The organism is Streptomyces sp. NPDC006624, assembly GCF_040611555.1.
Lineage (GTDB): Bacteria > Actinomycetota > Actinomycetes > Streptomycetales > Streptomycetaceae > Streptomyces.
On record NZ_JBEXOM010000024.1, the window covers coordinates 1 to 113,273 of the forward strand.

Consider the following 113,273-nt stretch of genomic DNA (forward strand, 5'->3'; position numbering starts at 1 on the left):
CGCCCGGTTACATTCCGAACCCGGAAGCTAAGCCTTACAGCGCCGATGGTACTGCAGGGGGGACCCTGTGGGAGAGTAGGACGCCGCCGAACAATCTTTGGAAGGACCCATGGTCACCAGCGTTCAGCTGGGACCAGGGGTCCTTTTTTATTTTGCGATGCGCACCGGGTGGCCGGCTGCGCGAGAATGACTTGCGGTACCGAAGACAGGAGTCACCATGTCCACCAACTCTCCCGACGACCGACCGGAGCGCGACCAGCGGCGACGGGAGGCGGACCGGAACGACCGCGGGGGTCAGCGCGGGGACCGGAGTGACCGTGGTGACCGTGGCGGCTTCCGCCGTGACGATCGTGGTGACCGTCCCGCCTTCCGTCGTGACGAACGTGGCGAGCGCAGGGACGACCGACGGGACGACCGTGGTCAGCGCGGCGGGTTCCGGCGTGACGACAACCGTGGTGGTGGCTTCGGCCGGCGCGACGACCGCGACCGTGGCCCGCGCCGGGACGACCGCGACCGGGGCGGCTTCCGCCGCGACGACCGTGGTGACCGTCCCGCCTTCCGTCGTGACGACCGGGGTGAGCGCAGGGACGATCGTGGTGACCGTCCCGCCTTCCGCCGCGACGAGCGCCGTGACGACCGTGGTGACCGTCCCGCCTTCCGGCGCGACGACCGAGGCGACCGTCCCGCTTTCCGTCGCGATGACCGCCGAGACGATCGTCGCGATGACCGCCGGGATGACCGTGGTGACCGCGGTGGCTTCCGCCGTGATGACAACCGCCGTGATGACAGCCGTGGGGGCGGTTACGGTCGGCGTGACGATCGCGGTGGATTCCCGCGCCGCGACGACCGTGGATCGCACGGGGGCTTCCGTCGTGACGACCGCCGGGACGACAGGCGTGATGACCGTCGCGATGACCGCCGTGACGATCGGCGTGACGGCGACCGGGGTGGGTTCCCGCGTCGTGACGACCGCGGCGAGCGCCGCGACCATCGGGACCGGGGTTTCCGTGGCGATGACCGGGACCGCGGATACCGCGGTGACGACCGTGACCGCGACCGTGGCTTCCGGCGGGACGGCGGCGGTGACCGCGGAGGGTTCCGTGGCCGCGACGAGCGTCGTGGTGACGACCGCCGCGACGACCGCAGGGACGACCGTGGTGACCGCGGCGGCTTCCGCCGTGACGATCGCGGTGACCGTCCCGCCTTCCGTCGCGATGACAGCCCGCGCGGTGACCGTGGCGGCTTCCGCCGCGACGACAACCGCGGCGATCGCGGCGAGCGCAGCGACCGCGGAGACCGCGGTGGTTTCCGTGGTGGCCGGGACGACCGTGGCGGACGTGGGCCGCGTCGCGACGACCGCGGTGGGCGGCCCGGAGGGTTCCGGGGCGGCCGTGACGACCGGCGGGGCGGCGACCGGTTCCGTGACGAGCGGGAGCGTGACAGGGAGCCGATCAAGCGGCTGCCGATCCCCGAGGACGTCACGGGCGAGGAGATCGACAAGGACGTACGGCAGGAGCTGCAGAGTCTGCCGAAGACGCTCGCGGACGACGTCGCCCGGAACCTGGTGATGGTCGCGCGGCTCCTCGACGAGGACCCCGAGGGCGCGTACGGCTACTCGCGGGTCGCGCTGCGGCTGGCGTCGCGAGTGGCTGCCGTGCGGGAGGCCGCCGGGTTCGCCGCGTACGCCAACCAGAAGTACGGCGAGGCGCTGGCCGAGTTCCGGGCCGCCAAGCGGATGACCGGGAACATCGACCTGTGGCCCGTCATGGCCGACTGCGAGCGCGGGCTCGGGCGGCCGGAGAAGGCGATGGACATGGCCGGGGCGCCCGAGGTGCAGAAGCTCGACAAGGCCGGGCAGGTCGAGATGCGTCTCGTCGCGGCCGGTGCCCGGCGGGACATGGGGCAGCTCGACGCCGCGATCGTGACGCTGCAGAGCCCGGAGCTCGCCGCCAACTCGGTGCAGCCCTGGACCGCGCGGCTGCGGTACGCCTACGCCGACGCGCTGCTCGCCGCCGGGCGGGAGGGCGAGGCCCGGGAGTGGTTCGCCAAGGCCGTCGAGGCCGACCGGGACGGCAGCACGGACGCCTCGGACCGGCTCGCCGAGCTGGACGGCGTGGAGTTCGTCGACGCCTTCGTCGAGGACGAGGATGAGGACGACACCGAGGACGAGACCGGGGTCGAGGACGGCAGTGACGCCGAGACCGAGACCGAGACCGCGGCGGAACTCGACGCCGCGGACGACACGGATGACGAGGCCGACAAGAAGGACTGACGTCGGCTGACATGTGAAGGGGGGCGGATCCCGGCCGGGATCCGCCCCCCTTCACATGTGCCCCTCCACCGGTGTCAGAGGTCCAGCGCGCGCAGCACCAGCCCCGTCGCCGGCTTCGGGCCGAACGACGTCGACTTGCGGGGCATGGTCACGCCCTGCCGGGCCAGGTCGCGGACGACGTCCTCGCGGACCGGGTGCATCAGGACGGCCGTACCGCCGTCGCGCTCCGCCTTCTCGACCGTGGCGGCCGTGTCGTGGATGTAGGCGATGCGGTCGGGGACGTCGTCGGGGATGCCCCAGACGTGGTCGAGGAGCGTGGCGTGCAGGACCGTCGCGTCGAGGGTGCGCCAGGCGGCCGGGCGGTCGGCGGGGACCGTCCGGGCCAGCAGGCCGGGGTCCGGCCGGTCGACGAGGTGGAAGAACCCGTCGCCGGCGAGGAGGAAGGCGTTGCCCGCGCAGGCCGCGTCCGCCAGGACCTCCAGGGCCTCAGCCAGCGGGAGGTCGAAGCGACTCACCCGGAACAGGCCCTCCAGGGCGGCCACGGCCTCCTCGACCGGCAGGGTGGGCAGGAGGCGGTGGATGGCGCGGACCCGGAGGGGGTAGCGGGCGGTGTCCACCAGGAGCACCAGGCCGTGGTCCCAGGGGCTGGGGGAGGGGTGTTCCGCGCGCAGCCGGCGGTAGGTCGCCCAGCGGTGGTGGCCGTCGGCGATGAGGGCCTGGTGGCGGGCCAGGTCGGTCCGGATCGCGGCCAGGTCCCCGCGGTCGGTCACCGACCACAGGCGGTGGCGGAAGCCGTCCTCCGTGGTGGTCGTCAGGAGGGGAGGCCGGTCGGCGGTGCGCTCGATCAGGTCGGCCGTGGCGTCCGCCGGGCCGTCGCCGCGGTAGGTCAGCAGAAGGGGTTCGAGGTTCGCCGAGGTGGCCCGCATCAGGTCCGCGCGGTCGGCGACGACATGCGGCATGACGTCCTCGTGCGGCAGCACCACCTGCTCCGCCGGGTCCGACACGCGCAGGGCGCCGATGATGCCGCGCTGCAGCATGCCGTCGCCGTCGCGCTGTTCGTAGACGTACAGGCAGGGGTCCGGGTCGGTGGTCAGGACGCCCTCGGCGAGCCAGCGGCGCAGGGTCTCGGCGGCCTGTTCGTTGCGGGCGCGCGGGGTGGCGGCCTGGGGGAGGATCAGGCGGACGATGTTGTACGGGTCGGAGGACTCGAGGTGGTGCAGGCCGTCGGGGCGCACCACGACGTCGTACGGCGGACTTGTGACGGCGGCAAGGCTGCCGACCCGGTCGGGGTCGTAACGGAGGCCTCGGAACGGGGTGAGTTCCAGGCCTCGGTGCGCCGTTGCCTCCGAGTGACCTGCTGTCTTCATCCCGGCATCGTACGGGTGTCGGTGGCATGGGGGATGATCGGGGGAAAGCCGTCGAACGAGGAGCGATGCGGGATGAGCCGGAGCGTCAGGACGAGGCCCGAGGCCAGTGGGCAGGCCCTGAGCGAGGCGTACGACACGGCGTTGCTCGACCTGGACGGTGTCGTGTACGCGGGCGGGAGCGCGATCGCTCACGCCGTGGAGTCGCTGGAGGCGGCCCGGTCGGGCGGGATGCACCTGGCGTACGTGACGAACAACGCGCTGCGCACGCCGGACACGGTGGCGGCGCATCTGACCGAGCTCGGGATACCGACGGGCGCGCAGGACGTCATCACCTCGGCGCAGGCGGTCGCGCGGCTGATCAGTGAGCAGGTCCCGCAGGGCGCACGGGTGCTGGTGATCGGCGGGGAGGGGCTGCGGGTGGCGCTGCGCGAGCGCGGGCTCGTGCCGGTCGAGTCGGCGGACGACGATCCGGTGGCGGTGGTGCAGGGGTACGGCGGGCCCGAGCTGCCGTGGGGCCGTTTCGCCGAGGCGTCCTACGCGGTCGCCCGCGGGGTGCCGTGGTTCGCCTCCAACACCGACCTGACGATCCCGAGCGGGCGGGGGATCGCGCCGGGCAACGGGGCGGCGGTGGAGGTGGTCCGGATCGCCACGGGCGCCGAGCCGCAGGTCGCGGGCAAGCCGCTGCCGCCGATGCACCGGGAGACGATCCTGCGGACCGGGGCGAAGCGGCCGCTGGTGGTCGGGGACCGCCTGGACACGGACATCGAGGGCGCGTTCAACGGGGAGGTCGACTCGCTGCTCGTGCTGACGGGTGTGACCGACGGTGCCCGGCTGCTGGCGGCGCCGCCGCAGCACCGGCCGACGTATGTGGACGCCGACCTGCGGGGGATGCTCACCGGCCAGCCGGGCGTCGAGGAGGCGGACGGCGGTGGTTTCCGGTGCGGTGGCTGGACGGCGACGGCCGGTGCGGACCGGCTGGAGCTGGACGGGGACGGCGAACCGCTGGACGGGCTGCGCGCGTTGTGCGCCGCGGCGTGGACGGCCGCCGGGGACGGGACGTGCGAGCGGGACGCGGACAAGGCGCTGGCGCGACTGGGGGTGTGAGGACCCGGGAGCGCGCCGACTGAGCGGTGCCGGCGCCGGAATCCGGTCTTGATCCAATGCGAGGGTAGGCTAACCTAACTGCGTGTTGGTCGAGAGTCCTCCCGAACCGCGCGCGGAGACCGCCCCCGCGCCCTCAACCCGACGGGCGGTACGGGCATTCGGCCTGCTCCTGTCCGTCGCGCTCCTGGTGCTCGTCGCCCTGGCGAGTATCGCGATCGGGGCGAAGGAGCTGTCCCTCGGGCAGGTCTGGCACGGGCTGTTCGAGGACTCGGGGACGTACGGGGACGTGGTCGTCGCGGAGCGGCTCTCGCGGACCCTGCTCGGGCTGCTCGCCGGTGCCGCCCTGGGCCTGGCGGGGGCGGTCCTGCAGGCGCTCACGCGCAATCCGCTGGCCGACCCCGGGCTGCTCGGCATCAACGCGGGCGCGTCCGCCGCGGTCGTCACGGCCATCACGTTCCTGGGCGTCACCTCGCTCACCGGTTACGTCTGGTTCGCGTTCCTCGGGGCCGCCGCGGTCGGGGCGCTGGTGTGGTTCCTCGGCGGCAGCCGGGGCGCGACCCCGGTGCGGCTCGCGCTCGCCGGTACGGCGATCAGTGCCGCGCTGTACGGCTACCTCCAGGCCCTGATGATCATGGACGACGCGGCGCTGGGCAAGATGCGCTTCTGGACGGTCGGCTCGCTGTCCGCGGCGACCGACTCGACCATCGAGCAGGTCCTGCCGTTCCTGCTGACCGGCACGGTCCTGGCGCTGACACTGGCCCGGCCGCTGAACGCCATGGCCATGGGCGACGACACCGCCAAGGCGCTGGGCGCCAACCTGAACCGGACCAGGGCGCTGTCGATGCTGGCCGCGACCGTGCTGTGCGGAGCGGCCACCGCCGCCTGTGGGCCGATCGTGTTCGTGGGGCTGATGGTGCCGCACGTGGTGCGTTCCTTCACCGGGCCCGACCTGCGCTGGATCCTGCCGTACGCGGCGGTCCTGTCGCCCGTGCTGCTGCTCGGCGCCGACGTCCTCGGCCGGATCGTGGCCCGGCCCGCGGAACTGCAGGTGGGCATCGTCACCGCGATCCTCGGCGGACCGGTGTTCATCTTTCTCGTACGACGGCGGAGGACGGCGCAGCTGTGAGGACCACCAACCGTTCCCTGCGGACGGGCGGGCTGTCGGTACGCCTGGACGTGCGGGCCGTCACCGTCGTCGTGGCGCTGCTGGCCGTGGCGCTGGCGGGGAGTGTCGTGCTCATCGGCACCGGCGACTTCCCGATCCCGGCCGGCGACGTGCTCAGGACGCTGCTCGGCGAGGGCGACGCCGGTCAGGAGTTCATCGTCACCGAGCTGCGGCTGCCGCGGGTCCTGGTCGGGCTGCTGGTCGGCGCCTCGCTCGGACTCGGCGGCGCGCTGTTCCAGTCCATCTCGCGCAATCCGCTGGGCAGTCCGGACGTGCTCGGTCTCGGCCAGGGGGCGACGGCCGGCGCGCTGGTGGTCATCGTGCTGTTCTCCGGCACCGCCGGACAGGTCGCCGCCGGAGCGCTCGTGGGCGGTCTGGCGACCGGCTTCGCCATCTATGTGCTCGCCTGGAAGCGGGGCGTGCACGGATACCGGCTGGTCCTGGTCGGCATCGGCGTCTCCGCGATCGTGACGGCGGTCAACGGCTATCTGCTCACCAAGTCCGACATCGTGGACGCAGCCCGTGCGCTGGTGTGGATGACCGGGTCGCTCGACGGGCGTGACTGGGAGCAGGTGTGGCCGCTGCTGGGGCTGTGCGCGGTGCTGGTGCCGCTCGTGCTGGCCAACGGGCGGGGGCTGCGGATGATGGAGATGGGCGACGACGTGTCGTACGCCCTGGGCGTGCGGGTGGAGCGCGTACGGCTGCTGCTCATGGTCGCGGCGGTGCTGCTCACCGCGTCCGCGACCGCCGCGGCCGGTCCCGTCGGTTTCGTCGCGCTCACCGCGCCGCAGCTGGCCCGGCGTCTGACCCGCTCGCCCGGCCCGAACCTGCTCGCCTCCCTGTGCATGGGGGCCGCCCTGCTGATCGTCGCCGACTGGGCGTCGCAGCGGGCGTTCGGCAGTGAGCAGCTGCCCGTGGGCGTGGTGACCGGTGTGCTCGGCGGTGTCTACCTGCTGTGGCTGCTGGTCACCGAGCGCCGGGCGGGCCGCATATGAGCACCGGCCACGGCGCGGGCCGGCGCGCCGCCGGCAGTACCAGCGGACTGAACAACCAAGGGAGCCCCGTGAACCGCCTGTCCGCCGAGAACGTCACCCTCGCCTACGACCAGCGGGTCATCGCCGAGCGGTTGTCGGTGGAGATACCCGACCACTCCTTCACCGTGATCGTCGGTCCCAACGCGTGCGGCAAGTCGACGCTGCTGCGGGCGCTGTCACGGATGCTCAAGCCGAGCGAGGGCCGGGTGCTGCTCGACGGGCAGGTCATCCAGTCGATGCCGGCGAAGAAGGTGGCCCGGACCCTCGGCCTGCTGCCCCAGTCGTCCATCGCGCCCGACGGCATCACCGTCGGGGACCTGGTGGGCCGCGGCCGCTACCCGCACCAGGGCATCCTGCGCCAGTGGTCCACCGAGGACGAGCGGGTCGTGCAGGAGTCCATGCGGCAGACCGGCGTCGCCGAGCTCGCCGAGCGCTACGTCGACGAGCTGTCCGGCGGGCAGCGCCAGCGCGTGTGGATCGCCATGGCCCTGGCCCAGCAGACGCCGCTGCTGCTCCTCGACGAGCCGACGACGTACCTGGACATCCAGCACCAGATCGACGTGCTGGACCTGTGCGCGGAACTGCACGAGGAGCAGGGGCGCACCCTCGTCGCCGTGCTGCACGACCTGAACCACGCCGCGCGCTACGCCACCCACCTCATCGCCCTGCGCGAGGGCAGGGTCGTCGCCGAGGGCGCGCCGAAGGACGTCGTCACGGCCGGGCTGGTCGAGGAGGTCTTCGGGCTGCGCTGCCAGGTCATCGACGACCCGGAGACGGGCACGCCCCTGGTGGTGCCGGCGGCGCGGAAGGCGCGCGGCCGGGGCACGTCCGGGAAGGTCGCCGCTACAGAAGCTTCCTGAGGCGCAGCAGGTCCCGCAGCCCGGCGTGCAGCTTCACCCGGCCCGAACCCCAGGCCGAGGCGAAGCTCAGCCGGCCGTCGACCAGGGTCACCAGGTCGTCGCCGGTCATGGCCAGCCGGATGTCGGCCTTGTCGGGCGGCGGTCCGGGGACGGTGTCGCGCACCTCGATCCGGCCGGCCCGCATCCGGCCGACGAAGCTGACGTCCAGGTCCGTGATGTGGCAGCTCACCGACCGGTCGAGCGCCGCGGCCTCGCGGACGTTCCCATCGGCGCGCTGCATGTTGTCCGAGAGCTTGTCGAGTGCGCTGCGGCACTCCTCGATCGTGGCCATCGCGATCGACGGTACCGCAACGGTTCGCGGTAGCGTCGGGGCATGGACGACGCAGCTCCCGAGACGGTGGTGGCGGCGCGGGAGGAGCCCGCGCCCGGGGCCGGGCCCGATCCGGCGTACGACCCCGCGGCCCCCGCGCCCCTGAACGTGCCCCGCGCCCCCACCGGCGACGCCGACGTGGACGCGGCCCTGGAGCGGCTCGGTGACGCGGACCACCTCGCCACGGACGGACACATGGAGGTGTACGAGGATGTGCACCGGGGGCTGCGCGACGCGCTCACCGCGCTCGACGTGCGCCCGGGACCTCCGGCTCCCGTCCGTCACCCGGCCGCCCCTCACCGCGACCCTTCCGGTCGCCCTCTCTGACCGCCGTACGAACACAGGAGCTGAACCCACCGTGGCAGGAGTCGCACGTCGCCGTCTGGACGCGGAGCTGGTCCGCCGCAAGCTCGCGCGCTCGCGCGAGCACGCCGGGCAGCTGATCGCCGCCGGGCGGGTCTCCGTGGGCAAGACCGTCGCGACGAAGCCCGCCACGCAGGTGGAGACCGCCGCCGCGATCGTCGTGGCGGCCGACGGTAACGACCCCGACTACGTCTCCCGCGGCGGCCACAAGCTCGCCGGCGCGCTGCAGGTGTTCGTGCCGCAGGGCCTGGCCGTGAAGGGGCGCAGGGCGCTCGACGCCGGCGCGTCGACCGGCGGTTTCACCGACGTCCTGCTGCGCGCGGGCGCCGCCCACGTCGTCGCCGTGGACGTCGGATACGGCCAACTCGCGTGGAGCCTGCGCAACGATGAACGCGTCACCGTCAAGGACCGTACGAACGTACGCGAGTTGACGCTTGAAGCGATCGATGGGGAGCCTGTGGATCTTGTCGTGGGGGATCTGTCCTTCATCCCGCTCGGGCTGGTCCTGCCCGCCCTGGTGCGGTGCGTGAAGCCGGACGCCGATCTGGTGATGATGGTCAAGCCGCAGTTCGAGGTGGGGAAGGAGCGGCTGGGCAGCGGGGGAGTGGTGCGCAGCCCGCAGCTGCGGGCCGAGGCGGTGCGGGGGGTCGCCGAGAGGGCCTGGGGGCTGGGGCTCGGCGCGAAGGGCGTGACGGCCAGTCCGCTGCCCGGGCCGTCGGGGAATGTCGAATACTTCTTGTGGCTGCGGGCCGGGGCACCGGAACTGGACCCGGCCGACGTTGACCGTGCAGTGGCGGAGGGGCCGCGTTGACCGAGAACCGAGCTCGTACTGTTTTCCTGCTCGCCCACACGGGGCGGCCCGCGGCCGTGCGCAGTGCCGAGCTCGTGGTGAAGGGGCTGCTGCGCTCCGGTCTCGGCGTGCGGGTCCTGGAGGCCGAGGCGCGCGACCTGCCGCTGCCGGACGAGGTGGAGCTGGTCAAGGAGGCGACGCCGCAGTGCCTGGACGGGGCCGAGCTGCTCATCGTGCTGGGCGGTGACGGCACGCTGCTGCGCGGCGCCGAGTTCGCGCGGGCGTCGGGCGTGCCGATGCTCGGCGTCAACCTCGGGCGGGTCGGGTTCCTCGCGGAGGCCGAGCGGGACGACCTCGACAAGGTCGTCGACCGGGTGGTGACCAGGGCGTACGAGGTCGAGGAGCGGATGACTGTCGACGTCGTGGTGCACCGCAACGGCGACATCGTGCACACCGACTGGGCGCTGAACGAGGCGGCCGTGCAGAAGGTGTCCGCCGAGCGGATGCTGGAGGTCGTCCTGGAGATCGACGGGCGGCCGGTGACCGGGTTCGGCTGCGACGGGATCGTGTGCGCCACGCCGACCGGGTCGACCGCGTACGCCTTCTCGGCGGGCGGGCCGGTGGTGTGGCCGGAGGTCGAGGCGCTGCTGATGGTGCCGATCTCGGCGCACGCGCTGTTCGCCAAGCCGCTGGTGACCTCGCCGGACTCGGTGCTGGCCGTGGAGGTGCTGCCGCACGTCCCGCCGGGTGTGCTGTGGTGTGACGGGCGGCGGACGGTGGAGTTGCCGCCCGGCGCCCGGGTCGAGGTGCGGCGGGGAGCGGTGCCGGTGCGGCTGGCCCGGCTGCACCACGCCTCCTTCACGGACCGGCTGGTGGCGAAGTTCGCGCTGCCGGTCTCGGGGTGGCGGGGCGCCCCTCATTAGGGCGGCTGCTCGTCGTCGGCGGGTGCGGGGCTCTGTGGCTGGTCGCGCGGTTCCCCGCTCCCTCGACGGGCGCCACCACTCGCGCGGGTGACAGGGGTGGGCCGGTCGCACTTCCGGGCCCGGACCTCGTAAGGTCGTGTCCGTGCTGGAGGAGATGCGGATACGGTCGCTCGGTGTCATCGACGACGCCGTGGTCGAGCTGTCGCCCGGGTTCACCGCGGTCACCGGTGAGACGGGTGCGGGCAAGACCATGGTCGTCACGAGCCTGGGGTTGCTGCTGGGCGGGCGGGCCGACCCGGCGCTCGTACGGATCGGGGCCGGGAAAGCGGTCGTCGAGGGGCGGATCAGCGTGCCCCGGGACGCCGCGGCCGCCGTACGCGCCGAGGAGGCCGGGGCCGAGCTCGACGACGGCGCCCTGCTCATCAGCCGTACCGTTTCCGCCGAGGGGCGCTCCCGGGCGCACCTGGGCGGGCGCGGTGTGCCCGTGGGCGTGCTGGCGGAGCTCGCCGACGAGCTGGTGGCGGTGCACGGGCAGACCGACCAGCAGGGGCTGCTGAAGCTGTCCCGGCAGCGGCAGGCCCTCGACCGGTACGCGGGCGACGCGGTCGCCGTGCCGCTGGCCAAGTACGCCGAGGCGTACAAGCGGCTGCGGGCCGTCTCCGCGGAACTGGACGAGATCACCACGCGTGCGCGGGAACGGGCCCAGGAGGCCGACATGCTGCGCTACGGGCTCGACGAGATCGCCGCCGTCGAGCCGCGGGCCGGTGAGGACACGGAGCTGGCCGAGGAGGCCGAGCGGCTCGGGCACGCCGAGGCCCTGGCGTCCGCCGCAGCGGCCGCGCACGCCGCGCTCGCGGGCAACCCCGAGGACCCCGAGGGCGTCGACGCGGGCACGCTCGTCGCGGGCGCCCAGCGCGCCCTGGACGCCGTACGGTCGCACGACCCGGCGCTGGCGGCGCTCGCCGACCGCATCGGGGAGATCGGGATCCTGCTGCGCGACGCGGCCGGCGACCTCGCCGGGTACGCCGACGACCTGGACGCCGACCCGCTGCGGCTGGCGGCCGTGGAGGAGCGGCGGGCCGCGCTCACCGGGCTGACCCGGAAGTACGGCGAGGACATCGCCTCCGTGCTGGCCTGGGCCGAGCGGGGTGCCGCCCGGCTGACCGAACTCGACGGCGACGACGAGCGGATCGGGGAGCTGACCGCCGAGCGGGACGCGCTGCGTCTCGAACTGGGCGGGCTGGCCCAGGCCCTGACGGACGCCCGGACGGAGGCCGCCGAGCGGTTCGCCGACGCGGTGACCGCCGAGCTGGCCTCCCTCGCCATGCCGCACGCGCGCGTGTCGTTCGACATCCGGCAGACGGAGGACCCGGAGGGCGTCGAGGTCGGCGGCCGTCCGGTCGCCTACGGCCCGGCGGGCGCGGACGAGGTCGAGCTGCTGCTGGCCCCGCACCCGGGCGCGCCGCCCCGGCCCATCGCCAAGGGCGCCTCCGGTGGCGAGCTGTCCCGCGTGATGCTGGCCGTGGAGGTCGTGTTCGCGGGGACCGATCCGGTGCCGACGTACCTCTTCGACGAGGTCGACGCGGGGGTCGGCGGCAAGGCCGCGGTCGAGATCGGGCGGCGGCTGGCACGGCTGGCGAAGACCGCGCAGGTCGTGGTCGTGACCCACCTGCCGCAGGTGGCCGCCTTCGCCGACCGGCAGTTGCTGGTGGAGAAGACCAACGACGGGTCGGTGACCCGCTCCGGCGTCAAGGTGCTGGAGGGCGAGGACCGGGTCCGGGAGCTGTCCCGCATGCTCGCCGGGCAGGAGGACTCGGAGACTGCCCGGGCCCATGCGGAGGAGCTGCTGGCCACGGCTCGGGCGGATCTGTAGCCGACGCGTCGCCGTTCGCCGCGGCAGCGGACCGGCGTCGTGGGGCGCGGCGGGGCGGGTCGCCCGAATTCACTCGTGTGGGTGACCCGGCCCGGCGCATTCCCCGGATGCCGCGCCCCGCGGTCGCGCCGCCGGGGTTTCGGCCGTTCCCGGAACACCCGTATGTCCTGGCATCCTTGGCAGGGTACGCGTCGACATCGCGTCGTGACCGCCCGACCCGAACCAGGAGCCCCGGCCACGTGACCCCCGTGAGCAGCCACGCACCGCATGGCCAGTTGCCGCTGCGCACCGTGCAGGTGCTGGGCGGGGGCAACGCCGCCAGCAGTGCGCACGTGCGCTCGCTGGCCGCGGGGCTCGTCGCACGGGGCGTGAAAGTGACGGTGTGCGCCCCCTTCGAGGCGGATCGCGCCTATGACTTCAGCGGGGTCGGCGCCGAGCACGTGCACGTGCCGCGCAGCAGCGACCCGGTGTCGGTGGCGGCGCTGCGGGCTGCCTGCGCCGACGCCGACCTGGTGCACGCCCACGGGCTGCACGCCTCCTTCCGCACCGTGCTCGCGCTCAGCGGGCGGCGCGTGCGGACCCCGCTGGTCGTGACGTGGCACGACCGGGCGCACGCCGACGGGGCGCGTGCCCATCTGCTGCGGGTGCTGGAGCGGCGGGTGGCGAAGGCGGCCACCGTCGTCCTCGGGACGACCTCGCCGCTGGTGGACCGCGCCCGGCGGACCGGCGCGCGGGACGCGCGGCTCGCGGCCGTCGCGCTGCCCGGCCCCCGCCGGCCCGTGGAGCCCGACGATCCCGACCGGCTGCGCTCCAAGGTGCGCGCCGAACTCGGCGCGATCGGCAGGCCGTTGCTCATGGCGGTCGGCTCCCTGGAGCGGCACCGCGGATACGACGTGCTGCTGGACGCCGCCCGTGTCTGGCGCCGCCTCGACCCCGTTCCCCTGGTGGTGATCGCGGGGGAGGGGACGCTGCGCGGCGAGCTGCAGGAGCGGATCGAGGCCGAGGGGCTGCCGGTCCGGCTCATCGGGCGGCGCGACGACATCACCGAGCTGCTCGCCGCCTGCGACCTCGCCCTGCTGCCGAGCCGCTGGGAGGCGCGCTCCGTGCTCGCCCAGGAGGCCCTGCACGCACGCGTGCCCCTGGTCGCCACGAACGTCGGCGGCATCCCCGAACTCGTCGGCGACGCGGCCGAACTCGTCCCCTACGGCGACGCGCGGGCCCTGGCCGAGTCCGTCGTAGGGCTGCTCGGCGACCCCGCGCGCCGGGCCCAGCTGCGGGACAAGGGCGCCCGGCAGGCGGCGACCTGGCCGACCGAGGACGAGACCGTCGCCCAAGTGCTCAGCGTCTACGACGAGTTGACGCAGCCGCTGCCTCTCGCCTGAGGCGTTACGGGACGTGCCTGCGGGCGCGCAGCGCCAGGCTCAGCGCCAGCACCGTCTGCGGATCGTCCAGGTCCGTCCCCAGCAACTCCCCGATGCGCGCCAGCCGGTTGTACAGCGTCTGCCGGTTGAGATGGAGCTCGCGGGCCGTCTCCGCCTTGCGTCCCGCGTGGGCGAGGTACGTCGTCAGCGTGGGCAGCAGCGGCGGCCGGGAGCGCCGGTCGTGCTCCAGGAGCGGCCCGAGGGCCCGGTCGACGAACGCCGCCAGGTCCGGATGGTCGCGCAGCCGCCACAGCAGCAGGTCGATGTCCAGACGGCGGGCGTCGTACCAGGGCCGGTCCGGCAGGCCCTGGGCGGCCGTCGCGGTCTCCGCCGCATGCCGCAGACCCGACGCCGCCGCCGTCCAGCCGCCGGCCACGCCCACGACCACCACGGGCGGCTGCCCGCCCGGGCGCAGCATCCCGGCCCGCTCCACCCCGGCCCGCAGCGCCGCCGCGACCCGGTCCGCCACCGTCGCCCGCTCCGGCTCCGACCGCAGCCCGAGCAGCACCAGCACCCGCCCCTCCACCGGCCGCACCCCGAGCAGCACCGGCACGCCCACCGACGCCAGCTCCTCGGAGACCGCCCGGGCCAGCACGGCCCAGCCGCCGCCCGGTGACAGCGTGTCGCCGAGCCGCATCACCACGGGCAGCAGCGGGTCCGCACCCGGCCGGAAGCCCAGCACGCGGGCCTGTGCCGGGGCGTCCTCCGCCGTGATCCGGCCCTCGGCGAGGTCGGTGAGGAAGTCGCCCCGCCCGCGCGCCGCCAGCTCCTCCTCCTGCCGCGCCTGCATCAGCACCACGGCCAGGATGCCCGCGGCCCGCTCCGCCGCCATCCGGTGCACCGGCGCCGGCGGAGTCCGTACCGGCAGCATCACCAGCCGCGCCCGGACACCCCCACTGCCGGGTCCGCCGCCCGGCACGTCCACCAGCACCGAGCCCGCCAGCGGCGGCTCGTCCTTGTGCTGGCCGCGCAGCCCCTCCCACACCTGCAGCGGGTCCGCGCCCTCGGGACCGGCCCCGGCCGCGTACAGCAACTGCCCGTCGGCCGTCTCCAGGAACACCGGGTTGCCGCCGAAGTCGGCCAGGATGCGCAGCACTTGGGGCACACCGCCACCGCCCAGCACCGCCTGCGTGCACCGCCGGTGCACCTCCTCGGCGCGCTGGAGGAGCGCGTAGTGGCCGTTGACGATCTCGGTGTGGACCTCCTCCGTCACCGTGACGAAGGCCACCTCGCGGTGGAGCTGGACGAGCGGCAGCCCGGCCGAGCGGGCGGTGTCGACGAGGGCGGCGGGCAGGCGTGTGAAGCGCGGGCCCAGCTCCACCACCAGGGCGGCGATACCGCGCTCGGCCAGCGTGCGCACGAACGCCCGCTGCTCGGCCGGGCGGGTGCCCAGGCCGTAGCCCGTGGTCAGCAGGAGTTCGCCGCCCTTGAGCAGGGAGGCGATGTGCGGGACCTCACCGGCGTGCACCCAGCGCACGGTCCGGCCGAGCCGGTCGGCACCGGCGAGCACCTCGGGCAGCCCGCTGCGCAGCCCCGGCAGCACCAGAGCCCGCCGCACGGTGATCCCCGCGCCCTCGCCGCCGTACCCGCTGTCCGTCCCGCTGTCCATGTGCCGGACGCTACCCGCGCGGGAGCCCCGCGGACATCTCCGGACGGGCACCGGGACGATCACACCCGGCCCCCGGAGCGGCTCTCCCCCTCTGATTAGCCGTTCAACGGACGGGTACCGGCGCCGTCATGGACATCAGCGTGGTCGCGGTGGGGCGGGAGGACGACAGCCCGGTCGGGGAACCGTTGCGGGTCGCGGTGCTCGCCGACCGGCTCGGCTACCGGGAGGTGTGGGCGGGCGAGGGACCGACGTGGGACTCGTTCGTCCTGGCCACGGCGATCGGCGCGGCCACCGAGCGGGTCGCGCTGACGGCGGGTCCCGTGCCGGTGGCGGTGCGCGACCCGCTCACCGTCGTCCGGGGCGCCGCGTCCGCCGCGGCCGTCACCGGCCGGCCCGTCGGCGTGGCCCTGGGCACGTCCAGCGCCCGGGTCGTCGAGGGCGTGCACGGCCGGCCGCGCACCCGGCCCGCCGCCGCGCTGGAGGAGTCGGCCGCGGCCGTGCGGGCGCTGATGGACGGCGTGCCGGGCGAACCCGTCGTGCCCGGCAGCGGCTTCGTGCGCCGGCTGCCGCCGCCCGGCGGCACGGTCACCGTCGCGGCGTTCGGGCAGCGGGCGGTCGCCGCGGCGGCCGCCCACGCCGACCGGATGCTGCTCGACCTCGTCACGCCCGAACAGGTCCGCCTGCTGCGGGCGCGGATGGTCGCGGCCGCCGAGCGGGCGGGGCGCACGCCGCCGCGGCTGGCGGCCTGGCTGCCGGCCGCCGTGGACCCCGAGCCGGAGTCCCTGCGGCAGATCCTGCGCGGCGTCGCCGGCTACCTCACCGTGCCCGGCTACTGCGACATGTTCGTCGACGCGGGGCTCGCCGAGGTCGTCGAGCTGGCCGCCAAGGGCGCCGACCCGGACACGCTGCTGCGCGCCCTGCCCCCGAAGGCCGCGGGCACGGTCGCCCTGGTCGGCGACGCCGCCACCGTCCGCGCCCGCGTCGACGCCTACGCCGAGGCCGGGCTGGACGAGATCGCCCTGGTCCCGGCCACGGCGGGCGACCCGGCGGGCAAGCGCACCCTCACGGCCCTCAGGCCGCGGTGACGCCCCCCGGAGCCGCCCCGCTCAGCCGCCGTACGCGCCCGAAGCCGTCAGCCGCAGCGCCGTGTCGATGAGCGGCACGTGGCTGAAGGCCTGCGGGAAGTTGCCGACCTGCCGCTGCAGGTGCGGATCCCACTCCTCGGCCAGCAGCCCCAGGTCGTTGCGCAGGGACAGCAGCTTCTCGAACAGCTTGCGGGCCTCGTCCACGCGGCCGATCATCGCCAGGTCGTCGGCCATCCAGAACGAGCAGGCGAGGAACGCGCCCTCGTCGCCGGGCAGGCCGTCCACGCCCTCGTCGTCGCCCTGGGTGGGGTAGCGCAGGATGAAGCCGTCCGGCGTGGACAGCTCCCGCTGGATCGCCTCGATCGTGCCGATGACCCGCTTGTCGTCCGGCGGCAGGAAGCCCATCTGGGGGATCAGCAGCAGCGACGCGTCCAGCTCCCGGGAGCCGTAGGACTGCGTGAAGGTGTTGCGTTCCTTGTCGTAGCCCTTCTCGCACACGTCCCGGTGGATGTCGTCGCGCAGTTCCTTCCAGCGCTCCAGCGGGCCGTCGGCGTCACCGGACTCGATCAGCTTGATCGTGCGGTCGACGGCGACCCAGGCCATCACCTTGGAGTGCACGAAGTGGCGGCGCGGGCCGCGCACCTCCCAGATGCCCTCGTCCGGCTCCTGCCAGTGGTCCTCCAGGTAGCGGATCAGCTTCAGCTGGAGCAGCGAGGCGTAGTCGTTGCGCGCGAGACCGGTCATGTGGGCCAGGTGCAGGGCCTCGGTGACCTCGCCGTACACGTCCAGCTGGAGCTGGTGCGCCGCGCCGTTGCCGACCCGCACCGGGGCGGAGTTCTCGTACCCTGGCAGCCAGTCCAGCTCCGCCTCGCCGAGCTCGCGCTCGCCCGCGATGCCGTACATGATCTGCAGGTTCTCCGGGTCGCCGGCCACCGCCCGCAGCAGCCACTCGCGCCAGGCGCGGGCCTCCTCGCGGTAGCCGGTGCGCAGCAGCGAGGACAGCGTGATCGCCGCGTCCCGCAGCCAGGTGTAGCGGTAGTCCCAGTTGCGGACGCCGCCGATGTCCTCCGGCAGGGAGGTGGTCGGCGCGGCGACGATGCCGCCGGTCGGGGCGTACGTCAGGGCCTTCAGCGTGATCAGCGAGCGGATCACGGCCTCCCGGTAGGGGCCGTGGTACGTGCAGTGGTCCACCCACTCGCGCCAGAAGTCCTCGGTCGCCTCCAGGGACTGCTCCGGCTCGGGCAGCGGCGGCGGCTCCTTGTGCGAGGGCTGCCAGGAGATCGTGAACGCGATCCGGTCACCCGGGGCGACCGTGAAGTCGGCGTAGGTCGTCAGGGACTTGCCGTAGGTCTCCGCGGACGTGTCGAACCACACGGAGTCCGGTCCGGCGACGGCGACCGTGCGTCCCTCGTGCTTGTGCACCCACGGCACCACCCGTCCGTAGGAGAACCGCATCCGCAGCGCCGAGCGCATCGGCACGCGGCCCGAGACGCCCTCCACGATCCGGATCAGCTGCGGGGCGCCGTCACGCGGCGGCATGAAATCCGTCACCCGGACCGTGCCCCGCTGGGTGTCCCACTCGGACTCCAGGATCAGCGAGTCGCCGCGGTAGCTGCGCCGGGCCGCGGTGGGCGGTTCCTGGTCGGAGGCGTACGCGGGCCCGAGCCGCCAGAAGCCGTGCTCCTCGGTGCCCAGCAGGCCGGCGAAGATGGCGTGCGAGTCGAAGCGGGGCAGGCACAGCCAGTCGACTGTCCCGTCCCGGCAGACCAGGGCAGCGGTCTGCATGTCTCCGATGAGTGCGTAGTCTTCGATGCGCCCGGCCACGTGCAACTCCAGTCGAACGGCCACGTCACCCCGCATGGGGGCTGTCGCTAGTGCGGTCAAGGGGGGTCTTCAGCAGGTCCTGCGATGCGTCATTGAGCGATGAAGCAAAACAGTTCACTCAGCCGTGACGCAAAGCGCCAATTGTTGCTCAACGAACTGACGAGCTCACGTTGTTCCGGTGCTTGCGGGCGGGGGGTGGTGCCGTTGGGCCGGACGGGCTCGGCAGCGAGTGTCCGAGCAGGATACGACGCACGGGGGTGCTCCGGGTGCCGGTCCCGGCAAGGCGGGTACGCCGAACGAGTGAGCAAGGGGTGAGAGGCCGGTGACGGTGAACGCCTGCGTGTCGGCGTGTGCGCGGAGCGTGGCCGGAAGCCACCACGCCGCGGCGCTGATACGCTGGTAGCCCGTGGACCGGTGGGACAGCAAACCCCCGAACCGCAGCGACGGCACCCCCGGAGAACTCCGGCCGGACGCCGCACCGCACCCCCAGACCGCGACCACGGGAGCCCCGTCTTGGCCATGCCGCCCGCCGCATTTCGTAATTCGACGACCAAGCACATCTTCGTCACCGGGGGTGTCGCCTCCTCGCTCGGCAAGGGCCTGACGGCCTCCAGCCTCGGCATGCTGCTCAAGGCCCGGGGCCTGCGCGTCGTGATGCAGAAGCTCGACCCGTACCTCAACGTGGACCCGGGCACGATGAACCCCTTCCAGCACGGTGAGGTGTTCGTCACCAACGACGGCGCCGAGACCGACCTGGACATCGGCCACTACGAGCGGTTCCTCGACCGCGACCTGGACGGCTCGGCGAACGTCACCACCGGCCAGGTGTACTCCACCGTGATCGCCAAGGAGCGGCGCGGCGAGTACCTGGGCGACACCGTGCAGGTCATCCCGCACATCACCAACGAGATCAAGCACCGCATCCGCCGCATGGCGACGGACGAGGTCGACGTCGTGATCACCGAGGTCGGCGGCACGGTCGGCGACATCGAGTCGCTGCCGTTCCTGGAGACCGTCCGCCAGGTCCGTCACGAGGTCGGCCGTGACAACGTCTTCGTCGTCCACATCTCGCTCCTGCCGTACATCGGCCCCTCGGGTGAGCTGAAGACGAAGCCCACCCAGCACTCGGTTGCGGCCCTGCGCAACATCGGTATCCAGCCGGACGCGATCGTGCTGCGCTGCGACCGCGAGGTGCCCACCGCCATCAAGCGGAAGATCTCGCTGATGTGCGACGTCGACGAGGCCGCCGTCGTGGCCTGCCCCGACGCCCGCTCGATCTACGACATCCCCAAGACCGTGCACGGCGAGGGCCTGGACGCCTACGTGGTGCGCAAGCTGGACCTGCCGTTCCGCGACGTCGACTGGACGACCTGGGACGACCTGCTCGACCGCGTGCACAACCCCGACCACGAGATCACCCTCGCCCTGGTCGGCAAGTACATCGACCTGCCCGACGCCTACCTGTCGGTCACCGAGGCGCTGCGCGCCGGCGGCTTCGCCAACCGGGCCCGCGTGAAGATCAAGTGGGTCACCTCCGACGACTGCAAGACCCCGGCCGGGGCCAAGCAGCAGCTCTCCGACGTCGACGGCATCTGCATCCCCGGCGGCTTCGGCGACCGCGGTGTGCTCGGCAAGGTCGGCGCGATCAAGTACGCCCGCGAGAACAAGATCCCGCTGCTCGGCCTCTGCCTGGGCCTGCAGTGCATCGTGATCGAGGCCGCGCGCCACCTGGCGGACATCTCGGACGCCAACTCCACCGAGTTCGACCCCGCCACCGCGCACCCGGTCATCTCCACGATGGCCGAGCAGCTCGACATCGTCGCCGGTGAGGGCGACATGGGCGGCACCATGCGGCTCGGCATGTACCCGGCGAAGCTGGCCGAGGGCTCGATCGTGCGCGAGGTGTACGACGGCAAGGAGTACGTCGAGGAGCGGCACCGCCACCGCTACGAGGTGAACAACGCCTACCGCGCCGAGCTGGAGAAGAGGGCGGGCATCCTGTTCTCCGGCACCTCGCCGGACGGCAAGCTCGTCGAGTACGTGGAGTACCCGCGCGACGTCCACCCGTACCTGGTCGCCACCCAGGCGCACCCGGAGCTGCGCTCGCGTCCGACGCGTCCGCACCCGCTGTTCGCCGGGCTGGTCAAGGCCGCGGTCGAGCGGAAGACTTCGAAGTAACACACCAGTTGTACGGTGGCCGGGGTGCATCCCTTCAACGGGTGTGCACCCCGGTTTCTTTTCGGCAGGTCGTGTTGGGTACGTGGAAGGACAGGCATGACGATCAAGGACACCCCGGAGGAGTGGGAGGTCCGGGCGACGGACACTCCCTTCGTGGGCAACAAGACCTCCGTCCGGACCGACGACGTGGTCATGCCCGACGGCACCGTGGTCGGCCGTGACTACCAGGTCCACCCCGGCTCCGTCGCCGTCCTCGCCCTCGACGAGTCCGACCGCGTCCTGGTCCTGCGCCAGTACCGCCACCCCGTGCGCCACAAGCTGTGGGAGATCCCGGCCGGACTGCTCGACGTCCCCGGCGAGAACCCGCTGACCGCGGCGCAGCGCGAGCTGTACGAGGAGGCGCACGTCAAGGCCGAGGACTGGCGGGTGCTGACCGACGTCTACACCACGCCCGGCGGCTGCGACGAGGCCGTGCGGATCTTCCTCGCGCGCGATCTGTCCGAGGCCGAGGGCGAGCGGTTCGCCGTCGAGGAGGAGGAAGCGGACATGGAGCTCGACCGGGTGCCGGTCGCGGACCTCGTCCGCGGTGTCCTGGCCGGCGAGCTGCACAACAACTGCCTCGTCGTGGGCGTGCTGTCGCTGGTCGCCGCGCGCGCCGGGGACGGCCTGGACGCCCTGCGCCCGGCGCAGGCGCCGTGGCCGGCGCGTCCGTTCGAGGTGTAGGGGCTCCGCTGGGGGTGCTGTGCCGGGTGGGTGCCGTGAGGGTCGTCGGTCGGGTGCGGCGGCGTGGTGGCCGGTCGCGCGGTTCCCCGCGCCCCTGCGGGGCGTGGTCCTGACGCTGTCAGTTCTACGAGGCGTGGGGGCTCCGCTGGGGGTGCTGTGCCGGGTGGATGCCGTGAGGGTCGTCGGTCGGGTGCGGCGGCGTGGTGGCCGGTCGCGCGGTTCCCCGCGCCCCTTGAGGGGCGATCCCTACGCCGTCAGTCCTACGATCTGCTGATCCGATCGAGGGATGTATCCGCCCGGCCCGCCGCGCTCCTCCGGGAACGTTGCAGAGCGTGAACTAGGCTCTACAGCACGCCCGAACCGGAGTCCCGGCGGGCTTGCGCGTGGTGGTGGGACGGGAGTGTGGCCCGTGACGGAGCAGGTGGTGGAGACAGGCGAGGTGCGGGCGGCCGGGCGCGCTGCCGGCGAGAGCCAGTTCCTGGGACGCACACGGGAGTTGAAGGAACTGCGCGCCGACATCGAGCGCGCCGGACTGGACACCCTCTCGGGCCGCAAGGCGCCCCGCGCACGCGTGCTGCTCATCGCCGGCCGGCCCGGATCCGGGCGCACCGCCCTCGCCGAGGAACTCGTGCGCCAGGTCGCGGAGCGTTACCCCGACGGAGTGCTGCGCGCCCGTCTGACCGACCCCGACGGCACCCCCGTACCCGTCGGACGCGCCGCCCGGGACCTGCTCACCGCCCTCGACAGGGAAGCCCCGGCCGGCGCCCTCGAGGACGACCTCACCGGGTCCCTGCGCGAGGCCCTCGCCGACCGCCGGGCCCTGCTCCTGCTGGACGACGCCGCCGACGCCGGGCAGGTCGACGCCCTGCTGCCCGACACCCCGGACTGTCTGGTCGTCGCGGTCTCCGGCGGCCCGCTCACCGGCATCAGCGACGTACGCCCCTGCACCCTGGGGGGCCTCGACGCCAAGTCCGGGGTGGAACTGCTCGCCCGGCACACCGGCGCGGTGCGCATCACCGTCGATCCCCGGGCCGCCGAAGGACTGGCCGAGGAGTGCCAGGGGCAGCCGGCCGCGCTGATGCTGGCGGGCGGCTGGCTCGCGGCCCGCCCCAAGGCCGCCGTCTCCGACCTCGCCAAGCAGCTGCGCTCCGAGGAACCCGGCGGCACCGCCCTGAGCCGGGTCTTCCGCCTCGCCCACGCCGCCCTGCCCTCCACGGCCGCCCGGATGCTGCGCCTGCTCGCCCTCGCACCGGCCGGGCTGGTCGACCCGCAGACCGCCTCCGCGCTCGCCGGCTGCTCGGTCTCCAGTGCCCGCAAGGCCCTCGACGACTTCGTCGCCCTCGGCTTCCTGCACGCGGTGGACTCGCCGCTGCCGCAGTACGAGGTGCCCGCCTGTCTCCATCCCCACCTGCGGCTCCTCGCCCGGCACCACGAGCGCCCGGCCGAGCTCCAGCTGGCCCGCGCCCGCATGCTGGAGCGGACCGTGCGCCTGCTCCAGGCCTGCCGGGCGATCACCGAGACCGACAGCCCGCTGGCCCGCCAGAAACTCCTCGACATGCCGCGCGCCCTGCGCTTTCCCACCCCGCGGGCGGCCGCCGAGTGGCTGGACCTCACCCGGCCCGCCCTGCTGGCCGCGGCCCGGCTCGCCGTCGCCGACGGGGAGCTGGACACCCTGGCCCGGCGGCTGATGTCCCAGCTGGTGCGCGCCATGGCCGCCCACGTCGGCACCCGGGCCGCGGCCCCCGACCTGTACGAGATCCACGGCCTGGTCCTCGACGTCGCCGAACGCCGCGGTCTGCCCCGCGAGCGGGCCGCCGCCCTGCTGAACCTCGGCGACCTCGACGCCCGGGCCGGCCGCACCGCCGACGCCCTGGCGCGCTACCGGGCCGCGCTGGACGCCGGGCGCGAGGTCAACGACACCTACGCGACCGGCCGCGCGATGGAATCCGTAGGGGGCGCACACCAGGAGCTCGGTGACTTCGACCGGGCGGCGGACTGGTTCGGCCGGGCCCTGACCGAGCGGCTCGCCCGGGGCGAGCGCGCCGACGCCGCCCGGCTGTACGGGCGCATCGCCGCCGCCCACACCCACGCGGGCCGCTACGGGGAGGCCCTCAGGAACTGGCGCTCGGCGGTCGCCGGGCACCGCAAGAACGGCGATCTGGCCGCCCAGGCGCGGGCGCTGGGCGAACTGGCCCGCGTCCAGGAGTACGCGGGCGGGCCCGAGGAGTCGCTGCGCACCTGCCGGGAGGCGGTGGAGCTGGCGCGGCGCGCGGAGGACCCGCGGCTGCAGGCCGCCCTGCATCTCCGGGTCGCCGACGTCCTCGACCACCTCGGCGACCCCGCGTCGGCCGGGCTGCACCGGGGGGCCGCCGAGCGGATCCTCGGGGAGTCAAACCTTCAAAATGAACCCGACGCCTGCGAAATCCGTACCGCATCAGCTGAAGATTGATGCAATGGAAGGCTAGACAGCGGGAACGCCTTCATTAGACTGGCTCTGCCGCACGTTCTCCTGCGGTCTCTCCCGGTGTGCCCGTGCGTGCCCGGGTATGTCTAAGAAATACCCCCCATACCCTCTGAGCCAAGGACCGTGATCGACGTGAAGGTCGGCATTCCCCGCGAGGTCAAGAACAACGAGTTCCGGGTGGCCATCACCCCCGCCGGCGTGAACGAGCTGGTGCGCCACGGCCACCAGGTCGTCGTCGAGCGCGACGCCGGTGTCGGTTCCTCCATCACGAACGAGGAGTACGTCGCCGCCGGCGCGCAGATCCTGGACACCGCCGACGAGGTGTGGGCCGCCGCCGACCTGCTGCTGAAGGTCAAGGAGCCCATCGCCGAGGAGTACCACCGCCTCCGCAAGGACCAGACGCTCTTCACCTACCTGCACCTGGCCGCCTCCAAGGAGTGCACGGACGCCCTGCTGGAGTCCGGCACCACCGCCATCGCCTACGAGACGGTCGAGCTGCCCAGCCGCGCGCTGCCGCTGCTCGCCCCGATGTCCGAGGTCGCGGGCCGGCTGGCCCCGCAGGTCGGCGCCTACCACCTGATGCGCGCCAACGGCGGCCGCGGTGTGCTGCCCGGCGGTGTCCCCGGCGTGCTGGCCGGCCGGGCCGTCGTCATCGGCGGCGGCGTCTCCGGCTGGAACGCCGCGCAGATCGCCATCGGCATGGGCTTCCACGTGACCCTGCTCGACAAGGACATCAACAAGCTCCGCGAGGCCGACAAGATCTTCGGCACGAAGATCCAGACCGTCGTCTCCAACGCCTTCGAGCTGGAGAAGGCCTGCCTGGAGGCCGACCTCGTGATCGGCGCGGTGCTCATCCCCGGCGCCAAGGCCCCGAAGCTGGTCACCAACGAGCTCGTCTCCCGGATGAAGCCCGGAAGTGTCCTTGTCGACATCGCGATCGACCAGGGCGGCTGCTTCGAGGACTCCCGCCCGACGACCCACGCCGAGCCGGCCTTCCGGGTCCACAACTCGGTGTTCTACTGCGTCGCCAACATGCCCGGCGCGGTGCCCAACACCTCCACCTACGCGCTGACCAACGCGACGCTGCCGTACATCGTCGAACTGGCCAACCACGGCTGGGTCGACGCGCTGCGCCGCGACCCCGCGCTGGCCAAGGGCCTCAACACGCACGACGGCAAGGTCGTCTACCGCGAGGTCGCCGAGGCGCACGGCGTGGAGCACGTGGAGCTGTCCTCGCTGCTCGGCTGAGCCGCCGAACCACCCGCGGCGGCCGGTAAATCGGCTAAGTCACCCACCCGCAAAGGCGATACGTCAACACGGGTCGTCAACGCCGCGCGCCCGGCCGGACCTTGCCCGACAAGGTCCGGCCGGATGTGTGTATGGTCACTTCGCGATTCTCGGGCAACTCGCCTCGAACATAACCCTTCAACCGATTCGCACACCGGTGAAACCTGCCGTGCGACGGCCGTACGCCCTTGACAGCGGGATGTTTCATTGCCGACACATCGGGCCGGGTCCGGCGGATTGTGTTGCTGCGGACGCCCGACACGCCATAGAGTCGCCAACCGTCGGCATGGTGCCACGCTGACCTGTCTAGAAGTTTCCTGGTCACCAAGGAGGTAAGACGACTTGTGAATGAGTCGACATTTACTCCCGGGGGTGGTCAACCAGGAATGCCTGCACGGGACCAGGGGCCCGCGGGGTTCGCGGCTGTCGGCTCCGTCGCCGTGCGCACCTTCGCAGCCCACCAGAGTCAGCAGGCGACTCACACAGCACACCAGAAGATGGATGGCCATCACGTGAACGCCATGGCCGGCGACGGAAGTGGCGCGCCCCACAACCACTTCGCCGACTACGACGAACTGCCCGAGGGGCACTTCTACGACCCCGACGCGGAGTACGAGCCCGATCCCGAGTACGCGGCCACGCTCGCGCCCGACGCGGCCCGGCAGCGCCGGGAGCGCATCGGCCCGACCGGGCGTCCGCTGCCGTACTTCCCGATCCCGGGTCCGCTGACCGACCACGGACCCGCGAAGATCATCGCGATGTGCAACCAGAAGGGCGGCGTCGGCAAGACCACGTCGACCATCAACCTGGGTGCCGCGCTCGCGGAGTACGGACGCCGGGTCCTGCTCGTGGACTTCGACCCGCAGGGCGCGCTGTCGGTCGGACTCGGCGTCAACCCGATGGAACTCGACCTCACCGTCTACAACCTGCTCATGGAGCGGGGCATGGCGGCCGACGAGGTGCTGCTGAAGACGGCGGTCCCCAACATGGACCTGCTGCCCAGCAACATCGACCTGTCGGCGGCGGAGGTCCAGCTGGTCTCCGAGGTCGCCCGCGAGTCGACGCTGCAGCGCGCCCTGAAGCCGCTGCTGGACGACTACGACTTCATCGTCATCGACTGCCAGCCCTCGCTCGGCCTGCTCACGGTCAACGCCCTGACGGCCGCGCACAAGGTGATCGTGCCGCTGGAGTGCGAGTTCTTCGCGCTGCGCGGTGTGGCCCTGCTGACCGAGACCATCGAGAAGGTCCAGGAACGGCTCAACCCGGAGCTGGAGCTCGACGGGATCCTCGCCACGATGTACGACTCGCGCACGGTGCACAGCCGTGAGGTGCTCGCCCGGGTCGTCGAGGCGTTCGACGACCACGTCTACCACACGGTCATCGGGCGCACGGTCCGCTTCCCGGAGACCACGGTCGCCGGTGAGCCGATCACCACGTACGCCTCCAACTCCGTCGGTGCCGCCGCCTACCGCCAGCTCGCCAGGGAGGTGCTCGCCCGGTGTCACGCCGAGTGAGTCTGCCGGGGGCCGACGAACTCTTCCGTACGACAGGGGGGATGGGGCTGCAGTCGTCCACTCCCAGGCGCCAGGCCAACGGCGACGCCCGGGTGCCCGCTCCGGCGGGCGAGGGCGACGCGGCGGCAGCGGCCGCGGAGGACGCGCCGCTGTCGGTGCCCGCGCAGGGCAGTGACGGCGAGGGCGCCGAGCACGCCGCGGCGGACGCGGAGCAGGGCGAGGCCGGGGAGTCCCGCAGCCGGTCCGGCCGCAGGCCGGCGGCGCAGGAAGGTTCTGCCGCCGGTGCGGCGGGTGCCGCCGCGGCGGCCCCGCGCAAGCGCGGGCGGGCGGCCGCACGCCGTCCCAGCGGCCGTGAGCGGCACGACGAGAAGATCACCGTGTACGTCTCGGCCGAGGAGCTCATGGACCTGGAGCACGCCCGTCTCGTGCTCCGCGGGGAGCACGGCCTCGCGGTGGACCGCGGGCGCATCGTCCGCGAGGCGGTCGCCGTGGTCCTCGCCGACCTGGAGACCCGCGGGGACGCCAGCATCCTCGTACGACGTCTGCGCGGGCGGTAGCGGTAGCCTGCGGGGGCCATGACCTCGAACGCTTCCCCACCCCCCTCCGGCGGCCCGGCCGGACGCCGGCGTGCGCTGGGGAGGGGTCCGGGGGCGGCTCCCGCCGAGCCGGCTGCTCCGCCGGTGGAGGCTGCGTCCTCGCAGGCGGAGTACGACACTGCCGAGGAGGAACCGGCCACTCCCGAGGGCGGGTCCGCCGGGCCTGCGGTTTCCGCGGGTTCCGCGGGCGAGCCCGGGGAGGCGGGCGCGGGGCCGTCTGCCGCCGAGGCGCAGGCTGCCGCGGAGCCGGTGGGTGCGCCGGGCGGCGTGGAGCCCTCGGGCGCTCCCGAGCGGGCCGCCTCCGCGCCGGACCGCGAGCCGCAGGACGACGGCACCGGCTCCGGGGACGGGGTCTTCAAGGTCCGGCTCGCCAACTTCGAAGGGCCCTTCGACCTGCTGCTGCAGCTGATCTCCAAGCACAAGCTGGACGTCACCGAGGTCGCGCTGTCGAAGGTGACCGACGAGTTCATGGCGTACATCCGGGCGCTGGGACCGGACTGGGACCTGGACGAGACGACCGAGTTCCTGGTCGTCGCGGCCACCCTGCTCGATCTGAAGGCCGCCCGGCTGCTGCCCGCCGCCGAGGTGGAGGACGAGGCCGATCTCGCACTGCTGGAGGCCCGTGACCTGCTGTTCGCGCGGCTGCTGCAGTACCGCGCGTACAAGCGGATCGCCGACATCTTCAGCGGGCGGCTGGACGACGAGGCCCGGCGCCACCCCCGCACCGTCGGGCTCGAACCGCAGCACGCCGAGCTGCTGCCCGAGGTCGTCATCAGCATCGGCGCCGAGGGGTTCGCCAGGCTCGCCGTCAAGGCCATGCAGCCCAAGCCCAAGCCGCAGGTCTACGTCGACCACATCCACGCCCCACTGGTCAGCGTGCAGGAGCAGGCCGGGATCGTGGTGGCCCGGCTCCGGGAGCTCGGCGAGGCCAGCTTCCGGGCGCTGGTGGAGGACACGGACGACACCCTGACGGTCGTGGCGCGCTTCCTCGCCCTGCTGGAGCTGTACCGGGAGAAGGCCGTGGCGCTGGAGCAGGAGACCGCGCTCGGGGAGCTGCTCGTGCGCTGGACCGGCGGGGACGGGGACGAGGCACCGACCGTCACCGACGAGTTCGACCGGCCGCCCGAGCCGCCGAAGGAGGAGAAGAAGGCATGAGCCAGGAAGCCACCGAGGTCCCGGGCGGGCCGGCAGCTGTCGCCGGCCTCGACCTGAAGCCCGCACTGGAAGCCGTCCTCATGGTCGTCGACGAGCCCGCGACCGAGGAGCACCTCGCGAGGATCCTGGAGCGGCCGAAGCGCCAGATCGCGGACGCGCTGCGCGAGCTGGCCGACGAGTACACCGTCCAGAACCGCGGCTTCGAGCTGCGGTTCGTCGCGAACGGCTGGCGTTTCTACACGCGCGCCGCGTACGCCCCGGCCGTCGAGCGGTTCGTGCTGGACGGCCAGCAGGCCCGTCTCACCCAGGCCGCCCTGGAGACCCTGGCCGTCGTCGCCTACCGCCAGCCGGTCAGCCGCAGCCGGGTCTCGGCCGTGCGCGGGGTGAACTGCGACGGCGTCATGCGCACCCTCCTCCAGCGCGGTCTGGTGGAGGAGGCGGGCACGGAACCCGAAACAGGTGCGATCCTGTACGTGACGACGAACTACTTCCTGGAGCGGATGGGCCTGCGCGGTCTGGACGAGCTCCCGGAGCTCGCGCCCTTCCTCCCGGAGGCGGAGGCGATCGAGGCCGAGACCCAGGAGGGCGTACCGTCGTTCGACCCGGACGCGCCCGATGACGACGCGCCGGGCCGCCCGGTGAGCCCGGGGACCGACGACGAAGACGACCAGACGGAACTTTGATGCGAAGCAGCGGCAGCGGCAAGAGCGGCGGGCGCGGTAACCACCGCGGCGCCGGCAACGACAGGGACCAGAAGCAGGGGCAGGGCCGCCCCCGCAAGCCCCGCCCCGAGGAGCGCCGCTACGACGTGGGCCCCGGGGCGACGAAGGACGGCCCCAAGGCCGGGCGCGGCGGTGCCGCGCGCGGTGGCGCGAAGGGCGGACCCAAGCAGCCCCGCACGACCGGGCGCACCGCACCGGCCCGCCCGCGTGAGTACGAGACGCAGGTCGAGGAGCGCAACCGCGACCGGTACGCCGGGAAGAAGGAGGTCAAGCTCCCCAAGACCTTCCCCGGCGCCGAGCAGGAGGGCGAGCGGCTGCAGAAGGTCCTCGCCCGCGCGGGCTACGGCTCGCGGCGCGCCTGCGAGGAGCTGATCGAGCAGGCCCGCGTCGAGATCAACGGCGAGATCGTGCTGGAGCAGGGGCGGCGCGTCGACCCGGAGAAGGACGAGATCAAGGTCGACGGGCTGACCGTCGCCACCCAGAGCTACCAGTTCTTCGCGCTGAACAAGCCCGCCGGTGTCGTGTCGACGATGGAGGACCCGGAGGGCCGGCAGTGCCTCGGTGACTACGTCACCAACCGCGAGACCCGGCTCTTCCACGTCGGCCGCCTCGACACCGAGACCGAGGGCGTCATCCTGCTCACCAACCACGGTGAGCTGGCCCACCGCCTGACCCACCCGAAGTACGGCGTGAAGAAGACCTACCTCGCGCACATCGTCGGGCCCATCCCGCGCGACCTGGGCAAGCAGCTCAAGGACGGCATCCAGCTGGAGGACGGCTACGCCCGCGCGGACCACTTCCGGGTCGTCCAGCAGACCGGCAAGAACTACCTCGTCGAGGTCACGCTCCACGAGGGCCGCAAGCACATCGTCCGCCGCATGCTCGCGGAGGCCGGCTTCCCGGTCGACAAGCTGGTCCGCACCGCCTTCGGCCCCATCACCCTCGGCGACCAGAAGTCGGGCTGGCTGCGGCGCCTGTCCAACACCGAGGTCGGGATGCTGATGCAGGAAGTGGACCTGTAGAGCCGGCGGGCCCCTGAGGGCTTGTGCGTCACCCGCACCCCCTTTTATAGTCGCTCTGACTATTAAAGGGGGTGCGGGTCATGGACGGCTACGACAAGTACGCCTACGAACCCTTCGCCGTCACCGTCGACCTCGCCGTGTTCACCCTCCGCGAGAGCGCGCTGCACGTGCTGCTCGTCGAGCGGGGACAGGAGCCGTACGCCGGGCGCTGGGCGCTGCCCGGCGGGTTCGTGCAGCCCGACGAGTCCGCGGAGACGGCGGCGCGGCGCGAACTGGCCGAGGAGACCGGCCTGTCCGACGTCTCGGAGCTGCATCTGGAGCAGCTGCGGACCTACAGCGAGCCGGGCCGCGACCCCCGGATGCGGGTCGTGTCGGTCGCCTTCGCCGCGCTGCTGCCCCACGCGCCCGAGGCACACGGCGGCAGTGACGCCGCGCAGGCCCGCTGGGTGCCGTACGGCACGGCCGCGCCGCTCGCCTTCGACCACGACCGGATCCTGGCCGACGCCCACGAGCGCATCGGCGCCAAGCTCGAGTACACCGGCCTCGCCACCGCCTTCTGCCCGCCCGAGTTCACCCTCGGCGAGCTCCAGCAGGTCTACGAGGCCGTGTGGGGCACCGCGCTGGACCGGCCCAACTTCCGGCGCAAGGTCCTCGCCACGCCCGGCTTCGTCGAACCCGTCCCCGGTGCCGCACGGCTGACCGGCGGCCGGGGCAAACCCGCCGCGCTGTACCGCGCCGGAACCGCCGCCGCCCTCCACCCGCCGCTCCTGCGGCCGACCCGCGAAGGACGCCCCGCATGACCACCCTCGTCCGCAAGCAAGCCGCCACCGGAGCGCTCACGGGCCTGGCCCTGGGAGACGCGCTGGGGTTTCCGACGGAGTTCAGCGACGTGCCGTCGATCCTCGCCAAGTGCGGTCCCTGGCGGCAGATGGACCTGCCGACGCCGGCGATCGTCACCGACGACACGCAGATGACGCTGGCCCTCGGACGGGGCCTGCGCACGGCGATGGACCGGGGCGTCCTCGGGCCCGAGGCGACGGCCGAGGCCGTACGGCAGGAGTTCATCGCCTGGAACCGCTCCCCGGAGAACAACCGCGCCCCCGGCACCACCTGCCTGCGGGCCTGCGCCCTGCTGGAGGACACCGGCCGCCCCTGGCAGGACGCCAGCCAGATCCACTCCAAGGGCTGCGGTGCCAACATGCGCGTCGCGCCCCTGGGCCTGATCCCCGGGCTCAGCGACGAACAGCGCGCGGGCGCCGCCCAGTTGCAGGCCGCGCTGACCCACGGGCACCCGACGGCCCTGGCCGCCTCCGACCTCACCGCGCACGCCGTACGCCTGCTCGCGCGGGGCGCCGAGCCGACCGGGCTGGTCGGGCTGCTGCGGTCGTACGCCTACGAGAACCGCGCCCGCTACCACCACCGCTGGCTCGGCGATCTGTGGACCCGCAGCCAGGACCCCACCCCGGAGCACTTCATCGCGCGCGGCTGGGACGAGTGCCTGGAGATCCTCGGCCGCCTCCAGGACGCCGTACGCACCGTGTCGCCCGAGACCGACCCGTGCCTCGCCACGGGGGAGGGCTGGATCGCCGAGGAGGCTCTGGCGAGCGGCCTGCTGTGCTTCCTGTGGTTCGTCGACGAGCCGCTGACGGCCCTGCGCCGGGCCGCCTGCACCGCCGGCGACTCGGACTCGATCGCCTGCCTGACCGGGGCGTTCGCGGGGGCGTGGCTGGGCGCGGAAGCGTGGCCGGCGCAGTGGGCGGACCGGATCGAGTACCGAGGTGACCTGCTCGCCCTCGGTGCGCTCTGGGACGCTTGACGGATGATCGACGCCCTGGACATCGACCTCGCCCCCGTCGTCGCCGAGCAGCCCGACCCCCTGCTGTTCGCGACCGTATCCGGCGCCCACCTGTACGGCTTCCCCTCCCGCGACTCCGACGTGGACGTGCGCGGTGTGCACCTGCTGCCGGCCGCCGACCTGGTCGGGCTGCGGGAGCCGGAGGAGACGCGGTCGCGGATGTGGGACCGGGACGGCGTCGAGATGGACCTGGTGACGCACGATCTGCGCAAGTTCGTCCGGCTGATGCTGCGCCGCAACGGCTATGTGCTGGAGCAGCTGCTCTCGCCGCTCGTCGTGCACACCACCGACGCCCACCGGGAGCTGGCCGCGCTCACTCCGGGCGTCCTGACCAGTCATCACGCGCACCACTACCGGGGGTTCGCGGTGACGCAGTGGCGGCTGTTCGAGAAGACGGGCGAACTCAAGCCCCTGCTCTACACCTTCCGGGTCCTGCTCACCGGCATCCATCTCATGCGCAGCGGCGATGTGCAGGCCCATCTGCCCACGCTGCTGGAGAACGTCGACGCGGCCCCGGCCTACCTGCCGGACCTCGTCGCCGCGAAGGCCGAGCGGGAACACGGGACCGCCGACGTCCGCCACGCGCGCGTACAGGCCGACATCGAGCGGCTGCACGACGTGCTGGACGAGGCGCAGGCCGGCTCAGTGCTGCCCGACGCGCCGAGCGGGTACGACGCCCTGCACGCCTTCGTCGTGCGGACCCGCCTGGAGCGCTGAGGCGCGCCGCACGCGGATCAGGAAGTCCTCCACGCGGCGCCGGTCCGGTTCCCGCGGGAGGGGGCTGCGGTGCGCGGCCTCCGCCGCCTCCGCCGCCAGACCGCTCATCCAGGATTCGACCCGCGGCCAGGGGACCGCGCCGCGCTTCACCGCCAGCAGCGGCTCGCGGTGCTCGCCGACGTCGATCGTGAGCGTGCCGGTGCGCAGCAGGTCGCGGGCGCTGAGCAGCAGGCGCAGCAGGTGCATGGCGTGCTTCCAGCGCGGCGAGCCGTGGGTGCGGACATCGGCCTCCAGTTTGCGGCGCTGGCCGTGCGCGTACCGGGTGAAGGTCTCGTGGGCCCGCCGGGACAGGAACGCCTCCCGCAGGGCGAGCAGCTCGCGGCCCGTGGCGTCGGCGTGCTCGACGAGCGGGGAGTGCAGGCACTCCAGGATGTTCGGGTTGGCGCGCAGGGCCAGCTCGCAGAAGCGTTCCAGCTCCCAGCTGAACTGCTCCTCACCGGGCCCCTCGACGTGCGTCGGCGGCTTGTCGAAGCGCCAGAACAGGGGCGTGGGGGCCAGGAACACGCCGCGCCGGTCGGTGTCGCTGCCCTCGGTGGCCAGGCCGAAGGCGCGCGAACCCATCACACAGGCGTAGATCGTGTGCTCGCGTACCAGGGTCTCGGGCTGCATGCCGGGAGGGTACGCGGGACGATCACGTGAGGCGGATCGAATTTCCCTCCACCGCGATCTGCTCGGCGGGCAGCGCCCGGGTCGCGGGGCCGTTGACGACCGAGCCGTCGGCGATCCGGAACCGGCTGCCGTGGCAGGGGCAGTTGATCATGCCGTCGGAGACGGAGCCCACCGTGCAGCGCTGGTGCGTGCAGATCGCCGAGAAGGCCTTGAACTCGCCCTGCTCGGGCTGGGTCACCACGACCCTCTGCTCCTTGAAGATCTTGCCGCCGCCGACCGGGATCTCGTCGGTGGCGCCCAGCTCGGGGTTCCCCTGGGCGGCCGTCTCGTCCTGGCCGGAGGAGCCGTCGCCGTCACCGCCGCAGCCGGCGACGAGTGCCGCCGCGCCCGCCGCGCCCGTCGCGAGGAGCACCGTGCGGCGCGTGGTCTCGTGGGTCATGTCGTCACTCCGAAGGCACCGAAGGGGATGAACCGGGAATATGCGTCCTGCCGCACTGAAAATACCCAAGGGCCGCCGGTTCCGGCGTCTCACCGGGCGGGCGCCGCGCACCCCGTCCGCGCGGGCTGACTAGGCTGGACGGACGTAGAGCGACACGCACGTGAGCAAGGAGCATCGCCGTGGCGGTACGAGCGGTCCGGGGCGCCGTCCAACTCGAGCGGGACGAGGCCGGGCACATGGACGAGCAGGTCGGGGCCCTGCTCACGGCCATCCTGGAGCGCAACGACCTCACCGCCGACGACCTGATCAGCATCTGGTTCACGGCCACGCCCGACCTGCACAGCGACTTCCCGGCGGCCGCCGCCCGAAAGCTGGGCATCGTCGACGTCCCGCTGATCTGCGCCCAGGAACTGGACGTCGAGGGCGCGATGCCGCGCGTCGTCCGGGTCCTCGCGCACATCGAGTCCGACAGGCCCCGCGCGGACATCGCACACGTCTACCTCGGCGCCGCGGGCGCCCTGCGCAAGGACATCGCCCAGTGAGAAGCGCACTCGTCATCGGCACCGGCCTCATCGGCACGTCCGCCGCCCTCGCCCTGACCCGGCGCGGCGTCACCGTGCACCTCGCCGACCACGACCCCGAGCAGGCCCGCACCGCGGCCGCGCTCGGCGCCGGCACCGACGAGGCCCCGGACGGGCCCGTCGACCTCGCGATCGTCGCCGCCCCGCCGGCCCACGTGGCCGACGTGCTCGCCGACGCCATGCGCCGCGGCGCGGCGCGCGGCTACCTCGACGTCGCCAGCGTCAAGGGTGGGCCCCGCCGCGAGCTCCAGGCGCGCGGCCTCGACCTGACGGCGTACCTCGGCACGCATCCCATGTCGGGCCGTGAGAAGTCCGGTCCGCTGGCCGCGACCGCGGACCTCTTCGAGGGCCGCCCCTGGGTGCTCACCCCGACCCGGGACACCGACACCGAGGTGCTCAACCTCGCCCTGGAACTGGTCTCGCACTGCCGTGCCGTCCCGGTGGTGATGGACGCCGACGCCCACGACCGGGCCGTCGCCCTCGTCTCCCACATGCCGCACCTGGTCTCCAGCATGGTCGCCGCGCGGCTGGAGCACGCAGAGGAGTCCGCCGTACGGCTGTGCGGGCAGGGCATCCGGGACGTGACACGGATCGCCGCGTCCGACCCCGGGATGTGGATCGACATCCTCTCCGCGAACCCGGGGCCGGTCGCCGACCTGCTCACGGACGTCGCCGCCGACCTGGAGGAGACCGTGCGGGCCCTGCGCGCCCTGCAGTCCTCCGACGACCACAAGCGCCGCGAGGGGGCCGACGGCATCGAGGACGTCCTGCGGCGCGGCAACGCCGGGCAGGTCCGCGTGCCCGGCAAGCACGGGTCCGCGCCCCGCGCCTACGAGGTCGTGGCCGTGCTCATCGACGACCAGCCGGGGCAGCTGGCCCGGATCTTCGCGGACGCGGGCATGGCCGGCGTCAACATCGAGGACGTGCGGATCGAGCACGCGACGGGGCAGCAGGCCGGTCTCGTGCAGCTGATGGTCGAGCCGAAGGCCGCACCGGTGCTGACGGCCGCGCTGCGGGAGCGGGGCTGGGCCATCCGGCAGTAGCGGCCGTGTGACGCCGGGCTCCCCGGGCCTGGGCCGGACGAGTGACCCGCACCCAGTAACCTTGTGCGGGGCAGTCGCGCCCCCACCCCGCCGGCCCGGTTTCAGGAAGGTCCCCACTGTGGAAAGCGCCACGCCAGTGATTGTCGCCATCGACGGCCCGTCCGGCACGGGCAAGTCGAGCACCTCGAAGGCCGTGGCGGCGCAGCTCGGGCTGAGCTACCTGGACACCGGCGCCCAGTACCGGGCGATCACCTGGTGGATGGTGACCAACGGCATCGACGTCGACGACGTGTCGTCCGTCGCCGCCGCTGCGGGCAAGCCCGAGATCGTCTCCGGCACCGACCCGCAGGGCCCGACCATCACCGTCGACGGCGTCGACGTGGCCGGCCCGATCCGCACCCAGGAGGTCACCTCCAAGGTCAGCGCGGTCAGCGCGGTGCCCGAGGTGCGGGCCAGGATCACCGAGCTGCAGCGCTCGATCGCCGCGTCCGCGGAGCAGGGCATCGTGGTCGAGGGCCGCGACATCGGCACGACCGTGCTGCCCGACGCCGACCTGAAGATCTTCCTCACCGCCTCCCCGGAGGCGCGCGCCGCCCGGCGCAGCGGTGAGCTGAAGGGCGCCGACGTGCACTCCACCCGCGAGGCCCTGATCAAGCGGGACGCCGCCGACTCCAGCCGCAAGACCTCCCCGCTCGCCAAGGCGGACGACGCCGTCGAGGTGGACACCACCGAACTCACGCTGGCCCAGGTCATCGAGTGCGTCGTCACCCTCGTCGAGGAGAAGCGGGCCGGGAAGTGACCGAGCTGCCGTCGGCGCGGGGCGCCGAGGTCGGGCGGCGCATCGGCGTCGGCCTGATGTACGGGCTGTGGAGGCCGCGCGTGCTCGGCGCCTGGCGGGTGCCCACGCACGGCCCGGTGATCCTCGCGGTCAACCACGCGCACAACATCGACGGCCCGATGGTCATGGGCGTGGCGCCCCGGCCGACGCACTTCCTGATCAAGAAGGAGGCGTTCGTCGGCCCGCTGGACCCGTTCCTCACCGGAATCGGCCAGCTGAAGGTGGACCGCGCCACCACCGACCGCACCGCGATCACCCGGGCGCTCGGCGTCCTGGAGAACGGCGGCGTGCTGGGCATCTTCCCGGAGGGCAGCCGGGGCGAGGGCGACTTCGCCTCGCTGCGCGCCGGGCTGGCGTACTTCGCGGTGCGCAGCGGCGCCCCGATCGTCCCGGTCGCGGTGCTGGGAAGTTCCGAGCGGCGCGGACGGTTGATAAAAGGGCTGCCTCCGCTGCGCTCGCGCGTCGACGTCGTCTTCGGCGAGCCGTTCGAGGCGGGCGACGGCAGCGGGCGCCGTACGCGCAAGGCGCTGGACGAGGCGACCGGGCGCATACAGAAGCAGCTCGCAGCCCACCTGGAAAACGCCCGGCGCCTGACCAGGCGCTAGGCGACACTGAGTAGTGGACCGGCCCGCGGGACAGCGGGCAGTCCACCGACCACCACGATGAACGACGAGGTACGCACTTCATGAACGACCACATCCAGCCCGACGGCTCGGACGCGCACGAGGGCGCGCACGAGCACGACCACGGGGCGCTCGGCGACGCCGAGTTCGCGGAGTTCATGGAGCTCGCCGCGGAGGAGGGCTTCGACCTCGAGGACATCGAGGGCGCGATCGAGGCGGCGGGCCACGGTCCGCTGCCGGTGCTCGCCGTCGTCGGCCGCCCCAACGTCGGCAAGTCGACCCTCGTGAACCGCATCATCGGGCGCCGCGAGGCCGTCGTCGAGGACAAGCCCGGCGTCACCCGCGACCGTGTGACCTACGAGGCCGAGTGGGCGGGCCGCCGCTTCAAGGTCGTCGACACCGGCGGCTGGGAGCAGGACGTCCTCGGCATCGACGCCTCCGTGGCCGCGCAGGCCGAGTACGCCATCGAGGCCGCCGACGCGGTCGTCTTCGTCGTCGACGCCAAGGTCGGCGCCACCGACACCGACGAGGCCGTCGTGCGGCTGCTGCGCAAGGCCGGCAAGCCGGTCGTGCTGTGCGCCAACAAGGTGGACGGCCCGAGCGGCGAGGCCGACGCGTCCTACCTGTGGTCGCTGGGCCTGGGGGAGCCCTACCCGGTCTCCGCGCTGCACGGCCGCGGCACCGGCGACATGCTCGACCAGGTCCTGGAGGTGCTGCCGGAGGCGCCGCGGGAGACCTTCGGCGGGGGCGGCATCGGCGGCCCGCGCCGCATCGCCCTGATCGGCCGCCCGAACGTCGGCAAGTCCTCCCTGCTGAACAAGGTGGCGGGCGAGGAGCGCGTCGTCGTCAACGAGCTGGCGGGCACCACCCGCGACCCGGTCGACGAGCTGATCGAACTCGGCGGCGTCACCTGGAAGTTCGTCGACACCGCCGGTATCCGCAAGCGCGTCCACCTCCAGCAGGGCGCCGACTACTACGCCTCACTGCGCACCGCCGCCGCCGTCGAGAAGGCGGAGGTCGCGGTCATCCTGATCGACGCCTCCGAGTCCATCTCGGTCCAGGACCAGCGGATCGTCACCATGGCCGTGGAGGCGGGCCGCGCGATCGTCCTCGCCTTCAACAAGTGGGACACCCTCGACGAGGAGCGCCGCTACTACCTGGAGCGGGAGATCGAGACCGAGCTCGGCCAGGTCGCCTGGGCGCCGCGGGTGAACGTCTCGGCACGCACCGGCCGGCACATGGAGAAGCTCGTCCCGGCGATCGAGACGGCCCTGGCGGGCTGGGAGACCCGGGTCCCGACGGGCCGGCTGAACGCCTTCCTCGGCGAGCTGGTCGCCGCCCACCCGCACCCGGTCCGGGGCGGCAAGCAGCCGCGCATCCTGTTCGGCACGCAGGCGGGCACCAAGCCGCCGCGGTTCGTGCTGTTCGCCTCCGGCTTCATCGAGGCGGGCTACCGGCGCTTCATCGAGCGCCGGCTGCGCGAGGAGTTCGGCTTCGAGGGGACGCCGATCCACATCTCGGTGCGGGTCCGCGAGAAGCGCGGCAGGAAGAAGTAGCCCGTCACACACGGAAGGGGCGGCCCCGCCGAGGGCCGCCCCTTCCGTGCTGTCCGGAGCCCGCTCAGCCGTCGCCGCGCCGCCCCGGCGGCAGGGCGGCCGGCACGTGGTGCATCTGCGGGGTCTGCGAGCCGATGGTCCCGACGCGCTGCCACTGCGGCTGCTGCCCGGCGGCGTGACGGGCGCTCTGGGCCCCCGCGCTGTACGCGCTGTAGGAGCCGTTGTACGCACTGCCGTACGAGCCCGAACCGTGCGGGATGTTCCCGAAGGCGGTGAAGCCCAGTTTCTCCTCGCCGCTGCGGTCACCGGGCAGTGCGCGGAAGGACTTGACGTACTCGGCGTAGAGCGCGTCGTAGATCGGCGTGGCCGATGGGCCGCCCTGGACGTCCTGAGCCGACCGCGCGGAGGGGATCGACGAGAAGGACTGGCGGCGGGGAACCTCGTATGCGTGCACGTATGTCCAAACGACCCCGCGGGTCAAGGGATGCGGCCCGGATTACGGCTTTCGCAGGGGTACGGCCCGCGCGGATGACGCGCCGGTCAGGTGCCGGCCAGCGGCAGTGCCGCGCCGACCAGCTTCCCGTTCGCCGCCGCCTTGTCCAGGGCGTCCCGCAGCAGGTCCTCGCGCGGCTGGCGGCCGATCGAGCCGACCGGCGCGGCGAACATCAGCACCTGCTGGTACTTGTTGGCGGCCGCGCGCCAGCCCTCGGTCACCTGCAGCGGCTGGTGGGCCTGCCACCAGGCCACCGGCTGCCCGCCGTTGCTGCCCGGCTGGAGCACCGCGTGCAGCTGGCCCACGGCGAGCAGCACCGACCAGCCGTGCAGCACCGGCGGTACGGCGGACAGCTCCGTCAGCGGCATGAACCCCTGCTCGATCAGCAGCGGCAGGAAGTCGTCGCCGGCGCCGAGCGCGCCCGGCCGGGCGATGGGCGCGGTCGGCTCCACCACCAGCGCCGGGTGCAACTCCCCGCCGAGCAGCACCAGTCCGCTGGTCACGCCGAGCACCGCCTGCTCGGGTACGACCTTGTCGGGCTCCAGGTCGACGGTGTCGCCGGTGATGGACTTCACGGCGCCCCGGAGCTGCTCCTCGGTGACCTGGACGACCTGCGACGGCAGACAGCCGGCGTGGGCGAAGGCGAGGACGGCGGTCTCGTCCCCGATGAACAGGACGGTGCTGGTGCGCTCCTGCTCGGAGTCGCCCGGAGTGCGACAGGACGTGCAGTCGTAACTGCCCGGGGCCGTCTCTCCGGCGAGCAGGCGGTCGGCTTCTTCGTCGCCGATCTCGGCGCGTACCTCGTCGCTGACGTCGAGCATGCGCGGCACGGGTGGCTCCCTCGGGGATGCGGTGCGTGGCGAAGCCGGGTGGCTCCCGGCCCGTGGTCCGGGTGGGCCCCGGCTCATGAAGAAGACAACGGGCGATCTGTGGCGGGAGTCACGCCCCGGAGCGAACGGAATCGAACCATCCTGCGCACAGGGTCACGTTCCGCGCGGAATGCCGCACTCACCGTCAACTGCCGCCTTTGCCAAGGGGGTTGGATTGGTGAGGTGGGTCACACCCGGCGGGGGTGGCTGGTCGACAAATCATGAAATCCGCGAATGAAGTGGGTGTCCGGAAATCGCCGTTACCCGAGGTATTGGTGAACTGGCCTGCCCTGACGGGCCCTTGGTTGATGCCGGCCCGTCACCTTCCTTACATTCCTCCGCCGTGTGCATCGAGCACCGCTCGGGTACGTCCGCCGGCCGCACGGCTCCTCCGGGACCGGGCGCGGCACCACCGCCGGCGGACGGGGCGGACGCCGTCGCCGCACCCCATGGTGCGGGACGCGGCGTCCCGTCAGGGGGATCCCGAGTGCGTCGAGAGGGAACCAGATGTCCGAATGTGCCCATAGCGCTCGCGACAACGCCCGGAAGAACCCGGTCCGTACGACGGCGGTCCTCGCCGGGGCGGCACTGCTCGCGCCCCTGGGACTGCTGATCCCGGCCGGGGACGCCGCGGCGGCCGACAGCGGAGTGTGGGACCGCATCGCCCAGTGCGAGAGCGGCGGAAACTGGCACATCAACACCGGCAACGGCTACTACGGCGGACTGCAGTTCGCCGCCTCCACCTGGCGCGCCTACGGCGGCACGGCCTACGCGGCCACCGCCGACCGGGCGAGCAAATCCCAGCAGATCGCCGTCGCGACCAAGGTCCAGCAGTCCCAGGGATGGGGCGCCTGGCCCGTCTGCTCGGCACGCGCCGGGGCGAGCGGCAGCGCACCCGCCGCCGACCCGGTCACCTCCCCCCGGTCCGCCCCGGCCAAGCCCTCGAAGGCCCCGGCCCCGGCCAAGTCCTCCAAGGCGCCGGCGCGTTCCGCGGACCACACCGACCGCGACTCCTCCCGCGGCGCCTACACGGTCCGCGCGGGCGACACGCTGAGCGGCATCGCCACCCGGCACGGAACCACCTGGCAGCGCCTGCACGCCGCCAACAGGGCCGCCATCGGCGGTGATCCCGACCTGATCATGCCCGGTCTGCGCCTCGTGCTCTGAGCCGCCGCCGGCCCTCGCCGGGTCGCGTGCCCCGTCCGGTCGTCCGACCGGGCGGGGCCTCGGCGCCGGGGGCGTCAGCGCGCGAGCTCGCCCGACTCCCCGGCGAAGACCACGGCCCCGCGGCGCAGTTCGTAGACGAGCGCGGGCCGCTCGCGCAGGGCGGGCGGCAGACGCTGCTCGGCGACCACCACGCACGCGTCGAGCCCGCCCAGCAGCTCGTACGTCCGGGCCGCGACCGGCGGCGACATGCCCTGAGCGGGCTCGTCGACGAGGACCACGCGCGCGCGTGCCAGCAGCGCCCGGGACAGCGCGAGCATCCGCTGCTCCCCGCCGGAGAGGGTGCCGGCGCGGCGCTCCAGCAGGGGACGCAGATGCGGATAGGCGTCGAGGGCCGGCCCGTGGTCCCCGGCGGCGAGGTCGAGGTTCTCGCGCACGGTGAGCGAGCCGAACACCGCCTGCCGCTCGGGAACCAGGCACAGTCCGCGCCGGGCCCGCTCGTACGCCGGGACCCGGGTCACGTCGGCCCCGTCCCACACCACCGCGCCGGCCGACAGGGGCACGGTCCCGGCCAGGGCGCGCAGGGCGGTCGTGCGGCCGGAGCCGTTGCGGCCCAGCAGCACGGTCAGGCCCGGGCCCGCCGCGGCGAGGGTGACGCCGTGCAACGCCTCCAGGGGGCCGTAGCGCACGCGCGCGTGGCGCAGGGAGACGGTGGTCATCGGCCGGCCTCCGGACCCGGGGCGTCCAGGACGCGCCCGGGCGGGCCCGAGGCGACGATCCGGCCCGCGGCCATCACGTGCGCGACATCCGCGAGCCCCGCGACCAGGTCCAGGTCGTGCTCGACGACCAGCAGCGCCGTGCCGTCGGCGGCCAGCGCCTCCAGGACGCGGGCCAGGGCGGCCACCTCGGCGGTGTCCAGCCCGGCCGCCGGCTCATCGAGCAGCAGGACGCGGGGGCCGCCCGCGAGGACCCGGGCGAGTTCGACGCGGCGCAGCGTCCCGGTCGGCAGCCCGGCGGCGGGCAGCGCGCGTACCGGGCCGTCCAGCCCGAGCAGCCTGAGTGTCCGCTCCACGGCACCGGGATCGGCCACCCGGCCCTGCTCGGCCCCGACCCGGACGTTCTCGGCCACGGTCAGCGAGGGGAAGACGGCCAGTTGCTGGAAGGTCCGTGCCACCCCGAGCCGGGTGCGGGCGTGGGCGGGCAGTGACGTGATGTCCCGCCCGTCGAGCCGCACGGCCCCGCGCACGGGCCGCAGGGTCCCGGCCAGACAGTGGAACAGGGTGCTCTTGCCGGCGCCGTTGGGCCCCACCACGGCGGTGATCCGCCCGGGGGAGAGGTCGAGATCGACGCCGTCGAGCGCGGTGAAGCCGCCGTAGCGGGCGCGCAGGTGACGGGCGGTGAGGACGGGAGAGGAGATGGGGGGAGGCGGGCGGGTGCCTGTGCGGCGCGGGCCGGCGGGGGCTTCACGGGGCGCCGTCCCGTGCCCTGCGGCGCGGTCCGAGCCGAAGCGCCGCCCGCCTCTGCCGGGCCCTGCCGGGCCGCCGCCTTCGGGTCGGGTGCCGTGCCCGGCCCCCGTACGCCCGCCCCCGCCGTATCTGCCCCCCGCCTGTCCGGCCCTCTCACGCCCCGCGGCCTCCGCCTGTCCGGCCCTCTCACGCCCCGCGGCCCCCGCTTGTCCGGCCCCCATACGCCCCGCGCCCCCCGCCACCCCCGTCGCTCCCACCGGCACCGGTGCCGGCCGGGGCTCGGGCGGCTCCGGCGGCCGCAGCAGCGCGCGTGCCCGGATCCCCGCCGGGGTCAGGGCCGGGCCGCCGGGCGGGCGCAGGCGTCGCGCCGCCGAGCGCAGGGCCTCGTACGGGCCGCCGGGGAAGCGGCCCACGAGGATCGCGAGGACGCCGATGAGCGCCGCCGCGACGCCCCCGCGCGCGCCCGCGTCCAGGCCGACCAGGAGGGCCGCGGCGACGAGGGCGCCGAGGGCGCTGTCGGCGCCCAGCACCACCACCGCGGCGAACCAGAGCAGACCGCGCACCGGGTCGTACGCGGCGGCGTCGAAGGCCCGCAGGCCCATGCCGAGCAGCCCGCCGCCCAGCGCGGCGAGTGCCGCGCCCGCCACGAAGGCCAGCAGCTTCAGGGACGGCACGCGCACGCCCGCCGCCTGCGCGCCCCGCTCGTGATCGCGCATGGCCGCCAGGGCACGACCCGTCCGCCCCCGGCGCAGCGCGTGCGTCGCGAGCAGCGCGGCCGCCAGCAGCAGCAGCTCCAGGACGTAGAACGCCCGGTCCCCGTCGAAGCCCGCCGGGCGGCCCAGCGTCAGGCCCGCCGTGGCGTACGGTTGGTCGAAGACGAAGCGGCTCACCCCCACGCCCACCGCGAACGTCGCCAGCGCCAGCGCCAGCCCCCGGCGGCCGATCGCCGGCCAGCCCGTGAGCAGGCCGAGCGGCGCCACCAGGGCCACCGCCACCGCGAGGGCCGCCAGCTCCGGCAGGCGCGGCAGCCCCGGGAAGCGGCCGGCCGCGAGCAGCGCCGTGAACAAGGCGCCCAGCCCCGCGTAGGCCGCCTGCCCCAGCGAGATCTGGCCGCCGCGTCCGGTCACCACCACCAGCGACAGCAGGATCACGGCCAGCGCCGGCACCTGGACCGCGGTGTGCAGGTCCCGGCCGGCCAGGCCCAGCGGGAGCAGCAACAGCACACCCGCCACGATCCACGCGCCGGGCGGCGTCGCCACCCGGGCCGTCGCCGTGCGCGGCAGCGCGTCCCGCTCCCCGACGCCCGGCAGCACCAGCGCCGCGACCAGCAGCGCCACGACGAACAGATTCGTCGCGGCCGCCTGCAGCAGCGGCTCGCCCCAGCCCGAGGGGTGCAGCCGCGTCAGCTGGCTCTGCGCCACCCCGATGCCCAGCGCCACGACCACGGCGACCGTCAGGCTCCGCATCCGCGCGGCCACCGCGACCGCCACGACCTCCATCACCAGCAGCGGCAGCCCGTACGGGTCGAGCCGCACGTACGGCGCGAGCAGTACGCCCGTCAGACCCGCCGTGAACGACCCGAACGCCCAGCCCGCCGCGGCGACCCGGTCCGCGTCGATGCCGCCCAGCACGGCGAGTTGCCGGTCGTCGACCACGGCCCGCAGCTCCCGCCCGAACCGCGTCCGGCGCACCACCGCCGCGACCCCGGCCGCCAGCACCAGCACCACCGCGAGCTGCCCCCACGGCTCGTCCGGCACCAGCTCCGGCGCGTCGTCCCGCGCCCCCTGCCCCCACAGCAGCGCCGCCGCGCCCACCAGCAGCACGAACACCCCGATGGACGCCACCAGCGTCTGCGCCGGGCCCAGTCCGAGGACCGACAGCGGCCGGAACACGAACCGCTCCAGCACCACGCCCAGCCCCGGCGCCAGCACCAGCAGCGTCACCGCGGCCCCGAGCCACAGCGGCCAGCCCCACACGACCACGCACTGCCGCAGCGCGTACGCGCACACCATGGCGATCGCGCCGTGCGCGAAGTTCAGCACCCCCGTCGCCCGGTAGGTCACGATCAGGCCGATCCCGGTCAGCGCCGCCGCACTGCCGACGGAGAGACCGGCCAGGGTGAGGTCGTACGTCAGCGAGGACATCAGCCGGATTCTTCGGTCTCTTCGGCTTCTTCGCCTTCTTCGTCCGGCTCGCAGATCGGGCAGGGGCGCAGCTCACCGCTCGCCGCCGTTGTGGAGTCCACCGGGACCGCCTCCGCCTTCCCGGCCACCAGCGGGCAGTCCGCGCGGTGCCACAGCGTGCCGCCCGGCACCATCAGCAGCTCGCCGCTGACCGCGAGCGGCCCGAGCGCGGCCTGCTCCGGCTCGTCCGCGCCGGCCGGCCCGGCCGCCACCAGCAGGCCGTACAGCTCCTCCACGCGCGCGGCGGCCACCGCACCGCGGCCGTGGGCCAGCAGCACCGCCCCGGCGACGATCAGCGCGGCGCCGGGGACGGTGCAGGAGGCGAGGTAGGGGAGCTGCCGTTCGGCGTAACGCTCGCCTGAGACGCCGTACCAGCCGACGACGCACAGCACCGCGCCCGCGGCCAGCGCGGCCCAGCCCGCCCAGAGAACGGGATGCACGGTCCGCAGTCGGCTTGTCCGCATCGCTGGCTCCCACACGTCGGTCGTCGCTGTGCACGTGCCTGGCTGCCTGTTCAAGTCCGCCGATCGCTTGCACTATGCCCTGTGGAAGCTGACCCTGAAAGCACCGGGCGCCCACGACCCGGACCGACACTCGGTGGTGAGCCAGATGGTTCTCGGCAGCGACCTCAGGCGGGGGAACCGGGCGGGGGACCGGCGGGCGGCGGGACGGGGCACGGCCGTCGCGGCCGCCCTGATCCTGGTCGTCGCCCCGGTCCTCGCGGCCTGCGGCGACGACGACGGCGGAGGCAGCGAGAGCACCCCGCCCACCCCGACCGCCGACCGGACCACGAGCGCGCCGGCCACCGCGCCGGCGGACCGGGCCGCGGCGGAGCAGGAGATCAAGGAGAACTGGCAGAAGTTCTTCGACCCCGCTACCTCGACGCAGGACAAGCAGGCCCTGCTGGAGAACGGCGACCAGATGGGCCCGGTGCTGGAGGCCTTCAGCGGCGACGCCCGCGGCGGTCAGGTCCAGGCGCAGGTCACCAAGGTCCAGTTCACCTCGGCGACCGAGGCGGACGTGACGTACACGCTCACCCTGAAGGGCGCCACCGCCCTGCCCGACGCCTCCGGCACGGCCGTCGAGCAGGACGGCACCTGGAAGGTGTCCGTCAAGACGCTGTGCGCGCTGGTGCAGATGAGCGGCGATGCGTCGCAGGTCCCGGGGTGCTGAAGCCGTCGCCGCGGTGCTGCTGCTCGCCCTGAGCGCGGCCTGCGGCAGCCGGCTTCCGGAGAGCGACTTCGCGCGCGACGACCGCGCCTCCGCGCCGCCGTCCGGCTCCGCGCCCCTGCGGGTCGGCATCATCGCCAGCGCCACCAGCCCCGTCGGCGGCAACGCCTTCACCGGTCCGCGCGACGGCGCCCGGGCCTGGTTCGACCGGCTCAACGCGCGCGGCGGCGTCGACGGCCGCCGGGTCGAGGTGCGCACCTGCGACGACGGCGGCAGCGGCGTCGGCAACAGCGAGTGCGTGCGCAAGCTGGTCGAGGAGGACGAGGTCGTCGCCCTGGTCGCCACCACCGTCCTGGACTACGCCGGTGCCGCGCGCGTCTCGCAGGCGGGCGTGCCCGACATCGGCGGCCAGCCCATCGGCGCCGCCTACGACACCTACCCGCACCTGTACGGCATCCACGGCAGCTCCGCGCCCCGCGACGGCACCACGGGCTGGGACGGCAAGCTGTACGGCGGCACGGAGGTCTACCGGTACTTCAAGCGCGAGCACGGCGCCCGCACCGCCGCCGTCGTCTCCTACAACCAGTCCGCCTCCGCCGCCTACGCCCGGCTCGTCGAGCGCGGTCTGCGCGCCGAGGGCTACAAGGTCGTCTCCGAGCAGGTCGACTTCGCCCTGCCCAACTTCCGCGCCGCCGCGGCCGACCTGAAGGAACAGGGCGCCGACCTGGTGTTCGACGCCATCGACGGGCACGGCAACGCCCGCCTGTGCCGGGCCATGGACGAGGTCGGCGCCCGCGTCACCGCCAAGGTGACCAACGTGCAGAACTGGACGTCCGAGATCCCCGGCGCCTACGAGGACGCCCCGCGCTGCCGCAACGCCCTGTGGGCCACCGGCACCAGCCGCAACTTCGACGACACCGGCGACCCGGCCGTACGCGAGTTCCGGGAGGCGACGAAGGACCTCGGGACGCACTCCCAGTGGCAGCTCGAAGGCTGGGCCGCCGCCCGGTGGTTCACGGACGCCGCCCGGTCCTGCGCGCGCACCGGCATCACACGCGCCTGCGTCGACGCCTGGATGGACCGCAGCCGGGACTACACCGCCGGCGGACTGCTGCTCCCCGTCGGCTTCGCCCGCCTGCCCGAACCGCCGAAGACCAGCCGGAACTGCCTCTCGGTGGCCCGCTGGCAGGACGGCAGGGGCTGGGTCGGCCAGGGGGACATGCACCGCACCTGCTTCACCGTCCCCCAACTGGCCTACACCCCTTGAGGACAGCAGCTGTCCGCGAGGGCTGGCAGACTCGCGGCCATGTTGGAGACCTCGGCCCGCCTGCTGCGTCTGCTGTCCCTGCTCCAGGCCCACCGCGAGTGGTCCGGCGCCGACCTGGCCGGCCGGCTCGGCGTCAGCGCCCGCACCCTGCGCCGGGACGTCGACCGGCTGCGCGAGCTCGGCTACCCGGTCAACGCCAGCCCCGGCACCGGCGGCGGCTACCAGCTGGGTGCCGGTGCCCGGCTCCCGCCGCTGCTCCTGGACGACGACGAGGCCGTCGCCGTGGCGGTCGGGCTGCGCACCGCCGCCGGGCAGGGCATCGAGGGCATCGGCGAGACCTCCGTACGCGCCCTCGCCAAGCTCGAACAGGTGCTGCCGGACCGGCTGCGCCGCCGCGTGGGCGCCCTCAACGCCTTCACCGTGCCGATGCTGCGCGGCACCCCACCCTCCCCGGTCGACCCGGCCGTGCTGACCGAACTGGCGAACCTGTGCCGGGACGCCGAGCGGCTGCGCTTCGACTACCAGGGGCACGACGGCACCCCCACCCGCCGCACCGCCGAGCCGCACCGCCTGGTGTGCACCGAGCGCCGCTGGTACCTGGTCGCCTGGGACCTCGACCGCGAGGACTGGCGCACCTTCCGCGTCGACCGCATCACGCCCACACCACCGCACGGACCCCGCTTCGTCCCGCGCGACCCGCCCGCAGGGGACCTGGCCGCCTACGTCTCCCGGGGCGTCTCCACCCGCGTCTACGCCACCCACGCCGTCGTGCGGATCCTGGCGCCCCTGGAGGAGGCCGCCGCCCGCATCTCGCCCTCCGCCGGGGTGCTGGAGGCCGAGGGCCCGGACACCTGCCTGCTGCGCTGCGGCGCCGCGAGCCTCGACGTGATGGTCATCCACATCGTCATGCTGGGCTTCCCGTTCGAGGTGCTGGAACCCGACGGGCTGCTGGACGCCGTCAGGAGGACTCGCGACCGGCTTGATGAGGCTCTGGCTCGGGCTGCGCAGTCACCTCCGCGTACTGCGGATGGTGCAGGTCGAACGCCGGGGACTCGGAGCGGACCCGGGGCAGCGTCGTGAAGTTGTGCCGGGGCGGCGGGCAGGACGTCGCCCACTCCAGGGAGCGGCCGTAGCCCCAGGGGTCGTCGACCTCGACCCGCTGCCCGTACGTGGCGGTCTTCCACACGTTGTAGAGGAACGGCAGCGTCGACATGCCGAGCAGGAACGCGCCGATCGACGACACCGTGTTCAGCGCGGTGAAGCCGTCCGCGGCGAGGTAGTCGGCGTACCGGCGCGGCATGCCCTCGGCGCCCAGCCAGTGCTGCACCAGGAAGGTGGTGTGGAAGCCGACGAACAGCGTCCAGAACTGGATCTTGCCGAGCCGCTCGTCGAGCATCTTCCCGGTGAACTTGGGCCACCAGAAGAAGAAACCGGCGAAGACCGCGAAGACGACGGTGCCGAAGACCACGTAGTGGAAGTGCGCCACCACGAAGTACGAGTCCGTGACGTGGAAGTCCATCGGCGGCGACGCCAGGATCACCCCGGTCAGCCCGCCGAACAGGAACGTCACCAGGAAGCCCGTCGCCCACAGCATCGGCGTCTCGAAGGACAGCGAGCCCTTGAGCATGGTGCCGGTCCAGTTGAAGAACTTCACGCCCGTCGGCACCGCGATCAGGAAGCTCATGAAGGAGAAGAACGGCAGCAGCACCGCGCCCGTGGCGAACATGTGGTGCGCCCACACGATCACCGACAGCCCGGTGATCGCCATCGTCGCCCCGACCAGCGTGAGATAGCCGAACATCGGCTTGCGGCTGAAGACCGGGATGATCTCCGTGATGATCCCGAAGAACGGCAGCGCGATGATGTACACCTCGGGATGGCCGAAGAACCAGAACAGGTGCTGCCACAGGATCGCCCCGCCGTTGGCCGCGTCGAAGACCTGGGCGCCGAACCGCCGGTCCGCCTCCAGCACCAGCAGCGCCGCCGCCAGCACCGGGAACGCCATCAGGATCAGGATCGACGTGAACAGCGTGTTCCAGACGAAGATCGGCATCCGGAACATCGTCATGCCGGGGGCGCGCATCCCGATGATCGTGGTGATGAAGTTGACCGCGCCGAGGATCGTGCCGAAGCCGGACAGCGCAAGACCCATGATCCACAGATCGGCGCCGACGCCGGGCGTGCGCTCCGCGCTGTTGAGCGGGGCGTAGGCGAACCAGCCGAAGTCGGCCGGCCCCGACGGCACCAGCAGCGACCCGAGCACGATCAGCCCGCCGAACAGGAACAGCCAGTACGACAGCATGTTGAGCCGCGGGAACGCCACGTCGGGGGCGCCGATCTGCAGCGGCATCAACTCGTTGGCGAAGCCCGCGAACGCCGGCGTCGCGAACAGCAGCAGCATGATCGTGCCGTGCATCGTGAACAGCTGGTTGAACTGGGTGTTGTCGACGATCTGCAGCCCGGGACGGGCCAGCTCCGCCCGCATCAGCAGCGCCATCGCACCGGCGACCAGGAAGAACGCGAACGAGGTGATCAGGTACAGGTGGCCGATCTTCTTGTGGTCGGTCGTGGTGAGCCAGTCGACCACCAGGCGCCCGTGCCGTTTCCGCGGCACGGGCGCCGCCGCCGGCCGTACGGTCTGCGTCCCCATCGCTCGCTCGCCCCTTCGCTCATCGCGTGCCGGGCCCGCCGGAGCCCGCGCCTGAGGTACCCGCGAGCCCACGCCATGATGCGTGCGTGACCGCGCGTTCCGACAGGGGGCGTACCGGCCGCCGTGTGCCGAAGCCGCCTATTGCGTGTACGGCGCCGGCATCGGCCGGCCACCCCGCCGGCGGAATGCGGCGGGGCCCCGGGCGCACTTCTGCCGGCGCTTTCCGCCGGGCTTTTCCATAAGCTCATGTGACTCGCGCGCATTGCGGCCGAATGCCTGCGGAAGGCCTACGGAACCCCTCGTCCGTGTGACCGTGACGGACCGAAACGCCTGTCGTGATCCTGTGACAGAAGCGTGACCGGAGGCGGACAGTGACCGAGCCGGGGTCCGGGCTTCCGCCGCCGCCGGGCAGGACATAGCGTGGCCGCATGGCACCGATTCCGACACCTTCCGCGGAACCCGACGACAGCCCGGACACCTACGTAGGCCTGGAGGCCGGCCGGGCGGAGCACCTCGCGCGCGAGCGCGGCTGGCCGACGGTCCGCGCGCTGCCACCAGGGGCGATCATCACGATGGAGTACCGCGTGGGCCGGCTGAACTTCGAGGTCAGGGACGGCCGGGTGGCGCGGGCCTGGAAGGGCTGAGGCACGAACGAAGGCCCCGGTTCCGCTCGGGAACCGGGGCCTTCGCCTGTCCGGACGGGGTGCGCACCGCCCCATGTCCCGCCGCCCGTCAGGGGCGGGCCGAGGAGGCGGAGCCGCGCGGGTGCCGCTCCGGCTGGGGCGGGCGGCGGCTGCCGGCCGGGGTGATCGGGGTGCGCTCCGCACGGGAGGTGTGCGGGCCCGGCGCCAGGTAGACCGGGGTGCGCGGGGAGCGGGCGGCGACCTCCTCCCGGTCGACGGGCAGCGGCGTGACCACCACCGGGGGCGGGCCGGCCGGCAGGGCCGCGGGCCGGCTGCGGCGGTCCCGCAGGCGGTCGCGCAGCTCGAAGATCCTCGTCTCGGACCGGGCGATCAGCGGCTCGAACCACGGCAGGGCGAGCAGGATCAGCAGGCCCGCGGCCCAGCCGAGGAGCACATCGCTCAGCCAGTGCGTACCGAGGTAGACGGTGGCCATCCCCACGCCGAGCGAGGTCACGGCGGAGACGGCGGACAGCCAGCGGCGCGCTCTCGGGGTGGAGGCCATGTAGGCCAGGATTCCCCAGGTCACCACGGCGTTGGCGGTGTGACCGCTCGGAAATATATCGCCGCCGCGCCACATCTCGTTCGAGCCGATCACGGTCGCGTAGTGCGGGCCCAGACGGCCCATGCCGTACTTGGCGGCGCCGACCGTGACGTTCAGCAGCAGCAGCGAGACGCCCAGGGCGAGCAGCGGACGCAGCGTGTGCTGCCGCCAGGAGCGCCAGCCCAGCCAGGCCGCGACCATCACGGCGGTCGGGCCGCGCTGGCCGAGCACCACGTAGTAGTCGACGAACCAGTGGATCTCCGACCACTGCTGGTACGGCCGGAAGAACATCACCTGCCAGTCGAGCCGGACCAGCCAGGACGTGATCACCACCGCCCACACGATCGCGCCGTAGAAGGCCAGGGTCGCCGCGAAGAGGACGATGCGGTGCCTGCTCATCTTCGGCACATCGAGGTGGGCCGGTCGTTCCGGCTCACGGTCCAGCCGGGCGAACACCCGGTCCAGACGGGTGAGCTTCGGTTCGGTACGCACCCAATCGACGTTACAGCGAGTGAGCTCGGATCCCGGTCGAATCAACGGCTTTGTGATGACGATGTGATGTGGGATTCCTCTCAAGAGGGGGTTTATTTCCAGCGATTCTGCAATCGCCGGGCGCCGCGGCCTTCAATTCCTTTGATCATTCCGGAGGCGGGTTTTATCCCGCTTTTCAATTCGTTCACCGGCGGATGGTGCGGAATTAGCCGGTCGCTCACAGCCGGTCAGGGCGGACCGGAGCCATTGAGCCAGAACGCCCCGTACACCGCCGAGGCGACGGCCACCGGCCCGAGCACCCGCGCTGACCTGCGCACACCGTGCTTCGCCAGGGCCGTCGCGAGGGGCAGCAGCAGCGGGAAGGCGGGCATCAGCAGGCGCGGTTTCGAGCCGAAGTAGCTCGACGCGCACAGGGCGAGCGCCGTGACGACGCCCGTGTAGACCAGCAGCGGAAGCGGCTGGCGCCCACGTACTCCGCTCACGTACAGCCAGACGACTGACGCGACTCCCACGATCAGCCCCGCGCCGGCCAGGGCGGAGGGAAACGACGTGAACTTCTCGGCGACGAAGCGGGCGAAGGCGTACCCGCCGTCGAAGCCGTTGCGCCAGCCGGCCTGCACCTCCAGGTAACCGAGGGTGCCCTTGCCGGTGCGGTGGCCGACCCACAGCACGTACCCGGCGGTGCCGAGGGGAGCGAGGAGCATGCCGAGGGCGCGGCGCGCGCCGAAGGCGCCGAGGGGGGTGCGGGGAGTGTCGTCGGTCCGCGGGAGGGCGCGTGCCGGGTCCGGTGCGCCGGGCGGACGGTCCGCACGTCCGGTGCGCACACAAGAGGACACGGCCCCCGCCCACACGGCCGCGACCACCGCCAGCCCCACCGGGCGGGTCAGCCCCGCCAGCAGGGCCAGCGTCCCCGCCGTCACCCAGCGGCCGGTCAGCACCGCGTACAGCGACCACGCGGCCAGAGCCGTGAACAGCGACTCGCTGTAGGCCATCGACTGCACGATCCCCACCGGCAGGACCGCCCACAGCAGCACCGCGCACACACCGGCCCGGCGGCCGTACACGTGCTCCGCCACCGCGAAGATCCCCCAGGCGGCGGCGAGCGAGGCGGCCACGGCGACGAGGAAGCCCCCGTCCGCGTACGACAGCGGGGTCACCGCCGCCACCAGCCGCTCCAGCCAGGGCAGCAGCGGGAAGAACGCCAGGTTGGAGTGCACGTCCCCGTTCGGCAGCCGCACCTCGTAGCCGTAGCCGAGCTCGGCGACCCTGACGTACCAGAGCGCGTCCCAGCGGGCGGTCAGCAGCGTGTACGCGCTCTTGTCCCGCGCGGCGCTCCACAGGACCAGCACGAGCAGGCCCAGGGCGCGGACGGCCGCGTACCCGAGGAGCGCCGGGGCCGCCCGGCGCAGCGCCCCGGCGCGGGGCGGGGCCGCGCGCGTCTCAAGATCGGTCACGCGCCCGATTATCGACCCGGCCGGGAACCGCCCGGCCGGACGGGGCGTGGTCGACACCGGGGACAGTGGCGTACGCCACACCGTTCGGCCGAAAGTGTGAGAGGTCCGCCACTGGGCACCGGCGTGGACTCGCGTACTCTGACGTGTCACTCGCTTTTCGTTTGCGCTGGCCGGAGACCCACCGCTCCTCTCCGGCCGAGTCGCGGGGGCGTCCCCCACCCCGCGAGCCCGCCGATCGCGAGGGAACTTCTGGGAGGTACGTACATGTCCGGGACGACCACGGCCGCCGCTGAGCTGCGCCGTCGGACGGCCGGGGCCGGTGCCAACCGCTGGGTGGTTCTCGTCGTCCTCTGCGTCAGCCTGCTGCTGGTCGCCGTGGACGCCACCGTGCTGCACGTGGCGGTCCCCGCCGTCACCGAGGACCTCAGGCCCGGCGGGATCGAGCTGCTCTGGATCGTCGACGTCTACCCGCTGGTCTGCGCCTCGCTGCTGATCCTGTTCGGCACGCTGGGCGACCGGGTGGGCCGCAGGAGAGTGCTGCTCCTCGGTTACGCGCTGTTCGGGGTCGCCTCCGGTCTGGCGGCGCTGGCGGACAACGCCCCGGTGCTCATCGCGGCGCGGGCGCTGCTCGGCGTGGGCGGCGCGATGATCATGCCCGCGACGCTGTCGATCCTGCGGCAGGTCTTCCCCGACCGGCGCGAGCGGGCGCTGGCGATCGGCATCTGGAGCGCCGTGGCCGCGGTCGGCGCCGCGGTCGGGCCGCTGCTCGGCGGCTTCCTGCTGGAGCACTTCTGGTGGGGCTCGGTCTTCCTCGTCAACATCCCTTTGATGCTGGTCAGTCTTCCCGTGGGTCGTCTGCTGCTGCCCGAGTCGAAGGGGGAGCGCGACGGACCCTGGGACGTGGTCGGCGCGCTGATGGCGGCGGCCGGGCTGTTCGGCGTCGTGCTGGGCGTCAAGCGGCTCGGCGGCGGGGAGCCGGTGGCCGGCCTGCTCACGCTGCTGCCGCTGGTGACGGGCGCGGCACTGCTGGTCGCCTTCGTGCGCCGGCAGCGGCGGCGGACCCATCCGCTGGTGGACCTGACGATGTTCGCCCGGCCGGCGTTCAGCACCTCCGTCGGCTGCATCGTGCTGGCGATGCTCGCGCTGGTGGGCCTGGAGCTGATCGCGGCGCAGTACCTGCAGCTGGTGCTCGGGCTGTCGCCGCTGGAGACCGGGCTGCGGCTGCTGCCGCTGACCTTCGCCGCGATGGCCGCGGGCCTGGCCGGGGCACGCATGCTGCGGCGCTTCGGGCCGCGGCGGATGGTGTGCGCCGGGTTCTGCGTCACGGCGTTCGCGGTCGTGCTGCTCACGGCTCTGGGGCGGACGGACGACTGCGCGCTGATGCTCAGCGGGTTCGTGCTGCTGGGCTTCGGGCTGGAGACCACGCTCTTCGGGGCGTACGAGTCGATGCTGAGCGAGGCGCCGCAGGAACAGGCGGGCGGCGCGGCGGCGATCGGGGAGACGTCGTACCAGCTGGGTGCGGGCATCGGGATCGCCCTGCTGGGCAGCGTGATGAACGCGGCCTACGCGCCCGGGCTGTCGGGTGTGCCCGGCGTCCCGGCGTCGGCGTCCTCCGCCGCGGGGCACTCGCTGGGGGAGGCGTACGAGGTGGCCGAGCAGCTGGGCGGGGCCGCGGGGAGCGCCCTGCGGAGCGCGGCCCGGGACGCGTTCGTGCACGGACTGCACGTGACGTTGCTGGTGAGCGCCGGGCTGCTGCTGCTGGGCGCGGCGATGGCGCTGCGGCTGCCGCGGGAGATGCAGTGCGAGCCGGAGCCGGTGGAGATGCCCGCGCAGCGGAAGTCCGAGGACTCGCGCGTCTCGGTGTGACCCGCCCGCCGGGGGTGGTGCGGGGAGGGGCGAGCCCGTAGCGTCTTGGTTAGCGGTGCTAGTTAAAGAGTCCCGGAGGGTGCCCATCATGTCCGCGTCGTCCAAGCTGCCCCCCTTCGACCCGGCCGACCCGCTCGGCCTCGACGACCTGCTGGAGCCGGAGGACCTGGGGATCCGGGACACCGTGCGGACCTGGGCCGCCGACCGGGTCCTGCCGTACGTCGCCGAGTGGTACGAGAAGGGCGAGCTGCCGGGCATCCGGGAACTGGCCCGGGAGCTCGGGCAGATCGGCGCCCTCGGCATGTCCCTGGAGGGGTACGGCTGCGCCGGCGCCTCCGCCGTGCAGTACGGACTCGCCTGCCTGGAGCTGGAGGCCGCCGACTCCGGCATCCGCTCCCTCGTCTCCGTGCAGGGCTCCCTCGCCATGTACGCCATCCACCGCTTCGGCAGCGAGGAGCAGAAGCGGCGGTGGCTGCCCGGGATGGCCGCGGGCGAGGTCATCGGCTGCTTCGGGCTCACCGAGCCCGACCACGGGTCCGACCCCGCCTCCATGCGCACCCACGCCAAGCGCGACGGCTCGGACTGGATCCTCAACGGCCGCAAGATGTGGATCACCAACGGGTCCGTGGCCGGTGTCGCCGTCGTGTGGGCGCAGACCGAGGACGGGATCCGCGGGTTCGCCGTGCCCACGGACAGCGCCGGGTTCTCCGCGCCCGAGATCAAGCACAAGTGGTCCCTGCGCGCCTCCGTCACCAGCGAACTCGTCCTCGACGACGTCCGGCTGCCCGCCGACGCCGTGCTGCCGGAGGTCACCGGACTGCGCGGACCGCTCAGCTGTCTGTCGCACGCCCGGTACGGGATCGTCTGGGGCGCCATGGGGGCGGCCCGCAGTTCCTTCGAGGCCGCGGTCGACTACGCCAGGTCACGGGAGCAGTTCGGGCGGCCCATCGGCGGCTTCCAGCTCACCCAGGCCAAACTCGCCGACATGGCGGTCGAACTGCACAAGGGGATTCTGCTCGCCCATCATCTGGGGCGGCGTATGGACGCCGGCCGCCTGCGTCCCGAGCAGGTGAGCTTCGGCAAGCTCAACAACGTGAGGGAGGCGATCGAGATCTGCCGCACGGCCCGCACCATCCTCGGCGCCAACGGGATCTCCCTCGAATACCCCGTCATGCGGCACGCCACCAACCTCGAGTCGGTGCTCACCTACGAGGGCACCGTCGAGATGCACCAGCTCGTGCTGGGCAAGGCGCTCACCGGACTCGACGCCTTCCGGTAGACCTGTCCGGTCATGACCCTGCGCGCGGGGCAGGGCCGGTGAGCGGCCCTGCCTCAGCTCTGGTTGAAGAAGCCGTCCGCGCGGTGCGCGGCAGGGTCGCCGTTCACGATCTCCGTGTGGACGGGGGTCAGCAGGAACACCCGGGTCGACACTCTCTCGATCGAACCGCGCAGGCCGAAGATCAGCCCGGCCGCGAAGTCGACCACGCGCTTGGCGTCGGCGGCCTCCATGGCCGTGAGGTTCATGATGACCGGCACGCCCTCGCGGAACAGCTCGCCGATGACGCGCGCGTCCCGGAAGCTGTCGGGGGTCACCGTGCCGATGCGGCGGCCCTTCTCCTCGGCGACGTCCGAGGCCACCTTGACCCGCGGATCGGTGACCCAGGCCTCCCCGGTCTCGGGCCCGTCGGAGTAGTCGTCGTCGTAGTAACGCTCGTCTTCGTTGTCGTCGACGAGGCCAAGCCAGGCACTTGCCTTGCGTACCGATCCCATGGACGCCTCCTCTCACAGCGGTCTTTCTGCTTTCCGCATCCCTATGGTCGTCCATGATGCGGATGGCGCGCCAAGTGGATAGACGCCGCGCGGGGGGTTTGTGACGGTACTGGTGCACAGCGAATCCGTCGAGAGTCCGTGTGTCCCAAGGGTCGTTTCTCAAACGGCTGCTGACTGTGAGTGAAATATGATTCTTCTCGGCGTACGGGTGACGGCGGGGCGTACGGGTGAATGCGCGGGCCGATACGATGCCGCAGCTCACGTCGGAACACAGCTCGGGGGAACGTCGTGTTCGGAATCGTCAGGCCGTGCAGGCACCGGCTGGGGGAGAAGCTCGCCGATCAGTGGATGGCGCATTTGTGCGGGCTCTGTCTCGCGCTGCGCGGTGACCACGGGCAGTTCGCCCGCCTGGTGACGAACTATGAGGGCCTTCTCGTCTCGGTTTTGACGGAGGCTCAGGGCGAGCCCGGTGGCGCCGGGCGGCGTACGGCCGGTCCGTGCCCGCTGCGCGGTATGCGCACCGCCTCCGTCGCGCACGGTGAGGGGGCCCGGCTCGCGGCCGCCGTCTCCCTGGTGCTGGCCTCGGCGAAGGTGCGCGACCACGTGAGCGACGGGGACGGGCTGCTGGCCCGCCGGCCGGTGGCGCGGGCGGCGCGCCGGGTCGCCGCGGGCTGGGACGCGGCCGGAGCCCGTACCGGCACCGCCGTGGGGTTCGACACCGCCCTCCTGGTCGACGCCGTGGACCGGCAGGCCGGCATAGAGGCGCTCGCCGGGCCCGGGACGCCGCTGCTGGCGGTCACCGAACCGGCCGAGACCGCGACCGCGGCCGCCTTCGCGCACACGGCGGTCCTCGCCGGCCGGCCGCACAACGCCGGCCCGCTCGCCGAGGCGGGGCGGCTCTTCGGCCGCCTGGCGCATCTGCTGGACGCCGTGGAGGACCTGCACGCCGACGCCGCGTCGGGCGCCTGGAACCCGATCGCCGCGACGGGCACCTCCCTGGCGGAGGTGCGGCGGCTGGCCGGCGACGCGGTGCACGGCGTGCGGCTGGCGCTGCGCGACGCCGAGTTCGCGGATTCGAAGCTCGTGCACCTCTTGCTCGTCCACGAGTTGCGGCGCTCGGTGGACCGGGCGTTCGGCACCGTGCCGGTGTGCGCCTCCCACCAGGGCGGCGGTCCGTACGGGCAGCGGCCCGCGCAGGGCCTTGACGGGCGGCAGGGGCCGTACGGGTCCCCGCGGGACCCGTACGCGGGCGGTGGCGGGAATCCGTACGCCGGCGGGGGAGGGGCGCACGGCGGTGACGGGTCCGGTGGCGGAGGCTTCGGCGGCAGCGCGCCGCTGCCCCGGCCGCCGCAGCGGCGCGGGTTCTGGGCCGGCTGCGGCATGTTCTGGCTGCTGTGCTGCACCTGCCAGCTGTGCTGTGCGAAGGAGTACGAGGGGCCGTGGTCCCGCAAGAAGCACGAGGGCTGCTGCCGGGACTGCGACTGCGGCGGGTGCGACTGCTCCGGCTGCGGCTGCTGCTGCCCCTGCGACGGCTGAACGGGAGGGCGTGACAGGGCGCTTCCCCTGCGCGCGGACTATCCGGACGGTCGAATTCCGGCCATTGCCCGAGGGTCTTCGGCCGCGCCGTGCGGCTCCCGCCGGGGGTGCCGGAGCCTCGCGCGCCCGCGACCGCAAGCGCGTACTGCCACGGCCCTCGGCGTTCGCCGGCCCCTTCGTCCCCTCCTTTCCGCCGTGGTCCGCTTCGGGCGTCCGTCGTGAAGATCGTCAAAGGTTGAAGGCCGAAAGGCACTCTTGCGCCGACCGTCCGTTCGGCCGAATACTCCCCCTCAGCGCTTGTCAGGGGCACGGCATGTTCGGAATCCGGACAGCTGTTCTCTGACTGCGCCTCACGGGCCCGCAACCCCACGAGGGCCCCCGACTTCCTTTGTGGAGGAACGAAAAGTGAGGATCAAGCGCACCACCCCTCGTAGCGGCATTTCGAGACGGACCCGGCTGATCGCCGTTTCCACCGGCCTCGTCGCCGCTGCCGCGATCGCGATCCCCAGCGCGAACGCGTCCGACACCCCCACCGCCTTCAGCGCCGCCGAGCTCAAGAGCGCCAGCGGCTCGATGCTGAAGGCCGACATCCCGGGCACCGCCTGGGCCGTCGACAGCAAGACCAACCGGGTGCTCGTCACCGTGGACAGCACGGTCACCCAGGCCGAGATCGCGAAGATCAAGCAGCAGGCCGGCTCCAACGCCGACGCGCTCACGATCAAGCGCACCCCCGGCAAGTTCAACAAGCTCATCCAGGGCGGCGACGCCATCTATGCGAGTAGCTGGCGCTGCTCCCTCGGCTTCAACGTCCGTGCCAGCAGTGGCGCCGAGTACTTCCTGACCGCCGGTCACTGCACCGACGGCGCGGGCACCTGGTACTCCAACTCGGGCCGCACCACCGTCATCGGCTCCACGGCCGGCTCCAGCTTCCCGGGCAACGACTACGGCATCGTCCGCTACTCCGGCTCCGTCAGCCGGCCCGGCACCGCCAACGGCGTGGACATCACGCGGGCGGCCACCCCGAGCGTGGGCACCACCGTCATCCGCGACGGCTCCACGACCGGTACGCACAGCGGCCGGGTCACCGCCCTCAACGCCACCGTCAACTACGGCGGAGGCGACGTCGTCTCCGGCCTGATCCAGACCACGGTCTGCGCCGAGCCCGGCGACTCCGGCGGCCCGCTCTACGGCAGCAACGGCACCGCGTACGGTCTGACCTCCGGCGGCAGCGGCAACTGCTCCTCCGGCGGTACGACGTTCTTCCAGCCGGTGACCGAGGCCCTGAGCGCCTACGGCGTCAGCGTCTACTAGGCCGCGAGGCCCGGCTCGCACCCCGCACCACCTTCGCCCCCGTGCGCTTCCGCGCACGGGGGCTCTTCTCGTCTCGATTGCCCTTGTTCGTCCCGCAGTCGGAACCGGACGCCGGAGGGGCGAGAACAGGCCATGGGTCGACCCCGCAGAGTGCCCGCACATTACTCGCCCGTAATGTTTGCAGTGCGAACGGGAGTTGACCCTGTCCATTTTGACCGCGTACGGTCAAAAATGGGGGCGCACGTGAAGCGCTGTCTACGCGCGTCTCGAACTCACCCTTGTGTGCTCCCCGTTGACATCGGAATAGTTGGCGCTTGTCAACGAAGCCTTCCGGTTCGCGAGGTCCCCACAACCTCCCGGACCGTCCCCCCACAGGAGGACAGAAGTTGAAGCACCGACGCATACCCAAGCGGCGTGCAGCCGTGGCAGGCGCGGGCATCACCGCGCTGGTGGCCGCGGGAGCGACCTTGCAGTCCGCGAACGCGAGCGAGTCTCCTGAGGTCTCCGCGCCCAAGACCCTGTCGGTCGCGGCGGCCGGAAAGCTCGCCTCGACACTCGCCCAGGACCTGGGCGGCGACGCGGCCGGGACGTACTACGACACCAAGAGCAAGAGCCTCGTGGTGAACGTGCTCGACGAAGCCGCCGCACGGACGGTCGAGAAGGCCGGCGCCGAGGCGAGAGTCGTGGCGAACTCCCTCGCCGAGCTCAAGAGCGCCCGCAGCACGCTCAAGCAGGACGCGACGATCCCGGGCACCTCCTGGGTGACCGACCCGACCGCGAACAAGGTCGTCGTGACCGCCGACCGCACGGTCTCCGAGGCCGAGTGGGCGAAGCTCACGAAGGTCGTCGACGCGCTCGGGGCCAAGGCCGAACTGAAGCGGACGAAGGGGGAGTACAAGCCCTTCATCGCCGGCGGCGACGCGATCACCGGTGGCGGCGGGCGCTGCTCGCTGGGCTTCAACGTGGTCAAGGGCGGCGAGCCGTTCTTCCTGACCGCCGGTCACTGCACCGAGGGCATCACCACCTGGTCGGACTCCAGCGGCAACGAGATCGGCACCAACGCCGACTCCAGCTTCCCGGACAACGACTACGGGCTCGTCAAGTACACCGCGCAGGTGGACCACCCGAGCGAGGTGAACCTGTACAACGGGTCCACCCAGCAGATCTCGGGGGCCGCGGAGGCGACCGTCGGCATGGCGGTCACCCGGAGCGGTTCGACGACCCAGGTGCACGACGGGAAGGTCACCGGCCTGGACGCCACCGTGAACTACGGCAACGGCGACATCGTGAACGGGCTGATCCAGACCGACGTGTGCGCGGAGCCGGGGGACAGCGGCGGTTCGCTGTTCTCGGGCGACAAGGCGATCGGGCTCACCTCCGGTGGCAGCGGCGACTGCACCTCGGGCGGAGAAACGTTCTTCCAGCCCGTGACGGAGGCGCTGTCGGCGACCGGGACGCAGATCGGCTGAGTGTGAGGTGAGAAGTCCCGCCCCTGTGCGAGGGGCGGGACTTCCGCTTGTGCGCGCCCGGCGCGTACGCCGCCGCGCCGCCGGTGCCCAGCTGGTGCGTCCGGGCGGGGGTGCGCAGCGCGGGTGCGGGCAGGCTTCGGCGGTGCCTCACGGCGCCGTCGTCGCGTGCGCCCGGTCCCGGAGTACGGCTGCCGTCAGGGTGATCGCGGTGCCTGCCGCCGCCCAGGCCGCCAGCACCAGCAGGGGGCCGGTCATCGCGTGGCCGTCGAAGTAGGCGAGGGAGCGCGCCGACCAGGTGCCGGCGCCCGGCGGGAGGGCCGGGCCGATCGCCTTCCAGAAGGGCGGCAGGAGCGGCGGGGGCAGGGCGCCGCCCGCGCTCGGGTTGCCCAGGACGACCACCAGCAGGATGACCAGGCCGATGCCGATGGTGCCGAAGACGCCCTGCAGGGCGAGGGTGGCCGCGCCCACGGCGAAGATGACCAGGGCGCCCAGACCCCAGAGGGCTGCCGTACCGCCGGGCAGGGCGTCCAGGGCCGGCCCGGCGATCAGCGCCCCGCCGATGCCCCCGAGAAGGGCGACCACGGCCATGACCGCCAGGCGGATCGCGGCGCGGCCGGGGTTGGAGGGCTTGGCCCCGGCGCTGACGGCCAGGGCCGCCGCGCCCAGGTAGCCGCCCACGCACCAGCCGATCACCAGGTAGAAGGACGACAGTCCGTTGGGGTCGTGGGGTGCCGAGGGGGCCACGTCGACCGTGCGGAGCGTGCGGCGCTCGGACTTCTCCACGTCCGTGAGGAGCGTCGTCAGCGTGGTGGACAGCGCCCGGCCGCCGCCGGAGGCGACCAGGAGCGTGTCGCGGGTGCCCGCCGGGTCGATGATCAGGGCCCCGTCGATGTCCCGCCGGATGATCCGGTCCCGGGCCGTCGCCTCGTCCGGCAGGGCGCGGGGGTCGAGGGGGGAGCCGGGCAGCCGCTCCAGGCGGGCCACCGCCTGCCCGGACGCCGCCTGCGGGGCCACCACGCCGAAGGGGACGTCCTTCGGCTCCGGGTCGTGCAGCGCTCCCACGTAGGAGGCGATGAAGAGCAGCTGGAGCGCGATCACGCCCACGACGAGCAGGGTGGCCCGGGGGGTGACGGCGTCCCTCACCTCGGCGCGGAACGAGCGGTGCGGCATGCCTCCACCGTCGGGGGCGGACGGGTGTTTCCGCAGGTGGGGCGGGGCCGAACGGATGTCGTACGGGCATTCGATAATTGGTTTATGGTGGGGTAGGGAGTTGGGAACAGATGTTCGAGAGTGGGTCGCTCACGAGTGCGGGAGGTGCGTGTGCCGGGGTTCACGCATCTGCACACCGTCTCCGGATTCTCACTGCGCTACGGCGCCTCGCACCCGGAGCGGCTGGCCGAGCGCGCCGCCGAGCGGGGCATGGAGGCCCTCGCGCTGACCGACCGCGACACGGTCGCCGGTGTCGTCCGGTTCGCCAAGGCCTGTGCGAAGGCCGGGGTCCGGCCGGTGTTCGGGGTCGATCTCGCCGTGGCGGGCGGGGAGCCGGATGCCGGGAGGCAGGTCCGGCGGCGCACCCCGGTGCGGGGCGGTGCCTTCGTCGATGAATCGGCCCCCCGTGCCGTCTTCCTCGCCCGGGACGGTGCCCGGGGGTGGGGTGCCCTGTGCCGGCTCGTCTCGGCCGCCCATGAGGGGGAGGGGACGCCGCTGCTGCCCCGGGAGCGCCAGCACGGCGCCGAGGGGCTGACCGTGCTGCTCGGGCCCGCGTCGGACGTGGGACGCGCCCTGGCCGCGGGCCGCCCCGACCGGGCCGCGGGACTGCTGGCGTCCTGGCGGGAGGTCTACGGCGACGACCTGCGCCTGGAGGCCGTCTGGCACGGCCGGACGGGCACCGGGCCCGGGTCGCTGCGGCTGGCCGCCCGCACCGTCGGGTTCGCAGCCGAGCAGGGCGTCCGGCCCGTGCTCACCAATGCCGTGCGCTACGCCGACCCCGGGCTGGGGCCGGTCGCCGACGTGCTGGACGCCGCGCGGCGGCTGGTGCCCGTCGACCCGGCCAAGGAGCTCGACTCCAGCGAGGCCTGGCTCAAGGGGCCCGAGGCCATGGCGCACGCCGCCGAGCGGATCGTCGAGGCGGCGGGCTTCCGCCGGGAGGCCGCCCGCCGGCTGGTGGAGCAGACCGAGGCCACGGCCGCCGCCTGCCGGGTCGACCCCGGGGACGACCTCGGGATCGGCACCGTCCACTTCCCCGAGCCGCATCTGGTCGGCGCCGGGCGCCGCAGCGCCCAGCGGACGCTGGCCTCACGGGCGGCGGCCGGGATGGTGCTGCGCGGATACGACCGGCGGCGGGAGTACTGGGAGCGGATGCACCACGAGCTGGACATCATCGCCCACCACGGCTTCGCCTCCTACTTCCTGACCGTCGCCCAAGTGGTCGACGACGTACGGGAGATGGGCGTCCGGGCCGCCGCGCGGGGATCGGGTGCCGGGTCGCTCGTCAACCACCTGCTCGGGATCGCGCACGCCGATCCGGTCGAGCACCGGCTGCTGATGGAGCGGTTCCTGTCGAAGGAGCGGGTCGTGCTGCCCGACATCGACATCGACGTGGAGTCCGCGCGCCGGCTGGAGGTCTACCGCGCGATCATCGGCCGGTTCGGCACCGAGCGGGTGGCGACGGTCGCGATGCCGGAGACGTACCGGGTCCGGCACGCCATCCGTGACGTGGGCGCCGCCCTGTCCATGGACCCGGCCGAGATCGACCGGATCGCCAAGTCCTTCCCGCACATCCGGGCCCGGGACGCCCGCGCCGCGCTGGAGGAACTGCCCGAGCTGCGCGCGCTGGCGGGGGAGAAGGAGAGGTACGGGAGGCTGTGGGAGCTGGTCGAGGCGCTGGACGCGCTGCCGCGCGGGGTGGCCATGCACCCGTGCGGGGTGCTGCTGTCCGACGCCTCCCTGCTCGCGCGTACGCCGGTGATGCCGACCAGCGGCGAGGGCTTCCCGATGGCGCAGTTCGACAAGGACGACGTCGAGGACCTCGGGCTGCTGAAGCTGGACGTGCTCGGTGTGCGGATGCAGTCGGCGATGGCGCACGCCGTGGGGGAGGTGGAGCGGGCGACGGGGACCCGGGTCGACCTGGACGCCCTGCCGGAGGGGGATCCGCAGACGTACCGGCTGATCCGGTCCACCGAGACGCTCGGCTGCTTCCAGATCGAGTCGCCGGGGCAGCGGGACCTGGTCGGGCGGCTGCAGCCGGGGACCTTCCACGACCTCGTCGTCGACATCTCGCTGTTCCGGCCCGGGCCGGTGGCCGCCGACATGGTGCGGCCGTTCATCGAGGCGCGGCACGGGCGGGCGCCGATCCGGTATCCGCACCCGGACCTGGAGGGACCGCTGAAGGAGACGTACGGGGTCGTCGTCTTCCACGAGCAGATCATCGACATCGTCGACATCATGACCGGGTGCGGGCGCGGCGAGGCCGACCGGGTGCGGCGCGGGCTGTCGGACCCGGAGTCGCAGGCGCGGATCAAGGTGTGGTTCGCACAGCACGCGGCGGCGAAGGGCTACGACGCGGAAACGATTCAGCGGACCTGGGAGATCGTCGAGGCCTTCGGCAGCTACGGCTTCTGCAAGGCGCACGCGGTCGCCTTCGCCGTGCCGACCTACCAGTCGGCGTGGCTGAAGGCGCATCACCCGGCCGCCTTCTACGCGGGGTTGCTCACACACGACCCCGGCATGTACCCCAAGCGGCTGCTGCTGGCGGACGCGCGGCGGCGCGGGGTGCCCGTGCTGCCGCTGGACGTGAACAAGTCGGGTGTCGCCCACCGTATCGAACTGGTGTCCGGTAAGTGGGGGCTGCGGCTGGCCCTTTCCGATGTGCACGGCATCAGCGAGGCCGAGGCGGCGCGGATCGCCGAGGGGCAGCCGTACGCCTCGCTGGTCGACTTCTGGGAGCGGGCCCGGCCCAGCCGTCCGCTGGCCCAGCGCCTCGCCCAGGTGGGCGCACTCGACGCGTTCGGCGCCAACCGCCGTGATCTGCAGCTGCACCTGACCGAGCTGCACCGGGGCGCGCGGGGCGCGGGCGGCGGCCAGTTGCCGCTGGCCGGCGGGCGGAAGACGGCACCGGCCGGACTGCCCGACCTCTCCTCCTCCGAGCGGCTCAGCGCCGAGCTGGGCGTGCTGTCCATGGACGCCTCACGGAACCTGATGGACGACCACCGGCAGTTCCTCGACGAACTGGGCGTGGTGTCGGCGAGGCGGCTGCGCGAGGCACGGCACGGGGAGACGGTGCTGGTCGCGGGCGCCAAGGCGGCCACCCAGACCCCGCCCATCAGGTCCGGCAAGCGCGTCATCTTCTCCACCCTCGACGACGGCACGGGCCTGGTCGACCTCGCCTTCTTCGACGACTCCCACGACGCCTGCGCCCACACCGTCTTCCACTCCTGGCTGCTGCTGGTGCGCGGGGTGGTGCAGCGGCGCGGCCCGCGCAGCCTCAGCGTGGTGGGCGCCGCCGCCTGGAACCTCGCTGACCTGCTGGAGGTGCGCCGGGAGGAGGGCCTGGAGGGCGTCGCGGCGCGGCTGGCCGGCGGCCCGGCCGGGTCCGGCGACGACGGCGAGGGGGCCGCGCGCCGCAGGCTCGCCGGCTCGGAGGGGGCGCCCGCGCCGGCCGGATCGGCGGCCCGGGACCCGGGGGAGCAGCGGAGGATCCGCATGGCCACGGGGTACGAGATGCACCCCTGGGCCGATCTGCGTCCCGCGGGGGAAGGACCCGCGGTGGGAAGGAAGTTGTGGCACCAGAGTCCGGGGAGTGCGGGATGACCATCCTCTGCGTACGTTTCCAGCTGCCGCCGATCCGCGAGGCCGACCTGCCCCGGCTGCTCGGGATGCTCGAGGAGTTCACCCCCGTCGTGCAGGCCCTGCCGCCGGACGGGGCGCTGGCCGATCTGCGGGGCGCCGAGCGGTACTTCGGGCGGGACGCCGTCGAACTGGCCTCGGTGATCCGGGTGCGCGCGCTCGCGCTGTACGGCGTCGACTGCGTGATCGGTGCCGGGCCCGGGCCGATGCTGGCCCGCGTGGCACTGCGCGCCGCGGAGCCCGGGGTGACCTGCGCGGTGCCCGAGGAGCCGGACGCCATCGCGGAGTTCCTCGCCGGCAAGCCCGTCGGGGTGCTGCCCGGCGTCGGCGCCGCGACCTCCCGCACCCTGGCCGACTACGGCCTCGACACCCTCGGCCGGGTCGCCGCCGCGCCCCTGTCCACGCTGCAGCGGCTGGTCGGCGCCAAGGCCGGGCGCGAGCTGCACGAGAAGGCGAACGGCGTCGACCGCGGCCGGGTCGTCCCGAACGCCGTCTCCCGGTCTCTTGCCGCGGAACGCCCCTTCGGCCGCGACGAACTGGACCCCGGCCGGCACCGCCGGGCCCTGCTGTCGGCCGCCGAGGAGATCGGCGCCCGGCTGCGCGCCCTGGAGAAGGTCTGCCGCACGCTCACCCTCACCGTGCGCTACGCCGACCGGTCAGCGACGACCCGCAGCCGCACCCTGACCGAACCGACCGGGCACTCACCGGAACTGACCAGGGCCGCCTACGGCATGTACGAGGCGCTCGGGCTGCAGCGCGCCCGGGTGCGCGCGATCGCCCTGCGCGCCGAAGGGCTCGACCCCGCCGACCAGGCCTCCCACCAGCTGACCTTCGACCCCGTGGACGAGAAGGTCCGCCGTATCGAGGAGGTCGCGGACCGCGCGCGAGCGAAGTTCGGGCCGCGGGCGGTGATGCCGGGGGGACTGGGAGGGGCGGCGGCGTAGAGCCGCCCCCCCCTGACCTCAGTTGGCCCACGGCGGCACGAGACGGGTGCCGTCGGCCAGCCGTGCCTCCAGGCCGACGGACGTGGTGACCCAGGAGTACGCCGTCCGGCCGGTGGGGTTCTCGACGGTCAGGGTGGCGCCGGAGTTGATGATCACGGTGTCGCCCGCCGTGATCCGCTCGGTGCGGCCGTCCAGGGTGATCAGCAGTTCGCCGTCGAGCAGATGGAGGATCTCCTCCCGGCTGACGGTGTGCGCCGGCGCCTTGAGGCCGGCCGGTATCTCCCCGCGCCACGCGCACAGCTCCTCGCTGCCGCTGCGCGGGGTGGCGTACGAGACGAAACGGGCTCCGTGGACCTCGTGGGTCACGGCCTCGGACGAACGGACGACGGGCATGGGTGCCTCCCGGCTGTATGGTCAAGTTGCTTGACCATATAGTCAAGCTGCTTGACCGATGCGTCAAGGGTGTTTCAATGCATGCGTGCAGAACTCCGAGGCCATGGCCCTGTCCGCAGCCCTGCTCGCCGCCGCAGGCGGGCTGACGCAGCGCATCCACGAGGGCGTCGCCGCCCGCGGCTTCGAAGGGCTGCGGCCCGCCCACGGCTTCGCCTTCGCCCGGCTCGCCCCGGACGGTGCGACGGTCACCGACCTCGCGGTCCACCTCGGGGTGACCAAGCAGGCCGCGAGTCAGCTCGTCGACGAGATGGTCCGCAAGGGGTACGCCGAGCGCCGGCCGCACCCCGGGGACGCGCGGGCGCGGCTGGTGGTGCTGACCGCGCGGGGGCGGGAGTGCACCCGGGCCGCGGAGGAGGCGGCGGCCGAGGCCGTGCGGGAGTGGGGCGCCGTGCTGGGGGAGCCGGAACTGCGGCTGCTGCGCGAGCAGTTGCTGCGGATCGCGCCGGGAGGGCCCATCCGGCCCGCGTGGTGAGGGGGCGTCACCTTACCCCCGGCGCAGCCGAGCGCCGGAAGTTTTTACCGACGCGTAACTTCCCAGTTTGACTACTCGCCCGTAACTTGACGAGTGAACAGCATCCCGTGATCCGGATCACAGGGCGTCATGCCGTCGCATCCCCCTTGAGCCGCAAGGAGATCACCCGATGCTGCCCTGGAAACGAGTGCTCAGACCCCTGGCCGCGCTGCTGCTGACCGCCGCGGCCGTCACCGTACCCGCCACCTCCGCCCAGGCCTCCGGCGCCCCGAACTCCGGCTGGAACGACTACTCCTGCAAGCCCTCCGCCGCCCATCCCCGCCCCGTCGTCCTCGTCCACGGCACCCTCGGCAACTCCGTCGACAACTGGCTGGGCCTCGCCCCCTATCTGAAGGTCCGCGGCTACTGCGTCTTCTCCCTCGACTACGGCCAGCTCGAGGGCGTCCCCTTCTTCCACGGCCTGGGGCCCGTCGAGAAGTCGGCCGCACAACTGCGGGACTTCGTCGACCGGGTGCTCGCCGCCACCGGAGCGGCCGAGACCGACATCGTCGGGCACTCGCAGGGCGGCATGATGCCCCGCTGGTACCTGCGGTTCCTCGGCGGGGCCGCCAAGGTGAACGCGCTCGTCGGGATCGCGCCCAGCAACCACGGCACCGACCTGAACGGCCTCACCAAGCTGCTGCCCTACTTCCCGGGCGCGGCGGACCTGCTGTCGAAGAACACCCCCGCCCTCGCCGACCAGGTCGTCGGCTCCGACTTCCTCCAGCGGCTGAACGCGGGCGGCGACACCGTGCCCGGCGTGCGCTACACCGTCATCGCCACCCGCTACGACGAGGTGGTCACGCCCTGGCGCAGCCAGTACCTGAGCGGCCCGGACGTGCGCAACGTCCTCCTGCAGGACCTGTGCCCCGTCGACCTGTCCGAGCACGTGGCCATCGCGCTGTTCGACCGGATCGCCTTCCACGAGGTGGCCAACGCGCTCGACCCGGGGCGCGCCACACCCACCACATGCGCATCCGCCTTCAGCTGACACGTGTAGGCCGGTGACACGTGTCGACCGCTCACTCGTGTCACCGGCCCGTGTGCGCCCCGTGTCCTCGTGCCGGGGAGAAACGCGTCGGGGCCTGTCCGGCCTGAGCCGCCGGACAGGCCCCGGTCATGGGGCGGTGGGGGAGGTCAGCGGCCGTGCCGGCCGCCGCTCACCGCCTTGCGCCGGGCCGAGAGGAACAGGGCCGACGCGCCGAGCGCCAGCGCGGCCGCGCCGCCGAGCGCGACGTACGGGGTGCTGCTGTCGCCGCCCGTCTCGGCGAGGTCGCCGGTGGCGCCGGCCGCCTCCAGCCGGTTGGGCGCGGCGGCCGCCTTCGGCCTGTCGGCGGTGTCCGCCGCGGTGTCCTCGGCACTGTTCTCCGCGCCGTCGCCCGAGGCGCCGCCCGCACCGTCGTCCGCCGCCGCGGCGGGCTCCGCCGACGTGCTCGGGTCGTTGTCGCCGTGGCCGTGGTGCTCGATCGTCGACTTGTCGTTGCCGTCCTCGATCTGCTGCTCGGAGGGGGCGGAGGCGGACGGGGCCGGGGCCGCGCCGCCGCCCGTCGTGGTGGCGCCGCCGAAGCTGACGTCCGAGCAGGAGTAGAACGCCTCGGGGCTGTCCGACCGCTGCCACACCGCGTACAGCAGGTGCTTGCCGGAACGCTCGGGCAGCTTGCCGGGGAAGGTGTAGAAACCGCCCGCGGCGGCCGGGTCGGTGGCCGTCGCCACCGGGTTGGCGAGGTCCAGGTCGCTCCAGGCGAGCGGCTCGGCCGGGTCGTAGCCGGGCTTGGTGATGTACACCGTGAAGGTGCCCTTGTGCGGGGCCGTCACGCGGTACTTGAAGGTGTGCGCGCCGCTGGTCACGCCGGTGGCGGGCCAGTCGGCGCGGGCCAGGTCGAGGCCCTTGAAGGCGGCGTTGTTCGCGCTGCAGAGCTTGCCGTCCGGGATGAGCTCCTGGTGGCGCCCGCCGGCGTCGCCGATGCGGATGCCGTTCCAGTCGTAGAGGGCCTGGGTGCCGCCCGCCGCGACCGCCGCCTTGCAGGCGGCCGACTTCGGGCTCTCGGGGCCCTCGGCGTAGCACTGCGAGACCCGGCTGACCGGGTCGCCCATCGAACCGTGCGCGGCCGCGGGAGCGGCGGTCAGCGCGGTGAGGGCGAGCGGGAGGGCGCCGAGGGTGGCGACGCTGGCTGCCGTACGGCGTGCGGGCATGCGGGAACTCCTCGAAACGGTGCGTGGGACCGGGGGGCCGGATCCCGTGGGGTGATCCGAAGCTAGCCCCGGGGAACCGCGAAATCGCCTGCTGAGGGCGGGTGGAGGTGATCCTTATGGCCCCGTTAAGGGAGTGCTCAGACTGGCATCAGGTAGGTACCGTCACGGCATGGCAGACGAGGAGATCCGGCCGGCCGGCGCCGCCGACGTACCGGCCGTCAAGGACGTGATCGACGCGGCCTTCGGCCCCTACGTCGAGCGCATCGGCCAGGTGCCGCAGCCCATGGGGGAGGACCACGCGGCGAACGTGGCCGCGGGGAAGGTGTTCGTCACGGGCGATCCCGTGATCGGCCTCGTCGTCCTGGAGGCGTTCGAGGACCATCTCTACCTCGACACCATCGCCGTCCGCCCGGCCGCGCACGGCAGGGGCGTGGGGCGACGGCTGCTGCGGTTCGTGGACGCACGCGCGCGTGCCCTCGGGCTGCCCGAGGTCAGGCTCTGCACGAACGTGCTGATGTGGGAGAACCGGCGGATCTACCCGAAGTACGGCTACGAAGAAGTGGAACGCCGCATGCAAGGGCCCTACGACCGGGTCCACTACCGCAAGCGGCTCTCCTGACCGGCACCGGCCGCTCAGGCCTCGGGCCACCAGGTGCGCGCGATGTCCTTGCGGACCTCAGGACGCCCGGAGGGGCGCTCGTCTGCCTCCTCGCGGACCCGGCGGACGTCCGGCTTCTTCAGGGGCTTCTGCACGGACATACGGCGCATGGCTGCCTCCTTCAGGTGCTACCGGGTTCCGCGTTCTCACGGAGGTAGACCTTTCGGGGGAGAGTTCCTCATCGCTCCCGGTCTGTCTGTGACGCCGGTCACCATCCGGTTGTCAGTGGCGGGTGTCACGCTGGGGCCCATGACGGACGGGAGTGACGACGTGACCTCGGCGAACACGGACGTGGACTGGGACGCGCGGGCGGCGTCCTTCGACGACGAACCGGACCACGGCCTGCGCGACCCCGCAGTGCGCCGGGCCTGGGCCGGCCGGCTGCGCGACTGGCTGCCCGGACGCCCGGGCGACGTCCTGGACCTCGGCTGCGGCACCGGCAGCCTCTCACTCCTCGCGTCCGAGCAGGGGCACCGGGTGACCGGCGTGGACCTCTCGCCCGCGATGGTGACGCGCGCCCGGGAGAAGCTCGCCGGACGTGACGCGGTGTTCCTCCTCGGTGACGCGGCGGCCCCGCCCCTCGGGGAGCAGCGCTTCGACGCCGTGCTCGTCCGGCACGTGCTGTGGGCCCTGCCCGACCCCGGCCGCGCCCTGCGCCACTGGTACGGGCTGCTGCGGCCCGGAGGGCGGCTCGTGCTGGTCGAAGGCGTCTGGGGCGGCGGCGCCGAGGCGGCCGGGATACCGGTGGAGCGGGTCACCGCTCTGCTCGCCCCGATCGCCGGCCCGCCGCGCGTGGAGCGGCTCTCCGGCGATGCGCTGCTGTGGGGCAGGACGGTGACGGACGAGCGGTACGCGGTGGTCGCGGTCCGGGGAGCCTCAGGTCAGCAGTGACGGCAGGGCGTGCTCGCGGGCGAGGGCCTCCAGTTCGTCGAGGGCCGCCAGGGCGGCCGCCGCCGCTTCGGGGTCCGTCTCCGTCAGGCCGCCGGCCGCGAACTCGTCCTCGTCCAGGCGGCGCACGTCCGTGCCGTCCCCGGAGAGCCACAGGTCCAGGTCGAGGTCCTCGACCGTCAGCTCGGAGCCGGAGCCGGAGCCGGAGCCGGAGCCGGAGAGCAGGGCCGGGCGGGTGACGTCGCAGTACCAGCCCTTGAGCATGCCCGCGGCGGAGCGGACCTCCTTGACGGCGTACCAGCGGTCACGCCAGTAGTACTCGGTGAAGACGTCCCCCGGCTCGAAGCGGACGAAGCCGAAGTCGCGCACGCCGGAGCCGGCCCAGGGGGCCCGGACCACGATGCGCGTGCCGTCGTCCGCCAGGAGCTCCGCGGGGTAACGGATCTTCGTACGGCCCGCCTTGACGAGGACGACGTCCAGCTGCTGCGGCCCGTCAGCCGAGTTCGCGGACATAGCGCACCTCCGTCGCACAGATCTCGTACCCGAACCACTGGTTGATGGCGATCATCGGTTCGTTGCCCGTGTCGTTGCCGGTGAACGCCTCCGTGCACCCCGCCGCACGGGCGCGGTGCAGGGAGTCGTTCTTGGCCAGCTTCGCCAGGCCCCGGCCGCGGAACTCCCGGGCCGTGCCGGTCATGGCGGTGCCGTAGCGCAGGTCGTCGTCGGTGTAGGCCACGCTGAAGGCGGCGGGCCGGCCGTCGACGACGGCGACCGTGGTCAGCTCCCGGTTCAGCAGCGGGTGCTTCCAGGTCTCCTCCAGCCACGCCTCGTAGTCCGTGAACCGCACCTCGATGTCGCTCGGTTCGTCCGACGACGTCACCGCGTCCAGTTCGAACACCGGGCGCGGGTCGTCGGCGAAGTCGGCCGCCGTGCGCAGTTCCACCCCCGGCGGCGGGTCCTGGCGGGGCGGCAGCGGCCCGGTCGCGAGGTCCAGGCGCAGGAAGTAGGCGGAACGGCTGGCCGTGAAGCCCTTCCGCTCGGCGAAGGCGCGGTTCTCCGGCTCGTCCAGCACCCAGGCGAACAGCCTGGTGACGCCCAGGGAGGCCAGGCGCTCCTCGGCGGTGCGCAGCAGGAGCGAACCCGCACCGCGGTTCCTGCGGCCGGGCTGCACGTAGATGTTGGCCGAGCCCTGGCCGGGCTCCGGACTGTCGTGGGCGAGGCTCACCTGGGCGGTGCCGATGATCTCGCCGTCCTCCTCGGCCACGAGCTGCCCGAAGCGGGCGTCCGGGTGGGCGTGCGTCAGGGTGTGCACCACGGACTCGGGGGTCGACAGCATGTAGGGGAGTGCCAGCCGGCGGGTCCGGGAGAATCCCTCGGCGTCGGCTCGGACGTCGGGGCGCAGGTCGCGCACGATCACGGTCATGGGGGCGCACGGTACGCGGGGGCGCCCTCCGGGTGCCTCTCATTTTCCGTGCGGTGCGCGACAATCGGGCTGTGACCTTGAAGATCGACATCGACGACAGTGCCCCGCCGTACGAGCAGGTGCGGGCCCGGATCTCCGAGCAGGCGCGGTCGGGGGAGCTGCCGGTGGGGTACCGGCTGCCGACCGTGCGGGGACTGGCCGAGTCGCTGGGGCTCGCGGCGAACACCGTGGCCAAGGCGTACCGGGCGCTGGAGGCCGACGGCGTGATCGAGACGCGGGGGCGCAACGGCACGTTCGTGGCCGCCGCCGGCTCGGCCGCGGAACGGGAGGCGGCGACCGCCGCGCAGGCCTACGCGGAGCGGGCGCGGCGGCTCGGGCTCACCGAGGCGGACGCGCTGGCGGCGGTGCGGGACGCCCTGCGGGCGGCGTACGCGCAGTAGGCGTCACCGGCCGCGGGCCGCGCCCGGGAGGGGGCGGGCCGTCACGTCCGGACCAGGTGCTCCGGCGTGCGGGTGACGTCCAGGCCCGCCGATCCGCCCACCCGTGCGAACACCCTGGCGTCCTCCACCGCCGCGCCCCCGGGGTCGTTGTTGAAGTACGCGTACACGTCCTCGCCGTGCGTCCAGGTCGTGGCGATGCGGTCGAGCCAGGTGGTCAGGGAGCGGCGGCCGTAGCGGGGCCACGGCCGCGCGCGGCCCTGGTGGAAGCGGACGTAGCCCCAGTCGGTGGTGCGCCACAGCGGTGTCGCCGGGCGGGCCAGGACGTCGGCCCAGCACAGGGCGGCCCGCCGCGACTCCAGGACCGCGCGGACCTCCGGCGTCCACCAGGAGGCGTGGCGGGGTTCGACGGCGACCCTGGTCGAGGCCGGGAAGCAGGCGAGGCAGGCGTCCAGCAGGGCGGCGTCGGCGCGCAGGGTGGGCGGGAGCTGGAGGAGCACCGGGCCGAGGCGGTCGCCGAGGCCCGCCGCGTGGCTCATCAGCCGGTGCACCGGCTCCCCGGGGTCCTTCAGCCGCTTGATGTGGGTCAGATAGCGGCTCGCCTTGACCGCGACGACGAAGTCCTCCGGCACCCGCCCGCGCCAGTCCTGGAAGGTCTCCCGGGCCGGCAGCCGGTAGAACGCGTTGTTGATCTCGACGGTCGCGAAGTGCCGCGCGTACTCCTCGAGCCAGAGCCGCATCGGCAGCCCGGACGGGTACAGGACGTCCCGCCAGTCCTTGTACTGCCACCCGGACGTGCCGACGAACAGGGTCATAGACCCATCAAAACACCGCCCGGCCGGGAGCTCCCGCCGATCTCCCGCCGGTCTCCCGCCGACCCCCTACAGGTACAGCCCCGCGTCGGCGCCCTCGCGCGGCTCCGGCAGCGCCGTCGGGGACGTGCCCCGCCGCAGCGCGTACAGTTCCGCCAGCGTCGCGCCCTCGCGGCCGACGCCGTCCTCGCGGCCCAGCCAGCTCACCGCCTCCGCACGGGTCAGCGGACCCACCTCGATGCGGGCCAGGCAGCGGCCCGGGCGGACGACGGCCGGGTGCAGGCGCTCCAGGTCCTCGTTGGTGGTGACGCCGACCAGGACGTTGCGGCCCTGGCCGAGCAGTCCGTCCGTCAGGTTCAGCAGCCGCGACAGCGCCTGGCCCGCCGTGTGCTTGGCCTCGCCGCGGATCAGCTCGTCGCAGTCCTCCAGGAGCAGCAGCCGCCAGCGGCCCTTGCCCGTCGCGTCGTCCTCGCCGATCGCGATGTCCATCAGGTAGCCGACGTCGTTGAAGAGCCGCTCCGGGTCCAGCACGCAGTCGATCTGGCACCAGTCGCGCCAGGAGCGGGCCAGGGTGCGCAGCGCCGACGTCTTTCCCGTGCCCGGCGGGCCGTGCAGCAGCAGCAGACGGCCCGCGACGTCCTCCGGCGTCGTCTTCATCAGCCGGTCCATGGCGTCCGCCACGGGCGCGGTGTAGTTGGGCCGGACCTCCTCCCAGGTGCCCGCGGCGATCTGGCGGGTGGTGCGGTGCGGGCCGCGGCGCGGGGAGACGTACCAGAAGCCCATCGTGACGTTCTCCGGCTGCGGTTCGGGTTCGTCCGCCGCGCCGTCCGTGGCCTGGCCGAGGATCTTCTGCGCCAGCTCCGCGCTGGTCGCCGTGACCGTGACGTCGGCGCCCCGGTTCCAGCGGGAGACGAGCAGCGTCCAGCCGTCGCCCTCGGCGAGGGTCGCGCTGCGGTCGTCGTCGCGGGCGACGCGCAGCACGCGGGCGCCCGGGGGCATCAGGGCCGCCCCGGAGCGGACGCGGTCGATGTTCGCCGCGTGGGAGTACGGCTGCTCGCCCGTCGCGAAACGGCCGAGGAACAGCGCGTCGACGACATCGGACGGGGAGTCGGAGTCGTCGACGTTGAGCCGGATCGGCAGCGCCTCGTGCGGGTTTCCAGACATGCCGCCATGATCCGCCACGAGACCGCCGCGTGCACGCGGTTTCCCGGTGCGCGCGGCGGTCGCCCGTGTCCGGGTCAGCCGCCGGGGCGCGAGACCGCCCGGCGGGTCCGCCGGGCCCCGCGCACCAGGGCGTACCCCTTGGTGAGGGCACGGTCCCCGGCGAACGTACGGGTGATCGCACGCCCCTCGACCACCCGCTCGAACTCCTCGATGCCCGTGCGGCGGCGCACCGTCACGCGCCGCAGGGCGTACGGCCCCTGCGCCCGGCGCGCGAGGCCGTTGCCGACCGCGAGGGCCTGGGCGTACCCCGTCTCGCGCACCGCCTGCCGGACCCGGCGGGTGGAGTGGCCGTAGGGGTAGGCGAACGACGCCGGTGCGGCGCCGAGCTGGTCGGTGATGATCTCCCGGCAGTGGATCAGCTCGAACCGCAGGGCGGGGTCGGAGACCTGGTCGAGCTGCGGATGGCTGTGGCTGTGCCCGCCGATCTCGACGCCGGCCCCGGCGAGTTCGCGGACCTGGTCCCAGCCGAGCATGGTGTCCGGGCCGCCCCCGGTGTCGTACGGGCCCCTCAGCCACCCGGTCGAGACGAACAGGGTGGCCGCAAAGCCGTGCTTGACCAGGGCGGGCAGGGCGTGCCGGTGCACGCCCTCGTAGCCGTCGTCGAAGGTGATGAGGACCGGCCGCCCGGGCAGCGGGCGGCCGGAGCGCCAGCAGGCCGCGAGGCCGGCCGCGGTGAGCGGGGTGAGGCCCCGGTCGGCGAGCACCGCCATCTGCTCGGCGAACGCCTCCGGGGTCACGGACAGGGCGCGGGTCGCCTCGGCCGGGTCGGCCGCGACCGCGTGGTACATGAGGATCGGCACCCGGGCGTCGTCACTCACGGGCCGTCACCCCCACCTCGGGCACCTGGAACGTGGTGCCGCCCCGGCGCGCCCGGACACTGCCGACGGCGTACCCGCCCGCCGCCGTGAGCACCCCGGCCAGGATCGCGCCCGCCCGCCCGGCGCCGCCCGGCCGGGCCAGCAGGGCGTCCCGCAGTCCCCGGGCCACCCCGGCCGGCAGGACCCGGGTGGCGTACCGGCGTTCGGACTCGAGCCCCTTCTCCGTGCCGACGCTGCGGGCCACCAGCGCCTTGGACAGGCCCTCGGCGTAGGTGCGGGTGCGGAAGTAGCGGAAGTGCTCGCGTGCCTCGGGCACCCGGTGGTGGATCACCGCCCGGTCGTCGATCAGCAGCACCGCGTCCGGCCGGGCACGGGTCAGGCGGATGCACAGTTCCGTCTCCTCGCAGCCCAGCGGGCGTTTGTCGCCGTCCCGTCCGATGCCGGTCGCGAATCCGCCCGCCGCCTCGAAGGCGCTGCGGCGGAACGAGGCGTTGCCGCCCAGCACGTTGCGCACCCGCACCCGGCCGCGCGGCAGCCCCCGGTAGGTGCAGCCGACCACCCAGTCGAACTCCTCCGGGAACCAGTCCGGCCGCCGCCCCGACGCCCAGACCGGCACCGTGCGCCCGCCGACCGCCATCACGCGGGGGTCGGCGTACGCCTCGGTGAAGTGGAGCAGCCAGTCGCGCTCGGCCACGGCGTCGTCGTCGAGGAAGGCGACGATCTCGCCGCGTGCGGCGGCGATGCCGGTGTTGCGGCCGGCGGACAGGCCGCGGGGGCCCGTGTTGGCGAGCACCCGCACCTCGCCGGTCTCCTTGTACTCCCGGCCGAGACGGTCCAGGAGGGCCGGGTTGTGGTCGACGACCAGCAGCGTCTCGCGGGGCGGCCGCGACTGCGCCCGCACCGAGGAGACCGCCGCGAGGATGTCCTCCCAGCGGTCCTCGGTGTACGCGCAGATCACGACGGAGACGTCGGGACCGCTCAAGAGACCTCCCCCCGGACCGCGTCGGTCATCGGGGACCGGGGCGAGCGGCGGCGCAGCGCACGGCGGTTGGAGCGCTCCTTGAGGATCACCTTCAGCACGCGCAGCCCGTCGCGCACGGCCCGCAGGTTGCTGGTGCCGTGGATGCGGAGGTACTCGTGGCTCGGGATCTCCTGCACCTTGAGCCCGGCCTTGACGACCCGGATGTTCATCAGCGTCTCGACCTCGAAGCCGGTGCAGTCGAGGTCGATCTTGTCCAGGCAGTGCCGCCAGAAGGCGTTGTAGCCGTAGCAGAGGTCGGTGTAACGGGCGCCGAACTTGCGGTTGACGACCGAGCACAGCGCCCGGTTGCCCAACTTGCGGATGAAGGTCATGTCGTCGGTGCCGCCGCCGTTGGCGAAGCGGGAGCCCTTGGCGAAGTCGGCGCCGGAGACCAGGGCGGAGACATAACTGAGGATCTCGCCGCCGTCGGCCGAGCCGTCCGCGTCGACCATCACGATGATGTCGCCGGTGCACGCCTGGAAACCGGTGATCAGGGCGTCTCCCTTGCCCTTGCCGCGCTGTTCGACGACCTTGACCTCCGGCCACAGCCCGCGGGCCACCTCGACGGTGCCGTCGGTGGAGTTGCCGTCGACCAGGACCACCTCGTGGATCCAGCCGGGCAGCGTCTTGAAGACGTACGGGAGGTTCTCCGCCTCGTTCATGGCCGGGATGACCACGCTCACCGGCGGGGCGATCGCCAGGTGCGAGGAGACGGGCCGGTAGGTGGCGCTGGCCGGCGGAGGCCCGTCCGTCACGGCCGGCTGCAGAACTGAACTCATGGGTCTGGTCCCTCTCGTCCGGTGGACCGCCCCCCCAGGGCAGTCCGGATCCAGTCCGGTTCGAAAGGGGGGTTCTCACCCGTGGCACGCCGAGCCGGAGCTTCGGGCACGCCGGGTGAGCTGGCAAAGCTGGCCTGCTGCGAAAAACGGCAGCCGACCGCGCGGCACGGCCCGGTCACCATCGCGGTCACCGAGCACGGCACCCCCCTACCGCGCCCCGCGCCGGTTCGTCGCGGTCCCTGAGCCCTCCCCTGGAGCCGCGTAGCGACGGACCGATGCGGGTGAGATGTATGACGGTATTGACGATTGAACCCGTATGGCAAGACCTGGAACGGCCGCTCACGTTTTTGTTGGTTTGGCCGGTGTCAAAGGCGTTTCGTGTGACACGAGGTGAAGATTCCGGTCATAGGAACAGCCGTTCCCCGGAGGCGGCCCGCGCCTCCGGGGAACGTGTGTTCAGGTGTGCGAGTCCTGCCGGTTACGGCACCAGCTGCAGCAGCCGGTTCGGCGAGCCCGAGCCGGCGCTGGTGACCTTGCCGGTGACCGCGCCGTTCACCAGGGCCGAGGCGACCTGGGCCGGGGTGGAGGAGGTGTGGCCCGCCAGGTAGACCGCGGCGGCGCCCGCCACGTGCGGGGTCGCCATCGAGGTGCCGGAGATGGTGTTGGTCGCGGTGTCGCTGGTGTGCCAGCCGGCCGTGATCGACGAGCCGGGCGCGAAGATGTCCAGGGCCGAGCCGTAGTTGGAGTAGCTCGCCTTGGCGTCGGTGCTGGTGGTGGCGCCGACGGTGATCGCCTCGCCGACCCGGGCCGGGGAGGACGAGGAGGCGGTGGTGCTGCTGTTGCCCGCGGCGACGGCGTACGTGACGCCGCTGGCTATGGAGTTGCGCACGGCCGTGTCCAGCGCGGCGGAGGCGCCGCCGCCGAGCGACATGTTGGCGACCGACGGGCCGGAGTGGTTCCGCGTCACCCAGTCGATGCCGGCGATCACGCCGGCCGTGGTCCCGGAGCCGCTGTTGTTCAGCACCCGGACACCCACGATCTTCGCCTTCTTGGCGACCCCGTAGGTCGAGCCCGCGATGGTGGTGGCCACATGGGTGCCGTGACCGTTGCCGTCGGAGGCGTTGCTGTCGCCGTCGACGGCGTCGTAGCCGTGCGCCGCGCGGCCGCTGATCTGCTGGTGGGTGATGCGTACGCCGGTGTCGATGACGTAGACCGTCACGCCGCTGCCCGCGCTGTCCGGGTAGGTGTAGGTGCCCGAGAGCGGCAGCGAGGCCTGGTCGATGCGGTCCAGGCCCCAGGGAGCGCTGGTCTGGGTGGCCGCGAGCGTCACGCGCTGGTTCTGCTCGACGGAGGCCACCGCCGGGTCGGCGGCGAGCCGCCTGGCCTCGGTGGCGGACAGCTCGGCGGTGTAGCCGTTCAGCGCCTTGCCGAACGTCTTCTCGACCGTGCCGCCGTACTCCTTGACGAGACCCTTGCCGGCGGCTGAGGACGCCTTCAGGCCCGCGCTCTTGCGGAGCGTGACGATGTAGCTGTCCTTGATCGCCGTCGGGGAGTCCGCGGCGAGCACCCGGCCCTCGGCGGGCGCGGCCTGGGCCGGGAGGGCGGTCAGTCCGCCCACCAGGGCGGCGGTCGCCAGTGAGGTGAGCGCGGCGAACCCGATTCTCTTGCTACGCAGGTGTGCCATTACGAGGGAGTCCTCCTCTTGGCGGCGCGCGCCTGGGTGGGGCGCGCGTCATGTGGGGGATGTGCGCGTGCTCGCGCACACGGACCGGGAGCGTCGCGTTCCGCTCCCGGCCGTCGTAAAGCGTCGACCATCTACCGGCGTAGAACAAGGGACTTGAGCGTCAGTCAACAAATTTGTCATGAACGCGCAACAAGGGGGGCCGGAAAGGTGGCCCGAGGCGCTGTGAACGCGCCACGAGCCGTGAAGAGGGCCGAAAAGGCTTGTCATGAACACTTCCCGTCAACACGCGTAGCTGCTACCACGGTTGTGGCAGAGATCCTGCTAAAGGGAGGTTCCATGAGACGTTCCCCATTTGTCGTCCTTGTGAGCTCGCTCCTCCTCGCCGTCGGCACCGCCCTCACCGGGGCGGCCACGGCGCAGGCGTCCGAACTCGCCGCAACGGGCCCCTACGCAGCGCTCGGTGACTCCTACTCCTCCGGAGTCGGCGCCGGCAGCTACATCGGATCCAGCGGCGACTGCAAGCGCAGCACGAAGGCCTACCCCTACCTCTGGGCCGCCGCCAACTCACCCTCCGCCTTCGACTTCACGGCCTGTTCCGGGGCCCGTACGGGTGATGTTCTGTCCGGACAGCTCGGCCCGCTGAGCAGCGCCACCGCCCTCGTCTCCGTCAGCGTCGGAGGCAACGACGCCGGCTTCGCCGACGTCATGACGACCTGTGTGACCCAGTCCGACAGCACCTGCATCTCGCGCATCAACACCGCCCGCGCCTACGTCGACTCCACGCTCCCCGGCAAGCTCGACAGCGTGTACTCCGCGATCCGCTCCAAGGCCCCCAACGCCCGGGTCGTCGTGCTCGGCTACCCCCGCTTCTACAAGCTGGGCACGTCCTGCCTCGGTCTGTCCGAGACCAAGCGCAAGGCCATCAACGACGCCTCCGACCACCTGAACAGCGCCATCGCCAAGCGCGCCGCGAACCACGGCTTCGCCTTCGGTGACGTGCGCGGCACCTTCACCGGCCACGAGATCTGCTCCGGCAACTCCTGGCTGCACAGCGTCAACTGGCTCAACATCGGCGAGTCGTACCACCCGAAGGCCCCCGGCCAGTCGGGCGGCTACCTGCCCGTGCTCAACGCCAACGACTGACCGCTCAGCCCCCACCGGACCCGGACCCGTCGTCCGGGTCCCCCGCCGTGTCCGAAGGAGAAGGGGAGGCCCCGCCCGTCGGGGTCTCCGTCTCACAGCTCAGCGAGAACGGCACCGACTCGGACGAGGTGCGCACCGGCTCCCGCACCTCGACACTGATCTCGTTCTCGAACGACCCCGACTCCTCACGGGTCGTCACACTGACCGCGTCCTGCCGCGAACGGCCGCCGCCCTCCGGGAACGACAGCGTCTTCCAGCCCCCGTCCAGCACCGAACCGTCCCGCGTCACCCAGCGGTAGCGCACCTCGGCCGGCAGCCGCCCCACCGTGATCGTCGCCGTGAAGCGCGGCGCCTCCCGGCTCGGCGGCGGACACGGACCCGAGTAGTCCGTGCGCGAGCCCTCCAGCGCCACCCGCACCGACTGCGGCGGCGGGCTGCTCTCCTCGCTCTCGCTCTCACTGGGCGTCGGGGACGGACTGGCCTTGCCGCTCCCCGTGTTCTGCGGGGGGCCCTTGGTCCCGGCCGGCGCGCTCGCCCCCGCGCCCCGGTCGCCCGAGCCGCCGCCGTCCTTGTTCAGCAGCGCGTACGTCAGCCCGCCCACCGCGAGCGCCAGCGCCACCACACCCGCGACCAGCACCCGGCCGGAGCGCCGGTCGCCCTCGCGGTCCTGCGGTGTCCCGGCCGTCGCCGCGGTCGCACCGGACGCCGCCGTCCCGCCCGGGAAGGGCGTCGGGGGCGTCGGCGAGGGCTCCGCGCGGCCCGCGGCCGTCGGCGGGAACGGCACCGTCCGTACGGTGCCCGCGCGCGGCGCGCCGCCCGCGGCGACGGTCCGCAGCTCCTGCTCGGCCCGTTCGGCCGGCAGCCGCTGCTCCGGATCCTTGCGCAGCAGCCCCTCGATGACCGGGGCGAGCGGCCCCGCCCGGCGCGGTGGCGGCAGCTCCTCGTCGACGATCGCGCGCAGCGTGCTCAGCGGGGTGTCGTGACGGAACGGGGAGAAGCCCTCGACCGCCGCGTACAGCAGCACTCCGAGCGACCACAGGTCGGACTCCGGGCCGGGCGTGCGCCCCAGCGCCCGCTCCGGGGCGAGGAACTCGGGCGAGCCGATGACCTCCCCCGTCATGGTCAGCGCGGAGCTGCCCTCGACCATGGCGATGCCGAAGTCGGTGAGCACGATCCGCCCGTCGTTGGAGATCAGCACGTTGGCCGGTTTCACGTCCCGGTGCAGCACCCCGGCCTCGTGCGCGGCCCGCAGCGCGGCCAGCACCTCGGCGCCGATGTGCGCGGCCCGTTGCGGCGGCATCGGGCCCTCGGCGTCGAGGACCTCGGCCAGGGACAGTCCGCGGACCAGCTCCATGACGATCCACGGCCGGCCCTCGTCGCTCGCCACGTCGTACACCGTCACGACGTTGCGGTTGGCGACCCGGGCCGCCGCCCAGGCCTCCCGCTCCAGCCGGGCGTACATCCGCCGCACGTCGTCGCCCGCCAGCCCCGCCGGGGCCCGCACCTCCTTGACGGCGACCTCGCGGTGCAGCACCTCGTCGCGGGCGCGCCACACCGTCCCCATACCGCCTTCGCCGAGCGGCGCCAGCAGCCGGTAGCGGCCCGCGATCACCCGCTCATGGCCCGGTTCTCCGTACACGGCGCCCCCATTCGCAGCCGGGCGGAATCTCCATGAGGTCTGTTTTCCCCACCACGTCGGATCTCCTCACGAACGTAACTCAGCCCAGTGCGGATGCCGCCCCCTTGAACACGAGTCCTGCCCCGAGGACGACCACCGCGAAGGCGGACCCGAGCGGGGCGGTCCGGCGCACCAGGGCGGCGACCGGGCCGGACGTCCAGCGGGGGCGCCGGTCCAGCAGCCGGGTCATGCCGCTGCCCGCCTTGACGACGGCGTACCCGGCGGCCGTGAGCGTCAGCGCCAGCCCGACGCCGTAGGCGACGACGAGCAGCAACCCGAACCAGGCCTGCCCGAGGGCCGCCGCGCCGACGAGCACGACGACGGCGGACGGGCTGGGCACCAGGCCGCCGGCGAAGCCCATGAGGATCGTGCCGCGCAGGGTGGGGGCGACGGGGTGGCTGTGCGTGAACCCGCCGTGGGTGTGCTCGACCGTGTGGGGGTGGGAGTGGGGGTGGGGATGCGGACGAGGGTGGCTGTGGTCGTGCGGGTGGCTGTGGCCGTGATCGGGGCCGTCTTTGTGGGCATGACCGGGTGTGTGGTCATGACCGGGTGTGTGGTCATGACCGTCGCCGTGGTGGTGGTCGTGCGCGTGGGCGTGGCCGGGGCTCCCGCCGTCGGGTGCGTGCGTGTGCGTGTGACCGTCGGTGCCGTGGCCGTGGCCGTGGCCGTGGCCGTGCGCGGGGGCGCGGTGGCGCAGGGCGCGGCGGACCAGGCTCGCGCCCGCCAGCGTCACCAGGATGCCGCTCGCGACGCCGAGCCAGGCGATCACCGAGGGCGCCGCCGCCGAACCCGCCGTGACCAGCAGGCCGAGGGCGATCACGCCGAGGGTGTGGGTGACCGTCACCGACGCCGCCATGGGCAGGACGTCCTTCATCCGGGCGTGGCCGCCCCGGGCCGCCGCCGTCGCGGCCATGATGGTCTTGCCGTGGCCCGGGGCGAGCGCGTGCATCGCGCCGAGGACGACGGCGATGCCGAGGGCCAGCGCGGCGAAGCCGGCGGTCAGGTCGTGCCGGGCGACGAGTTCGTCCAGGGCCCGCGTCCAGCGGTCGGCGCCGCGCGGGAGCACGGAGGCCGCGGGGGCGTCCCCCTCCTGCCCGGCCAGGGCCGGACCGCCCGGGCGCACCCGCAGGGAGGCGGCCGCGGTGTCGGCCGGTGAGGACAGCAACTCCTCCGGATATCGCGTCAGTTCACCCGAGACCGACTTCTCCGGGACGTCCGACGCGGTGAGCGTCATCCGGTCGCCGCGCGCCGTGATCTCCCGCCAGCCCGGCCCGGACGAGGCGCCCGCGCCCCGGAAGCCGAGGGACACCCCGTCCTTCCCGTCGTCCGTCCCGCCCTCCTTCCCGTCGTCCTGCCGCGACGGCAGGGGAGCGGTCAGCTCGCACTCCACACGGAGGGTGTCGAGCCCCGCCTGCCCGGGCCGCACGCGCGCGTGGCTGCGTTCGGCGGTGAGCGCCACGGCGCGGCCGTCGACGGTGAGCCCGCTGTCCGCGGCCGCCGTGGCGCACCGCTCGCGGGCCCACCTGCCCATGCCCAGCCGCTCGATGTCCGGCTTCGCCTGGGTCGCCGGGATCTCGGCGAGGTCCTCGACGTGGTGGACGCGCAGCTCGCCGGGGGCGGCGACCAGGCCGTCGTAGCGGTTGACGGTGAAGTTGCCCAGCGGGTGGGCGCTCGCCGTGGCGGCGGGCAGCAGGGTGAGCGCGCAGGCGGCCGTGAGGACGGCGGCGCCGGACGCGAACAGCCGGCGCAGGGTCACCGGTTCGCCTCCAGGTCCTTGAGTACGGTATGGGCCTCGCGCGCGCCGAGGGGCGAGAAGCCGGGGTTCAGGTCCAGGGCGGCCTTCAGGTGCTCGCGGGCGCCTCGCTCGTCGCCGGCGGCGCGTTCGATGATCCCGCGGTGGTAGAGGAAGGCCGCGTTGCGGTAGCCGGTCGCGGTGGCCCGCCGGGCGTACGGCAGTGCCTCCTCGTCCCGGCCGTTGACGTGCAGCGCCCAGGCGAGGGCGTCGGCGGTGTGCACGCTGCGGCGGCGGTCCCACTCGGCGCGGGCCGCGCGCAGGGCCTCCTTGCCGTCGCCGTGGTCGGCGGCGGCCAGGGCCGAGTCGAGGTCGGCGTTGACACCGCCCGCGCGGGCGAGGGACGTCCAGGCGTCGACGAGGGCGTACTGGTCGCGGGCCCTGGCCCGGTCGCCGTCGGCGCCGCGCTCCTCGTACAGCTCACCGAGCGCGACGAGCGGGCCGGGCAGCGGGGAGCGGGCGACGACCTGCTCCAGCCCCCGTATCGCGGCCGCCCGGTCGCCCCGCGCGGCCTGGGCCCGGGCGCGTCCCTCCAGCGCGGGCAGGTACGCGTCGTCGGCGCCGAGGGCCCGGGCGTAGTGGCCGAGGGCCTTGTCGTACTCGCCCTGGTTCCAGGCGAGTTGGCCGAGCGCAGTCGCCACGTACGCGATGTCGGCGGGGGCGTGCGCGGATGCCAGGGCGCGCTCCAGCACCTCGCGCGCCGTGCGGACGTCGCCGCGCAGCTCGTGCACGTAGGCGTACCGCGTGAAGACCGGCAGGCCCGGACGCCGGTCGTCCGCGGTCGCCGCGGCCTCGGCGGCGTCGTCGTACCGGCCGAGTTCGACGAGCGCGTCGACACGGGTGCACAGGGCGCGTTCGTTGTACGGGTTCTGCTTCAGGGCGCGGTCGGCGTGGCGCAGGGCGCCGGGGAAGTCGTGCCGGGCGGCGGCGAGAGCGGCCCGGCCGGCCAGCGCCTGGTCGTTGCCGGGCCGCAGCGCGAGGGACCGCTTCAGCGCGCGCTCCGCCTGCGGGTACCGGGAGGGGTCGCCCTTGGTCCTGGCCTGCTCGACGTAGGCGGTGCCGAGGGTGGCCCACCTTGCGAAGTCCTTCGGCTGCGCCCGCAGATGGGCCTGCAGCGCCACGATCCCGGCGTCGAGATCCCCCCGGGCGAGGTCACCGGGCGACAGGGCCCCGGCCGCGGACACGGCGTCGACCCCGGCCCCGTTCTCCTGCGCGCCCCCGAGGGCGATGGCCCCGCCGGTCAGCGCCACGGCCAGCAGCGCGGCACACCCGGCCAGATGCAGCGCCCGCCACCGCCGCCCACCGTCCGCGACCCGCCGCAGCGCGGCGACGCGCACGCCGGCACCCTCGTCTGCTGCGGCGGGACGGGGAGCACGCTCGCCGCCGGGGGTGTCCTCTCCGGGGGCGTCCTCACCGGAGGGACGGGGGTCAGACCCACCGCCGGCGGGCGGGCCGGGCGGGTCGGAGACGGGCGGATTCGCCGCGCCGGTTCCGGACCTGACCGCGCTGGCGTCGCTCTGGAGATCGGCGGCGTCTGTCGGGCCGTGGCCGGTCCCTGTCGTGGCGTGCTGTCCGTCCGGGGTCTGAGCCCGGCTCTGCCGGTCGCCAAGAGACTCAACCCGGCCATCACCCAACCCGGTTGCGCCGCCCCGCCCCGCACCCCGCTCCGCGGTCCCCGCACCGGCAGCCGGGCCCCCGTCCCGCCCGTCGGGTCCTCGCCCGGCGGGCTCGGCCTCGGGGGCAGGGGCCGGGCGGCAGCCGTCGCCGGGCCTCTCCGGTGTGCTGTCGGTCGTACGCGGAGGCATGACCTCTCCTCGGTCGGAAGTGCGGGAGGGGGAGGCGCGGCCCGTGCCGTGGGGGATGGGGAACGGGCCGCGCCGGCAGAGGGGGCGGAACGGGTCAGTACGCCCGGTTCCGCATACGGCGCCACCACATCAGGGCCGCGCCGATCAGGACGATGCCGCCCGCCCCGGCGCCCGCGGACGCGGCGATCAGGCGCATGTCGTCCGAGCCCTGCGCGCCGGCCGGCTGGAGCGCGTCGCCCAGCTGGCTGCGGACGTCGTTGCCGCTCTTCACGCCCTTGGCGAGCGGACCGCGCGAACCCTCGGTCGGGTTGGCCAGGTAGGGGAAGGACTTGCCGAACTTCTTGTCGTTCTTGTCGACCGCGTCACCGAGGTCGTTCTTCGCGCCCAGCAGCTCGCCCTCGACGACCTGCAGCGAGGCGTCGATCACGTCGTCGGTCAGGCGGCGGCCGTTCGGGAAGCCGGCGTTGTCACCGTCGAGGACACCGAGCCGCTTGGGCTTGGCGGACGGCTTGATCGAGGTGTTGAGGCGCAGCTGCTCCGACGGCGTCACGTGCGGCGGCTGGTTGAGGTCCTTGACGCCCTTCAGGAAGACGTCGACGAGGTCGTTGCGCGGCTCGTCCGGCGCCGGGATCTTGTAGATCGCCTCGATGAGCTTCGGCAGCTCCGGGTTGGTGACGTTCTCCAGGAACTGCGCGTCGTCCCGGGGCGCGGACGCGTTGAACTTGTCCTTGTCCTTCAGCGGGTTGACGACCTCGTTCACCAGCGGGTTGCCCAGGCGCGAGACCTGGGTGAAGTAGCCCCGGGCGTTCTTGCGCTGCGTCGTCGACCAGACGCCGACGATCGGCTGCTCGTGCGACTCGGTGATGAGGCTGTTCGGCACCTGCAGGGCGATCGAGTTGACGTTGTAGCCCTTGAGGGTGTCGTTGCCGACCTCGGACAGGTTCCCGCCGTACAGCAGGTCGAAGACGCGCAGGTCCAGGAAGAACGGGTCGTCCGCCTGCCCGGCGAACGTCTGCGCGCCTCCGGCGAGTTCGCGGATCGCCTGCTTGCGCAGGGTGCCGTAGTCCGGCATCGACGCCTTGCCGACGTTCGACGGCGCCACCGGCACGTCGTCGGCGACCTTGGTCTTCGACACGGCCTTCAGGTGCTTCAGCTTGATCAGTTCGAGGTCGTACGTCTGCGTGATGTTGAGGTCGGGGTCGTCGAGGCTCTCGACCGGGCCCGTGTTGTACAGGAACGTCTTGTCGTTCTTCGTGTGCGTCTTGAACGTGTACCGGAAGACCAGGTCCTCCTGCGCGTCGCCGTTGTTGTCGATGCGCAGGTCGTACTGCGCGTCCTCGGCGAACGTGAAGAAGTTCGGCCCACCGGCCGGCTCCTCCATCGGGATCCAGTTCGCGACGATCGTCGTCGTGTCCGGCTTGTCCGGGCTGACGAACGCGTACACGTCCGTGTTGTCGAACTGCGGGGTCCCCGATATCAGCGGGGCCTCCCGGTGACTGGAGGCGGAGGCCGCCTCAGGTTCCAGCGCGGTCACGCCGGCGGCCGCGAGCCCGCCGGCGGCCAGCGCACCACAGATCGCGGTCGCGATGCTCCTGCGTCCCGCACCGGTCCTGGAGATAGGTGTCATGCCGTCCGTCCTCCGTGCCAACTTGCCTGACACACACCCTTCGGAGCGGCCGGCGAAGCGGATTGGTCGAATCTCAAACGTCCTTACGGCGGGTGGCCAAAGTTGTTTCATCGCGCGGCGACCCGCGTTTTCGGCGCGCTGATCCGTAACACCGTCCGGAGGTGTGTGCGTTGCGAATGCCTCGTACGAGGGGACAGGCCCGATGCGGGCCCGGAGAGGGGGACCGGGTGGAGGCGGACGAACTGCTGCTGCTCGTGGCGAGCGGTAACCACCAGGCGTTCGAGGACTTGTACGGACTGGTGTCCGGCCCGGTGTTCGGGCTCGTACGGCGAGTGGTGCGCGACCCCGCCCAGTCGGAGGAGGTGGCTCAGGAGGTGTTGCTGGAGATGTGGCGGTCCGCCGCGAAGTTCGACCCGGGACGGGGCAGCGCGATGTCGTGGATCCTCACCCTGGCCCACCGCCGTGCCGTCGACCGGGTGCGCAGCGCCCGGGCCGCCGGGGAGCGCGAGCAGCGCGAGGCACTCCGGGCCGGCCAGCCGGCCTTCGACCACGTGACCGAGGAGGTCGAGGCCGGCCTGGAACGCGAGTGGGTGCGCCGCTGCCTGGACCGGCTCACCGTCCTGCAGCGCCAGTCGGTCACGCTCGCCTACTACGAGGGCTACACCTACCGCGAGGTGGCCGAGAAGCTGTCCCTGCCGCTGGGCACCGTCAAGACGCGGATGCGTGACGGGCTGACCCGGATGCGCGAGTGCCTGGGAGGAGCGGCATGAGCCTCCTGCGCCGCGAGGACCCGCACTCCCTCGCCGCTCCTTACGCGCTCGACGCGCTGGAGCCGGCGGAGCGGGTCCGTTTCGAGAAGCACATGAAGGGCTGCGACCGCTGCGCCGCCGAGGTGCGCGCCCTGTCGGAGGACGCCGTCCGGCTCGCCTGGTCCACGGCCGCCCCGCCGCCCGCCGCGCTGCGCGACCGCGTCATGGCCGCCGTCCGCGCCACCCCGCAGGACCCGGCGCCGCAGGAGGCGGCCCGCGGCCCGGCCCGCGGGCGCGCTACCCAGCTGCCGCCGCACGTGTGGGGCACCCAGCCGCCGCCGCGGCAGCGGACGCGGCGCCGGATCCCGCTGTTCGTGCCCTTCGCCACGGCCACCGCCGCCGCGGCACTCGTCGTCGCCTCGCTCTTCGCGGTGCAGGCGAACCGCACCCAGGACGAACTCGCCGCGGAACGCGATCGGTCACGTGAGATCGCCCACGTTCTGGCCGCTCCGGACGCCCGTGCGGGCAACGGACGGGACGCGCGGGGCCGCACCATCGGAGTGATCGCTTCCGCCACGGAGGGGAGCGCGGTGGTCACCCTCGGCGGATACGGCGCACCGCCGGGCGGCCGCGTGCATCAGCTGTGGCTCATGCGCCCGGGCGCACAACCACGCTCCCTGGGGCTGTTCCAAGGCGACACGCCGCTGGTCGCCACCGGTCTCGGCACCTCCGCGACCTCACTGGCCGTGACCGTCGAGCCCGCCGGAGGATCGCCGCAGCCCACCACCCAGCCCATCGTCCAACTCGCCCTGAAATCTGTTGGATTCGGAGAGTAACCGGAAATACATCGTCAACCCCCTTACGGGGAAGGTGAATCCTGTGACGCCGATACACGTGTGCCCGGCCGGGGCGATAGGGTTACCCTGCCCGGGCCGGGTGGACTCGTACGGGTGGGGAGTGACATGGAACAGATAACAGTGCGCAGCAGGGCCAGGGTCCCTGCGATCACCTGCGGGAGCAGCGCGACCAGTTCGCGCCTCGACCGCCATCTCTCGGTGCTGGCGGGTCCTGCCGTCCCGCAGCGGGAGACGGTCGAGGCGACCTCGCTGATGCGTGAACTGACCGCGCGCCGGCCGCACGACCGCAGTGGCAGGGGCGCGCGCGTGCGTCGCGTCTCGCTCTTCGCGCCGCTGCGCCGGCTGCGCCGTTCGCTGTTCGGCAGCAGGTAGGGGCCTGCGCTCGGGCGGTCGCACCGCCCCCGGCGCCCGCTGCGCACTCGTCGTCCGTCATCCCCGCGGCACGCAGCGGCGTCAGGTGTCTTCCCGAGCGCGGCACGCCCCTGGTCGTTGCCTCATCCCCGCCCGGCAGCGACACGGGGCGCCGCCCGCGCCCGCTGCTCCGGCCGCCCGCTCACCGCTCCCCGTGCGCGTACCGGCGCACGGCCAGCGGCACGAACACCGCGAGCAGCAGGGCGCACCACAGAAGCGACCCCGCGACGGGGTGGGCCACCGGCCAGGCCGCCCCCTCGGGCACCGGCGCGTTGCCGAACAGCGCCCGCAGGGCCGTCGCCACGGCGCTGATCGGATTCCACTCCGCGACCGTGCGCAGCCACCCCGGCAGCCCGCTCGCCGGGATGTAGGCACTGGACAGCAGCGGCAGCAGGAACGTGGCGCCGCCGAGCTGACCGGCCGCCTCCTCGTTCCGCGTGAGCAGACCGAGGTGGATCCCGGCCCAGGTGCACGCGAAACGGAACAGCAGCAGCAGCGCGACGGCGCCCGCCGCCCGGAGCGGACCGCCCTCGACGCGCCAGCCCACCGCGAGGCCCACCAGCAGGAACGGCACCATCCCGGCCGCCGTGGCCACCACGTCCGCCGCGGCCTGCCCCAGCGGCACGGCCGCCCGGCTCATCGGCAGCGTACGGAACCGGCTCGTCACCCCCCGGTGCGTGTCCTGGGCCGCCTGGAACATGCCGGTCATGATCCCGCCCGCGGCGGTCGCCGCCAGCAGGCCCGGCACGAGGAACGACCGGTACTCCGCGCCCGGCATCGCGAGCGCGCTGCCGAAGACGTAACCGAAGAACAGCAGCATGCTGACCGGCATCGTCTGGGTCAGGATCAGCAGGCCCGGGTTGTTGCGCATCCGCGTCAGCTGGCGGCCCAGCATCGCGGCCCCGTCGTACGCCAGCATGCTCATGCCGCACGCTCCTTCTCACCGGGGGTCAGGGCCGTGTCCCGCGTCAGGCGCAGGAACACGTCGTCGAGGGTCGGGGGCCGCAGGCTCGCGTCGAGCAGCGGCACGCCCGCGGTGTCCAGGGCGCGCACCAGCAGCGGGAGGGTGAGGGTCGGGTCCTTGCTGACCGCGCCGACGGCGTTGCGCGCGTGGTCGAGCGACGGCTGCGCGCCCGTCAGCCGGTCGAGCACGCCCGCCGCCTTCACCAGCACGTCCGCGTCCGCCACCACGACCTCGGCGTGCGCCCCGACCAGCGCCTTGAGCTGCACCGGCGACCCGGTGTGCGCCACCCGGCCCCGGTCCACCAGGGCGATGTCGTCGGCGAGCCGGTCGGCCTCCTCCAGGTACTGCGTGGTGAGCAGCACGGTGGTGCCCTCGGCGGCCAGAGCGCGCACCACCTCCTGGACGAGGGTGCGGCCGGCCGGGTCGAGGCCGTTCGTCGGCTCGTCGAGGAACAGCACCTCGGGACGGCGGATCAGGCTCGCCGCGAGGTCGAGGCGGCGCCGCATGCCGCCGGAGTAGGTGGACGCGGGCCGGTCGGCGGCGCCGGTCAGGCCGAAGCGGTCCAGCAGCTCCGCCGTCCGGCCGGCCGGTCCGCGCACCCGGTGCAACCGGGCGAACAGCCGCAGGTTCTGGCGTCCCGTCAGGTCGCCGTCGACCGAGGTGTCCTGCCCGGTGACGCCGATCCGGGCGCGCACGGCGGCGGCCTCGCGGACCAGGTCGTGCCCGGCGACCCGCGCCGAGCCGGCGTCCGGCCGCAGCAGCGTGGTCAGCAGCCGCACGGCCGTGGTCTTCCCCGCCCCGTTCGGGCCGAGGACCCCGCACACGGTCCCCTCGGCCACCGCGAGGTCCAGCCCGCGCAGGGCACGGACCTCCCCGAACCGCTTCTCCAGACCCTCACTAAGTACAGCGTACGTAGTCGTCATGGCAGGACCATAGCGCACTACGTACGCTGTACGTAACTAGGATGGTGGCCGAGGTGATGACCGATGGCGGGCCGAGCTGCCGTACCCGAAGTGATCTGGGCGCGCCCCGAGCGCACCGGCCGGGGGCCGAGACCGGCGTTCACCCGCGCCGACATCGCCGCCGCCGCGGTGCGGATCGCCGACGAGCGGGGACTGGACGCGGTGTCCATGCGCAACGTCGCCGCGGAACTCGGCTGCGGCACGATGTCGCTGTACAACTACGTCCCCCGCAAGGAGGACCTGCACGAGCTGATGCTCGACGCCGTCGGCGCCGAGCATCAGCTGTTCGAGCCCACCGGCGACTGGCGAGCCGACATGCTCCGCAACGCCGAGCAGACGCGCGCCATCATGCGCCGCCACACCTGGGTGCCGCGGCTGATGGCGGGGGTCTTCGGCTTCAGTCCCAGCACCCTGCGCTACCTGGAGCACTGCCTGGCCTGCCTCGAACCGCTCGACTTGCCCTACGGCGCGAAGACGGAGCTGATCGCCCTCCTCAACGGCGTGGTCACGACGTACACCGGCAACGACATCGCGACCGCCGAGCGCACCCGCGCCATGCCGTGGTCGGCGGAGGAGGAGAACGCGGTCCGCATGGCCTACCTGGGCGGCCAGGTGGCCACCGGCGCCTATCCGCGCCTGGCCGCGGCCTTCGCGGAGCAGAGCGGTCCCGTCGACCTGGAGGCGGTGTTCCGGCGGGCCCTCGAACGCGTCCTGGACGCCTTCGACCCCGGCTCCCGCTGACCGGCCGGCCCGCCGATGAGTTCTCCCGCTTCCGGACGTCTACAGGAGCGACACCCCGAACCGGAACGAGACGCGGGAGAACGACGATGAGCTCTCACCAGACCACTGCGGCCGACGGCTTCGGCTACACCCTGACCCGGACACTGGACGCCTCCGCGGGCGCGGTGTGGCGGGCGTGGACCACCCCCGGGCAGTACGCGCGCTGGGCGGGCGCCGTCGAAGGCTCCGTCGAGATGGACGTCCGGCCGGGCGGAGCGTGGAAGGCCACGATGGTCACCCCGGACGGCGGACGGTTCCCGCTGACCGGCTCCTACCTCGAGACCGCCGAGAACCGGCGCCTGGTGATCGGCATGGACTTCCCCGGCAAGCCCGAACCGGCCACGATGACCATGGAACTGCACCGGCAGGACGACGACCGGACACGGATCGTGCTGCGCCAGACCTGTGACACCGCCGAGGAACGCGACATGGCCGAACAGGGCAGCACGATGCTCCTCGACAGCCTCGGCGCCTTCCTCGCCGACGCGCGCTAGAGCAAGGCGAGTTGGCCCTCCGGGCCCTCCTCGGGGCCGTCCAGCACCGAGGCCGGCCGGCGGGCCGGGGCCGGTACGGGCAGGACGCCCGCCTCGGTCAGTTCGGCCGCCGTCACCGGGTCGGGGACCTCCGGCTCCTTGAGCGGGCGCAGTTCGGCCAGCAGCGCCAGGACCGTGATCAGCTCCAGGAGTTCCGACGTCCAGGCCTGGGGCCAGGTCGCCGGGCGGATCGCCGCCAGCGTGCCCGGCTCGGGGACGCCGAGGCGGGCCGCGAACCACTGTTCCAGGACGCGCACCCCGCCCGCCTCGAAGTCCCAGGCCTCCGGCGGCACGGGCGAGATGCGGCCCCCGTCCAGGAACAAGGCCTCCTCGTCCCGGTCGTAGCGCAGGGAGTGGGGGCGGGACGGCAACGGGGCGCGCACATAGGGGCGACGGCCGCCGGGGAGCCTGGGGCGCTCGCCGTCGCGGCGCATCAGCCACAGCAGCCGGTGGCCCACCTCCAGGCCCCGCTCCCACGCACCGGGGTCGCCGGTGAGCGGGACGGTGAGATCCGGGCGGGCCGTGGCGGTGATCCAGGCCAGGACGTCGAGGGGGGCGGGGGCGCTGCCCAGGCGGGCGCCCAGGTGCTCCAGCAGGCCGGGGGCCAGGTTCGGTTCGCGCCCGCCGGGCCGCCGGTAGAGCGGGCGGACCCGGCCGGGGCGGAGCAGGGGGAGCAGCGAGGTGGCCAGCAGCCTCTCCGGCGCCTCCACCAGGAACACCTGCCGCTCGTCCGCCACCCGCCACAGCTCCGGGCGGGCCGCGTCGATCAGCCGCTGGTCGGGGATCAGCCACTGCTCGTCGAAGGGCGCGTACAGCACCCGGACGGGCTCGGGGCACGGGCCCGACGCGCGGACGAGTCTCTCCGTGCCGCCGTCCGCCCGGCCCGGCAGCCGGCCGACCGCCGTGTGCAGGGTGCGCGCACGGCTCGGCTCGAACAGGGCCTCGCGGTCGGGCCCTTCGGCCTTCACCAAGGCGTCCCAGCGGGCCTTCAGGGATGCCTCGTCGGGGCCCGCCGGCCAGCCCCGGCCGAGCCGCGGCGGTGCGACGGACCACGGCATGAGGTCCGCCAGCGGCGGAGCGTCGTCGTGCGTCACGCCCCGCATCGTACGACGAGCCGAGTGCCACGAAAGGGCGCGGGGAACCGCGCGACCCGCCCCCGCCGGCCCGCGGCGCTCATGTGGCGTCCAGGGTCACGGTGAAGGAGAACCGGTCCCCGCGGTAGTGGATGACGGCCACGTCCAGGGGCCGCCCCCCGGTGTCGTAGGTGATGCCCGTGTAGTGCAGGATCGGGCTCAGCAGCGGCACTTGGAGCAGCCGGGCCGTCTCCGGGTCGGCCAGCCGCGCCTCCACCGTGTCCGTGATGCGGCTGATGTCCGCCCCCACCACGTCCCGCAGCACCTTGGTCATCGGCCACCGCACGAGATCGTCCAGATCGATGCGCGCGGCCAGCTCGGGACGGACGTAGTTGCGGGCGTGGTTGGTCGGCTCCCCGGTCTTCTCGTCGCTGCGCAGCCGGTGGTACGTCGCCACCTCGGCCACGTCCGGGAAGAGATCGGCGAGTTCGCCCGGCACGGGCCCGCTGCCGTGGTCCAGCATCCGCGTCGTCATGCCGGACTGCTGGGCCACGATCGCGTCCACCGAGCCGAGCAGCCGCACCGGGGAGCCCCGGCGCGCGTCCGGCTCGATGAACGTGCCCCGGCGGCGGTGGCGCGAGATCAGGCCCTCGTCCTCCAGCTCCTTCAGGGCCTGCCGCATGGTCAGCACGCTGACGCCGTAGTGCCCGGCCAGCTGCTCCTCGGTGGGCAGGCGCAGCGGGTCCTGGGGCGAGCGGCCGAGGATCGAGGCGCGCAGCGACTGCGACACCTGGTACCAGAGCGGCAGCTTGCGGTTCAGGACGATCGAGTCCGGGGCGAAGGAGGTCACGGGCCATCCGTACCGGTAGGAAATGATCAGTGCAAGGGGGTGAAGTGCCGCTCCAGGCCCTGCCAGACGTCGTCGTAGCGCTGCTGGAGGTGTTCGGCCCGGGCCGCGTGCGGGGTGAGGGTGAGCGGCCAGCGGGTCTCGAACATGAACGCCAGGCCGTCGTCGATCTTCTGCGGCTTCAGCTCGGCGGCGCTGGCCCGGTCGAAGGTCTCCCGGTCGGGGCCGTGCGCCGACATCATGTTGTGCAGCGAACCGCCCCCCGGCACGAAGCCCTCCGCCTTGGCGTCGTAGGCGCCCTCGATCAGGCCCATGTACTCGCTCATCACGTTCCGGTGGAAGTACGGCGGGCGGAAGGTGTCCTCGCCGACCAGCCAGCGCGGCGCGAACACCACGAAGTCCACCCCGGCCAGGCCGGGGGTGTCCGACGGGGAGGTCAGCACCGTGAAGATCGAGGGGTCCGGGTGGTCGTAGGTGATGGTGCCCAGCACATTGAAACGACGCAGGTCATAGGCGTAGGGCACATGGTTGCCGTGCCAGGCGACGACATCGAGCGGGGAGTGGTCGTAGGTGGCCGTCCACAGGTTGCCGCAGAACTTGTTCACCACCTCCACCGGGCCCTCGACGTCCTCGTACGCGGCCACGGGCGCCCGGAAGTCACGGGGATTGGCGAGACCGTTCGCGCCGATCGGGCCCAGGTCGGGCAGCCGGAAGGGCGCGCCGTAGTTCTCGCACACGTAACCGCGGGCGGACTCGTCCAGGAGCTCCACACGGAAGCGGACCCCACGGGGGATGAGCGCCACATGGCCCGGCTCCACATGGAGCAGACCGAACTCGGTGCGCAGCAGCAGCCCGCCGCGCTCCGGGACGATCAGCAGCTCGCCGTCCGCGTCGCTGAAGACGCGCTCCATGGAGACGTCGGCGGAGTAGAGGTGCACGGCCACACCGGTGCGCTGCGTGGCGTCGCCGTTGCCGCCCAGGGTCCACAGGCCGGCCAGGAAGTCCGTCCCGGGTGCCGGGTCGGGCAGCGGGTTCCAGCGCAGGCGGTTGGGGTCGGGCACGGTCTGGTTGAACGGGGCGGTGCGGATCGAGCCGTTGTGGGTCCGGGTGAACGCCGGGTGCGCGGCCGAGGGGCGGATGCGGTAGAGCCACGAGCGGCGGTTGTGGGCCCGCGGCTCGGTGAAGGCCGTACCGCTCAGCTGCTCCGCGTACAGCCCGAGCGGGGCCCGCTGCGGCGAGTTGCGGCCCTCGGGCAGTGCGCCCGGCACGGCCTCGGAACTGTGCTCGTTGCCGAAGCCGGACAGGTAGGTCAGCCCTTCGGCTGTCTTCCGCGCTCCCTCACGCTCGAACCCGCTCGCGCGGGTGGTACCCCCATCGCCCATGTTCGCTGCTCCCTTGCGTCCGATTCCTATGTAACACCGTAGGATTGCGATTTCCCCGGCGCAAGAGGGACGCGGGTCCTCCTCTTCGGGGATGACCGGAACCCGACCTGAGGACGATCCGCCGAGCCGGACATGTGTTCTACGCTCCCCGGCATGTCGTGGACACGAGGACCCCTGGCCGTGCTCGCGGCCTGCGTCCTCCTGGCCGGAGCCGCGGGCTGCGGCTCCGGCGATACGGGGGAGAAGGGGGCGTCGCCCTCACCGGTGGGCAAGCTCCTGGAGGAACGGGACCCGGAAGGGCGGCCCTACCGGGAGATCGGGCAGGACGACGCCCCCGACGTGCGGGTCGAGGTGCAGCCCGGCCGGGCCGGCGCCTGGGACGTACGGCTGATCCTGCGCGGCTTCCGCTTCTCGCCGCCCGGCGCGCCGGCCGAGGCGAGGGCCGGGCGCGGACTCGCGCACCTCTACGTCGACGGGCGCCTGGTCGCCCGCCTGCGCGCCCCCGCGCACCGGCTGGCCGCCGCTCTCGTCCCGCGCGGCACCCACCAGGTCACCGCCCGCCTCCACGCCGACGACGGCACGGTGTGGGTGGTGGACGGCGAGCCCGTGGAGAGCACGGCCGACATCACCGCCTCCGGACCCGCCCCGGGCGCCGCGGCGCGCGGCGACACCCGGCGGCACACGCCGGCGCACCCCCGTCATCACGGGTCACAGTCCAGGTCACAGTCCGGAGCGCGAGGTTCTCCGGACCGTCCCGGAGGGGCATCATGAAGTCCGTGCCCCACGCGACATCCCTGCGTCGTGCGCCCGTGCAGCGGCGCAGTGCCGAACGTCTGGCAAAGATCCTCGACGCCTGCGCCGACCTGCTCGACGAGGTCGGCTACGACGCCCTGAGCACCCGTGCCGTCGCCCAGCGGGCCGGGGTCCCGATCGGCTCGGTCTACCGCTTCTTCGGCAACAAGCGCCAGATGGCCGACGCCCTGGCGCAGCGCAACCTCGACCGGTACTCCGCGCGCGTCACCCAGCGCCTGCGCGAGGCCGGGCCGGACGCGGGCTGGCGCACGGCCATGGACACCGTGCTCGACGAGTACCTGGAGATGAAGCGCACCGCGCCCGGCTTCTCCCTCGTCGACTTCGGCAACCAGATTCCCGTCGGCGCCCGCCAGGGCGAGCCGAACCACCGCGTCGCCGACCGGCTCACCGAACTCCTCTCCGGCTACCTCGACCGCGAGCCCGACGAGGATCTGCGCCGGGTCTTCCTCATCGCCGTGGAAACCGCCGACACCCTGGTGCAGCTGGCGTTCCGGGTGGCACCGGACGGAGACCCCAAGATCATCGACGAGGCCCGGGAGATGCTGCGCGGCTATCTGTCCCGCGTGCTCGACTGACCCGCCCGCACCACCCGCTCCCGCCACTCGCCCCCGCCACCCGGCCGGCCCCGGATCCGCCAAGGCCTCCCCGTCATGCATACCGGTCGGTATGCTCGGGCGCGTCCGTGCGTCACCGCCGCCGCCCCCGGGAGGACCCGTGTCCCGCACCGCCCTGCGAATCTGTCCCCTGTGCGAGGCCACCTGCGGCCTCACCCTCACCGTCGAGGGGAGCCGCGTCACCCACGCCCGCGGCGACCGCGACGACGTCTTCAGCCAGGGGTTCATCTGCCCCAAGGGCGCCTCCTTCGGCGCCGTCGACTCCGACCCCGACCGGCTGCGCACCCCGCTGGTGCGCCGGGACGGCGAGCTGCGCGAGGCCACCTGGCAGGAGGCCTTCGACGCGGTCGCCGCCGGCATCCGCCCGATCGTGGAGCGGCACGGTCCGCACGCGGTCGGCGTCGTCCTCGGCAACCCCAACGTGCACACCATGGCCGGCGCCCTCTATCCGCCGCTGCTCCTCGCCGGCCTCGGCACCCGCAGCGTCTTCACCGCCTCCACGGTCGACCAGATGCCCAAGCACGTCTCCAGCGGCCTGCTCTTCGGCGACGCCAACGCCATCCCCGTGCCCGACCTGGACCGCACCGACCACCTGCTCCTCATCGGCGCCAACCCGCTGGAGTCCAACGGCAGCCTGTGCACCGCGCCCGACTTCCCGGGCCGGCTCAAGGCACTCAAGGCCCGGGGCGGCACCCTCGTCGTGATCGATCCGCGGCGCACCCGCACCGCCAAGCTCGCCGACCGGCACATCGCGGTGCGGCCCGGCACCGACGCCCTGCTGCTGGCCGCGATGGCCCGGGTGCTCCTCGACGAGGACCTCGCCGATCCGACCCCGCACGTCCAGGGCGTCGACGAACTGTCCGAGGCCCTGCGGGAGTTCACCCCCGAAGCCGTCGCCGGGGCCTGTGACGTCGACGCCGGGCTCATCCGCGCCCTCGCCCGTGACCTCGCCGCCGCCCCCACCGCCGCCGTCTACGGCCGCATCGGCAGCTGCACCGTCCCGCACGGCACCCTCGCCAGCTGGCTCGTCGACGTGCTGAACATCCTCACCGGCAACCTGGACCGGCCCGGCGGCGCGCTCTTCCCGCAGGCCGCCACCGACAAGACCCCGCGCCCCGCCGGACCCGGCCGCGGCTTCGCCCTCGGACGCTGGCACTCCCGGGTGAGCCGGCACCCCGAGGCCAAGGGCGAACTGCCCCTGTCCGCCCTCGCCGAGGAGATCGACACGGCCACCGAGGACGGCGAGCCGGTCCGCGCGCTGATCGCCGTCGCCGCCAACCCCGTGCTGTCCGCCCCCGACGGCGACCGGCTCGACGCGGCGCTCGCCTCGCTCGACTTCATGGTCAGCGTCGACCCCTACCTCAACGAGACCTCCCGCCACGCCCACGTGGTGCTGCCCCCGCCGCCGCCCTCCCAGAGCCCGCACCACGACTTCGCCTTCAACACCCTCGCCGTGCGCAACCAGGTCCGCTACACCCGCCCCGCGATCCCGCTGGAGCCCGGCCGCATGGCGGAGACGGAGATCCTGGCCCGGCTCATCCTCGCGGTGACGGGGATGCACGGCGCCGATCCCGACACCGTCGACCGGATGGTCGTCGACCAGACCCTGGGCAAGGCGGTCGCGGAGCCCCACTCGCCCGTGCACGGCCGCGACCCCCGCGAGCTGGCGGCCCGGCTCACCGGCGACACCGGCCCCGAACGCCGGCTCGACCTGATGCTGCGCCTCGGCCCCTACGGCGACGGCTTCGGCGTACGGCCGGACGGGCTGAGCCTGCGGAAGCTGCTCGCGCACCCGCACGGCATCGACCTCGGCCCGCTGCGCCCCCGCCTGCCGCAGCCGCTGAAGACCGCCTCCGGTCTGGTGGAACTGCTGCCCGGCCCGATCGCGAGCGACCTGCCCCGGCTGCGCGCGGCGCTGGCCGAACGCCCCGAGGGACTCGTCCTGGTCGGCCGCCGGCACCTGCGCTCGAACAACAGCTGGATGCACAACGTGCCGGCCCTGACCGGCGGTTCGAACCGCTGCACCCTGCACATCCACCCGGAGGACGCCGAGCGCCTGGGCGTCGGGGACGGCGCGCCGGTGCGGGTCAGGGGGGCCGGGGGAGAGGTGACCGCACCGGCCGAGGTCACGGACGCCGTCCGCCGGGGCGTGGTGAGCCTGCCGCACGGCTGGGGCCACGACCGCCCCGGCACCCGCCTCGGCCACGCCGCCAAGGACCCCGGCGTCAACGTCAACCAGCTCCTCGACGGCCGTCTGCTCGACCCGCTCTCGGGCAACGCGGTCCTCAACGGAGTGCCCGTCGAGGTCGCCCCCGCGACGGCCCCGGAATCCGCCGCCGTGACCGAAAAGCTCACCGCTGTGACCTCAGCAAAGCTGTGACCAGCAGTTTTGCGCTTATTGCTCGCACGTCAACGTCTTGTTAACGCTGCTTGACGGCACCTAACGTCTCGGACACCGCCGGCCCTGGTGGGATGTTCAAGGGCGAACGTTAGGTATCCACTCATGCTGACCATCCTCGGCTTCGCCATGATCGCGACCTTCCTGGTCCTGATCATGATGAAGAAGATGTCGCCGATCGCGGCGCTCGTGCTGATTCCCGCGCTGTTCTGCGTGTTCGTCGGCAAGGGCGCCCAGCTCGGCGACTACGTCATCGACGGCGTGACCAGCCTCGCCCCCACCGCGGCGATGCTCATGTTCGCGATCGTCTACTTCGGCGTGATGATCGACGTCGGTCTCTTCGACCCGATCGTCCGCGGCATCCTCAAGTTCTGCAAAGCCGACCCGATGCGGATCGTCGTCGGCACCGCTCTGCTGGCCGCGATCGTCTCGCTGGACGGCGACGGCTCCACCACCTTCATGATCACCGTCTCGGCGATGTACCCGCTGTACAAGCGCCTGAAGATGAGCCTGGTCGTGATGACCGGTGTCGCCGCCATGGCCAACGGCGTGATGAACACCCTGCCCTGGGGCGGCCCGACCGCCCGCGCCGCGACCGCCCTCAAGCTCGACGCCAGCGACATCTTCGTCCCGATGATCCCGGCCCTGCTGGTGGGCCTGGCCTTCGTCTTCGCCCTCTCCTACGTCCTCGGCGTGCGCGAGCGCCGGCGCCTGGGCGTGCTGACGCTGGACGAGGTCCTGGAGGCGGAGAAGGAGACCGAGACGGTCCTGGTCGGCGCCGGCGGCTCCGGCGACGGCAAGGTCGACATGCGCAAGCGCCTCCCGGCCGGCGGCGGCGCGACCGGCTCCGGCCCGGACGCCCCCGAGGACCCGCAGAACCCGGAGGGCGACGGCTTCCAGGGCCTCGACCCGAACCGCGCCACCCTGCGGCCCCGGCTCTACTGGTTCAACGCGCTGCTCACGGTCACCCTGCTCACCGCCATGATCATGGAACTGCTGCCGATCCCGGTGCTGTTCCTGCTGGGCGCCGCGCTGGCCCTGTCGGTGAACTTCCCGAGCATCCCCGACCAGAAGGCCCGCCTCGCCGCCCACGCCGACAACGTCCTGAACGTCTCCGGCATGGTCTTCGCCGCCGCCGTCTTCACCGGCGTGCTGCAGGGCACCGGCATGGTCGACCACATGGCCAGGTGGATGGTCGACGTCATCCCCGGCAGCATGGGCCCGCACATGGCCCTGGTCACCGGCATCCTGAGCCTGCCGCTGACCTACTTCATGTCGAACGACGGCTTCTACTTCGGTGTCCTGCCCGTCCTCGCCGAGGCCGGCGCCGCGCACGGCGTCTCCCCGCTGGAGGTGGCCCGCGCCTCCCTCGTCGGCCAGCCGCTGCACATGTCCAGCCCGCTCGTCCCGGCCGTCTACGTCCTGGTCGGCATGGCCAAGGTCGAGTTCGGCGACCACACCAGGTTCGTCGTGAAGTGGGCCGCCCTCACCTGCCTGGTGATCCTCGCGGCGGGCATGCTGTTCGGCATCATCTGACCCGTCGCCCGACCTTCGTGGAGGACAACGTGAGGCCCGGTCGGAACCGCGGCTGGCTGCTCCGCCTCGTCAGCGCCTTCAGCTTCGCGCAGGGGGCGGTGTCGATGGCCCGGCCCGCCGTCTCCTACCGGGCCCTCGCGCTCGGCGCGGACGAGCGGGCGGTCGGTGTCATCGCCGGTGTGTACGCGCTGCTGCCCCTGTTCGCCGCGGTGCCCCTGGGCCGCCGTACCGACCACGGCCGCTGCGCGCCCCTGCTGCCCTTCGGGTGGTGCTGATATCCGGCGGCTGCGCCCTCAGCGGTGTGGCGGACTCGCTCGTGACAATGGCCCTGTGGAGCGGCGTGATGGGGCTCGGCCACCGCTGCTTCGTCATCGGCGCGCAGTCGCTCGTCGCCCGCCAGTCCGCGCCGCACGAACAGGACCGCAACTTCGGCCACTTCACCATCGGCGCCGCCCTCGGCCAGCTGGTCGGGCCGATCGCCGCGGGCGCGCTGATCGGCGGCGCGGACATGGCCGGCACCAGCGCGCTCGCCCTGCTCGCGGCCGGGGCGACGGCGGCTGCGGCGTTCACCTCGCTGTGGCGCATCGAGCACCGCGGCACGGCGTCCGCGCCCCGCCCCGGCAAGGGCGACCGGGTCCCGGTCCGGCGCATCCTGCGCACCCGGGGCGTGCCGGCCGGCATCTTCATCAGCCTCGCCGTGCTGTCCGCGACCGACATCCTCACCGCCTACCTGCCGGTGGTCGGCGAGCACCGCGGCATCGCGCCCTCGGTGATCGGCGTCCTGCTCAGCCTGCGCGCCGCGGCGACCATCGCGTGCCGCCTGGTCCTGACGCCCCTGCTGCGGCTGCTCGGGCGGACCCCGCTGCTCACCGTCACCTGTCTGCTGGCGTCCCTGCTGTGCGCGGGCATCGCGCTGCCGGTGCCGGTGTGGGCGCTCGGGCTGCTGCTGGCCGGGCTGGGCTTCTGCCTCGGCGTCGGGCAGCCGCTGTCCATGACGACGGTCGTCCAGGCCTCAGTCGTACGAGAAGGCGGACTTCCCGAGCCAGGAGGTCTACGGCGCCCGGGGCCGTCCCGAGCTGCGGCTGATCACCTGCGGCGGCAGCTACGACCGCAGGAAGGGCTACTCCGGGAACGTCGTCGTCTTCGCCCATCTCACCGGCGTCGTCTGACGCCGCGCGGCCCCGGGACCGGCGGCTGAATCAGGCCGTCCGCCTTCTCACCAGATGGACGGAAGCCACCGATTCCGACCCGTGTCTTCCCCCACCCGGGCACATTCCGTTAACTTCCGTGACCCACAGCCTCGTACGACCCGCACGGGGCTTCCGACCGCGGAGCACAACGCCCGGATGACCCCTCGGGGGCCCCTCATGACACGCGCCATCTCCCTGCAGGACGTGAGCAAGGCCTACACACGCGGCGCCCGCGTGGTGGACCGGCTGTCGCTGGACATCACGCCCGGCGAGTTCCTCGTGCTGCTCGGTCCGTCCGGCTGCGGCAAGTCCACCGTGCTCAGGATGATCGCCGGCCTGGAGGAGATCGACGACGGCCGGTTGTTCCTCGACGGCGAGTACGCCAACGACCTGCCGCCGTCCGGCCGGAACATGGCGATGGTCTTCCAGAACTTCGCCCTCTACCCGAACATGACCAGCCGCGACAACATCGGCTTCCCGCTGCGCATCGAGGCCCCGGGCGCGGACCACCGCCCGCGCGTGGACGCCACCGCCCGGATGCTCGGCATCGAGGACCTCCTCGACCGCCTGCCCCGGCAGCTCTCCGGCGGCGAACGCCAGCGCGTGGCCATGGGCCGGGCCATCGCCCGCCACCCCTCCGCGTTCCTGATGGACGAGCCGCTGTCCAACCTCGACGCCAAGCTCCGCACGCATCTGCGCGCCGAGATATCCCGGCTCACCAAGGAACTGGGCGTCACCACGATCTACGTCACCCACGACCAGGCCGAGGCCATGTCGCTGGGCGACCGGGTCGCCGTGCTGCGCGGCGGGGTCCTGCAGCAGGTCGACACCCCGCGGGTGGTCTACGCGCTGCCCAGCAACGTGTTCGTCGCGGCCTTCATCGGCACCCCGCGGATCAACCTGCTCCGGGGTCTGGTGCGCGCGCCCCTGGACGGGGCCATGACCATCAGCCTCGGCAAGCAGTTCCTGCGGCTGCCCGAGCCGCTCTCGCTCGACCACCAGCTGCTGCGGGTGCAGCAGGGCCGCGAGGTCATCGTGGGCCTGCGTTCGGAAGCGGTCCGGATCGCCAAGCACAGCTCGGCCCGCCCCGGCGAGGTGCCGATCACCGGTCTCGTCGAGCACGTCGAGTTCCAGGGGCACGAGATCCTCGTCCACTTCGACACCGGCTCCAGCCCCGCCGTCGTCCCGGACCTGGAGGCGCCCCGGCCCCGCCCCGGCCGCCCGGTCCGGCGCCGCCGCCGTGACGGCTCCGTGCTGACCCGGCTGCGGGAGCGGACCGTGGCGGCGGCCGGGCGGGCCGGGCCCGTGGTGGCCCTGGACCACCCCGGGGACGCCGACCCCCGCCCCGCGTCCGCCGAGCCCCGGCTGCCCGGCGACCTCATCGTCCGCACCACCCCGGACCTCGCCCTGCGCCACGGCATGCAGGTGCCGCTCCTGGTCGACCTCGCCCACCTGTTCGTCTTCGACCAGAACGGCGACCGCATCTGCCCGCACCCGGCGCGCCTGCCCGACCTGGAGGAGTGAGGAGCCGCACACCGGGACGGGCCGGCTCCGTGCTGTGATGACCGGGAGCCCGGGACGTCTGGCGTGAGAAAACTATCGCCGCTAGTTTATGTACCGGACGACGACGCCCCCGCCCCGGAGGAAGCGCGATGAAGGCACACGACGGCATGTACATCGGGGGCGCCTGGCGCCCCGCCGCCGGCCAGGACGTGATCGAGGTCGTGAACCCGGTCGACGAGCAGGTCATCGGCACGGTCCCGGCCGGCACCGCCGAGGACGTCGACGCCGCCGTGCGCGCGGCCCGCGCCGCCCTGCCCGGCTGGGCCGCCACCCCGCCGGCCGAGCGGGCCGCGCGCCTGTCCGCCCTCCGGGACGTCCTCGCGGCCCGGGCGGACGAGATCGCCGAGACCGTCACGGCCGAACTCGGCTCGCCCCTGAGGTTCTCGCAGGCCGTCCACGCGGCCGTGCCGATCGCGGTCGCGGGCTCCTACGCCGAGCTGGCCGCGACGTACGCCTTCGAGGAGAGGACCGGCAACTCGGTCGTGCACCTCGAACCGGTCGGTGTCGTGGGGGCGATCACGCCCTGGAACTACCCCCTGCACCAGATCGTCGCCAAGGTCGCCCCGGCCCTCGCCGCGGGCTGCACGATCGTGGTGAAGCCCGCCGAGGACACCCCGCTGGTCGCCCGGCTGTTCGCCGACGCCGTGCACGAGGCCGGGGTCCCGGCGGGCGTCTTCAACCTCGTCACCGGGCTCGGCCCGGTCGCCGGCCAGGCCCTCGCCGAGCACCCCGGCGTCGACCTGGTCTCCTTCACCGGCTCCACCGCCGTCGGCCGCCGGATCGCCGCGATCGCCGCCGGGCAGGTCAAGAAGGTCGCCCTCGAACTCGGCGGCAAGTCCGCCAACGTCATCCTGCCCACCGCCGATCTCGCCAAGGCCGTCAACGTCGGCGTCGCCAACGTGATGTCCAACTCCGGGCAGACGTGCAGCGCCTGGACGCGGATGCTGGTCCACCGCGAGCAGTACGACGAGGCGGTGGAACTCGCCGCGACGGCCGCCGCCAAGTACGGCGAGCGCATCGGCCCGGTCGTCAGCGCCGGGCAGCGCGACCGGGTGCGCGGCTACATCGGCAAGGGCGTCGCCGAGGGCGCCCGCCTGGTCGCCGGCGGCCCCGACGCCCCGCGCGAGAAGGGCTACTTCGTCAGCCCGACCGTCTTCGCCGACGTCACCGAGGACATGACCATCGCCCAGGAGGAGATCTTCGGCCCGGTCCTGTCGATCCTCCGCTACGAGGACGAGGAGGACGCCCTGCGCATCGCCAACGGCACCGTCTACGGCCTGGCCGGCGCCGTCTGGGCCGGCGACGAGGCCGAGGCGGTGGCCTTCGCGCGCCGCATGGAGACCGGCCAGGTCGACATCAACGGCGGCCGCTTCAACCCCCTCGCCCCCTTCGGCGGCTACAAGCAGTCGGGTGTCGGCCGGGAGCTCGGCGTGCACGGCCTGGCCGAGTACCTCCAGACCAAGTCCCTCCAGTTCTAGTCAGGGGAGTCCCTTCCGTCATGGCTGTCCGCGCCGCCGTCCTGCCCGCCGTCGGCTCCCCGCTGGAGATCACCGGCATCGACCTGCCCGAGCCCGGACCCGGGCGGGTCCGCGTCCGGCTCGCCGCCGCCGGGGTCTGCCACTCCGACCTGTCCCTGTCCAACGGCACCATGCGCGTGCCCGTCCCGGCCGTCCTCGGGCACGAGGGCGCCGGCACGGTCGTCGCCGTCGGCGAGGGCGTCACCCACGTCGCGCCCGGCGACGGCGTGGTCCTCAACTGGGCCCCGTCCTGCGGCGCCTGCCACGCCTGCTCGCTCGGCGAGGTGTGGCTGTGCGCCAACGCGCTGAACGGCGCCGCCGACGTCCACGCCCGCACCACCGAGGGCACCGACCTGCACCCCGGCCTGAACGTCGCCGCGTTCGCCGAGGAGACCGTCGTCCGGGCGTCCTGCGTCCTGCCCGTCCCGGACGGCGTCCCGCTCACCGACGCGGCCCTCCTCGGCTGCGCCGTCCTCACCGGCTACGGCGCCGTCCACCACTCCGCCCGCGTCCGGCAGGGCGAGACGGTCGCCGTCTTCGGCGTCGGGGGAGTCGGCCTCGCCGCCCTCCAGGCCGCCCGGATCGCCGGCGCCTCGAAGATCATCGCCGTGGACGTCTCCCCGGCGAAGGAGGAACTGGCCCGCACGGCCGGGGCCACCGACTACCTCGTCGCCGGCGACACCACCGCCCGCGAGATCCGCGGCCTCACCGGCAAGCAGGGCGTCGACGTCGCCGTCGAGTGCGCGGGCCGGGCGGTCACCATCCGCACCGCCTGGGACTCCACCCGCCGCGGCGGGCGCACCACGGTCGTCGGCATCGGCGGCAAGGACCAGCAGGTCACCTTCAACGCCCTGGAGATCTTCCACTGGGGCCGCACCCTCTCCGGCTGCGTCTACGGCAACTCCGACCCCGCCGCGGACCTCCCGGTCCTGGCCGAACACGTCCGGGCCGGCCGCCTCGACCTCAGTGCCCTGGTGACCGAGCGCATCTCCCTGGACGGCATTCCGGCGGCCTTCGAGAACATGCTGGCGGGCAAGGGCGGCCGCGCACTGGTCGTCTTCTAGCCGCTCCCCTCCCACGCCCCGGCCCCCGAGCGAGGCCGGGGCCACCGGCATGCCCGCCCACCCACTGCATGCCCCGTACAGGCAAAAGTCCTGGTGCGCGACCCGTTGACGGCCATACCGTCCGGTCAGTACGTTCCCCGGAACCTCAGCCACCCCCCGTTCCGTCCCCGCACCCCCCGGAGCGTGCACCGCATGGACACGGCACCGTCCGCTCAGCCCGCCGCCACCCCGCCCGCCGACGGCAACCGCCGCCGGGTCGCCACCGCGGCGGCGCTCGCCTCCGCCGTCGAGTGGTACGACTACTTCGTCTTCGGCATCGCCGCCGCACTCGTCCTCGGCGACCTCTACTTCCCCGCGGGAAGCTCCACCGCCGGAGTCCTGGCCTCCTTCGCCACCTTCGCCGTCGGCTTCCTCGCCCGCCCCCTCGGCGGCATCGTCGCCGGGCACCTCGGCGACAAGCGCGGCCGCAAGCCGATGCTCGTCCTCGCCCTGACGCTCATGGGCGTCGCCACCACCGGCATCGGCCTGCTGCCGACCTACGAGACGATCGGCGTCGCCGCCCCGATCCTGCTCGTCCTGCTCCGCATCGCCCAGGGCGTCGCCGTCGGCGCCCAGTGGGGCGGCGCGATGCTCCTGGCCACCGAGTACGCCCCGGAGGGCAAGCGCGGCGTCTACGGCAGCGTCGTCCAGCTCGGCGTCCCCATCGGCGTCGTCACCGCCAACACCGTCTTCCTCGCGGCCGGCGCGCTCACCACCGACTCGGCGTTCGCGGCCTGGGGCTGGCGCGTGCCGTTCCTGGTCGGCCTGCTCGTCCTCGGCCTCGCCTGGTACATCCACACCCGCGTCGAGGAGACCCCCGCGTTCCGGGAGGCCGAACGCGCCCTCGCCGAGCAGGAGAAGTCCGAGCAGAGCTCCCCGCTGCGCACGATCCTGCGCGGCCACCTCGGCACGGTCCTGCTGGCCGGCGGCTCCTTCGCCGTGAACACCGCGACCTTCTACATCCTCATCACCGGCGTCCTCGACTACACGACCCGTGAACTGGGCATGGAGAAGGGCCCGGTCCTGCTGGTCTCGCTCTGCGTCAGCCTCACCCAGCTCGTGCTCATCCCGGCCGCCGCCGCGCTCTCCGACCGCATCGGCCGCATCCGGATCTACGGGCTCGGCGCGGCCGGCATCGCCCTGTGGGCCGTGCCGCTCTTCCTGCTGATCGACACCGGCTCACTGCTGTGGCTGGCGGTCGGCACGTTCGTCGCCAGCTGCTTCCTGAGCATCATGTACGGCCCGCAGGCGGCCCTGTTCGCCGAGCTGTTCACGCCCGAGATGCGCTACACCGGCGCCTCCCTCGGCTACCAGATCGCGGCCGTCGCGGGCGGCGGGCTCGCGCCCTTCGTCATGGTGCTGCTGCTGGAGGCGACCGGCACCTCGATGGCCGTCTCCGGCTACATCATCGGGCTCTCGGTGATCGCGCTGGTCTCGATCAAGGTCCTCGCGAGCCGGGCGCGTACGGCCGAGGCAAAGGCCGCGCCCGAGGCCAGGGCGGAGGCCGAGTCAGCGAGCTGAGTCCGCGGTCTCCTCGGGCCGGGGCTCCACAACCGCTCCCGGAGCCCCGGCCCGAGCCGCCGTACGCGACCGCGACCGCGACACCGCCACCCCCGCCAGGCACAGCGCCCCACCCACCAGCGTGAGCAGCCCCGGCACCTCGCCCAGGAACATCCAGGACATCAGCACGACCAGCGCGGGCGCCGCGTACGTCGTCGCGCCCATCCGGCTCGCGGTCGTCCGGGACAGGGCGTAGGCCCAGGTCGTGAAGGCGAGGGCGGTCGGGAAGACGCCCAGGTAGAGCATGTTGAGGGTCGCGGAGGCCGGCGCGTCGGCGGCCTGGCCGACGAGCTGCCCCGCGAACGGCAGGCACAGCACCGCACCGACCAGGCAGCCGAACGTCGTCACCTGCAGCGGACTCGCCGAGCCCAGCGCCGGCTTCTGCGCCACGACACCGGCCGCGTAGGCGATCGCCGCCAGCAGGCACAGCACCACGCCGAGCACCGAGGAACCGCCCTCGCCGGACATCGACAGCCCCACGGTCACCGCCCCGGCGAACGACACCGCCATCCCCGCCAGCAGCCGCGGCGGCATCGGATCACCGAGCAGTCGGGCCCCGAGCAGGGCGATGAGGATCGGCCCGGTGTTCACGACCAGGGCGGCCGTCCCGGCGTCGACCTGCTGCTCCGCCCAGTTCAGGGCGACCATGTAGAACCCGAACCAGAGCAGGCCCGACACGGCGATCCCGCGCCAGGCCGGACGCGGGGGCAGTCCCTCCCGGCGCAGCAGGCAGATCACCCCCAGCGTCAGCGCTCCCGCCAGCAGCCGCCCGAGCGCCAGCGCACCCGGCGCGTAGGCCTCGCCCGCGCTCCGGATCGAGACGAAGGCGGACGCCCACAGCACCACGGTGACGGCGGCCGCGCCGGCGGCCAGCAGTTCGCCCCTGCGGGCCGGACGGGACGGGGAGGTGTTCATCATGCTCCAGAGGCTAGGAGGCAGGCGGGCGCGCACGCTCGCGGATTTCGGACGGGACGGCTAGGGCCTGTCGTATGGATCACGCCGCAGACGCGGGGCCTGGCACGCACATCTGCCGCGTTGTCGTCGGTCGCCGACTCCCCCAAGCTCTCGGCTCCGCTCGAGCAGGGGGTACCCCCATCGCGTCGACTCTCCTCCGCCTTGCAGCTGCACGCACCAGGCCCCGCTCACCGGCGCTGACGAAGTACCGCCGATTTCCTGCGCCGTGATCCAAACGACAGGCCCTAGCGCAGCGCGGCCGCCTCGACGCCCAGCAGGTCGGACAGGGCCCGCTCGCCGGCCGCCGTCACCTTCACCGCCCGCCCGGAGCCGATGCGCACGCACCACCCCGTGTCCAGGGCGTGCCGGCACAGGGCCGCGCCCGCGGCGCCCGCGAGGTGGGGGCGGCGCTCGGTCCAGTCGAGACAGGCGCGGGCGAGCGGCCGGCGGCCCTTGTGGTCGAGGGCGACACCGGCCGACGCGAACCACGCCAGCCCCGCGTCGGTCAGCGCGAACCCGGTCTCCTGCCGCAGCAGCCCGCGGGCCGTCAGCGCGTCGGTGAGGACGATGCCGAGCCGCCCGGCGAGATGGTCGTAGCAGGTGCGGCCCCGGGCCATCGCCGACCCGGCGTTCGACTCCCGCAGGCTCCGCGGCCGTGCGGCCGGGTCCGGCGCGACCTGCGCGGCCAGGTCCTCGACCAGTTGCGCGGCCCCGACGCCGGCCAGCCGGACGTACCGGTGCCGGCCCTGCCGCTCCTCGGTGAGCAGCCCGCCCGCGACGAGCCTGCCCAGGTGCTCGCTCAGGGTCGACGCGGCGACGCCCGCGTGCCGCGCCAGTTCGCCCGCGGTCCAGGCCCGCCCGTCGAGCAGCGCGAGCAGGCAGGTCGCCCGGGTCTCGTCGGCGATCAGCGCGGCGAGCCGGGCCAGCGCCGTGGCCCGCGGATCCCTCGTCGTCATGCCCCCAGCATGGAACACGGACGGTTCGGCGGTCGCCGAAGTGTCCCGCCGTGCGGTCCTACGCGGTCCGCCGCACCTGCTCGTACTGCCGGGCCAGCCCGTCCAGCAGGGCCGTCAGACCCGTCTCGAAGGCGCGCTCGTCGATCTTCTCCTGCTGCTCGGCCAGGAGGTGCGCCTGCTGGAGGTGCGGGTAGTCGGCGGGGTCGTAGGCGCTCGCGTCGTCCACGAAGCCCCCGGCGAAGGAGCCGAGGGCGGAGCCCATCACGAAGTACCGCATCAGCGCGCCGATGGAGGTGGCCTGCGCCGGCGGCCAGCCCGCCTCGACCATCGCGCCGTAGACGGCGTCCGCGAGGCGCAGCCCGGCCGGGCGGCGGCCGGGGCCGCGGGCCAGCACCGGGACGATGTTCGGGTGGTCGCGCAGCGCGGCCCGGTAGGAGACGGCCCAGTCGTGCAGCGCGGTCCGCCAGTCCCGGCCGTCCTGGAACATCGACAGGTCCACCTGGCCGCTCACCGAGTCGGCGACCGCCTCCAGGATCTCGTCCTTGGTGCGGAAGTGGTTGTACAGCGAGGGCCCGCTGACGCCCAGTTCGGCGGCGAGCCGGCGCGTGGAGACGGCCGCCAGACCCTCCGCGTCCACGAGCGCCCGGGCCGTCTCGACGATCCGGTCGGTGCTGAGCAGGGGCTTGCGCGGTCGGGCCATGGCGCACATAGTAGGGCTGCCGATATAAACTAGCAGTGCTAATTTAACTGGACCGCTTTCCGTGGGGGTGCCGTGGTGAACCTGGAGCTCAGCGAGGAGCAGACCGCCGTCCGGGAGCTCGCCCGGGACTTCGTGGCGCGCGAGATCGCCCCGCACGCCGTCGCCTGGGACCGGGCCGAGGAGGTCGACCGGTCGATCGTGAAGAAGCTCGGCGAGGTCGGCTTCCTGGGCCTGACCGTCGACGAGGAGTACGGCGGCAGCGGCGGCGACCATCTCGCGTACTGCCTGGTCACCGAGGAGCTGGGCCGGGGTGACTCCTCCGTGCGCGGAATCGTCTCCGTCTCGCTCGGACTCGTGGCGAAGACCGTCGCCGCCTGGGGGAGCGAGGAGCAGAAGCGGCGGTGGCTGCCGGGGCTGACGTCCGGCGCCTCGGTCGGCTGCTTCGGCCTCACCGAGCCGGGCACCGGCTCGGACGCGGGCAACCTCGCGACGCGGGCTGTGCGCGACGGCGGCGACTACGTCGTCAACGGCACCAAGATGTTCATCACCAACGGCACCTGGGCCGACGTCGTCCTGCTCTTCGCCCGCTCCACGGACGCCCCCGGGCACAAGGGCGTCTCCGCCTTCCTCGTCCCCACCGACACCCCCGGCCTGACCCGCCGCACCGTCCACGGCAAGCTCGGGCTGCGCGGGCAGGCCACGGCCGAACTGGTCCTCGAAGACGTCCGCGTGCCCGCCTCCGCACTGCTCGGGGAGGAGGGCAAGGGCTTCTCGATCGCCATGTCCGCCCTCGCCAAGGGCCGGATGTCGGTCGCCGCGGGCTGCGTCGGCATAGCGCAGGCCGCCCTGGACGCGGCGGTGCGGTACGCGGGCGAGCGCGAGCAGTTCGGCAAGGCCATCGCCGGGCACCAGCTGGTCCAGGAACTGATCAGCGACATCGCCGTGGACGTCGACGCCGCCCGGCTGCTGACCTGGCGGGTCGCGGACCTGATCGACCGGGGGCGGCCGTTCGCCGTGGAGTCGTCCAAGGCCAAGCTGTTCGCCTCGGAGGCGGCCGTGCGCGCCGCGAACAACGCGCTGCAGGTGTTCGGCGGCTACGGCTACATCGACGAGTACCCGGCGGGCAAGCTGCTGCGCGACGCCCGCGTGATGACCCTCTACGAGGGCACGAGCCAGATCCAGAAGCTGGTCATCGGGCGGGCGCTGACGGGGGTTTCGGCTTTCTGAGTAGGAGAGTGAGTACGTCAGCGGATGTGGCGCGGGCCACGTCCGCCGATGCTTGGCCCCATGAGTGAGACACCGGGCAAGCAGCAGAACACGGCCGCCTTCTACGGCCAGGCCGTCGCCTCCTTCGCCGTCGCCATGGCGGCCACCGCGATCGGCATCTACCAGCTGAGCGCCGACGCCTGGGTGCGGGGGTTCCTCGCCATCGCCGTCCTGTACCTCGTCACCTCGTCCTTCACCCTGGCGAAGGTGATCCGGGACCGGCAGGAGGGGCCGGGGCCGGTGGCGCCCTCGTACACGCCCTTCGAGAAGCACTGAAAGCGCTGTAGGCACTGACGGTGCCGAAAGCGCCGAGCAGGCCGCTAAGCGCCCGCTCACCTTCGGCGGTATGGTGGTGGCCCTGTCGGTGGAGAGGGGCTAGTGATGAGTACGGCGGAGGAGACGGCCGGCGGCGAGGCGCAGGCGTGGGGCGAGGTCACGCCCGACGCGGCGCGGCGGCTGCTGATCGCCGCGGTGGAGGCCTTCGCCGAGCGCGGGTACCACGCCACGACGACCCGTGACATCGCGGGCCGCGCCGGGATGAGCCCGGCCGCGCTCTACATCCACTACAAGACCAAGGAAGAGCTGCTGCACCGCATCAGCAGGATCGGGCACGAGAAGGCCCTGGAGATCCTGCGGACGGCGTCCCGGCGCGAGGGCAGCCCCACCGAGCGGCTCGCCGACGCCGTGAGCTCCTTCGTCCGCTGGCACGCGGGCGGCCGGACCACCGCGCGGGTCGTGCAGTACGAACTCGACTCCCTCGGGCCCGACGCCCGGGCCGAGATCCTCGGGCTGCGGCGCCAGGTCGACGCGGAGGTGCGCGGGATCATCGAGGAGGGCGTGCGGTCGGGCGACTTCGACGTCATCGACGTGCACGGGACGACGCTGGCCGTGCTGTCGCTCTGCATCGACGTGGCGCGGTGGTTCAACGTCGGCGGGCCCCGGACCCCCGAGGAGGTCGGCGAGCTGTACGCCGACCTCGTGCTGCGGATGGTGGGCGCCGGAGCCGGGGCCGGCGCCGGGGCTGCGCGCGACGTGGCTCAGAAGTAGTAGCGCGCGACGGACTCGGCGACGCAGACCGGCTTGTCGCCGCCCTCGCGTTCCACGGTGAACGCGACGGTGACCTGCGCGCCGCCGGGGACGTCGTCGACGCCGGTGATCCTCGCGGTGGCCCGCAGACGCGAGCCGACGGGGACGGGAGCGGGGAAACGGACCTTGTTCGTCCCGTAGTTGACGCCCATCTTCACGCCCTCGACGGAGATCAGCTGGGGGCCGAAGAGGGGCAGCAGCGACAGGGTCAGGTACCCGTGCGCGATGGTCGTGCCGAAGGGGCCCTGCGCGGCCTTCTCCGGGTCGACGTGGATCCACTGGTGGTCGCCGGTGGCCT

102 protein-coding genes, 1 rRNA gene and 3 pseudogenes (1 of these 106 running past the window's edge) are annotated in these 113,273 nt (G+C 73.3%); 66 read left to right on the top strand and 40 right to left on the bottom strand.

Annotation, left to right across the window (positions count from 1 at the left end; all coding sequences use genetic code 11):
• The 3 genes from rrf to ABZY20_RS31740 all read left to right on the top strand — a co-directional run.
• Positions 1–92: ribosomal RNA gene (gene rrf / locus ABZY20_RS31730) — 5S ribosomal RNA — on the top strand; the annotation flags it as partial.
• Positions 93–350: 258 nt separating this feature from the next.
• Positions 351–1,568: a hypothetical protein gene (locus tag ABZY20_RS31735; RefSeq protein WP_356446242.1), complete on the top strand. Its 1,218-nt coding sequence runs from the start codon at positions 351–353 to the stop codon at positions 1,566–1,568.
• Positions 1,460–2,272, top strand: coding sequence for a hypothetical protein (locus ABZY20_RS31740; protein WP_356446243.1), 813 nt, complete (start codon positions 1,460–1,462; stop codon positions 2,270–2,272). Before ABZY20_RS31735 ends, ABZY20_RS31740 begins: the two co-directional genes overlap by 109 nt.
• Positions 2,273–2,346: 74 nt before the next feature.
• Here the strand turns inward: ABZY20_RS31740 and ABZY20_RS31745 are convergent, their stop codons facing one another.
• Positions 2,347–3,639: a DUF1015 domain-containing protein gene (locus ABZY20_RS31745; protein WP_356446066.1), complete on the bottom strand. Its 1,293-nt coding sequence runs from the start codon at positions 3,637–3,639 to the stop codon at positions 2,347–2,349.
• 72 nt (positions 3,640–3,711) lie between these two features.
• On the opposite strand from ABZY20_RS31745, the gene ABZY20_RS31750 reads away from it, so the two are divergent.
• From ABZY20_RS31750 to ABZY20_RS31765, 4 genes are all read left to right on the top strand, one after another.
• A complete protein-coding gene (locus ABZY20_RS31750; RefSeq protein WP_356446068.1) occupies positions 3,712–4,743 on the top strand; it encodes an HAD hydrolase-like protein in 1,032 nt (343 codons plus the stop codon).
• Positions 4,744–4,825: 82 nt separating this feature from the next.
• Positions 4,826–5,869 carry an iron chelate uptake ABC transporter family permease subunit gene (locus ABZY20_RS31755; RefSeq protein ID WP_356446070.1) on the top strand — a complete coding sequence of 348 codons (1,044 nt, stop codon included), beginning with the start codon at positions 4,826–4,828 and terminating at the stop codon, positions 5,867–5,869.
• Entirely contained in the window at positions 5,866–6,903 is a 1,038-nt protein-coding gene (locus ABZY20_RS31760; RefSeq protein ID WP_356446072.1) for an iron chelate uptake ABC transporter family permease subunit, read from the top strand. Before ABZY20_RS31755 ends, ABZY20_RS31760 begins: the two co-directional genes overlap by 4 nt.
• Positions 6,904–6,971: 68 nt before the next feature.
• A complete protein-coding gene (locus ABZY20_RS31765; protein ID WP_356446074.1) occupies positions 6,972–7,802 on the top strand; it encodes an ABC transporter ATP-binding protein in 831 nt (276 codons plus the stop codon).
• Here ABZY20_RS31765 and ABZY20_RS31770 read toward each other — a convergent pair.
• Positions 7,786–8,133, bottom strand: coding sequence for an SCP2 sterol-binding domain-containing protein (locus ABZY20_RS31770; protein ID WP_356446076.1), 348 nt, complete (start codon positions 8,131–8,133; stop codon positions 7,786–7,788). The genes ABZY20_RS31765 and ABZY20_RS31770 overlap by 17 nt on opposite strands.
• 42 nt (positions 8,134–8,175) lie before the next feature.
• On the opposite strand from ABZY20_RS31770, the gene ABZY20_RS31775 reads away from it, so the two are divergent.
• From ABZY20_RS31775 to ABZY20_RS31795, 5 genes are all read left to right on the top strand, one after another.
• Positions 8,176–8,499, top strand: a complete 324-nt coding sequence (locus ABZY20_RS31775; protein ID WP_356446078.1) for a hypothetical protein — start codon at positions 8,176–8,178, stop codon at positions 8,497–8,499.
• Between the two features lie 31 nt (positions 8,500–8,530).
• Positions 8,531–9,346, top strand: coding sequence for a TlyA family RNA methyltransferase (locus tag ABZY20_RS31780; protein WP_356446080.1), 816 nt, complete (start codon positions 8,531–8,533; stop codon positions 9,344–9,346).
• The gene (locus ABZY20_RS31785) at positions 9,343–10,248 is read left to right on the top strand and encodes an NAD kinase (protein ID WP_356446081.1); all 906 of its coding nucleotides are present in this window, start codon (positions 9,343–9,345) and stop codon (positions 10,246–10,248) included. Before ABZY20_RS31780 ends, ABZY20_RS31785 begins: the two co-directional genes overlap by 4 nt.
• A 154-nt stretch (positions 10,249–10,402) precedes the next feature.
• A complete protein-coding gene (recN, locus tag ABZY20_RS31790) occupies positions 10,403–12,121 on the top strand; it encodes a DNA repair protein RecN (RefSeq protein WP_356446244.1) in 1,719 nt (572 codons plus the stop codon).
• A gap of 239 nt (positions 12,122–12,360) precedes the next feature.
• Positions 12,361–13,503, top strand: coding sequence for a glycosyltransferase family 4 protein (locus tag ABZY20_RS31795; RefSeq protein ID WP_356446083.1), 1,143 nt, complete (start codon positions 12,361–12,363; stop codon positions 13,501–13,503).
• A gap of 4 nt (positions 13,504–13,507) precedes the next feature.
• Here the strand turns inward: ABZY20_RS31795 and ABZY20_RS31800 are convergent, their stop codons facing one another.
• Complete coding sequence (locus ABZY20_RS31800) at positions 13,508–15,151, bottom strand: PucR family transcriptional regulator (protein WP_356446085.1); 1,644 nt, start codon at positions 15,149–15,151, stop codon at positions 13,508–13,510.
• 128 nt (positions 15,152–15,279) lie between these two features.
• Between ABZY20_RS31800 and ABZY20_RS31805 the strand changes: the two genes are divergently transcribed.
• Positions 15,280–16,236, top strand: a complete 957-nt coding sequence (locus ABZY20_RS31805; RefSeq protein ID WP_356446086.1) for an LLM class F420-dependent oxidoreductase — start codon at positions 15,280–15,282, stop codon at positions 16,234–16,236.
• A gap of 21 nt (positions 16,237–16,257) precedes the next feature.
• Here the strand turns inward: ABZY20_RS31805 and ABZY20_RS31810 are convergent, their stop codons facing one another.
• Entirely contained in the window at positions 16,258–18,060 is a 1,803-nt protein-coding gene (locus ABZY20_RS31810; RefSeq protein WP_356446245.1) for a glycoside hydrolase family 15 protein, read from the bottom strand.
• 519 nt (positions 18,061–18,579) lie between these two features.
• On the opposite strand from ABZY20_RS31810, the gene ABZY20_RS31815 reads away from it, so the two are divergent.
• The 12 genes from ABZY20_RS31815 to ABZY20_RS31870 all read left to right on the top strand — a co-directional run bounded on the left by ABZY20_RS31815 (position 18,580) and on the right by ABZY20_RS31870 (position 32,293).
• Positions 18,580–20,238, top strand: coding sequence for a CTP synthase (locus ABZY20_RS31815; protein ID WP_356446246.1), 1,659 nt, complete (start codon positions 18,580–18,582; stop codon positions 20,236–20,238).
• A gap of 96 nt (positions 20,239–20,334) precedes the next feature.
• Positions 20,335–20,961: an NUDIX hydrolase gene (locus tag ABZY20_RS31820; protein ID WP_356446088.1), complete on the top strand. Its 627-nt coding sequence runs from the start codon at positions 20,335–20,337 to the stop codon at positions 20,959–20,961.
• A gap of 409 nt (positions 20,962–21,370) precedes the next feature.
• Entirely contained in the window at positions 21,371–23,410 is a 2,040-nt protein-coding gene (locus ABZY20_RS31825; protein WP_356446090.1) for a tetratricopeptide repeat protein, read from the top strand.
• 138 nt (positions 23,411–23,548) lie between these two features.
• Complete coding sequence (gene ald, locus ABZY20_RS31830) at positions 23,549–24,673, top strand: alanine dehydrogenase (RefSeq protein WP_356446092.1); 1,125 nt, start codon at positions 23,549–23,551, stop codon at positions 24,671–24,673.
• A gap of 425 nt (positions 24,674–25,098) precedes the next feature.
• The gene (locus ABZY20_RS31835; protein ID WP_274815286.1) at positions 25,099–26,226 is read left to right on the top strand and encodes a ParA family protein; all 1,128 of its coding nucleotides are present in this window, start codon (positions 25,099–25,101) and stop codon (positions 26,224–26,226) included.
• A complete protein-coding gene (locus tag ABZY20_RS31840) occupies positions 26,211–26,783 on the top strand; it encodes a hypothetical protein (protein WP_356446094.1) in 573 nt (190 codons plus the stop codon). Before ABZY20_RS31835 ends, ABZY20_RS31840 begins: the two co-directional genes overlap by 16 nt.
• Before the next feature lie 18 nt (positions 26,784–26,801).
• Positions 26,802–27,977, top strand: coding sequence for a segregation/condensation protein A (locus ABZY20_RS31845; RefSeq protein ID WP_356446096.1), 1,176 nt, complete (start codon positions 26,802–26,804; stop codon positions 27,975–27,977).
• Complete coding sequence (gene scpB / locus ABZY20_RS31850; RefSeq protein ID WP_356446098.1) at positions 27,974–28,660, top strand: SMC-Scp complex subunit ScpB; 687 nt, start codon at positions 27,974–27,976, stop codon at positions 28,658–28,660. Before ABZY20_RS31845 ends, scpB begins: the two co-directional genes overlap by 4 nt.
• Positions 28,660–29,721, top strand: a complete 1,062-nt coding sequence (locus ABZY20_RS31855) for a pseudouridine synthase (RefSeq protein ID WP_356446100.1) — start codon at positions 28,660–28,662, stop codon at positions 29,719–29,721. The genes scpB and ABZY20_RS31855 overlap by 1 nt, the downstream gene beginning before the upstream one ends.
• An 80-nt stretch (positions 29,722–29,801) precedes the next feature.
• Entirely contained in the window at positions 29,802–30,521 is a 720-nt protein-coding gene (locus ABZY20_RS31860; RefSeq protein WP_356446102.1) for an NUDIX domain-containing protein, read from the top strand.
• On the top strand, positions 30,518–31,537 hold the full coding sequence (locus tag ABZY20_RS31865) for an ADP-ribosylglycohydrolase family protein (RefSeq protein WP_356446104.1): 1,020 nt from the start codon (positions 30,518–30,520) through the stop codon (positions 31,535–31,537). The genes ABZY20_RS31860 and ABZY20_RS31865 overlap by 4 nt, the downstream gene beginning before the upstream one ends.
• A 3-nt stretch (positions 31,538–31,540) precedes the next feature.
• On the top strand, positions 31,541–32,293 hold the full coding sequence (locus ABZY20_RS31870) for a nucleotidyltransferase domain-containing protein (protein WP_356446106.1): 753 nt from the start codon (positions 31,541–31,543) through the stop codon (positions 32,291–32,293).
• Here ABZY20_RS31870 and ABZY20_RS31875 read toward each other — a convergent pair.
• Positions 32,219–32,962: a nucleotidyltransferase domain-containing protein gene (locus tag ABZY20_RS31875; RefSeq protein WP_356446108.1), complete on the bottom strand. Its 744-nt coding sequence runs from the start codon at positions 32,960–32,962 to the stop codon at positions 32,219–32,221. The two genes, ABZY20_RS31870 and ABZY20_RS31875, sit on opposite strands and share 75 nt — an antisense overlap.
• A gap of 22 nt (positions 32,963–32,984) precedes the next feature.
• On the bottom strand, positions 32,985–33,401 hold the full coding sequence (locus ABZY20_RS31880; RefSeq protein ID WP_356446110.1) for a Rieske (2Fe-2S) protein: 417 nt from the start codon (positions 33,399–33,401) through the stop codon (positions 32,985–32,987).
• A gap of 179 nt (positions 33,402–33,580) precedes the next feature.
• Here ABZY20_RS31880 and aroH point away from each other — a divergent pair, with 179 nt between their 5' ends.
• The 5 genes from aroH (at position 33,581) to der (ending at position 38,042) form a co-directional block, all read left to right on the top strand.
• Positions 33,581–33,943, top strand: coding sequence for a chorismate mutase (gene aroH / locus ABZY20_RS31885; RefSeq protein WP_356446112.1), 363 nt, complete (start codon positions 33,581–33,583; stop codon positions 33,941–33,943).
• A complete protein-coding gene (locus ABZY20_RS31890; protein ID WP_356446114.1) occupies positions 33,940–35,025 on the top strand; it encodes a prephenate dehydrogenase in 1,086 nt (361 codons plus the stop codon). The genes aroH and ABZY20_RS31890 overlap by 4 nt, the downstream gene beginning before the upstream one ends.
• Before the next feature lie 118 nt (positions 35,026–35,143).
• Entirely contained in the window at positions 35,144–35,824 is a 681-nt protein-coding gene (cmk, locus tag ABZY20_RS31895; RefSeq protein ID WP_356446116.1) for a (d)CMP kinase, read from the top strand.
• Positions 35,821–36,468 (top strand): lysophospholipid acyltransferase family protein, encoded by a 648-nt coding sequence (locus ABZY20_RS31900; RefSeq protein ID WP_356446118.1) that lies wholly within the window; start codon positions 35,821–35,823, stop codon positions 36,466–36,468. The genes cmk and ABZY20_RS31900 overlap by 4 nt, the downstream gene beginning before the upstream one ends.
• A gap of 80 nt (positions 36,469–36,548) precedes the next feature.
• Positions 36,549–38,042: a ribosome biogenesis GTPase Der gene (der, locus tag ABZY20_RS31905; protein WP_356446120.1), complete on the top strand. Its 1,494-nt coding sequence runs from the start codon at positions 36,549–36,551 to the stop codon at positions 38,040–38,042.
• A 64-nt stretch (positions 38,043–38,106) separates the two neighbouring features.
• Here the strand turns inward: der and ABZY20_RS31910 are convergent, their stop codons facing one another.
• Entirely contained in the window at positions 38,107–38,496 is a 390-nt protein-coding gene (locus tag ABZY20_RS31910) for a hypothetical protein (RefSeq protein ID WP_356446122.1), read from the bottom strand.
• An 86-nt stretch (positions 38,497–38,582) separates the two neighbouring features.
• Positions 38,583–39,365 (bottom strand): hypothetical protein, encoded by a 783-nt coding sequence (locus ABZY20_RS31915; protein WP_356446124.1) that lies wholly within the window; start codon positions 39,363–39,365, stop codon positions 38,583–38,585.
• 546 nt (positions 39,366–39,911) lie between these two features.
• Here ABZY20_RS31915 and ABZY20_RS31920 point away from each other — a divergent pair.
• Positions 39,912–40,571 carry a transglycosylase family protein gene (locus ABZY20_RS31920; RefSeq protein WP_356446125.1) on the top strand — a complete coding sequence of 220 codons (660 nt, stop codon included), beginning with the start codon at positions 39,912–39,914 and terminating at the stop codon, positions 40,569–40,571.
• Between the two features lie 74 nt (positions 40,572–40,645).
• Here ABZY20_RS31920 and ABZY20_RS31925 read toward each other — a convergent pair whose 3' ends face one another.
• Genes ABZY20_RS31925 through ABZY20_RS31935 form a run of 3 tightly spaced genes read right to left on the bottom strand, consistent with a single transcriptional unit; the run spans position 40,646 to position 44,681 of the window.
• On the bottom strand, positions 40,646–41,287 hold the full coding sequence (locus tag ABZY20_RS31925; RefSeq protein ID WP_356446127.1) for an ATP-binding cassette domain-containing protein: 642 nt from the start codon (positions 41,285–41,287) through the stop codon (positions 40,646–40,648).
• A complete protein-coding gene (locus ABZY20_RS31930; RefSeq protein WP_356446129.1) occupies positions 41,284–44,178 on the bottom strand; it encodes an ATP-binding cassette domain-containing protein in 2,895 nt (964 codons plus the stop codon). The genes ABZY20_RS31925 and ABZY20_RS31930 overlap by 4 nt, the downstream gene beginning before the upstream one ends.
• Positions 44,178–44,681 carry a hypothetical protein gene (locus ABZY20_RS31935; RefSeq protein WP_356446131.1) on the bottom strand — a complete coding sequence of 168 codons (504 nt, stop codon included), beginning with the start codon at positions 44,679–44,681 and terminating at the stop codon, positions 44,178–44,180. Before ABZY20_RS31935 ends, ABZY20_RS31930 begins: the two co-directional genes overlap by 1 nt.
• Positions 44,682–44,826: 145 nt before the next feature.
• Here ABZY20_RS31935 and ABZY20_RS31940 point away from each other — a divergent pair, with 145 nt between their 5' ends.
• Genes ABZY20_RS31940 through ABZY20_RS31950 form a run of 3 tightly spaced genes read left to right on the top strand, consistent with a single transcriptional unit; the run spans position 44,827 to position 47,734 of the window.
• Positions 44,827–45,390: a hypothetical protein gene (locus tag ABZY20_RS31940; RefSeq protein ID WP_356446248.1), complete on the top strand. Its 564-nt coding sequence runs from the start codon at positions 44,827–44,829 to the stop codon at positions 45,388–45,390.
• Positions 45,365–46,654 carry an ABC transporter substrate-binding protein gene (locus ABZY20_RS31945; protein ID WP_356446132.1) on the top strand — a complete coding sequence of 430 codons (1,290 nt, stop codon included), beginning with the start codon at positions 45,365–45,367 and terminating at the stop codon, positions 46,652–46,654. The genes ABZY20_RS31940 and ABZY20_RS31945 overlap by 26 nt, the downstream gene beginning before the upstream one ends.
• Positions 46,655–46,693: 39 nt before the next feature.
• The gene (locus ABZY20_RS31950) at positions 46,694–47,734 is read left to right on the top strand and encodes a YafY family protein (RefSeq protein WP_356446134.1); all 1,041 of its coding nucleotides are present in this window, start codon (positions 46,694–46,696) and stop codon (positions 47,732–47,734) included.
• Positions 47,735–47,774: 40 nt separating this feature from the next.
• Here ABZY20_RS31950 and ctaD read toward each other — a convergent pair.
• Positions 47,775–49,304: pseudogene (gene ctaD, locus ABZY20_RS31955) on the bottom strand (cytochrome c oxidase subunit I); the annotation flags it as partial.
• A 428-nt stretch (positions 49,305–49,732) separates the two neighbouring features.
• Here ctaD and ABZY20_RS31960 point away from each other — a divergent pair.
• Positions 49,733–49,948 carry an I78 family peptidase inhibitor gene (locus ABZY20_RS31960; protein WP_356446136.1) on the top strand — a complete coding sequence of 72 codons (216 nt, stop codon included), beginning with the start codon at positions 49,733–49,735 and terminating at the stop codon, positions 49,946–49,948.
• Between the two features lie 88 nt (positions 49,949–50,036).
• Here the strand turns inward: ABZY20_RS31960 and ABZY20_RS31965 are convergent, their stop codons facing one another.
• Entirely contained in the window at positions 50,037–51,020 is a 984-nt protein-coding gene (locus tag ABZY20_RS31965; RefSeq protein ID WP_356446138.1) for a phosphatase PAP2 family protein, read from the bottom strand.
• Positions 51,021–51,247: 227 nt separating this feature from the next.
• Positions 51,248–52,474: a hypothetical protein gene (locus ABZY20_RS31970; protein WP_356446140.1), complete on the bottom strand. Its 1,227-nt coding sequence runs from the start codon at positions 52,472–52,474 to the stop codon at positions 51,248–51,250.
• 264 nt (positions 52,475–52,738) lie between these two features.
• On the opposite strand from ABZY20_RS31970, the gene ABZY20_RS31975 reads away from it, so the two are divergent.
• Together ABZY20_RS31975 and ABZY20_RS31980 are read left to right on the top strand one after the other, a co-directional pair.
• Complete coding sequence (locus tag ABZY20_RS31975; protein ID WP_356446142.1) at positions 52,739–54,340, top strand: MFS transporter; 1,602 nt, start codon at positions 52,739–52,741, stop codon at positions 54,338–54,340.
• A gap of 88 nt (positions 54,341–54,428) precedes the next feature.
• A complete protein-coding gene (locus ABZY20_RS31980; RefSeq protein WP_356446144.1) occupies positions 54,429–55,619 on the top strand; it encodes an acyl-CoA dehydrogenase family protein in 1,191 nt (396 codons plus the stop codon).
• Between the two features lie 53 nt (positions 55,620–55,672).
• On the opposite strand, the gene ABZY20_RS31985 is transcribed toward ABZY20_RS31980, so the two are convergent.
• Complete coding sequence (locus tag ABZY20_RS31985) at positions 55,673–56,110, bottom strand: cell division protein SepF (RefSeq protein ID WP_356446146.1); 438 nt, start codon at positions 56,108–56,110, stop codon at positions 55,673–55,675.
• A 288-nt stretch (positions 56,111–56,398) separates the two neighbouring features.
• Here ABZY20_RS31985 and ABZY20_RS31990 point away from each other — a divergent pair, with 288 nt between their 5' ends.
• The 3 genes from ABZY20_RS31990 to ABZY20_RS32000 all read left to right on the top strand — a co-directional run bounded on the left by ABZY20_RS31990 (position 56,399) and on the right by ABZY20_RS32000 (position 60,426).
• The gene (locus ABZY20_RS31990) at positions 56,399–57,646 is read left to right on the top strand and encodes a DUF5685 family protein (RefSeq protein WP_356446148.1); all 1,248 of its coding nucleotides are present in this window, start codon (positions 56,399–56,401) and stop codon (positions 57,644–57,646) included.
• Positions 57,647–58,051: 405 nt separating this feature from the next.
• Positions 58,052–58,957, top strand: coding sequence for a S1 family peptidase (locus tag ABZY20_RS31995; protein ID WP_356446149.1), 906 nt, complete (start codon positions 58,052–58,054; stop codon positions 58,955–58,957).
• 386 nt (positions 58,958–59,343) lie between these two features.
• Positions 59,344–60,426: a S1 family peptidase gene (locus ABZY20_RS32000; RefSeq protein WP_356446151.1), complete on the top strand. Its 1,083-nt coding sequence runs from the start codon at positions 59,344–59,346 to the stop codon at positions 60,424–60,426.
• A 147-nt stretch (positions 60,427–60,573) separates the two neighbouring features.
• On the opposite strand, the gene ABZY20_RS32005 is transcribed toward ABZY20_RS32000, so the two are convergent.
• Entirely contained in the window at positions 60,574–61,596 is a 1,023-nt protein-coding gene (locus ABZY20_RS32005; protein ID WP_356446153.1) for a DUF3533 domain-containing protein, read from the bottom strand.
• Between the two features lie 150 nt (positions 61,597–61,746).
• Here ABZY20_RS32005 and ABZY20_RS32010 point away from each other — a divergent pair, with 150 nt between their 5' ends.
• Both ABZY20_RS32010 and ABZY20_RS32015 read left to right on the top strand, forming a co-directional pair.
• Positions 61,747–65,235, top strand: a complete 3,489-nt coding sequence (locus ABZY20_RS32010; RefSeq protein WP_356446155.1) for a DNA polymerase III subunit alpha — start codon at positions 61,747–61,749, stop codon at positions 65,233–65,235.
• Positions 65,232–66,215, top strand: coding sequence for a hypothetical protein (locus tag ABZY20_RS32015; protein ID WP_356446157.1), 984 nt, complete (start codon positions 65,232–65,234; stop codon positions 66,213–66,215). The genes ABZY20_RS32010 and ABZY20_RS32015 overlap by 4 nt, the downstream gene beginning before the upstream one ends.
• Before the next feature lie 18 nt (positions 66,216–66,233).
• On the opposite strand, the gene ABZY20_RS32020 is transcribed toward ABZY20_RS32015, so the two are convergent.
• Entirely contained in the window at positions 66,234–66,608 is a 375-nt protein-coding gene (locus tag ABZY20_RS32020) for a cupin domain-containing protein (protein ID WP_356446159.1), read from the bottom strand.
• A gap of 85 nt (positions 66,609–66,693) precedes the next feature.
• On the opposite strand from ABZY20_RS32020, the gene ABZY20_RS32025 reads away from it, so the two are divergent.
• Both ABZY20_RS32025 and ABZY20_RS32030 read left to right on the top strand, forming a co-directional pair.
• Positions 66,694–67,140, top strand: coding sequence for a MarR family winged helix-turn-helix transcriptional regulator (locus ABZY20_RS32025; protein ID WP_356446161.1), 447 nt, complete (start codon positions 66,694–66,696; stop codon positions 67,138–67,140).
• 169 nt (positions 67,141–67,309) lie between these two features.
• Entirely contained in the window at positions 67,310–68,170 is an 861-nt protein-coding gene (locus ABZY20_RS32030; protein ID WP_356446163.1) for an alpha/beta fold hydrolase, read from the top strand.
• 146 nt (positions 68,171–68,316) lie between these two features.
• On the opposite strand, the gene ABZY20_RS32035 is transcribed toward ABZY20_RS32030, so the two are convergent.
• Entirely contained in the window at positions 68,317–69,372 is a 1,056-nt protein-coding gene (locus ABZY20_RS32035) for a lytic polysaccharide monooxygenase (protein WP_356446165.1), read from the bottom strand.
• A gap of 169 nt (positions 69,373–69,541) precedes the next feature.
• Between ABZY20_RS32035 and ABZY20_RS32040 the strand changes: the two genes are divergently transcribed.
• The gene (locus ABZY20_RS32040; RefSeq protein WP_356446167.1) at positions 69,542–69,991 is read left to right on the top strand and encodes a GNAT family N-acetyltransferase; all 450 of its coding nucleotides are present in this window, start codon (positions 69,542–69,544) and stop codon (positions 69,989–69,991) included.
• A gap of 14 nt (positions 69,992–70,005) precedes the next feature.
• Here ABZY20_RS32040 and ABZY20_RS32045 read toward each other — a convergent pair whose 3' ends face one another.
• Complete coding sequence (locus ABZY20_RS32045) at positions 70,006–70,140, bottom strand: hypothetical protein (protein ID WP_356446169.1); 135 nt, start codon at positions 70,138–70,140, stop codon at positions 70,006–70,008.
• A gap of 139 nt (positions 70,141–70,279) precedes the next feature.
• On the opposite strand from ABZY20_RS32045, the gene ABZY20_RS32050 reads away from it, so the two are divergent.
• Complete coding sequence (locus ABZY20_RS32050) at positions 70,280–70,921, top strand: class I SAM-dependent methyltransferase (protein WP_356446171.1); 642 nt, start codon at positions 70,280–70,282, stop codon at positions 70,919–70,921.
• Here the strand turns inward: ABZY20_RS32050 and ABZY20_RS32055 are convergent.
• Positions 70,907–71,431, bottom strand: a complete 525-nt coding sequence (locus ABZY20_RS32055) for a DUF402 domain-containing protein (protein WP_356446173.1) — start codon at positions 71,429–71,431, stop codon at positions 70,907–70,909. The two genes, ABZY20_RS32050 and ABZY20_RS32055, sit on opposite strands and share 15 nt — an antisense overlap.
• Complete coding sequence (locus tag ABZY20_RS32060) at positions 71,412–72,341, bottom strand: GNAT family N-acetyltransferase (protein ID WP_356446175.1); 930 nt, start codon at positions 72,339–72,341, stop codon at positions 71,412–71,414. The genes ABZY20_RS32055 and ABZY20_RS32060 overlap by 20 nt, the downstream gene beginning before the upstream one ends.
• 71 nt (positions 72,342–72,412) lie before the next feature.
• On the opposite strand from ABZY20_RS32060, the gene ABZY20_RS32065 reads away from it, so the two are divergent.
• Positions 72,413–72,781, top strand: a complete 369-nt coding sequence (locus ABZY20_RS32065; RefSeq protein ID WP_356446177.1) for a GntR family transcriptional regulator — start codon at positions 72,413–72,415, stop codon at positions 72,779–72,781.
• Positions 72,782–72,822: 41 nt separating this feature from the next.
• Here the strand turns inward: ABZY20_RS32065 and ABZY20_RS32070 are convergent, their stop codons facing one another.
• From ABZY20_RS32070 to ABZY20_RS32095, 6 genes are all read right to left on the bottom strand, one after another.
• Positions 72,823–73,593: a DUF72 domain-containing protein gene (locus ABZY20_RS32070; protein ID WP_356446178.1), complete on the bottom strand. Its 771-nt coding sequence runs from the start codon at positions 73,591–73,593 to the stop codon at positions 72,823–72,825.
• Positions 73,594–73,659: 66 nt separating this feature from the next.
• On the bottom strand, positions 73,660–74,754 hold the full coding sequence (locus ABZY20_RS32075; RefSeq protein ID WP_356446180.1) for a DUF5925 domain-containing protein: 1,095 nt from the start codon (positions 74,752–74,754) through the stop codon (positions 73,660–73,662).
• 74 nt (positions 74,755–74,828) lie between these two features.
• Positions 74,829–75,602, bottom strand: a complete 774-nt coding sequence (locus tag ABZY20_RS32080; RefSeq protein ID WP_356446250.1) for a polysaccharide deacetylase family protein — start codon at positions 75,600–75,602, stop codon at positions 74,829–74,831.
• Between the two features lie 22 nt (positions 75,603–75,624).
• Entirely contained in the window at positions 75,625–76,614 is a 990-nt protein-coding gene (locus ABZY20_RS32085) for a glycosyltransferase family 2 protein (RefSeq protein ID WP_356446182.1), read from the bottom strand.
• Positions 76,611–77,432, bottom strand: coding sequence for a glycosyltransferase family 2 protein (locus tag ABZY20_RS32090; protein ID WP_356446184.1), 822 nt, complete (start codon positions 77,430–77,432; stop codon positions 76,611–76,613). Before ABZY20_RS32090 ends, ABZY20_RS32085 begins: the two co-directional genes overlap by 4 nt.
• A gap of 478 nt (positions 77,433–77,910) precedes the next feature.
• Positions 77,911–79,116, bottom strand: coding sequence for a S8 family peptidase (locus ABZY20_RS32095; RefSeq protein ID WP_356446185.1), 1,206 nt, complete (start codon positions 79,114–79,116; stop codon positions 77,911–77,913).
• Between the two features lie 336 nt (positions 79,117–79,452).
• Here ABZY20_RS32095 and ABZY20_RS32100 point away from each other — a divergent pair, with 336 nt between their 5' ends.
• Positions 79,453–80,259: an SGNH/GDSL hydrolase family protein gene (locus tag ABZY20_RS32100; RefSeq protein ID WP_356446187.1), complete on the top strand. Its 807-nt coding sequence runs from the start codon at positions 79,453–79,455 to the stop codon at positions 80,257–80,259.
• A gap of 4 nt (positions 80,260–80,263) precedes the next feature.
• Here the strand turns inward: ABZY20_RS32100 and ABZY20_RS32105 are convergent, their stop codons facing one another.
• From ABZY20_RS32105 to ABZY20_RS32120, 4 genes are all read right to left on the bottom strand, one after another.
• A complete protein-coding gene (locus tag ABZY20_RS32105) occupies positions 80,264–81,898 on the bottom strand; it encodes a serine/threonine-protein kinase (protein ID WP_356446189.1) in 1,635 nt (544 codons plus the stop codon).
• A 79-nt stretch (positions 81,899–81,977) separates the two neighbouring features.
• A complete protein-coding gene (locus tag ABZY20_RS32110) occupies positions 81,978–83,693 on the bottom strand; it encodes a nickel transporter (RefSeq protein WP_356446191.1) in 1,716 nt (571 codons plus the stop codon).
• A complete protein-coding gene (locus ABZY20_RS32115; protein ID WP_356446193.1) occupies positions 83,690–85,534 on the bottom strand; it encodes a hypothetical protein in 1,845 nt (614 codons plus the stop codon). The genes ABZY20_RS32110 and ABZY20_RS32115 overlap by 4 nt, the downstream gene beginning before the upstream one ends.
• Positions 85,535–85,628: 94 nt before the next feature.
• Positions 85,629–87,161 (bottom strand): DUF4331 domain-containing protein, encoded by a 1,533-nt coding sequence (locus ABZY20_RS32120; RefSeq protein WP_356446194.1) that lies wholly within the window; start codon positions 87,159–87,161, stop codon positions 85,629–85,631.
• A gap of 227 nt (positions 87,162–87,388) precedes the next feature.
• Between ABZY20_RS32120 and ABZY20_RS32125 the strand changes: the two genes are divergently transcribed.
• The 3 genes from ABZY20_RS32125 (at position 87,389) to ABZY20_RS32135 (ending at position 89,139) form a co-directional block, all read left to right on the top strand.
• Positions 87,389–87,931 carry a sigma-70 family RNA polymerase sigma factor gene (locus tag ABZY20_RS32125; protein WP_356446196.1) on the top strand — a complete coding sequence of 181 codons (543 nt, stop codon included), beginning with the start codon at positions 87,389–87,391 and terminating at the stop codon, positions 87,929–87,931.
• Positions 87,928–88,746 (top strand): anti-sigma factor, encoded by an 819-nt coding sequence (locus tag ABZY20_RS32130; RefSeq protein ID WP_356446197.1) that lies wholly within the window; start codon positions 87,928–87,930, stop codon positions 88,744–88,746. Before ABZY20_RS32125 ends, ABZY20_RS32130 begins: the two co-directional genes overlap by 4 nt.
• Positions 88,747–88,872: 126 nt before the next feature.
• Positions 88,873–89,139, top strand: coding sequence for a hypothetical protein (locus ABZY20_RS32135; RefSeq protein ID WP_356446199.1), 267 nt, complete (start codon positions 88,873–88,875; stop codon positions 89,137–89,139).
• Positions 89,140–89,320: 181 nt separating this feature from the next.
• On the opposite strand, the gene ABZY20_RS32140 is transcribed toward ABZY20_RS32135, so the two are convergent.
• Both ABZY20_RS32140 and ABZY20_RS32145 read right to left on the bottom strand, forming a co-directional pair.
• On the bottom strand, positions 89,321–90,103 hold the full coding sequence (locus ABZY20_RS32140) for an ABC transporter permease (protein ID WP_356446200.1): 783 nt from the start codon (positions 90,101–90,103) through the stop codon (positions 89,321–89,323).
• Positions 90,100–91,065, bottom strand: a complete 966-nt coding sequence (locus ABZY20_RS32145; RefSeq protein WP_356446202.1) for an ATP-binding cassette domain-containing protein — start codon at positions 91,063–91,065, stop codon at positions 90,100–90,102. Before ABZY20_RS32145 ends, ABZY20_RS32140 begins: the two co-directional genes overlap by 4 nt.
• Before the next feature lie 63 nt (positions 91,066–91,128).
• On the opposite strand from ABZY20_RS32145, the gene ABZY20_RS32150 reads away from it, so the two are divergent.
• Together ABZY20_RS32150 and ABZY20_RS32155 are read left to right on the top strand one after the other, a co-directional pair.
• On the top strand, positions 91,129–91,845 hold the full coding sequence (locus tag ABZY20_RS32150; RefSeq protein WP_356446204.1) for a TetR/AcrR family transcriptional regulator: 717 nt from the start codon (positions 91,129–91,131) through the stop codon (positions 91,843–91,845).
• 86 nt (positions 91,846–91,931) lie between these two features.
• Positions 91,932–92,378: an SRPBCC domain-containing protein gene (locus tag ABZY20_RS32155; RefSeq protein ID WP_356446206.1), complete on the top strand. Its 447-nt coding sequence runs from the start codon at positions 91,932–91,934 to the stop codon at positions 92,376–92,378.
• Here the strand turns inward: ABZY20_RS32155 and ABZY20_RS32160 are convergent.
• The 3 genes from ABZY20_RS32160 to hmgA form a co-directional block, all read right to left on the bottom strand.
• Entirely contained in the window at positions 92,375–93,520 is a 1,146-nt protein-coding gene (locus ABZY20_RS32160; RefSeq protein ID WP_356446208.1) for a type ISP restriction/modification enzyme, read from the bottom strand. The genes ABZY20_RS32155 and ABZY20_RS32160 overlap by 4 nt on opposite strands.
• 70 nt (positions 93,521–93,590) lie before the next feature.
• Positions 93,591–94,340 carry a GntR family transcriptional regulator gene (locus tag ABZY20_RS32165; RefSeq protein ID WP_356446210.1) on the bottom strand — a complete coding sequence of 250 codons (750 nt, stop codon included), beginning with the start codon at positions 94,338–94,340 and terminating at the stop codon, positions 93,591–93,593.
• 26 nt (positions 94,341–94,366) lie between these two features.
• On the bottom strand, positions 94,367–95,719 hold the full coding sequence (gene hmgA / locus ABZY20_RS32170) for a homogentisate 1,2-dioxygenase (protein WP_356446212.1): 1,353 nt from the start codon (positions 95,717–95,719) through the stop codon (positions 94,367–94,369).
• 153 nt (positions 95,720–95,872) lie between these two features.
• Between hmgA and ABZY20_RS32175 the strand changes: the two genes are divergently transcribed.
• The 10 genes and pseudogenes from ABZY20_RS32175 to ABZY20_RS32220 all read left to right on the top strand — a co-directional run bounded on the left by ABZY20_RS32175 (position 95,873) and on the right by ABZY20_RS32220 (position 107,974).
• Positions 95,873–96,490 (top strand): hypothetical protein, encoded by a 618-nt coding sequence (locus tag ABZY20_RS32175; RefSeq protein ID WP_356446213.1) that lies wholly within the window; start codon positions 95,873–95,875, stop codon positions 96,488–96,490.
• On the top strand, positions 96,487–97,107 hold the full coding sequence (locus ABZY20_RS32180) for a TetR/AcrR family transcriptional regulator (RefSeq protein ID WP_356446215.1): 621 nt from the start codon (positions 96,487–96,489) through the stop codon (positions 97,105–97,107). The genes ABZY20_RS32175 and ABZY20_RS32180 overlap by 4 nt, the downstream gene beginning before the upstream one ends.
• A 139-nt stretch (positions 97,108–97,246) precedes the next feature.
• The gene (locus tag ABZY20_RS32185; protein ID WP_356446217.1) at positions 97,247–99,526 is read left to right on the top strand and encodes a molybdopterin oxidoreductase family protein; all 2,280 of its coding nucleotides are present in this window, start codon (positions 97,247–97,249) and stop codon (positions 99,524–99,526) included.
• 87 nt (positions 99,527–99,613) lie between these two features.
• Positions 99,614–101,080, top strand: a complete 1,467-nt coding sequence (locus tag ABZY20_RS32190) for a citrate:proton symporter (protein ID WP_356446219.1) — start codon at positions 99,614–99,616, stop codon at positions 101,078–101,080.
• Between the two features lie 29 nt (positions 101,081–101,109).
• A pseudogene (locus tag ABZY20_RS32195) lies at positions 101,110–102,095 on the top strand (MFS transporter); the annotation flags it as partial.
• A pseudogene (locus tag ABZY20_RS32200) lies at positions 102,094–102,249 on the top strand (class F sortase); the annotation flags it as partial. The pseudogenes ABZY20_RS32195 and ABZY20_RS32200, both read left to right, overlap by 2 nt.
• A 198-nt stretch (positions 102,250–102,447) precedes the next feature.
• Positions 102,448–103,794, top strand: coding sequence for an ABC transporter ATP-binding protein (locus ABZY20_RS32205; RefSeq protein ID WP_356446221.1), 1,347 nt, complete (start codon positions 102,448–102,450; stop codon positions 103,792–103,794).
• A 128-nt stretch (positions 103,795–103,922) separates the two neighbouring features.
• Positions 103,923–105,311 (top strand): aldehyde dehydrogenase family protein, encoded by a 1,389-nt coding sequence (locus ABZY20_RS32210; protein ID WP_356446223.1) that lies wholly within the window; start codon positions 103,923–103,925, stop codon positions 105,309–105,311.
• Between the two features lie 20 nt (positions 105,312–105,331).
• Positions 105,332–106,414, top strand: coding sequence for a Zn-dependent alcohol dehydrogenase (locus ABZY20_RS32215; RefSeq protein ID WP_356446225.1), 1,083 nt, complete (start codon positions 105,332–105,334; stop codon positions 106,412–106,414).
• A 192-nt stretch (positions 106,415–106,606) separates the two neighbouring features.
• Complete coding sequence (locus ABZY20_RS32220) at positions 106,607–107,974, top strand: MFS transporter (protein ID WP_356446227.1); 1,368 nt, start codon at positions 106,607–106,609, stop codon at positions 107,972–107,974.
• Here ABZY20_RS32220 and ABZY20_RS32225 read toward each other — a convergent pair.
• The 3 genes from ABZY20_RS32225 to ABZY20_RS32235 form a co-directional block, all read right to left on the bottom strand.
• Positions 107,963–108,928, bottom strand: a complete 966-nt coding sequence (locus ABZY20_RS32225) for an EamA family transporter (RefSeq protein WP_356446252.1) — start codon at positions 108,926–108,928, stop codon at positions 107,963–107,965. The genes ABZY20_RS32220 and ABZY20_RS32225 overlap by 12 nt on opposite strands.
• Before the next feature lie 284 nt (positions 108,929–109,212).
• Positions 109,213–109,923: a winged helix-turn-helix domain-containing protein gene (locus ABZY20_RS32230; RefSeq protein ID WP_356446229.1), complete on the bottom strand. Its 711-nt coding sequence runs from the start codon at positions 109,921–109,923 to the stop codon at positions 109,213–109,215.
• A 58-nt stretch (positions 109,924–109,981) separates the two neighbouring features.
• Positions 109,982–110,623: a TetR/AcrR family transcriptional regulator gene (locus tag ABZY20_RS32235; protein WP_356446231.1), complete on the bottom strand. Its 642-nt coding sequence runs from the start codon at positions 110,621–110,623 to the stop codon at positions 109,982–109,984.
• A gap of 75 nt (positions 110,624–110,698) precedes the next feature.
• Here ABZY20_RS32235 and ABZY20_RS32240 point away from each other — a divergent pair, with 75 nt between their 5' ends.
• The 3 genes from ABZY20_RS32240 (at position 110,699) to ABZY20_RS32250 (ending at position 112,936) form a co-directional block, all read left to right on the top strand.
• Positions 110,699–111,850, top strand: coding sequence for an acyl-CoA dehydrogenase family protein (locus tag ABZY20_RS32240; RefSeq protein ID WP_356446233.1), 1,152 nt, complete (start codon positions 110,699–110,701; stop codon positions 111,848–111,850).
• 60 nt (positions 111,851–111,910) lie between these two features.
• Positions 111,911–112,165, top strand: a complete 255-nt coding sequence (locus ABZY20_RS32245; protein WP_356446235.1) for a YiaA/YiaB family inner membrane protein — start codon at positions 111,911–111,913, stop codon at positions 112,163–112,165.
• Positions 112,166–112,270: 105 nt separating this feature from the next.
• Positions 112,271–112,936 (top strand): TetR/AcrR family transcriptional regulator, encoded by a 666-nt coding sequence (locus ABZY20_RS32250; protein WP_356446237.1) that lies wholly within the window; start codon positions 112,271–112,273, stop codon positions 112,934–112,936.
• On the opposite strand, the gene ABZY20_RS32255 is transcribed toward ABZY20_RS32250, so the two are convergent.
• Positions 112,927–113,273: the 3' portion of a MaoC family dehydratase gene (locus tag ABZY20_RS32255; protein WP_356446239.1), read on the bottom strand. Its footprint extends 115 nt past the window's final position; 347 of the gene's 462 nt are visible here — the last part of the coding sequence; its start codon lies off the right edge, out of view; its stop codon occupies positions 112,927–112,929. The genes ABZY20_RS32250 and ABZY20_RS32255 overlap by 10 nt on opposite strands.

Coding starts and splice junctions, on each gene's coding strand:
- ABZY20_RS32040 (WP_356446167.1), top strand. CDS start 69,542: ATGGCAGACGAGGAGATCCGGCCGGCCGGCGCCGCCGACGTACCGGCC.
- scpB (WP_356446098.1), top strand. CDS start 27,974: ATGAGCCAGGAAGCCACCGAGGTCCCGGGCGGGCCGGCAGCTGTCGCC.
- ABZY20_RS32120 (WP_356446194.1), bottom strand. CDS start 87,161: ATGACACCTATCTCCAGGACCGGTGCGGGACGCAGGAGCATCGCGACC.
- ABZY20_RS32130 (WP_356446197.1), top strand. CDS start 87,928: ATGAGCCTCCTGCGCCGCGAGGACCCGCACTCCCTCGCCGCTCCTTAC.
- ABZY20_RS31875 (WP_356446108.1), bottom strand. CDS start 32,962: ATGCAGCCCGAGACCCTGGTACGCGAGCACACGATCTACGCCTGTGTG.
- ABZY20_RS31935 (WP_356446131.1), bottom strand. CDS start 44,681: ATGCGGACAAGCCGACTGCGGACCGTGCATCCCGTTCTCTGGGCGGGC.
- ABZY20_RS32015 (WP_356446157.1), top strand. CDS start 65,232: ATGACCATCCTCTGCGTACGTTTCCAGCTGCCGCCGATCCGCGAGGCC.
- ABZY20_RS31750 (WP_356446068.1), top strand. CDS start 3,712: ATGAGCCGGAGCGTCAGGACGAGGCCCGAGGCCAGTGGGCAGGCCCTG.
- ABZY20_RS32155 (WP_356446206.1), top strand. CDS start 91,932: ATGAGCTCTCACCAGACCACTGCGGCCGACGGCTTCGGCTACACCCTG.
- ABZY20_RS31775 (WP_356446078.1), top strand. CDS start 8,176: ATGGACGACGCAGCTCCCGAGACGGTGGTGGCGGCGCGGGAGGAGCCC.
- ABZY20_RS31815 (WP_356446246.1), top strand. CDS start 18,580: ATGCCGCCCGCCGCATTTCGTAATTCGACGACCAAGCACATCTTCGTC.
- hmgA (WP_356446212.1), bottom strand. CDS start 95,719: ATGGGCGATGGGGGTACCACCCGCGCGAGCGGGTTCGAGCGTGAGGGA.
- ABZY20_RS32230 (WP_356446229.1), bottom strand. CDS start 109,923: ATGACGACGAGGGATCCGCGGGCCACGGCGCTGGCCCGGCTCGCCGCG.
- ABZY20_RS31985 (WP_356446146.1), bottom strand. CDS start 56,110: ATGGGATCGGTACGCAAGGCAAGTGCCTGGCTTGGCCTCGTCGACGAC.
- ABZY20_RS31865 (WP_356446104.1), top strand. CDS start 30,518: ATGACCACCCTCGTCCGCAAGCAAGCCGCCACCGGAGCGCTCACGGGC.
- ABZY20_RS31800 (WP_356446085.1), bottom strand. CDS start 15,151: ATGGACAGCGGGACGGACAGCGGGTACGGCGGCGAGGGCGCGGGGATC.
- ABZY20_RS32100 (WP_356446187.1), top strand. CDS start 79,453: ATGAGACGTTCCCCATTTGTCGTCCTTGTGAGCTCGCTCCTCCTCGCC.
- ABZY20_RS32175 (WP_356446213.1), top strand. CDS start 95,873: ATGTCGTGGACACGAGGACCCCTGGCCGTGCTCGCGGCCTGCGTCCTC.
- ABZY20_RS31855 (WP_356446100.1), top strand. CDS start 28,660: ATGCGAAGCAGCGGCAGCGGCAAGAGCGGCGGGCGCGGTAACCACCGC.
- ABZY20_RS32135 (WP_356446199.1), top strand. CDS start 88,873: ATGGAACAGATAACAGTGCGCAGCAGGGCCAGGGTCCCTGCGATCACC.
- ABZY20_RS31820 (WP_356446088.1), top strand. CDS start 20,335: ATGACGATCAAGGACACCCCGGAGGAGTGGGAGGTCCGGGCGACGGAC.
- ABZY20_RS31950 (WP_356446134.1), top strand. CDS start 46,694: ATGTTGGAGACCTCGGCCCGCCTGCTGCGTCTGCTGTCCCTGCTCCAG.
- ABZY20_RS31860 (WP_356446102.1), top strand. CDS start 29,802: ATGGACGGCTACGACAAGTACGCCTACGAACCCTTCGCCGTCACCGTC.
- ABZY20_RS32095 (WP_356446185.1), bottom strand. CDS start 79,116: ATGGCACACCTGCGTAGCAAGAGAATCGGGTTCGCCGCGCTCACCTCA.
- ABZY20_RS31870 (WP_356446106.1), top strand. CDS start 31,541: ATGATCGACGCCCTGGACATCGACCTCGCCCCCGTCGTCGCCGAGCAG.
- ABZY20_RS32205 (WP_356446221.1), top strand. CDS start 102,448: ATGACACGCGCCATCTCCCTGCAGGACGTGAGCAAGGCCTACACACGC.
- ABZY20_RS32090 (WP_356446184.1), bottom strand. CDS start 77,432: ATGAGTTCAGTTCTGCAGCCGGCCGTGACGGACGGGCCTCCGCCGGCC.
- ABZY20_RS32080 (WP_356446250.1), bottom strand. CDS start 75,602: ATGTACCACGCGGTCGCGGCCGACCCGGCCGAGGCGACCCGCGCCCTG.
- ABZY20_RS31745 (WP_356446066.1), bottom strand. CDS start 3,639: ATGAAGACAGCAGGTCACTCGGAGGCAACGGCGCACCGAGGCCTGGAA.
- ABZY20_RS31975 (WP_356446142.1), top strand. CDS start 52,739: ATGTCCGGGACGACCACGGCCGCCGCTGAGCTGCGCCGTCGGACGGCC.
- ABZY20_RS31960 (WP_356446136.1), top strand. CDS start 49,733: ATGGCACCGATTCCGACACCTTCCGCGGAACCCGACGACAGCCCGGAC.
- ABZY20_RS31835 (WP_274815286.1), top strand. CDS start 25,099: ATGCCTGCACGGGACCAGGGGCCCGCGGGGTTCGCGGCTGTCGGCTCC.
- ABZY20_RS32005 (WP_356446153.1), bottom strand. CDS start 61,596: ATGCCGCACCGCTCGTTCCGCGCCGAGGTGAGGGACGCCGTCACCCCC.
- ABZY20_RS32045 (WP_356446169.1), bottom strand. CDS start 70,140: ATGCGCCGTATGTCCGTGCAGAAGCCCCTGAAGAAGCCGGACGTCCGC.
- ABZY20_RS31930 (WP_356446129.1), bottom strand. CDS start 44,178: ATGTCCTCGCTGACGTACGACCTCACCCTGGCCGGTCTCTCCGTCGGC.
- ABZY20_RS32225 (WP_356446252.1), bottom strand. CDS start 108,928: ATGAACACCTCCCCGTCCCGTCCGGCCCGCAGGGGCGAACTGCTGGCC.
- der (WP_356446120.1), top strand. CDS start 36,549: ATGAACGACCACATCCAGCCCGACGGCTCGGACGCGCACGAGGGCGCG.
- ABZY20_RS32250 (WP_356446237.1), top strand. CDS start 112,271: ATGAGTACGGCGGAGGAGACGGCCGGCGGCGAGGCGCAGGCGTGGGGC.
- ABZY20_RS32145 (WP_356446202.1), bottom strand. CDS start 91,065: ATGACGACTACGTACGCTGTACTTAGTGAGGGTCTGGAGAAGCGGTTC.
- ABZY20_RS31925 (WP_356446127.1), bottom strand. CDS start 41,287: ATGACCACCGTCTCCCTGCGCCACGCGCGCGTGCGCTACGGCCCCCTG.
- ABZY20_RS32075 (WP_356446180.1), bottom strand. CDS start 74,754: ATGTCTGGAAACCCGCACGAGGCGCTGCCGATCCGGCTCAACGTCGAC.
- recN (WP_356446244.1), top strand. CDS start 10,403: ATGCGGATACGGTCGCTCGGTGTCATCGACGACGCCGTGGTCGAGCTG.
- ABZY20_RS32060 (WP_356446175.1), bottom strand. CDS start 72,341: ATGACCGTGATCGTGCGCGACCTGCGCCCCGACGTCCGAGCCGACGCC.
- ABZY20_RS31980 (WP_356446144.1), top strand. CDS start 54,429: ATGTCCGCGTCGTCCAAGCTGCCCCCCTTCGACCCGGCCGACCCGCTC.
- ABZY20_RS32055 (WP_356446173.1), bottom strand. CDS start 71,431: ATGTCCGCGAACTCGGCTGACGGGCCGCAGCAGCTGGACGTCGTCCTC.
- ABZY20_RS32140 (WP_356446200.1), bottom strand. CDS start 90,103: ATGAGCATGCTGGCGTACGACGGGGCCGCGATGCTGGGCCGCCAGCTG.
- ABZY20_RS32050 (WP_356446171.1), top strand. CDS start 70,280: ATGACGGACGGGAGTGACGACGTGACCTCGGCGAACACGGACGTGGAC.
- ABZY20_RS32070 (WP_356446178.1), bottom strand. CDS start 73,593: ATGACCCTGTTCGTCGGCACGTCCGGGTGGCAGTACAAGGACTGGCGG.
- ABZY20_RS31770 (WP_356446076.1), bottom strand. CDS start 8,133: ATGGCCACGATCGAGGAGTGCCGCAGCGCACTCGACAAGCTCTCGGAC.
- ABZY20_RS31845 (WP_356446096.1), top strand. CDS start 26,802: ATGACCTCGAACGCTTCCCCACCCCCCTCCGGCGGCCCGGCCGGACGC.
- ABZY20_RS31945 (WP_356446132.1), top strand. CDS start 45,365: ATGCGTCGCAGGTCCCGGGGTGCTGAAGCCGTCGCCGCGGTGCTGCTG.
- ABZY20_RS32235 (WP_356446231.1), bottom strand. CDS start 110,623: ATGGCCCGACCGCGCAAGCCCCTGCTCAGCACCGACCGGATCGTCGAG.
- ABZY20_RS31940 (WP_356446248.1), top strand. CDS start 44,827: ATGGTTCTCGGCAGCGACCTCAGGCGGGGGAACCGGGCGGGGGACCGG.
- ABZY20_RS32160 (WP_356446208.1), bottom strand. CDS start 93,520: ATGCGGGGCGTGACGCACGACGACGCTCCGCCGCTGGCGGACCTCATG.
- ABZY20_RS32210 (WP_356446223.1), top strand. CDS start 103,923: ATGAAGGCACACGACGGCATGTACATCGGGGGCGCCTGGCGCCCCGCC.
- ABZY20_RS32020 (WP_356446159.1), bottom strand. CDS start 66,608: ATGCCCGTCGTCCGTTCGTCCGAGGCCGTGACCCACGAGGTCCACGGA.
- ABZY20_RS32150 (WP_356446204.1), top strand. CDS start 91,129: ATGGCGGGCCGAGCTGCCGTACCCGAAGTGATCTGGGCGCGCCCCGAG.
- ABZY20_RS32115 (WP_356446193.1), bottom strand. CDS start 85,534: ATGCCTCCGCGTACGACCGACAGCACACCGGAGAGGCCCGGCGACGGC.
- ABZY20_RS32245 (WP_356446235.1), top strand. CDS start 111,911: ATGAGTGAGACACCGGGCAAGCAGCAGAACACGGCCGCCTTCTACGGC.
- ABZY20_RS32035 (WP_356446165.1), bottom strand. CDS start 69,372: ATGCCCGCACGCCGTACGGCAGCCAGCGTCGCCACCCTCGGCGCCCTC.
- ABZY20_RS31880 (WP_356446110.1), bottom strand. CDS start 33,401: ATGACCCACGAGACCACGCGCCGCACGGTGCTCCTCGCGACGGGCGCG.
- ABZY20_RS32180 (WP_356446215.1), top strand. CDS start 96,487: ATGAAGTCCGTGCCCCACGCGACATCCCTGCGTCGTGCGCCCGTGCAG.
- ABZY20_RS32030 (WP_356446163.1), top strand. CDS start 67,310: ATGCTGCCCTGGAAACGAGTGCTCAGACCCCTGGCCGCGCTGCTGCTG.
- ABZY20_RS31805 (WP_356446086.1), top strand. CDS start 15,280: ATGGACATCAGCGTGGTCGCGGTGGGGCGGGAGGACGACAGCCCGGTC.
- ABZY20_RS31920 (WP_356446125.1), top strand. CDS start 39,912: ATGTCCGAATGTGCCCATAGCGCTCGCGACAACGCCCGGAAGAACCCG.
- ABZY20_RS32220 (WP_356446227.1), top strand. CDS start 106,607: ATGGACACGGCACCGTCCGCTCAGCCCGCCGCCACCCCGCCCGCCGAC.
- ABZY20_RS32215 (WP_356446225.1), top strand. CDS start 105,332: ATGGCTGTCCGCGCCGCCGTCCTGCCCGCCGTCGGCTCCCCGCTGGAG.